Genomic DNA, 115,343 nt, shown 5'->3' on the forward strand with positions numbered 1-115,343 from the left:
TTGCTAGGCACAAAAGCGCTTGAAATTTTGGGTCAAGAGATCTCCAAAAGCGAGATGGATAATTACATTTCACGGATTAAATTTAGCGAAAAAGGTTCAAATTCTCAAAGAGTTATTTTTATCGCTCCTAATGAGCTTATAGCCAAATTTATCCAAACAAAATATGCTAATAAACTAGCTAATATCTACGAAGTTCACACAGGTATAAAGCCTGAGGTTTTAATCACAACCCAAAAGGCAAATTTAAGTATAAAATCAAAAGATGTAAATGTAAAAGAAATTAGAAGTCAAAGTTCACTATTAAATCCTAGCTATACATTTGATAACTTCGTTGTTGGCGATTCCAATCAATTTGCATTTATTAGTTCAAAACAAGTTGCAAGCAATCCAGGAAAAGCATATAATCCGCTATTTATCTATGGTTCAACCGGCCTTGGTAAAACACATCTTTTACAATCAATTGGTAATGAGTGCTTAGAACATGGCAAAACGGTTATTTGTATTACAAGTGAGCAATTCACTAGTGATTTTATACGAAATCTAGAAAACCGAACTATGAATAAATTTAAAGAAAAATATCGTAATTGCGATGTTTTACTGATTGATGATGTGCAGTTTTTTCACAAATCAGAAAAAACACAAGAAGAATTTTTTCACACCTTTAATGAAATTCACGCTAAAAAAGGTCAAATAGTAATGACCTCGGACAAACCTCCAAAAATGTTAAAAGATTTTGAAGAGCGTCTAAAAAGTCGATTTGAATGGGGATTAATGGCTGATATTACGCCACCAGAGCTTGATACCAAAATTAGAATTATTAAAACAAAATGTGAATTTGATAAGATAGAACTAAGTGATGATATAATCGAATATATCGCTTCAAATATGGGTGATAATATTAGAGAAATTGAAAGCGCAATTATAAATATTAACGCTTTTGCAAATATTATGCGTCAAGATATCACACTTGAATTTGCCAAAAATGTAATAAAAGATCAGATAAAAGAGAAAAAAGAAGCTATAAGTCTAGAAAATATAATAAAAGATGTAGCACATGAAATGAATATTAAACCAAGTGACATAAAAAGTAAAAATCGTACTAAAAATATCGTAGAAGCTCGTAGAATTTGTATATATCTAGCCAAAACTCTCACTCCAAACTCTATGCCTCAGCTCGCATCACACTTTGGATTAAAAGACCATAGCGCAGTTAGTCACAATATTAAAAAAATTAATAATCTAATGGAAAATGATAGCTATTTTAAAGCTAGATTAGAAGAGTTAAAAAATAAAATATTATCAAAGGAATAGTGAATATGTGTGAAAATTCCCTTCAAAATTTTTCAATAAAATTTACCCAATTTTACGGTGTTTTGTGTAGTTATTCACAAAATCAACAAACCAACTAAAAAGAAAAAATAAATTTAAAAAATAAAGGCAAAAAATGAAAGTTTTAATCAAAAAAAATATTTTAGAATCAATTATCATAAATACAAACCCTTATCTTGATAAAAAAGATCTTAGTTCAATAACATCTCACATATTCATAAATGCAAAAGATTCAATTCTAACAATTAAAGCTACAGATAATGAAATTGGTCTAAGTTATAAAGCCTCAAATGTAAACATAATTGAAGATGGAATAGCTACTGCAAATGGTAAAAAACTTCTTGATATCATAAAAAGCTTAAAAGATGGTGAAGTTATCTTAGAAACAATCCAAAATCATCTATATATAAAACAAAATAACTCAAAATATCGCCTACCTATGCAAAAAGCCGATGATTTCCCAGATTTCCCAACAATAGAAAATAAAAAAAGATTTAATATAAACGCAGCTAACCTAAGCAAAAGCCTTAAAAAAATCACAAATTCAATAGAAAATACAAATTCAAAAATAGAATTAACAGGTGCTTTAATCGATATAAAAAATAGTAATATAAATCTAGTTGGCACTGACACTAAAAGACTTAGCGTTTATACACTTGAAATAGACTCAAAGAGTGAACCATTTAGCATAATAATCCCTAAAAAAGCTATAGTAGAAATCCAAAAAATATTCTATGAAAATATAGAAATTTACTATGATGAAAATATATTTATAGCAATTAGTCAAAATTTTGAATTTTTCACAAAATTAATAAATGGTCGCTATCCAGACTATGAAAGAGTAATCCCAAAAGAGAGTAAAATCAATATAAATTTAAATCGTGAAAAGATGATAGAAGGTATCAAAACAATCTCAATGCTATCTGAAATTATAAAAATCACAATAAATAAAGAAAACATAACATTTGAGAGTATAAATAACGATAATAGCGAAGCAAAAACAGTAATTGAACAAAATTTTGATATAGAAGACAACATTATATTAGGTGTGAAAAATAGATTTATTCTTGATTTCTTATCAAGCATTGAAGATAGTGAATTTACCTTATCATATAATGATGTAGGCCTTCCATTTGTACTTAGCTCTGAAGAGTTAAAAACAGTTATAATGCCTATAAATATTTAAGGATTAAAATGGAAAATTTAGAACAAAAAAAATACGCCGCTGGAAGTATCAAGGTTTTAAAAGGTCTTGAAGCTGTAAGAACACGCCCTGGAATGTATATAGGCGATACAAATATAAATGGCCTTCACCATATGATCTATGAAGTAGTAGATAACTCCATAGATGAGTCAATGGCAGGATATTGCGATACTATCGATATTGAACTTACAAATGAAGGCTCAGCTATAATCACAGATAATGGTAGGGGAATTCCAGTAGATATCCATCCAACTGAGAATATTTCAGCTGCTACTGTAGTTTTAACTGTGCTTCATGCGGGTGGTAAATTTGATAAAGATACATATAAAGTATCAGGCGGACTTCATGGGGTTGGGGTTTCTGTTGTTAATGCATTATCTAAAAAATTGGTTTTGAATATAAAAAGAGATGGAAAACTTCATCGCCAAGAATTTGCCGAAGGCATACCAAAAAGTGATTTAGAAGTTATTAAAACTACTAATAAAACTGGAACTAGCATAGAGTTTTGGCCTGATGATACTATCTTTGAAATAACTAAATTTGATAGAGAAATTTTAGCTAAAAGATTTAAAGAGTTAGCCTATTTAAATCCTAAAATCACTATAAATTTCAAAGACCAAAGAGATGGATTTAAAGAGAGTTATCACTTTGAAGGTGGGCTTGAGAGCTTTGTAACTGATATGAATAAAAGCAACCCAGTAAGCAAAGCTGTGAGTTTTAGCGGTGGCGAAGATGATGTTGTAGTCGATTTTGCTCTACTTTATAATGAGACATATAGTGAGAATTTACTAAGCTTTGTAAATAATATCAAAACCCCTGATGGTGGGACTCACGAAGCTGGATTTAGAGCGGGGCTTACTAGAGCTATTACAAATTACATAACAGCAAATGCTAATGCTCGTGAAAAAGATACCAAAATCACTGGAGATGATATAAGAGAGGGCCTTATAGCTGTTGTAAGTGTCAAAGTCCCAGAACCACAATTTGAGGGTCAAACCAAAAGCAAACTCGGCTCAAGCTATGTCAAACCAATAGTTCAAAAGATAACTTTTGAAGTGCTTTGTAAATATTTTGAAGAAAATCCAAACGAAGCAAAAGCTATCATGAATAAAGCTCTTTTAGCAGCTCGTGGTAGAGAAGCGGCCAAAAAAGCTAGAGATTTAACACGCAAAAAAGATAATTTAAATAGCGTTGGGACACTGCCTGGTAAATTAGCCGATTGCCAAAGCAAAGACCCAAGCGAGAGTGAAATTTATCTTGTTGAGGGTGATTCTGCTGGTGGTTCAGCAAAGCAAGGTAGAGATAGAGTATTTCAAGCTATTTTGCCACTTCGCGGTAAAATTTTAAATGTAGAAAAGAGCAGACTTGATAAAATTTTAAAATCCGAAGAGATAAAAAATATGATAACCGCATTTGGTTGTGGTATTGGGGATGAGTTTGATGCTAGTAAATTAAGATATCATAAAATCATTATTATGACAGATGCTGATGTCGATGGGAGCCATATCCAGACTCTACTTCTTACATTTTTCTTTAGATTTCTTACGCCAATTATAGAAAATGGAAATGTCTATTTAGCCCAGCCGCCACTTTATAGATACAAAAAAGGCAAAAAAGAAATTTATCTAAAAGATGAAAAAGCCCTAAATGAATTCTTAATAGAAACAGGAATTGAAAATGAAGATTTTGAAGGTATTGGCAATAATGATTTGATCGATTATTTAAAGTTAATTAGCGCTTATAGAAGCGTTTTAAATGAGCTTAAAAAGCGTTTTAATCTATTAAGTGCGATTAGATATATGATAGAAAATCCTGATATCATCAGCAAAGATTTTAAAGAGTTATTTGAGATTATAAAAACAGAGCTTGAAACTCAAAATTATAATATCTTAAATTCATATGTCAATGAAGATGAGATTAGAATTTATGTCCAAACTCCAAATGGCCTTGAAGAGTTGATTATAAATGATACTTTATTTGTTAATCCTTTATATATTGAGGCTGTCCATATATATTCTAAGATGAGAGAGCGTGATATTGACCTTAATGGTGATCCATTAGAAGTATTAGAAAATATAGAAAAAAATGCTAAAAAAGGTGCTTATATCCAGCGTTATAAAGGTCTAGGTGAGATGAATCCAGATCAATTATGGGAAACTACCATGAATCCAGAAAATCGCCGTTTGTTAAAGATAGATGTCAAAGATATGCAAAGCGCTAGTGATATATTTGAGCTATTTATGGGTGATGAGGTTGAGCCAAGAAGAGAGTATATCCAAGCTCACGCTAAAGATGTTAAGCATCTAGATGTTTAAGGATAGATATGGAAAATTTAAAATATGGTGAAAAGATTATAGCTGAATTTGATATAGATAAGGATTTTGAGATATGGCCAAATAGTGCTAATAAAGATTATGCGATCAAAATCACTCTACCAGAGTTTGTTTGCTTTTGTCCAAGGAGTGGCTATCCGGATTTTGCTACAATTTATCTAACCTATGTCCCTGATAAATTTGTAGTAGAGTTAAAGGCTCTAAAATTATATATAAATAGCTTTTTAAATCGCCATATAAGTCATGAATCTAGTATAAATGAAATTTACGATACTCTAGATAATAAGCTAAAACCAAAATATCTAAGAGTTGTTGGTGATTTTAATCCAAGGGGCAATGTCCATACGATTATAGAAGTTGATAGCAATATGATAAAAGAGCAAAAATATGACACAAGCTCTATAGTATTTGAAAATACTAGGAAATTTAACTAATGATAAATCCAAAACTTATTGAACATATTTTCAAAGCAGCCAATATATCAAGGTGGAATGACTATCCTAAGATGGTTGAGCTATCAGAGCTAGATAAACAAGCTCATAAATTTATAATAGCATATTTCATCGCAAAGCTTGAAAATGATGTAGATATGCGTTATATAATAGAAGGTGGAGTTTTTGAGTTTTTAAGTAGAGTTGTGGTAACTGATATTCGCCCAGATGTCTTTCATCATATCCAAAAAACCAAAGCTTGTGAGATAAATAACTGGGTTTTGACAAATTTAGAACCATTAATAGAAGATATCGAAGATGGTAAATTTTTAGATAGATTTAAGAGTTATTTAGAAGACAAAGGCCACAAAAAAGAGAGATTAATTTTAAAAGCTGCTAGTTATTTAGCTACTAAGTGGGAATTTAGCATTGTATATCAAACTAGTAAATTTTTAAATGATATCGATGAATTAAAGCAAAAAGTAGATGAAGAGCTAGAAGATTATTATGAATTAATCGGCGTTAGAAAGATCGCTATGAATCAAAAATTAGCTCGCATAGTCGATCTAAGTGGAAGATTAAGATTTCAAAAGCGTTGGGCTCAGACAAATAGAATTCCAGAAACAGCAGTTTTAGGTCATATGCTAGTTGTAGCGATATTTGGCTATTTTTATTCAATCAAAGTTGGAGCAAATTCAAAACGATTAGAAAATAACTTTTATTGTGCTTTGTTCCATGATCTACCTGAGAGCTTAACTCGTGATATTATAAGCCCTGTTAAATATGGTATTGATGGGTTAAATGAGATAATTAGCGATTATGAGATGAGATTAATCGAAGATAAGATTCTTCCATATGTCCCACAAAGTTTTAGAGATGAATTTAGCTATATTTTGGGTGTTAGAAGCGATGATGGGGTCTTTAAAAAAGATGAATTTGAAAATAGAATTTGTCGCACAACTCCACAACCATATCACGGAAGTATGAGTAATGTCAATGATGATGAGTACAATAGCATTGATGGCAAGGCTTTGAAATATTGTGATAGATTAGCTGCTTTTGTCGAGGCTGGACTCTCTATAAGCTATGGTGTTAAAAACAAGGATTTAGTAAGAGGATTTCAAAATATAAGAGCTAAATTCAAAAAAAGCCCAAAAATTGAAGGGGTGGATTTTGATAAAATTTGTAGAGATTTTATGAAAGATTTAGATATAGAAAACCTCTCCCCAGATGACTGCGGCACACACCTATAAAAAGTGCTCTGCTATGTTCCCATCCTGAAGCGGTGCTTTTTAAAAGCATTGCACAGGTCTAAGGAAAGGCGGATGAAATTATATCTATATTTTACTTAAAATAGGATTATGATGAGTTATAAATTACATTTTTTATCTATTTTTCGTGAGCTTTTTGTTCCGCATTATCGATCACTAGAGTTTAGAGCTAAGATTTTTACCGCTATGTTAATTGCTAAAAATAGTATTTTAGATAGTGATTATCAAGAAGTTGAAGAGATAGCAAAAGATATATATGGTGATGATAAAAAGCGAATCCACATTCTAGTCCAAACGGTTAAAGAGTATGTAGAAAAGGCCACTCAAGGCTCTAAATTGAATTTAGATTTATTACTAAAAGATATAGATTATGAATTAAAAATGATAAAAAGATATGTTAAAAAGATTGATTTTGCGCATTTGCGTCGTTTGATGGTTAATAGTGATGAGATAGATGCACATTTTCAACAACAAGTTTATGAGTTTTTTTTAAATGAAGTTAAAATTTATTCACATAGTTAATTAGTTTATATTATATTGCAAATGATATATCTAAATAAAATGGCTCTTTTTGATTTTGTCTTTTAGTTTATTTTCTATTTTTGTTTTTTCTGCTGTGATTTTTATTGTTTCTTTTTCTAAAGTATCAAACATTACATTAAGCGTGAAACTAATTAAGCCCTACAGCCCACTGCCAAAATGGCATTACATTATATGTGATTTTTTCAAATTTAGCTATTTGACTTTGTGAATTTGAGATTATATCTACTTTTTTTAAACCTAGATCATTACAGTGATTGCTTAGTTTTTTAGCTTTTAATATTGCAAGTTCAGATGGCAAAAATGGCAAAATCAAAATCCCATAACTCATATCAGGAATGATAAAATCAATTTGATTGCTATACTTTATCTCTTTTTTTAGCTTTAAAAGTTCGCAAAATACCATATTTGCTATTGTTGCTTTGGGATCTTTGTGTAGACTTAGAGTTGATTTTAGAGCAAAATTGCTAAAATATACCCGTTTTAAAGCGATATTATCGTTGATATTTGAAATAGTTTTTATAAGATTTTGATCTTCTAAATCGGTTATATTTTGATAAAGTTTGTCTTTGCTAAGTTTCATATGAGTTTTTAGAGTTTTGTAAATCTTAAATGAATTTAACGGTTGATGTATAAAATTTGCGATATTTGCTAATATCTTACTATTTAGATCTCCTTTTGATGCTTTTATATGCTTTTGCAAAAATGCCGTAGTTTCAAATTCGCTTAAAAATGGACTAAAAGCCAAATTCCCACGAATCAAAAAGTGGCTAAAAAGCGTTCTAGCTTCATAATTTTTACGATAAAATAGTATAAACTCTTCATAATCCAGCCCGAGTATTTCAAGTTGATTTAATCCATCTATATGCAAAGAATTTAGATCAGTAGAGATGATAATATTATCACAAATAGGCAGTTCTATTTTGGATTTTAGATTCTCAATTGCTAAGGCTTTGATATTTTTGGCCTTGATAAACTCATTTAAGTTATTAAGTTCTATACCAAAACTTCTTATATCATCTAAGTCTATATATAAAAAATTATTAAATTTACTTAAATGATTTAAAATTAATGAGCTTTTGCCGCTTCCATTGGCTCCTTTTAGTAGAATTTTAGAGCCTTCTATGCGTATTTTTCGCTCTAAAAATTCTCTTGATTTTGGCTGGTTTTGATATAAATTTTCTAAGATATTCAAATTTCATCCCCAAATAGCGAAGCCTCAAGTGCTTTTGGTTTAAAACTTTGTCTAGTTAATTTATTTGGGCCATATTTTTGTAGTGCTTCTATATGAGCTTTAACTCCATAGCCTTTATGTTTTGCGTAGCCAAAGTATGGATAAAAGCTATCAAAACGGCACATTTGCAAATCTCTACTAACTTTAGCAATTATACTAGCAGCGCTAACTTGTGGAATTTTAGCATCAGCTTTAATAATTGTCTCAATCCCATCAATACCATAATTACAGTTTCCATCATAGATGATTTGATGTTCTCTAAAGTGAAATTTAATCACCCTTAAAGCTCGTCTTAGACAATTGCTAAGGCCGATTTCATCTATAATTTTATTGTTAAAATATATGGTTACAAATTCACATTGTTGGATTAAGCTTGTATATATTTGTTCTCTTTTTTTAGGGGTTAGCTTTTTAGAATCGGTTAAATTTAACTTACTTAAATCGCTATTAAAAGCACATCCACATACAACTAGCTCACCAGCTAAAGCGCCTCTACCAGCTTCATCAACACCGCAAATTTTAGTCAATATTTCTCCTTTTTAACACTGAGTGAATAAGTGCTAAGGCGATAAATAGCATACTAGCTGTGCCAGTTATAATCTCACTAACTTCGTAAAAAATTTTAATAAACATTATCACTGCTAGAGCTAAAATCGCATAATGTGCACCGTGTTCAAGATAGATAAAACTCTCAAGTATCTTTTTACGAACCATATAGATAGTAAGACTTCTTACAAACATAGCTCCAATACCAAGCCCAATCATAATAATAAAAATATCTTGACTCATTGCAAAAGCTCCAATAACCCCATCAAAGCTAAAGCTAGCATCTAAAATTTCAAGATATAAAAAACCCATTATCCCGCTTTTAATTCCACTTGTATTAAATATCTCATCAAACATCCCTAGCCCTAAATACAGCACTATAGCACTAAAATATGCGATGGCATAGGTAGAATTTTGGGTTAGCATAATTAGGATTATTCCAGTTAAAATAGCAATAAAAAGAGTTATATTTTGAGATTTTGAAAGGGTTTTAATTAAATGATTATCCTCTAAAAATCTAATCCATTTTGTCTCTTTTTCTTCAAAAAAGAATGATAAAAATACCATTAGTAAAAATCCGCCACCAAAGATATAAATTTGATTTTTATTACTATGTAGAGCGTGATGATACTCATCTGGATTATTTAGTGCTAAATTTAGCGTCTGTAGCATCCCCATATCAGAAGCAATTGATACAATAAGAATTGGAAATAAAAATCTCATTCCAAAGACAGCAATAGGAATTCCATAGATGATAAATCGCCTTTGCCATACTTGAGACATATGACGTAAAATTCTAGCATTTACCACAGCATTATCAAAGCTTAAGCTAACTTCAAGAATAATTAATAAAATACAGATATAAACAGCAACAAATCCACCTAAAAAATATGCTGCTACTAGACCTAAGATTGTTAAAATAAATGATGAATAGAAGTATTTCATGATTTAAAAAATAGCCTAGAAACTGCTAACTCACTAGCTGCAGATTTCAAATTTTCTTTAGCATCACTTTTGCTGATATTTGGAAAAATCGCACGCATCTCTACATTAATTGGTGTACGATTAAAGTTTTCATTAAGCACAGAAAGGATTATATTTTTGTATTTACTAGCTTGATTAAATGGCGAATTATTCTCATCGATATTGTCTAAAGATTTCCAGTTTTTAACCTCTATTATATAAATTCCAAGCATTGGGTGAATAAGTAAAATATCAATTTCGTAAATTATATTGGCATTTTGAAATTTAGCTTTTGGTATTAGGTAGTAGTTTTCATTGCTATGTTGTAAGATTGATATTAAAGATTTAATTACTATCTCTTCGCCTTTTAGATATTTAACTAGAAATTTTTCTATATTAATAATCCCCATACTGCTCCTTTGAGTAAGTTATAATTAAAGAATTTAAATCTTAAATTAGATCTGAATTTAGTTTACCGCATACTCAAATGCCCCAAAGGGGCTAGATTATCTAAGTGTTAGCGTATATCCATTGCCGCTTTGTCGGATAGCGTAATGATAGTTACCATCTAGGGATAAAACCACTCTATAATAATCCTTATGAGCCCCGATTGTAGCTTTTTTTAGTGGGCCTTTTTGAACCTTTATACTTTGAGTTGAAAACTCGCTACCTCTTTTAAAATCCATAACGATTTTATCAGGTTTATTAATGATAAAGTCTCTAAACATTTGATCTTTTGTGATTATTTCAATTTTAGAAGCAAATATATCAAATTTGATAAAATCCATAAATGCTATACTTTTTAGCGGTGGTTCTATTTTTGGTAGGACACTAAGCGGTTTTGGTGTAGCTTGTTTGGCTACTGCTTGTTTAGTCTGTTCATTTGTGGTAGTTACTGAGACATCTAAAGATGGAGTAGTCTCGCTACTTACTGGTGGCTGAGATAAGATAATTATATCATCGTGCCAATCAAAACTAGCATTAATATCAATACTTTTTTGTTTTATGCTACCATCTACTGATTTATAACTAAATGTTGCTGTGACAATCTCTCTAGCATCGCTTGGAAATTTAGCTACAACTCTATTTAATTTTGGCGGGTTTTCACTAATATTAGTTGAATCTAGTGTAGTAACATTAATATCATCTGGGGTAAATGGATTTTCTCTAGCTACGAGTGCTAAAACGCAGCTTGATATTAAAATAATCTTTTTCATTTTTTACTCACTTGTAACTATCTGGATCGAGTCCGATTAGCTCGAAATACTCTTTTTGTAGAGCTGAATTTAACTCTTGGTATTTTTTTACCTCGTTACTTAGGGCAGATTTTTGCTCTTTTAAATCATATAAAACACTAGCTGAGCGACTTCCAAAGAATACATTTCCTACATATACTGCAAATAGTATAGTAACAAATATTAGCAGTGAATATGCGATAATTTTTCTAATGGAGCTAGATTTTTTACTCTCTAACTCAGCTAGGATAGGGTTCAAATTTTATCGCCTAGATATTCGCTAGTTTCGCACTCGATTTCTAGTAAGCGATTGTATTTAGCATTTCTTTCGCTTCTACTAGTTGCACCAGTTTTAATCTCGCCAGTATTTAAGGCTACAGCAAAATCAGCAATAAAACTATCTTCGCTCTCTCCACTTCTATGACTCATAATGCAGCGATAGCCATTTCTTTGTGCTAGTCTTACTGTCTGCATTGTTTGGCTTACTGTGCCTATTTGATTTGGCTTGATTAATACTGCGTTTGCGATACCTTTTTGAATTCCCTCTTTTAGGATTTTTTCATTTGTTACAAATAGATCATCGCCTACTAATTGAACCTTGCTACCTAGTTTATCAGTTAGGATTTTCCAGCCAGCCCAGTCATCTTCGCTTAGGCCATCTTCGATTGAGAAGATTGGATATTTTTCACATAATGCGGCGTATTTTTCTACCATTTGTTCACTTGTAAATTCTTTACCTTCAAGTTTATAAACCTTACCATCATAAAGTTCGCTAGCAGCAACATCTAAAGCTAGTTTAATCTGCTCGTTTGGCTTATATCCAGCTTTTATAATAGCTTGCATAATTAGTTCAAGTGGTTCTTCATTATCTTTTAAATTTGGAGCAAATCCACCCTCATCACCTACTGCAGTACTATGTCCAGCATCATTTAGTAGTTTTTTAAGTGTTTGATAAATTTCAGCTGCAGCACGAAGCGCATCGCTAAATTTATCAAAACCAAATGGCATAATCATAAACTCTTGAAAATCAACGCTATTATTAGCATGCGCCCCACCGTTTATGATATTAAACATCGGAACTGGTAAAATAGTAGCATTTGCTCCACCAAGATATCTATATAATGGAAGTTTGCGTGAATTTGCTGCTGCTCTAGCTACTGCCATAGATACACCAAGAGCTGCGTTAGCACCGATTTTGCTAAAATTTTCAGTACCATCTAGGGCAATTAACGCATCATCAATTGCTTTTTGATTTAAAGCATCTTTACCACATAACTCTTCAGCTATCATTGAATTTACATTTTTAATAGCTTTTAAAACGCCTTTACCACCAAATGCATCACCACCATCTCTAAGTTCTAAAGCCTCTCTTTTACCTGTGCTTGCACCGCTTGGGACGATTGCTGAACCGGTACTACCATCACATAGCGTTACAAATGCTTTGATTGTTGGATTTCCACGACTATCTAAAACTTCAATTGCTCTTACATCTTTAATTACTGGCATTACTCTTCCTCACTTTCATTCTCATCATCACCGCTACTCATCATGCTATCACCTATATTTTCACGGATTTTAGCTGTTATCTCATCAGCTATATTTAAATTCTCTTTTAAAAACGCTTTTGCATTCTCTCTACCTTGACCTAGTTTTGTGCTTTCATAGCTAAACCAGGCGCCGCTTTTATCGATTATATCAAGTTTTACACCATAATCTATAATTTCACCTTCTTTACTAATTCCTTCGCCAAACATTATATCAAATTCAGTCACTCTAAATGGTGGAGCAACCTTATTTTTAACCACTTTAACCTTAACTCTATTTCCAATTGGCTCTTCACTTTGTTTTAATGTGGCGACTTTTCTTACATCTAAGCGGACTGAAGCGTAGAATTTAAGTGCATTACCACCTGTTGTAGTCTCTGGAGTACCATATCCCATAGCGCCGATTTTCATACGAATTTGGTTGATAAAGACAACTGTGGTTCCCATTTTATGGACGACACCAGTAAGTTTTCTTAGGGCTTGACTCATTAGTCTTGCTTGAAGTCCTACATGCTGGTCTCCCATATCGCCTTCTATTTCGCTTTTTGGTGTTAGAGCTGCGACACTATCTACTATGATTAGATCTACTGCACCACTTCTAGCTAGAGTCTCAACAATATCAAGCGCTTGTTCACCAAAATCTGGCTGAGAGATGTAAAGATTATCAGTATCTATGCCTAGATTTTTAGCATATTTAACATCTAATGCGTGTTCTGCATCGACAAAGGCACAAACTCCACCATTTTTTTGACATTCAGCAATTAGATGAAGAGTCAGAGTTGTCTTACCGCTACTTTCAGGACCGTAAATTTCGATGATTCTACCACGAGGAATACCACCTATGCCAAGTGCAATATCAAGTCCGATTGATCCAGTTCCAATAGCATCAATTGGCTCAATTTCCTTATCGCCAAGCCTAAGAACAGTACCTTTACCAAAGGCTTTATCAATCTGTTTAAGGGCTAAATCAAGGCTTTTTTTCTTATTTTCGTCCATTATTTTCCTTGTTTTTTGGTTATGCAAATGCTGGTATTTTATCTTAAAAAAGCTAATATGCTAATAAAATTTACTAAATTTGAGATTTAAATTTTTATAAATTCAAGTTTTTGTGTAGTTTGTTTTCTTAATTATTATAAATCAACTTTTAGTATAATATATCACTAGTAGAAGAGTTGCTAACTCTAGGTTATTTTTTTAATCCCTTAAACAGCTTCATCCACTGCTTCATTACCACCTCTTTGCTAAATTTATTTTTGACTATCTCTTTGCTTTTTTCGCCCATTTTGGCTCTTAGATTCTCATCTTGCATTAATATTTTTAGTTTATTAGCATATTCATCTAGATTATTATCTTCTATCAAAAATCCGCTTTTTTCATCTTCTATTATATCGCTTGGGCCTGTGGCGATATCAAAGGCTATGGTTGGCAAGGCATAAGACCCCGCCTCTATAAGAACCATAGGAAGACCTTCAAAGTGGCTTGCCATAGCATATATACTAGCGCTTAGATACTCACTCTCTACATCTTTAGTAAATGGTTTTAAGATTATAGAGTTAGATAAATTTAGATTTTCTATCTTAGTTTTTATCTGCTCTTTTAGATCGCCATCACCTACAATGTGTAGCTTCCAATCATTAAATTCCCCACTATCTTGGATTAATTTCCATATGTCGATTAAGCGTAAAAAGCCCTTTTGATTGGTTTTTTCTATGCGCCCCATTGAGAGCACGACTTTTTGAGAGTAATTGGTGTTTGAATTTGGGATATTTGGGATGAAATTTGGGATTAAAAATATATTTTTATGATGGCTTTGCCAAAAGCCAATCTCTTTAGAGGCTATAAGTACTATAGAATCAAAATAGTTATATCTAGCCAGGTAGCGTCCTTTTGAAGTTATGTGGATGATTTTTAGATATTTTGTATTTTTATTTTTAAATAGCGGAAAATGCGGTGAGTTATTGAAAATCACAAAATCCTTATCTTTGAAATCACGCTTTAAGATATAGCTCTCAATAAATTTATAAAAGATTTTATAGAAGAAATTTTTACGCTTATCATCAAAAGATTTATCGTGTAAATATCTTAATTTCACTCTACTATCAAGCTCAAAAGCTTCATTTATCCCGCCTTTATAAAAGCTTAAAATCTCCACATCTAGCCCAGAGGCCGCATAAGCATTTGCTAGATTAGTTACAACTCTTTCAGCGCCGCCTTTTATAGTGATATCGCCTATTGTTAGCAATACTTTTATCGCCATTTGACTCTCTTTTCTTTGATGGTGTTTAGGTAAATTTGGTGATTTGATTCTAGCATTTTTCTGCTGTTTTCAGCGTGATAGAGATGATATGCAATTCCAAAAAATTTAAGCCTTCTAAGCTCTCCGCCACTAAATAAAAATCTCGCCACAAACTCAGAATCCTCCCTACCCCAGCCGATGAAATTCTCATTAAATCCGCCGATCTCATCGCAATCAATTTTATAAAAGCTCATATTACAACTTCTAATTCCTTTGATGAAATCTCGCTTTTTAAAGAAACTTGCTTCTATGCCTGAGCTTTTGTAGATGAGTTTTGAGAGTATGGAATTTCGCTTGGATTTAAGAGTTTTAAACTCGCTCACATACCCTCCCCCATTTATCAATAAATCAGTTTGACTCTTATCCAAAACCACTCTTGAGCCTTGTAAAAGCTGCTTTTGCTTGGCGAATTTGAGATGATCTAAAATAAAATTTCTATCTAAAACCATATCGCCATCAATGATTATGATATACTCGCTAGTTGCGATATTTATAGCTTTATTGCGAATTTGACCCGCTCTAAAGCCCTTATCTTCTTGCCAAATATGCTTTAACTCACAAGGGAAAATCGCCCTAAATTTCTCAATCAAATTCTTTGTAGCTACGCCACTTCCATCATCAGCGACCAAGACTTCATTAGGCAAATAATCTAAGTTTAAAATACTTTTTAAGACCTGCTCTAAATATTTTTCGCTATTATAAGTGGTGATGATTAGGCTCACGCTTGGCATTTGGTGATTTAGCTCATAGAGCTTGGCATACTTAAAAAACGCCCCAAGAGCATTACAAAGGCTAATCACAAAGCCCTTATAACCATACAAAAATCCCTTTTTAAAGGCGTAATCACGGATGAATTTCCAGACGCTATGTAGCACGGCTTTGCTGATAGTGCTATTTTTGGCTCTATTTTGTATTGCATAAAGGGTGGAGTATTTTTGCATCTTTTCTATAAGTGTGCTGATATCATCATAAGCGTAATGCCTTAATCCATTTTTAAGTTTTATTATATTTAAATTTTTGGCTTCCAGGCTCTCATGGACGAAATTAGAATTAAATTTGGTTTGAGTTTTATTAAATAGCCTTAGGACAAAATCCGGATACCATCCACACGCCTTTATCCACTCGCCTTTATAGAGATTTTTCCTAGGTAGGGCGTAGATATTTTGGGGATTTAGATCTAAATTTGCTATCTCATCAAGAGCTTGATATTCCAAAACCTCATCGCTATCAATGCTAAAAATCCAATCATTATTAGCGTAATTTATCGCTAAATTTTTAAGCGGCCCAAAACCGATAAATTCACTAGAATAAATTTTCAAATTATTAAATTTAGCTTTAAATTCATTAGCGATTTTTAAGGTATCATCGCTACTTTGATTATCAAGCAAGATAATCTCATCAAAGCTTTTTAAGGATTCTAAGCACTCTTTAATGGTATTTTGGGCGTTTTTGACTAGGATACAAACGCTAATCTTGGTACTAAGTTTCATATATTCCTCTAAATATTTAGGGTTTTGTATCTGCTTTTTAGTGCCGATATGAATTTATCAATTTGCAAATTTAGATGTTTCATATCTGAACTATTATCAATTACGAAATTAGCTAGACGGAGCTTCTCGTCGATTGATATTTGCGAATTTAATCTAGCCTTGGCCTCATTTAAACTAATCCCATCTCGTAGCATTATGCGTTCTAAACAGATTGGCTCAAGTGCATAAACCACACAAACATTCTCAAACTCATTATAAGCTGGCGCACTCTCAAAATATAAAGGTAGATCAACTAAATATGGTTTTTCTTTCTCTTCAAGTTCGCTAGCACTATCAAAAATTTGTTTTCTAATAAGCGGATGGAGCATATTCTCAAGCCTTTTTTTAGCATTTTCATCGCTAAAAACTAGCTTACCAAGGCGCTTTCTATCAACCTTTTTATCACTTATAAATTCATTGCCAAATTCATTAGCGACTCTCTCCCAGCACTCATCTAAAAGCTCATGTGCAATCTCATCAGCATCAATTACGCTAAAGCCATAAACTCTAAGTAGATTTACAACTGTGCTTTTGCCACTACCAATAACCCCAGTAATTACTATAGCATTTTTAAATTTACTCAATGGAAGCTATGACCTCTACTTCTACTTTTACACCCTTTGGCAATTCTTTTACCGCTACAGCACTTCTAGCTGGATATGGCTCACTGAAAAACTCGGCATAAATTTCATTCATTTGGGCAAATTCAGATATATCAGTTAAAAATACAACTGTTTTAACAATATTTTTATAACTTAAATTTAGCTCTTCTAAGATCCCGCCTACATTTTTCAAAGCTTGGGTTGTTTGGGCTTTGATATCGCTTCCTACTACCTCACCACTAGCTGGATCTAGCGGGATTTGACCGCTACAATATACTAAATTTCCAACCACTCTATAAGCACTATATGGGCCAATTGCTTTTGGATAATTTGACATTTTATTTCCTTAAATGAAGTTTGGCTATATTAGCATAAAATAAGTTCAAATTTGCTAAAATCAGCCAAATTTTAGCTACAAAAGGATCTATTATGCAAGATTATGAAGGGTTTTATAAGGCCGCTTTTAAACTCTTTGATGGTAGAGTTTATAAAGATTATTTACGCCGATTTTGCTATGGTGTGGAGGCCTCTTGCTACTCATATATACCAAAGCTAGTTTTAATGCTAAAAAGCGAAAAAGAGATTATAAAGGCTTTTGAGCTATCTCGTAAATTCAACACTCCACTATGTTTTAGGGGTGCTGGGACTAGTCTAAGCGGTCAAAGCTCGTGCGATACGGTGCTAGTTTGTTTGGATTTTAGCTGGGATCATATGAAGGTTAGTAGAGATGCTAACTCTATAAATTTAGGTTGTGGGGTTATCGGCGAAAATGCCAATAAAGCCCTAAAACCGCTAGGCAAAAAGATCGGTCCCGATCCTGCTACTATCGCTGCGGCGCAAATTGGTGGAATTGTCAATAACAATTCAAGCGGAATGTGCTGTGGGGTCAAGCAAAACTCATATAACACGCTAAAATCCATTAGAGTGATTTTAGGTGATGGAACTATCCTTGATAGCTCTGATGCCCTAAGCGTGGCTAGTTTTAGAAATAGCCACAAAGATTTAATAGAGCAAATTCTAAATTTACGCTCTCAAATCCTAGCTGATACTGAGCTTTGTGAGCTTATAAGGCGAAAATATAAGATCAAAAACACAACTGGCTATAGCATTAATGCCCTTTTAGATTATAGCGACCCAATTGATATTATCACTCATCTATTTATCGGTAGTGAGGGGACTTTGGGTTTTGTAAGTAGCGTAGAATTAGAGTGCGTGGATGATGAGAAATTCAAAGCTTGTGCACTTTTGTTTTATGATGATATCTTAAAAGCGGCTAAGGTTGTGGAGATTTTGGCTAAATTTGAAAACGAGATCTCTAGTGCGGAGATTATGGATTATGGCTCACTTAAGGCTGCTTCTAAATTCAAAGGCGTGAGCGAGATTTTGCCTGATATTAAAGATGGTGAAGTCTGTATTTTAATCCAGAGCCAAAACAACTCTCAAGATAGATTAAATGAGCAAATTCAAAAGATAAAAGATGCGATAAAAGATTATTCAACTAGTCAAGAGATGAAATTTAGCTTTGATGAGAGTGAATTTGCTAATTGGTGGAAGATTAGAAAAGGGATATTTCCTATCGCTGCTACGGCTAAAAGGCCTGGAAGTAGCGTAATCACAGAAGATATATGCTTTGAGATTAAAGATCTTGGAGAGGGGATTAAAAGCCTTCAAGAGCTATTTAAAAAGCATGGATTTGAAGATAGCGCTATAATTTTTGGCCACGCATTAGCGGGTAATTTACACTTTATAATCACGCCTGATTTAAACCAAAATAGCGAATTTGAGAGTTTTGCGAATTTGGTTGAAGATATGTCTTTGATGGTTTCAAATTTCGGCGGAAGTATCAAGGCCGAACATGGCACCGGTAGGATGGTAGCGCCATTTGTAGAGCTAGAGTGGGGAGCAAAAGCTTATGCCATAAATAGAAAAATCAAAGAGATTTTTGACCCACACACTCTAATAAACCCCGATGTAATCATCACAGATGACAAAGAGATATACAAAAAAAATATCAAGCAATCAGCCATTATAGGAAATGAATTTGATGATTGTGTGGAGTGTGGATTTTGTGAGAAAAACTGCCCATCTAATAAGCTAACTCTAAGCCCACGCCAAAGAATAGCCCTAAAAAGAGAGATACAAAGACTAGGGGCTTTGAGTGATAAAGCTAGCAAAAAGCTATTAAAAGAGCTAAAAGATGGAGCCAAATACTTCTTAAATGAGAGTTGCGCAGCCTGTTCTATGTGCGAAGAGCTATGCCCTGTAGGTATAAATACAGCAAACCTAGCCCTAAACGAACGCAAAGTAAATGCTAGTGATTTTAGCAAAAAAACTGCTGAGTTGGCTAAATCAAACTTCTCTTTAGCTCTAAATGGAGCCAAATTTGCCCTATCAGCTGCAAATTTACTAAACTCAAATTCAATTCGCAAACTCTCTTTTAAAGCTAATTTAGCTATAAAAACTCCGGTTCTTAAAGAGTATCTACCAAGAAAAAATAGCTATAAACTGCGTGATAAAAATTATGGCTTTGATGAGAGTGTGGTATATTTCTCAAGTTGTCTAAATAGAGCCTTTGCCCCAAATCAAAATCTAAATGACAAACGCCCTATCCAAGAGGTATTTGAATCACTATGTAAAAAAGCTAAGATAAATGTGATATATCCGCAGCAAATCAGCGATATGTGTTGTGGGAAAGTTTTTACCAATTATCCAGATACAAAAGAGCTAAATAGAGCTAAAAATATAGATATTTTAAGAGAGGCTACAAACGAGGGTAAATATCCTGTGGTGATAGATCACGGCGCTTGCTCTTATGAGCTGATAAAATCGCTTAAAGATAGATTTGACATTTATGATTTGAGCGAGTATTTACTTAAATTTATCTCTACAAGACTTTCTATTGTCCCAATAAATGACACAATAGGACTATATACAATGTGTGCTAGTAAAAAACTTGGACTTGAAAATACTATGATGAGTTTAGCTAAGCTTTGCACTAAAGGGCAAGTTATAGTCCATAGCGATACTGCATGTTGTGGTTTTGCTGGGTATAAAGGGTTTTTTACCCCGCAACTTAACTTACACGCCACTACTAAATTTAAGAGATTTTATCAAAATAGTGCAGTAAATATAGGATTTAGCAACTCTAGCACCTGTGAAATCGGGCTAAGCGAGGCAAGTGGATTTAGCTGGCAGCATATTGCTTATTTACTAGATAGTGTTAGCATTAGCCAAAAATAAGTTCAAATAGTGTAAAATCACGAAATTTAAAAGAGGTGAAAAATGATAAGTTATAAAGACGCAGGTGTAGATATAGATGCTGGAAATAGCTTTGTTGAGGGGATTAAACCATTTGTTAAATCGACTCTAACTCCAAATGTAATAGGTGGAATAGGATCATTTTCTGGAGCATTTAGACTTCCAAGCGGATATAATAAACCAACTCTTCTAGCTGCAACCGATGGTGTAGGAACAAAACTTCGCCTAGCAATAGATAGCGGTAAATTAGATAGTGTGGGGATTGATCTAGTTGCAATGTGCGTCAATGATTTAATATGTAATTTTGCTACTCCGATGTTTTTTTTGGATTACTATGCAACTGGTAAATTAGATATCAACTCAGCCAAAGAAGTAGTAAGCGGTATCGCCAAAGGATGCGTAATAGCCAAATGCGCTCTAATAGGTGGCGAAACGGCTGAGATGCCAAGTATGTATAGCTCAGGGGATTTTGATCTAGCGGGATTTGCTGTGGGTGTGGCTGAAGAAGATGAGATCGATAGGAGTAAATTTGTAAATGAAGGCGATATCTTAGTAGCGTTGCCAAGCTCAGGCCTTCACTCAAATGGCTTTTCATTAGCAAGGGCTGTAATTAAAAAAGAGAAGTTAAATTTGGGTAGTGAATTTGAGGGTAAGACGCTTTTAGAGACACTTTTAGAGCCTACTAGAATTTATGTAGATGAGTTTTTACGCCTTAAAGATAGTATAAATGCAATGGCTCATATAACTGGTGGCGGTATAGTCGAAAATCTCCCTAGAGTCTTGCCAAATGGACTTGGCGCAAAGATCCAAAGAAGTGCTATCAAAACGCCAAAAATCTTTGAATTAATCGCCAAAAGTGTAGAACAAAGCGAGATGGATAGAACGTTTAACTGCGGTGTAGGAATGGTATTAGTAGTGCCAAATGATAAAGTTGATTATGTATTAGCTAATAGTGATGGGTATATAATTGGCCAGATTATCAAAGGTAGTGGCGTAGAGATGTTGTAGGCTTTGTGATTATTTATTATGCGCTATCACAAAGTATTAATATTAAGGCAATTTTTGGTAAAAAGCATTTTTAAATTCCAAATTTTGTCTTTTTTAAAATGTTTTTAACAGATGAGCATTGTAAATGAATTTGCATTCACAATGATTAAAGAACGCAAAAATAAAACTTAGGTCAAGTATATTTATCTATTCTTTTGTCATCTGCATTATTTTGGTTTGTGCTAAATATTTTCATTTTATCATTGTTAATTTGAAATTTCATATTAAATACTCCTTTAGCATACCAAACACACATTTTGTGTTGTTGAGTTTGGTTTAATAAATCGCTTCTTTTTGCATTTATTAAAAACTTGCAATGATAAATATTTGTTAATCGCACCAAGTGGGCAAGATCTATAATTTGAGGCTTAAAAATTTGATCAAATGACATTAAAACAAATATATCGCAATTAAATTTAGTAATCATAGCTAAAATTCGGGCGAATTAATATCGCAATCTCTAAAAAGCTCCTATACCATAATCAGCAGCAAATTTAGCTAAAATTTTATCATCTGAGCCACGCCTAACGCATATAAAACGAATCTGCATATTCGGATCATTTGCGATTATTTTAAATGCGTTATGCGACCAAATACCATCGGCAAAATAGCCAATATTTAGTATTTTATTTTGGGCTTGACCCCCCCCAGTCTCCATTAGAACTTCCTAAATTATTTTGTAAAATCTCTAAGCATTTTAATTTCATCAGCCCAGATAGTCTCATCAATAGTCTCTAAAATTAATGGAATCTCGTCAATTCTATTGTCTTTCATAATACATCTAAATGCTTGTTCTCCAATTAGTCCAACTCCAAGGCTATCGTGACGATCTTTGCGAGAACCAAGGGCGCCTTTGCTATCGTTGATATGCATTCCGCTTAAGTATTTAAATCCTACTATTTTATCAAATTCAGCCATAGTTTTAGTATAACTTTGCTCATCTTTGATATCATATCCGCTAGCAAATAAATGACATGTATCAATGCATACACCCACACGACTAGGATCTTTACTCATAGCAATTAATGCAGCTAGGTGTTCAAATTTATAGCCTAGATTACTGCCTTGACCGGCCGTGTTCTCAATAACTAATTTTATATTGCTAGAACGCTCTAGCAAGGAGTTCATCTCTTTAGCAATTAATTCTAGACACTCATCTTCGCTTATTTGTTTTAAATGTGAACCTGGATGAAAATTAATAAGCTCAATCCCAAGAGATTCGCAACGCTCTATCTCGTCTAAAAATGAGTAAAAACTCTTAGCCCTTGCACTCTCATCTGGATGGCCTAAATTTACTAAATAGCTATTATGTGCTAGTATGCAAGACGGCTTAATATTTGCACTGACTAAATTGGCTTTAAACTGACTTATATCACTTTGAGTAAGTGGTTTAGCGCTCCATTGTCTTTGATTTTTAACAAATAGAGCAAAAGCGTCCGCACCGATATTTGCAGCATTTTTTGGAGCATTTGCTACTCCGCCACTTGCACTTACATGCGCTCCTATTCTTTTCATTGCAACTCTCTTATTATAATTTTTATATTATTTTTACTATCTATAAATTTAGCTGTTTTATTGCAAACCTCATATCTAAAACTACTAAAATCTTGTGTAAATCCACAATCAGTTTGAATCAAATTTGCTGAGTCATATATTGCTCTTTGGGTTATAATATCATCTAAAATCTCATTATAATGGGGCGAATTTAGATATTTGATGTTAAAACTTTTGCGAGACATACAAGCTGAGTTTATGCAGATATTTTGAGCTAATTTTAGGTTTAGGGTTAGTGTGCCGCTATTGTAGATTTGAACTTGTGTACCATTTGTATAGCTGTGAATAAACCCTGTATCGCTAATGCGAATTTGTGGCGTAATAAAACTAAATAAAACCCCACTAGAACGCTTTGGCTGAGTAGTGCCACAGCCAAAAATTAACGCAGATAATAGTGTTAAAGTAGTAAATTTAGACCCAAATTTATAGATATTCAAACTATGCCTTTTTTAAATTTGACAAATTATACAGTTTTTTTGTAAATCGCTATGATTTTTAAGCGATATTTAAGCATTACTCTTGTATAATTCCACTCGCACAACCGCAGTGGCCCCTTCGTCTAGCGGTTAGGACATCGCCCTTTCACGGCGGTAACACGAGTTCGAGTCTCGTAGGGGTCACCACTTTATTCTAAAAATCCCACATTTTATCGTTCTTTTATAATATTTTCTCAAAAGTATAATTTTTGTTAAATTTAAATTTATCTTCTATTTATTCTTTAAATTCAGCGAAATTTTTGTAAAATAAAGCCTAAAAATGACGATATTAAAGTTAAATTCAAAAGGACACATATGCAAAATGGTGAAAAAAAAGATGTTAATGACTTAAAAAATGACATCTCAAAAAAAGATGAGCGAGATCTAACTGAAGATGAGAGAAAGTTTAAAGAGCTTGATTCTAAGATAGCTCAAAAAATTAAAAATGATGAAGAGATAACTACACTTGATAAAAACATAACTGCGATGATGCCTTATGCTATCGATACTTCGCTTGCGCTATTTGGTTTAGAGGAGAATAAAAAATTTGGCGTTTATATGGGCAAAGACCCGCTAGATCTAAATATCATAAATCTTGAAACCAAAGAGTATTTATACGAAAGCCCAGCTAAAGATGTTGAGAAAAAGATTATAGAATTCGAAGAAGAGTACGCTAGACATAGGGCGCTTTTTATCTATGGAATTGGCAATGGTGTGTTTTTGAAATCAATCTTAGCAAACCCAACGCATAAAAAGATATTTGTTTTTGAACCTGAGATTGAGATTTTATATGCTGCGCTTAGTTTGATTGACTTTTCTAGGGATATTTTTACTGATAGATTATTTATTTTAGATTCGCATAAGGTTACATTTTTACAATTTTATATAATTTGTAGGATGCCTGATGTATTTCATAGTTTTAGATTATATAATCTACATATTATCGATGATTATTATAATAATGAAAAATATCAAGAAAATATTATGGAATTAAATAAAACTATGCAAAAAGCAATTATCCAGACGCTTTATGAGCGTGGAAATGACTCTAGGGATTGCTTGCTAGGAATGATTCAAACAACACAACATCTTCCAGATGTATTTGGCGCAATTCCTCTAAGAGATATTATAAATAAAAGAAAAAATAAGATTAACTCAGCAGTAGTAGTATCTACTGGTCCATCGCTTCACAAGCAGCTTCCAATACTAAAAAAACTCGCTCCATATACTGTCATAGTAGCTGTTGATGCAAGTTATCCTATCTTAAAAGAGCATGGGATTAAGCCTGATTATGTAACATCCATAGAGAGAATTCCGCCTACTCCGGATTTTTTTAAGCCTGCTAGAACTGAATTTGATGATGGAATAATCTTTGTTGTGGCTTCTCTTACGCATCATGAGTCAGTTGAGAATTTGCATGATAAAGATGTTTGTTATGCTTTAAGGCCGCTAAATTATGAGATGAGCTTTAAAGATTTTAAATTTGGTTATATCGGCGGTGGACAGAGCGCTGCTCATATGGCGTGGAATGTAGCCCAAGCTTTAGGCTGTAAAGACGTAATGTTAATAGGCCAAGACTTAGCTTATGGTGAAGATGGTACTAGCCACTCTAAGGGGCATATATTTAAAGAGACTGAAATTCCCGTTGAAGAGATACCTATAATGACGCAAAAATACGGCGGTAAAGGTGAAATTCAAACTACATTTATATGGAATTTATTTAGACAATATTTCGAGCATAATATCGCAATGATGCAAAGAAGTAATCCAGATTATAAGCTTTATAACTGCACCGAAGGTGGAGCAAGAATAGAAGGAACTACTGAGATTCCATTTAAAGAGATGGCTGATAAGATTATCGCTGAGGGTAAAAAGAAAAATTTCAAACCAATCTTGCCAATAAGTAAAGAAAAGCAAGAAGAGCATCTAAAAAAAGCAATCAAAAATATAACTAAAATTTTCAAAACTGGTCATAAAATTCAAAAAAAATGTGAACGATTATATCTAAAAATCGCTAAAGAGATTGAAAAATCCAAAAAATTAAAAGAGCAAGATAAAGCAGATAAAATCAACTATGATAAGCTACAAAAACTCTCATTTGAGATTGATAGCCTAAAAGAATATGTCTTCAAAGATAAAGTCTTTATGTCTTCATTTTATGGAATTTGCGGAGCGATGCTAAATAGCCAAGAGCTTGAGATTGCTGTTATCTCCGCTCGTAGAGCTGATACTGATGAAGAAAAAAATGATAAGTTATTTGAGTGGGTTTCGTGTCAGAGTTATTGGATATTTAGCTTAGCTGGTAGTATAGATGCGACTTTGGGTAAATTAGCTGACGCCGCTAGTGGATTTATGGATAGCCATAAGCTCTTAGAACAATGATAAATAACGATATTAAATCAACATATGATGAGCATACATATGACTCATACTCATACGCTCAAACTTGTATAGATTATCTTTGTGCGGTGGCTAGATTTCATGGCCTAGATGCTGTTAATCCGCATAATTCCAAGGTTCTTGAAATTGGTTGTGCGATGGGTGGCAATATAATAGGCCAAGCTATCAATCATCCAAATTCAACTTTCATAGGAATTGATCTAAGTAGCGAGCAGATAGCTATAGGCAAGAGAGCAATCGAGGGAATCGGCTGTAAAAATATAAAGCTTATTGAGATGGATATTTGCAATCTCATAAGCGAATTTGGTGGTAAAATAGAGTTTGATTATATTATTTGCCATGGTATTTATAGCTGGGTGCCTGATTTTGTAAGAAGTGCTATTTTACAAAGTTGTCAAAAGCTATTAAGCCCAAATGGCGTGGCATTTATCAGTTATAACTGCTATCCTGGGTGGAAATATGTAGAGCCTTTGCGTGATTTTATGCGTTTTTGTGCTGTAAAAAGTAGTGGAAATGTCACTGATTTGGAGCCCGGATTAAATGCGATTAAATTTCAAAAGGCTTTTTACGCTAAATACTCTCCAAATGAGACTAGCGCTACACATATTAAAAATTTAAATTCTGAGTATATTAAACATATTCAAAACTACCCAAAAAGTTATGTGGCACATGAATATATGGAGATTTGTAATCAGCCATTTTATTTTTTAGATTTTGTAGCTGATGCTGGTGATAATGGGCTTTGTTATGTTGCTGATGCCACATATCATTTTGATCCATCATTTTTGCCTGATGGTGCGATAAGTGAGTATTTTAAGCTATCATTTGATGATTATATCTCAGCTAATCAAGCTTATGATTTTTTATACTCTATTAGATTTAGAAGCTCTATTCTAACCAAATCGCAAAATCAAAACAAGCTAGCTATAAAAGATGAAGATAAGGCTAAATTCTTACATAATCTACACTTTAAGCTAATAAAGCCGACCCCGCAGCTTCTAAACTCAGCCAAAGATACATATATCGAACCACTTGCAAAGGCATTAAATGATGCATTTCCATCAACTTTAAGTTTTGATGAAGTTCGTGCAGTTTATCCAAAAGATGATATAGTATTTAGATACTATGATATTAGAACGCTTACAAACAATGCTATTACCATTACTTGTAAACCGCTTCAAAAGCTATTATATATCCCAGGTAAGACTAGACTAAAAAGGGAATATATACCATATCTAAGATATTTCTTAGAAAATGAAGGTTCGCCAATTGGTGTAGCAACTCCATCTAATGATAAATTAAATGCTGATAAACACACGCTAGAGCTTATATTGATGTTTGATGGAAATCATAGTATAAAAGATATCCAAAACCATATAAAAGCCAAATTCGAAAAAGATAAATTAACCCCAGCAATCCAAAAAGATGGCGAAAATATCCCGCTAAAAAGCCCAAAAGAGCAAAACGAATATTTCAAAAACGCAGTTGAAACTATCAAGCTCTCACTTATCAATACCCTAATGTTAGAAGAGTATTAAACTCTTCTACAAAGCATTAGCGATCAGCTCAATTGGATTGGAGCATTTAGTATCGCTACCATAGATATGTAAGGCGTTGTTTAGCTGCATTTTACAAGCGCTACACTCACTTCCTACGCATTTAGCGTCCATGGCGTCTATCTGTGCGGCTCTGCTTTGACCGGCTTGGCGGCTTAGGTGGTATTTTTCACTTTGCATTGTTACCCCACCAAATCCACAACAACTATGATTATCGCTCATATCATTTAAGATATAAGCGTGTTTTAAAAGCTCTCTTGGCTCTTTCCAAACTCCTTGCATCTTTCTAGCGTGGCAAGGGTCATGATATGTGATTTTAGATAGTTTTTTATCTCTATTTCGCTCTTTTAAAATTTGAGCTAGATTTGTAAATTTAGCCAAATATTCAGTAGCTAAATATATTTTTTTGCTGATATTTATAGCTCTTTGTTTCCACTGCAAATCATTGTGAAAATAGTGCTCATAATCTACCTTTATCATCGCCGAACAAGTCGCTTCTGGTATTATAATAGCTTCGATTTTACCGCTATTTAATAAGGATTCAAAATACTCAATATTCTTTTTAGCTAGATAATCTACGGTATTAAAATCCCCAGTAAAATACGCTGGAGCCGAGCAGCAGCCTTGAGATTTCATCAAATGAGCGTTGATTTTAAGCTCTTTTAATATCTTAAGTAACCCCTCGCCAATAGCGGTATAAGCATAATTTCCCATACAGCCGATAAATATCCCGATAGTTTTATCTCCGCCATTATCTATAAATTCAGTGTGAGAGTTTAAAAAGCTTTTTTTAGAAGCAGTTGGCAAAAGACGCTCTTTTTTTAACATTGGCAGACTAAATCTTGGGCTCATATTGTCATCTTTAATTTTAAATCCACAGCTTTGAAACACATATCCAAATTTCGCAGCGATATCCATAATCTTTCTATTTCTAAGTAGATAAAAAAATAGCCTTTTATACCACGAAATTCCAAATTTAGCCGCTATATCGGCTCTAGCATTTTCTATCATAGTATCAGTTGGCAAGGATACTGGGCAGTCTTGGACGCAATTTGTACATAAAAAACAGCTCTCAAAAACATCTTTTAAATTCTTATCAAGCTCGATTTCACCTCTATTATAAGCCCCTAAAAGATCCAAAAATCCCCTTGGGCTCTTGACCTCATCGTGACTGATTTTGTATATTGTGCAATTTGGCTTACATTTTCCACACTTCACACACGCATCGCTAATCGCACTAAAATTATAGTTACTCATTTATCCTCTTTGTTTCATCAAACTTGCTCTAATAGCCTCTATAAAGGCAGTTCTAACACCGGCTTTTTCTAGCTCGCATACACCCTCGATAGTCGTTCCAGCAGGAGAGCAAATACTATCTTTTATTAGTGTTGGATGAGTATCTTTAATCAACCCAGCAAAGCTATCAAATAGCCCACTTGTCATAGCTTGAGCCTCGTCCAATCTAAGACCAGATCTTACAGCAGCAGTATTGATAGCTTCAGCTACTAATGCTAGATATGCTGGAGCGCATCCGCTGATTATGCTAGCAGCATCAAAAGTGGATTTAGAATCAAATTTAACCGCTTTTCCAAAGCCATTTAGGATCTTTTCTACTAGATTGGTATCACCAATTGCTATATATGGATTTATGCTTTTTTGGTATTTTGCGGCGATATTTGGCAAACAAATAGCGTGATTTATGGCGTTTATAGCTTGAATTTGCTCTAAGCTTGTGAGAGCTAGCACGCTAATTATCAAATTTGCTCTACCTTTTGCGAGATTTACAAACCACTCAAGGGCATTTGGCTTGATAGCTAATATAATGTTTTTATCACTTATATCGTAGTTTTGATCTATTATCTCTACTTCAAATTCACCTTTTAAAGCCTCTAATCTATCACTCAATCGCCCCGCAAAGCTCACTTCAAAACCAGATAATTTCAGCCCATTAGCCATAGCTAATCCCATATTTCCAGCGCCAATTATAGTAATTTTCATCTTACTTCCTGTCTTAAAATAGATACGCTACTTGGTAATTTAGAGCCATTTTTGATAGCGTTTGTTATGCTTGATAGATCAAATTTAGTATGATCAAAGGCGACCACATAGCAGATATCTCCAGGTTTTAGATATCTATTTTTGCCCGCCTCTTCATATCTTGTAGCGCCGATTGTGATTATCATCTCATTTGGGTAGTTTGCATTTTTTAAGATATCTGATAAATTCTCTAATACAGCATAATTTTCTTGTGTGTTTAATCTATCTTTGATCCACTCTAATAACTTTTCATAAAAATATGAGTATCCGCTCAATTTAGCGCACTCGCCATATCTAATTAGCTCATTTTGGCTTTGTAAAAATGATATTAAGCTATAATTATCACAGATCCCACCAAGGCTAAATTTGTCTATATCAATTTCATTTCCGATTCCTTTTGAGCCGTTGCTGAAGTTTTTCTTTTGTGATATTTTTGTAGCGGTTTTGTCATTTCTAACTGAAGCGTCATTAAAAGCAGCAAATTTAAGTGGCTTAATGCTTTTAACCTTATTATTTTCATATTCTAATTCGCATCTTAGGGCGATCTCAGGCTCCATTTGGATATTTAAATTTTTATCATTAGGTAGATATAAATAGCCATTATCTATACAATTCCTACCCAAAAAACTATCACTACCTTTGATATAAAATGGAAATATCCCTTTTGGGGCGTATTCATCATCGGTTTTAACCAAGGCGAAATCATCAGCTTCGCCGGCTTGTTCAAGATGTAAGGCAAAATTTCCAGCTATCCCAAATCCTAAAATCTCACTCATAAAATCTCCTTTAAACTGTCTTTGAAAAGCTATTATTAACGCCTTTAAATTTAGCCATATACTCATCAAAGCACATAGCGATATTACGGATTAATAGCATTCCGGTTTGGTTTATCTCAATTTTTTGGCTATCGATACTCATAAATTGCTTTAACTCGCCTAGCTCATCTAATTCATCTTTAAAATGGTTAAAGAAATCAATCCCAAATTTACTCTCCACAGACCCAATATCAAGAGCGAAATTCGCCATCAGCTCCATAATCACAAATTTTCTAAGCTTATCTTCTTCATTTAGCATTATGCCTTTGAAATTTGGCAATTTACCAGCATCAATAGCAGCTTCATAGCCGCTCATATCTTTGTAGTTTTGAGCGTAATAGTCATCGCCCTCGCCGATACTAGTTAGCCCTATACCAATGAGTTGCGCTCCGCCTTTTGTAGTGTATCCTTGAAAATTCCTATGAAGTGTGCCATTTTTTAAAGCACCAAATAGCTCATCACTAGGCTTAGCGTAGTGATCCATACCTATCATTTTGTATCCATTGGATGTGAGAAATTCCATAGTGTATTTTAAAATTTCAAGCTTAGTTTTTGGGCTTGGTAGCGTGGCTTCGTCGAATTTTCTCATACTTTTTTTGATCCATGGGACATGAGCGTAGTTAAAGATAGCAAATCTATCAGGATTTAGACTAACTCCTAGCTCTAAAGTGCGTTTAAAACTCTCTAAACTCTGATAAGGCAAACCATATATAAGATCGGTATTTACACTTAACATTCCATATTTTCTAGCCAAATTTACAGCATTTTGAGTTATGCTAAATGGCTGAATTCTATGGATCTCTTTTTGAACCTTTTCGTCAAAATCTTGTACCCCAAAGCTAACTCTATTAAACCCATGCTTTCTAAGGACTTCTAGCTGATCTTCATTGATAAATCTTGGGTCTATTTCACAGCTTATTTCAGCATCATTTGTGAAATTTTTAAAATGTTTTTTAATAGCTTTTATAATCCTATCAAGCTCACTAGCGCTATAAAATGTAGGCGTCCCACCACCAAAGTGCATCTGTATCACTGCTCTATTGGTATCTACTATACTAGCTAAAATTTCAAGCTCACGCTCCAAATAATCCAAGTAGCGACTCATCTTATCGCTTTTGCTAGTATATATCACATTACAACCACAAAAATAGCACGCCGAGCGACAAAATGGTAGATGAAAGTATAGCGAAAGTGGCTTATCACACTCTTTTAATCTCTTGATATACTCATCATAGCTAAACTCATCGCTAAATTCCAAAGCCGTAGGATAGCTAGTATATCTTGGCCCTGGCTTAGAATACTTCACAAATGCTTCAAAATCTACCATAATCACTCCTTATTAACAAGTGAGCGCATATCCAAAAATAAATTTGGGTGCTCTTTTTTGATTTTAGCTATAACTCTATCTAAATTCGGCTCTTTTTTGTAGTTTGCTTTTTTAATCTCTTCTATCGCCACAGTCCAAACATCACCAAAATCAATTGGCAAATTTTGTAAAATAGATCTCTCAAGCTTTAGCTCGAAATTCTCTTTTTGTGCGTTTTTTAGTGCGTTTATCACCGCTTCAAATAGTTCAGCAGGCACTAGGGCGCAAGGCTTATCGCCATACATACCAAACCATGGAGTATTTAAATTCGCTTTGCCTTTGTAGCTAAGCTTCATTTCGTTATTATCCAGATCTTCTAGCTCAAAGGTTGTGCGACGCCTTTTGCTAATGCCTAGAGTTTGACTAATATTTTCTAAATGATTATTCATATCTAATCCTATCGCACCAGACCATTACGCCTTTTTGTGCGTGAAGTCTATTGTGAGCTTCTCTAAATATCTCATCAGCGTGAGCCTCAAATACTTCTTCGCTGACCTCATATCCTCTATAAGCAGGCAAGCAGTGTAAAAACACAGCCCCATCTTTGGCTAGGCTCATCATACTTTTATCTACGCAAAATCCAGCGAAATCGGCGATTTTTTTCGCTTTTTCATCCTCTTGACCCATAGAGACCCAAGTATCAGTAGTAACGACATCTACGCCACTTATAGCCTCTTTTGGGTCATTGCTTATTTGGATTATAGCGCCACTTGATTTGGCATTTTCTAAGGCTATGCTTTTTACCCATTGTGGGACTTCATAGCCTTTTGGTGTAGCGATTCTAAGCTCAAAACCAAGCTTAGAAGCAGCCATAAGCCATGAATTTGTCATGTTATTGCCATCACCTATATATGCGACTTTCATATTTTGGATATCTAGACCAAGCTCATCTAAGGTTAGCAAATCAGCCATCAATTGAACAGGATGAAAATCATCGCTAAGTCCATTTATCACGGGCACACCGCTAAATTTAGCAAGCTCAACCAAATCGCTTTGTTTATAAACCCTAGCCATAATCATATCTACCATTCCTCCAAGCACTCTAGCGGTATCTTTGATAGGCTCACCACGGCCAAGTTGTATATCACGACTACTTAAAAACAGCGCTTTTCCGCCGAGTTGTTGTATCCCAACTTCAAAGCTCACCCTAGTCCTTGTCGAGCTTTTTTCAAAAATCATAGCTAAAAATTGATCTTTTAAATATGGTTTATACTCTTTATTTAAGGTCTCTTTTTTGATATCTTTGGCAATGTTTAAGATATCTAAAATCTCATCCTTGCTTATATCATTTAGAGTCAAAAAGTGTCTCATATCTATCCCTTGTTTGAATTTAATATCTTAGCAACTTCTTTGGCGTGATAGCTGATGATTAGATCTGCTCCAGCTCTTTTGAATGCTATCATAGTCTCCATCATCACACGATCATAGTCTATAACACCCGCCTTAGCACCAGCTTTTAAAAGTGCGTATTCTCCACTCACATTATATACACAAAGTGGTAAATTCGTTCGCTCTTTTATATCTCTTATGATATCTAAATACGCCAAAGCCGGTTTAACCATCAAAATATCAGCGCCTTGAGCCTCATCTTCTAAGCTCTCATTAATAGCTTCAAGTCTATTAGCGGGATTCATTTGATAGCTTTTCCTATCACCAAAGCTTGGGGTGCTTTGCGCTAAATCACGAAACGGCCCATAATATGCTGAAGCGAATTTGGTAGAATAGGACATAATAGGTAAATTCATATATCCATTTTCATCTAATGCCTTACGCAAAGTATAAATTATCCCATCCATCATTCCACTAGGTGCTATCATATCAGCGCCAGCTTTGGCGTGGATGAGAGCTTGTTTGGCCGATATTTCAAGGGTAGCGTCATTATCTACGCTGCCGCATTTATGATCCAAAATCCCGCAATGTCCGTGATCTGTGTATTCGCAAAAGCACAAATCAGTAATAACTATAAGATCTTTGAATTTCTCTTTAATAGCCCTAACGGATCTAGCAATTATCCCATTTTCATCCAAAGCATCGCTACCTATGCTATCTTTTAAGCTTGGAATTCCAAATAAAATTATAGATTTTATCCCTAAATTTATGATCTCATCGCACTCTTTTAAAATCTCATCTAAACTCATCTGAAATACGCCAGGCATCGAGCTTATCTCATTTTTAATCCCCTTGCCCTCAACTACAAAAAGCGGATATATAAAATCACTAATAGATAATCTATTTTCTGTTAGCATATCACGCAAAGGCTCATTTAATCTTAATCTTCTATATCTTTTAAACATTATTAATTCTCCCGAAAATTTAGTGATTATAGCAGAATTTAAGTTAATTAAAGATAATTGATTTTGTTTAAATTTAATCGCAAATGATACAATAGAACAAAAACAGAAGGAAAAAAGTGAATATAGAGATATCTAAAATAGCAAATTTACCAACTAAATTTGGCAATTTCAAAATCAAAGCATATAAAGAAAATCACAAAGAACATATGGCAATATTTAGCCAAAATTTAGGCGAGATAATAAACCTTAGAATTCACTCCGAGTGCCTAACGGGTGATACTTTAGGGAGTAAAAAGTGCGATTGTGGCGAGCAGCTAGAAGCGGCTTTGAAATATATCGCAGATAATGGCGGGATGGTTATTTACTTGCGTCAAGAAGGTAGAAATATCGGATTATTAAACAAAGTCAATGCCTACGCCTTACAAGACACCGGCCTTGATACTATAGAGGCAAATCATCAGCTAGGATTTAAGGCTGATGAGAGGACATATGAGATGGTTGATTTTATCTTAAATGATTTTGGGATTAAGGGGGTGAATTTACTAACAAATAATCCGTTAAAGCTCACAAGCATAAAAACCAAAATCATAAGCCGAATTCCAATCCAAATAGCGCCAAATAAGTATAATAAAGATTATCTAAATATCAAAAAAGAGCAGATGGGACATATGCTATGAGTGATGAATTTTGGCAAACCGTAGCCAAATTTGATGAAATTTTAAAGAAGTTTAATAAAATTCACAATCTAACAAATTATAAAGATATCAAGCCAGTAGCCCTTGATAGCATAGAACCGATTAAATTTCTAGGCTTTGAGCCTAATGTTTGTGTGGATGTAGGCAGTGGGGCAGGATTTCCAGCGATATTTTTGGCTATGATTTTAAGAGAGTGCGAGTTTCATCTATATGAGCCAATTGCGAAAAAATCAAGCTTTTTATCCTATGCGAGTGGGCATTTGAAACTTCAAAATATCACTATACATAGCCAAAAATTAGAAAATTCCAAAAGGATTAAAGCTGATTTAATCACATCTAGGGCATTAATGAAAACGGCTGATTTGATCGAAATTTGCCAAGGATTTTATGATGAGAATACGACATTTTTACTATACAAAGGCTCAAATGCGAAATTTGAGATTGAAGAGTTAAAATGTGATAAGCAAATTTATTGCCAAAATGAGCGAAATTATGTAGTATTAAAGGGGTTAAAATGATAGCTAAAATCATAATATTTGTTTTGATTATAGGGGTAATTTACTATTTTATAATTCCTAAATTTAGGAGTAAAAAGCCTAGTGATAGTGGTGAAAGCTTTGTCGAGTGCAGCAAGTGTAATACATTTATAGAGCTTAAAGATAGCGTATTAAAAGATGGAAAATATATCTGTAAGGAGTGTCTAAAATGATTATAATTGGTAGTGATTTAATAGCTTATGAGCCAGTGTTTTTATCTAAATTTGAGCCAAAAAATTTAAACTCAAAGTGTAATTTTATTGTAGTTTCTAATATTAAAGAGGCGTTAATTGCTAATGCTAATGGAGTTAAATTTATCGTATGCGATACTATAAAGCTAGCTAAAAAACTACAAAAATTAGCCAATAATTATCTATTTGATAGCAAAATTGCCTTAATAATTAATAGCGATAATGAGCTAGAAAAAGCAGCTAAAAAACAGATTGATGCAGTTATCTATCTTGGAGCAATAAGGGGGTAAGATGGAGATTTTTAAGACTGTATTTTTTATGGTAGCTCTTATGTTACTTTTTGTCTTTATCGGTGGTATGATAGGCGGAGTTGGCGGGATGATGATAGCATTTTGTATCGCTGTAGCTATGAATTTTTTCAGCTATTTTTATAGTGATAAGCTGATTTTAAAGCGATATAACGCCCAAGAGCTTAATAGCTCACATCCATTATATCATATGACTAAAAAGCTCTGTTTTAAAGCTGGATTAGAACTACCAAAGCTATATATAATTAGCGACTCTGTCCCTAATGCATTTGCTACTGGTAGAAATCCAGCCAATGCCGCTGTGGCTCTAACTACTGGATTGCTCGATACACTAAATGATGATGAGATAGCAGCAGTTATCGCTCACGAGCTAGGCCACATAAGGCACTATGATATCTTAACAGGCTCTATCGCAGCTATCTTTGCTGGGGCGATTGCTATTTTGGCGAATTTCGCTCAATTTGGTGCTATGCTAGGAAGCAATCAAAATCGCCAAAACCCCATTTTGATGATTGCTCTAGCTATCATAATGCCACTAGCTGCTACCATAATCCAGATGAGTATATCACGCTCAAGAGAGTTTGAAGCAGATAGATTTTCAGCTTCGATAACTAGCGCTAATGACCTAGCAAACGCTCTATTGAAATTAGAGAGTAGCAATCAGCGTGGCGTAGTGAAAAATGCCAATGAACAAACCGCTCATATGTTTATTATAAGTCCATTTAGTGGCGGTATCGCAAGTGGGATATCTAATCTCTTTCGCACTCATCCCACAACCAAGCAAAGAGTGGAGAGACTAAGAGAGTTAAGCTATCAAAACCCAGCTAAAAGGTATTTTAATAGCTGATGGAGAATTTAGAAAAAGAGCGAAAATCTATAAGATATAAGCTTATTTGGATCTTGATTTTAGCGGCTTTTGTGGATTTTGTAATTACTTTGGTGCTTTGGTTTTTTGATCCTTTTTTGGCTTTAATCGGTGGATTTTTAGCCGGTCTTTGGATATATTTTTGGTTTAAATTTAAATTTTTTGCTGAATTTGAGCTAGGTTTAAAAGAGAGGCTAAGAGATGAGCTAATCAAAGAATTAGGCTTAAATCAGCCAAATTTATCTCGTATTAATAACCATTTTAATGGCGATGTTAGTGAGTTTGGACTATTTAGCTTAAATGGTTTTGATGCGCGTGATATCTGTGTGAAAAATAGCGATGAAATTATATTTTATGGTCTTTTAATCAGTGGCAAAATCAGCAAAAATATAGAGATTAATGAGAATTTGCTAGGATTTAAAAGCTCATATTATATCCAAGATGGTTATTTGAGTTTATATATTTACACAGACTCTGATACTATAATTGCGAATTTAAAAACACCTTTAAATATCAGCTATGAAAGCGCTAAAGAGAATATAAAAAATATTATAAAGATCATAGATCAGCTAGGTTGATCCTAGCTGATTTGAATTATAGATATCCTGCAAAAGTAGTAAAGATATAACCAAATACACAAGATACAAATACCCCAAGCAAGCCTGGAATAATGAAGCTATGGTTGATTACATATTTGCCTATTTTTGTTGTGCCTGAGCGGTCAAATTGTATCGTAGCAAGGTCGCTTGGATATGTAGGAAGGATATAATATCCATAACAAGCCGGAGCAAACGCCACGATAATAGCAGGATCAACCCCGATACCCAAAGCTAATGGCACAAACGCCGCCAAAGCCGCAGCTTGTGAATTTACAAATTTAGATATCAAAAGTAGCATAATAGCATAGGTCCATGGATATAGCTGAACTATACCACCTAATGATTCTTTAAGCATCGGAGTATGAACGCTAAACATTGTATTAGCCATCCAAGATATACCAAATACCGCTACAATAGCTATCATACCAGATCTAAAGATTGCGTTTTGAGCGATTTCGCCTGCTTTTACCTTAGTTACTATTATAAGGATTGCGCCAGTAATTAGCATAAATATTTGAATTACAGATACCATACTCATCGGTTTCATCACACCTTTGCCATTATCAAATGCAGGGCGAAGCTCAGGGAAGGCACCAAGGATAGCCACAATAGCGATCGCACCTAAGAATATCCACATAGCAACCCACTCTATCGTAGGGAGTTTGACATCTAAAAGTGTTTTAGAGTCGCCATAGACATATTTTTTAAATTCAGGGTCATTGTGAATTTTAGTTTGGAACTCTTCATCTTTATCTAGATCTTTACCTCTAAACCAGCTATAAATCCCAACGGCTAAAACACCTATCAAGGTTGATGGCACGGTGATCGCAAGTAAATTCAAATATCCATCAAAGCCCTCTAAATGCTTAACACCAGGAGCTAATAACATAGCAGTCAAAGATACCACCGCCACGCTCACAGGACTTGCGATGATACCCATTTGCGAGCTAACTGATGCTGCGGCCATAGGTCGCTCTGGGCGAATTCCATTTTTGATAGCGATATCATAGATAATTGGCATCATTGTATAAACCACATGTCCAGTCCCGCATAGAATTGTCAAAAACGCAGTTACAAATGGGGCTAGGATTGTTAAGAATTTAGGATTTCTCCTTAGGATTCTTTCAGCAATTTGAAGCATTACATCAAGACCGCCACTAGCAAGCAAGGTCGCACTAGCTACAACCACGCATAAAATAGTAAAAATAACATCAATAGCCGGTTTGCCAGGAGCCACATCAAAACCAAATGTAAGCACGAACATACCAACACCGCCAAGCAAGCCAAGAGCTATACCGCCCTTTCTAGCACCATAAAATAGACAAATCAAAACAACCAAAAGCTGAATAGCAAATTGTTTGCCATCGCTTAATTGTGTTAAAAACTCCATCTATTCTCCTTTCTTTGTAATAAATTTAAAAGCAATTTTATCTTTTAAAAAATTATATCTGACTTAAATTTTTATGCGTAAATTTAAAATTAAAAATTATTTTGTATAATCGAGCTATTTTATCTAAGGCAAATATATGTTTTCAAGCTTTTTTAAGAGTAAAAAATGGGCTTTTTGGGCTTATGGTGGGCTTTTTGTGATTATTGTATCTTTGATTTTTCAAACTAGATTAAATGTAGCAATTAATGATTGGTATAAAGATTTTTACGATATTATGCAAAATGTCAAAGATCATAGCGTGGATGAGTTTTGGGAGCAAATTTATAGATTTTTATTAATTGCGATGCCTTATGTGATTATCGCTACTATTACGACATTTTTTGCTAGCCATTGGGTTTTTAGGTGGCGAGAGGCTATGACTTTTGGCTATCTAAATAGATGGAGAGAGTGTAAGCACGATATAGAAGGCTCTAGCCAAAGGATACAAGAAGATGTTTATAGATTTGCTAAGATTACTGAAACTTTGGGCTTGCAGATATTAAAAGCTATAATGATATTAATAGCATTTATCCCAGTTTTATGGGGACTTAGCAGTGGAGTGGATCTACCATATTTAAAAGAAATTCCCGGATCCTTAGTATGGATAGCCTTAGCTGTTAGTGTAGGTGGGCTTATAATATCTTGGTTTGTAGGTATAAAGCTACCAAAGTTAGAATACAATATCCAAAAGAGCGAAGCGGCTTTTAGAAAAGAGCTAGTTTATGCTGAAGATGATAAGGTAAATTATGCGAGTTTTGAGAGTGTATTGGGGCTATTTACTGGGCTTAGATTTAACTATTATAGGCTATTTTTACACTATGGATATTTCAATGTTTGGCTTATTTCATTTTCGCAATTTATGGTTATTGTGCCATTTATAATTATGGGAAATGGGCTATTTAGCGGAGTTATAACGCTTGGAGTTTTAATCCAAGTTAGCAACGCATTTGACCAAGTTCGCAGTAGTTTTAGCGTATTTATAGATAATTGGACGACGATTACAGAGCTTAGAAGCATACATAAAAGGCTTGATGAATTTGAGAAAAATATTAAATTTGGCTAGTTTTATATAGTTTTAAATTCAAATTTGATATAATCCGAGCTTATCTTAAAGTAAAGGAAAAGCGTATGCCAAAGATGAAATCTATTCGTGGTGCAGCTAAACGCTTTAAAGTTGGCAAAAATAAGATAAAAAGAGGCTCCGCATTTAGAAGCCATATCTTAACCAAAATGTCACCTAAGCGCAAAAGAGACCTAAGACAATCTCAATATGTAGATAGCACAAATGTCTCAGCTGTGAAAAAAATGCTTTGTATATGAGTTTTTGACAATTTAAGTCATTCTAACCTCCCTTTTATGGGGCAAGTTCCAAATTTGGACGCCAATTTGTAAAGGATAAATATGGCAAGAGTTAAAACTGGTGTTGTAAGACGCCGCAGACACAAAAAAGTTCTAAAACTAGCTCGTGGTTTTTATAGTGCTAGACATAAACATTTTAGAAAAGCTAAAGAGCAGTTAGAAAGAAGTTTAGTATATGCGTATCGTGATAGACGCGCTAAAAAGCGTGATTTCCGTAGATTATGGATCATCCGCATTAATGCAGCGTGTAGATTAAACGATATTAGCTACTCAAGATTTATAAATGGTCTTAAAAAAGCAAACATCGAATTAGATAGAAAAGTTTTGGCAAACCTAGCTATGAATGATGCAGTGGCATTTGCTAGCATTGTAGCAGAGGTTAAAAAAGCTTTATAATATTTGCCTAGCTTTATGCTAGGCTTTTTAATGTATTTAGATTTAATCTCTTATTTAGACCCTAGTTGGCAAGAGCTTTTAAAAGATGAGCTAAATAGCCAAAATTTCGCTAATATAATTAAATTTTTAAACTCACAAACCGCTACGATTTATCCACCAAAAGAGCTTATTTTTAATGCATTTAATTTATGCAAACCAAGTGATTTAAAGGTTATAATTATCGGTCAAGATCCATATCATAATGCTGGTGAAGCGATGGGATTAGCTTTTAGCACTCCAAATAATATAAAAACACCGCCAAGTTTGAAAAATATATTTAAAGAGCTTTTTGATGATTTAGATTGCGATATATTTACTAGTAGAAGCAGTGATTTAACTAGTTGGGCAAATCAAGGTGTTTTGCTTTTAAACACTGCCCTAACAGTAGAACAAAATCGCCCTGCTTCACACTCTAAAATTGGCTGGCAAATCTTTACTACTGGTGTTATTCGTGTTATAAATGCTAAATTTGACCACTGCGTATTTATGCTTTGGGGTAATTACGCTAAAAATCTTGCTTCGCTTATCGATTCAAATCGTCATATGATTTTAAAAGCCGCACATCCTAGCCCGCTTGCTCGTGGTGCGTTTTTTGGCTCACGGCATTTTAGTCAGTGCAATGCTTATTTGTTATCCCATGGCAAAGCCTTAATTGACTGGCTTAGCTAAATAAAAATCTTTAGTTAAAAAGCTATTAATATGCTTTGTAGTATTGGATATTATGTCTAATTTGCATTAGTTCATTTTCATCAATTTTTTCACCCATTTCCTTTAGAGTGCTTAGCTTAAGATTTTGCAACATGTATTGTTTTAAATCTTCAATATTTAAGCTTTTTGGATTGAAATTGATGCGATTATTTTTCAAATCATCATAGGTATAAATCGGAATAATGCCTTTAATAGCAGAAAAACGATTAATATTCTCTTGGTTTTTAGCTATTAATACCACAGGAATACCCATCGCAGTGCAAGGCGCAGCACAATGCAAAGCAGATGTAACTATTAATTTTGCCTTATTTTTATAAGTTTGTAGTAGATCCTCAGTTTTTCTATATAAGTTTTTCCAATCCAAAGATCCATCTACTTCGAAAGAAGCTTCTTGTTGATTAATATGTTCGGCACTATTTTTTAATTTATCTGGTATATATGTTAGTATATCTTTAGAAATTCCTACAAAATATATAGTATCACCTGCTATATTTTCATCTCGTTTAGGTAGTGTTAGTGTCAAACAGCGTGATAAATATGAATCAAGTCCCATTGTTTGACAAAATCGTAATGTTTCAAAATCTCTACAACCTATCTGTTTATCTTTAAAAAACCAAGGATAGAAGCTTATAAATTTTTGCATAAAATTATATATTACTGGTGTAAAATGTGTTCCAACAAAGATTGGTAAAGTATTATTATTAGGAATAAAATATTTAGAATGAGAGAACCAGCCTTGCATTACAACTGGTGTAATTTTATCTTTTTGATAATAGCTAGTTAATGTATCTCTATCATGAAATAAGAAATTTATATTTGAAAAAATGCTTTTTAATGCATTTTTGGTAGCAATTGTTTGGATATAATCTCCTAAATTTGCAAAATTAAGTTTAGGCAAATGGGATTCATAGGAAAATAATAAAAAATTATTTTTATCAATTAAATTTGCTTGAAAGTTGTGGGGGGGGGTAATAAGCTCTCTAAGCGATAATATTGAGCTGTCATAATCAATTTCTTGCTTAGATATAAGAATATTTTCAATATTCTTAATTTTTTCTTTATATTTCTTATAAAACATCTTTTTACCTTTTTAGTATAATAAGCGATATTATAGCATAATAAAAATATTATTGCACAAATTCGAAATAGATTACTATGCTTATTGTGTTAATTTATAATGTAAGGGATAATCAAATTTATTTCTGATCAGGGTTTGTAGATATTTAGGCTATATGTTATAAAATTTGAATTATTTTATAATTAGTAAAAATAGTTAAAGGAAAATCTACTCCAAGTAGCTGCTTGGAGTAGATTAGGTGTTAGATTATAGCAGAAGCGATAAAGCCAAATGCCACAGAAAAAGCAATGGCTAAAATGCCAGGGATTAAGAAAGCATGGTTAAATACATATTTACCAAGTCTTGTAGAGCCTGTATCGTCCATTTGAACTGCGCCAAGAAGTGTAGGATATGTAGGCAATACAAATAGAGCCGAAACAGCAGCAAAAGACGCAACTAGCATATATGCATCGCCTGGATTAGCTGCGCTGATACCAAGGGCTGCTATAACCACTGGAGTGATAGCCTTAGCGGTTGCTGCTTGAGAGTATAGAAGCATAGCCGCAAAGAAGAATATAACAGCAAGTAGTGATGGAACAGCCTTAACCCAATCACCAGCTAGAGTTTTAATCTCTTCTGTATAGCCACCAACAAATGTATTACCAAGCCACGCCACACCAAGAACACAAACGCACGCTACCATACCTGATTTAAATACGCTTGTATCGGCTACTTTACCAACTTCAATTTTACAAAAGATTGTAATAAATGTAGCCACGCCTAGCATAAAGCTCATAATAGCAGCATCTCTAGGGACAACGACATTTTCTATAAGAACCGGTTTGCCGCCGACTTTTGAGATAGCAGTAGCATATAGAACAACTAGTAAAACACCGATTAAAAAGATAGCAACAGATAGTTTAGCGCCTGGTTTAAGCTCTTTATTTTGAACGCCAGTTGATGGTTTTACTAGACCTTGAGCTAGACGTTCTTTATATACTGGATCTTTGCTTAAATCAAGATTAGCAAATAGTGTAATAATTAAAGCTGTAAGCATACAACCAGCAAATGTAGTTACTAACCATAATCCAATTAGAGTTGGATAGCTCCAACCAAGTGGCTCTAATACGCCTGTCATATAGACGACGGCCGCACTAACAGGGCTAGCTGTGATAGCTATTTGGCTAGATACAACTGCAATTGATAGTGGAGCTGATGGTTTGATATTTTGCTCTTTAGCAACTTCAACAATAACTGGAATCATAGAAAATGCTGTATGGCCTGTACCTGCTAAAATTGTCAAAAAGTATGTAACAGTTGGAGCTAGGAAGTTGATATATTTAGGATTTGAGCGTAAAATTCTCTCAGCTATTTGGACTAAGTAGTCTAATCCGCCAGCAAGTTGCATAGCTGAAATCGCTGCGATAACTGACATAATAATTAAGATAACATCCCAAGGAATAGTTCCTGGTTTCATACCTAGACATAAACCTAGAATAACAACACCGATACCACCGGCGTAACCGATACCGATACCACCGAGGCGAATACCTACAAAGATAGCGCCTAGCAAGACAATGATTTGTAAAATCAATACAAAATCCATAGATTCTCCTTTATTTGGCTTGCTAAGAGATCAACTCTTAGCAAATTTTAACACGAAATTTAGATTATTTATTTTCACCCATATGCGGATTAAGCATATTAGCAGGTGTTAAGATTTTATCAATCTCTTCTTTGGTTAGATAGCCACGCTCTAAGCAGATATCTGCTACGCTTTTACCTGTTTGTAGGGCTTCTTTGGCTATGCTAGCTGATTTTTCGTAGCCGATATATGGGTTGAAAGCTGTAACAATACCAATAGAGTTATAGACAAAATCGCTACAAATTTTTTCATTAGCTGTGATTCCATCTATACATTTGTCAGCTAGAGTTTTCATAGCTTTTTCAAGCATGATAATTGAGTTAAATAGACTATATGCTACAACTGGTTCAAAGACATTTAATTGTAATTGACCACCTTCGCAAGCGAATGTAACAGTAACATCAGAGCCGATTACAGAGTAGCAAACTTGATTTACCACTTCAGGGATTACAGGATTTACCTTGCCTGGCATGATAGAGCTACCTGGTTGCATTTTTGGTAAATTTATCTCATTTAAGCCACATTTTGGACCTGAGCTTAGAAGTCTTAAGTCATTACAAACTTTTGATAATTTAGTAGCTACCCTTTTTAAAACACCAGAAATTTGGACATATACGCCTGTATCTTGTGTAGCTTCTATCAAGTCTTCGGCTACTTTATACTCATGGCCTGTAACTTCTCTTAATTTTTTCTCTACTACTTTTGGATAATCTGGGTGAGAGTTGATACCTGTACCGATAGCGGTACCGCCTAAATTGACTTCTAATACAAGTTTTCTAACTTCTAGAATTCTCTCAATATCTTCGCCTATCATTACGGCAAATGTTTTAAACTCACGGCCTAAAGTCATAGGCACCGCATCTTGAAGTTGAGTTCTACCCATTTTTAATACATTTTTAAATTCTTCAGCTTTTCTCTCATATGATTTTTTTAGATAACCCATAGCTGTAGCTAGGTCTGTTAAATAATCATGTAAAGCTAGATGAAGTGCAGTTGGGTATGCATCGTTTGTACTTTGGCTTAAGTTTACATGGTCATTTGGATGAAGGAATTGATATTCACCTTTTTTGTGGCCTAAATGCTCTAAAGCGATATTGGCTATAACTTCGTTTGCGTTCATGTTGGTTGAAGTACCAGCACCACCTTGGATCATATCTACTACAAATTGATCATAGTATCCACCAGCTAGAATTTTGTCGCAAGCTGCGATGATAGCACCTTCTTTTTCTTGATCCAAAAGACCTAATTCTCGGTTTGCCATTGCGGCTGCTTTTTTAACTCTTGTGATAGCGCGCACAAATCTAGGGAAGTTTTTTAATCTGTCGTGAGATATGTTGAAGTTTTCAACGGCTCTAAATGTTTGGACGCCGTAATAAACATCATCGCTAATTTCTAATTCACCGATAAAATCGTGTTCTTTTCTTGTACCCATTTTTATCTCCTTTGATAAATATTTCAATTAAGATTCTATTACCTTATTACTTAATATATTTTGAAAATTTCAAAAAAGACCTCCAAATGTCGAATTTACGGGGATTAAAATTTGGCGATTATGGATTTTTGGGCTTTTAAAAGAGTATTATTTTTTTTTAAAATATTATATTATAATTGATGTTTAATTTTATTTTAATTTGATTTATATTGAAATTTAGTCCCAAAAAATGAGAATTTGGGACTTGTTAAGTAAGATCTTGTTTAAATTTATAGCTTATTTTACTTTATTGCTTAGTAAGATTGAGATAAATTTAGTATTTGGATTTGCATCTAGAGCAATTTTTATACTCATTGTTAGTGGTACAGCTAAAAACATTCCGCCAATGCCAAAAACAAACCCCCAAAATAGTAAGCTTAAAATCACTACTAGAGTAGAAATACCAAGTCCTTTGCCAAGAAATCTAGGCTCGATAAAGTTCCCAATAGCGATATTTACAACCAAATATATTAAAGTAAGCCACAAGGTTGCGCTCAAATCATTCACAGCTAAACTAACTAAAATAGCAGGAACTGCTGCAATAATAGATCCTATTGTGGGGATATAGTTTAAAATACAAGCCAAAATCGCCCAAAGAGAGGCGTGTGGTACATCAAAAAATATTAAAAATCCCCACACAATCACTCCTGTAGCAATTGATGAAACGGTTTTAATAGCTAGGTAATGTTTTAAATTTGATATAAATGTACTAGCAATATCTAAAGCTATAGGATTTTTGGAGGCAAAGTACTCGACCTTGTCTTTAAAAATCTGCGCTTCAAATAAAATAAATGCTAAAAGCAAAAATACTAAAAAAGATTGCGTAACTATCCCACCTGTTTGAACTAATAAATTTGAAGTAGTTGCTAAGAGCTTGTCTATATTTATAAAGCTTAATATATTATTACTTATATCGATATTTGCGTTAGTTTTTAAATATATTACTAGATTATCCATAAATATATCAATTTTAGCTTTATAAAGCGGCAAATCAGCACTAAAACCTAATAAAGCCGTAGCAATAACATTACCTAAAACCCAAAGTCCACTACCGCAAATACCAATTAAAATGATAAATGCAAAAAAGCGATTAATATGCACTTTACTCATCAATTCAAGAGCCGGAAAAGCAATAATTGCTATAAAAACTGCGAGCAAAAATGGCACTACAATCGAACTAGCTAGGCTTAGCCCGCCAATAATAATTACAAAACTAGCAATTGCTACTAGATTATATCTCAAATTTATTCCTTATAATATCGATGTTTATGCTAAAATTCCAGCATTTTGAAGTTTTTGACTTCGTTTAAGAGCATAAATTCGCTCATTGTTAATTAAATCATACTTCCAAATTGGTGCATTTGCCTTAAAATCTTCAACAAATTCATTTATTAGTTTAAGTGCTACTTTTCTTTGTGGGCTACAAACTCCAGCTATAAAGCTGCTTTCATGCACTGCTACATCTCCCCTGCTATGCGCCATTAAGATTATAGCATTTTGTGATTTTGCTCTTTCTTGCCACTTATTAAACCACGCTTTTAAAATCGGTTCATATAGATCAAAACTAAGCCCACTTATACCGCCCTCATCTCTTACCACGCCTACAAAACTCATAATAGCTCCATAATTTTTAAGCTTATTATCGCTATACCATCGGCTAGTTATTTCATTTGCGTCTAGATTGCCATCATAAATTTCCATCTTAACCTCCACAAACTGGTGGTAAAATACAGATTCTATCACCATCATTTAGCTTAGTATTTATATCACTTGCAATTTCATCATTGATTGCTACAGCGCATAATTCTAGCCATTTTGATGCTTGTTCATTTTGGGCTAAAATTTCCTTAAGCTCTTTTAAGTTTGCAACTTCAAGCTCCATTGCATCAAGTCCAATTGGTCCTAAAAACTCCACTTTTATCATATTTTTCCTTTAAATTTTAATAACTATAGTTTTATAATTTACATAATTTACAAAGGCACCATTTTGGATTTTTACATTTTGTCTTTTAGTATAATCAACCTCATAGCTACCGCTAGATTTAGTGCTAAATTGAACACAAAGCTTGGCCGCAAATAGCGTAATTTCCTCGTTTAAATTTAGCTTATTAGATTTAACAATAACATGTGCGCTAGTCCTATCTTTTAAATGAAACCAAAAATCATCTTTTTTGGCATTTTTTAGCAAAAACTCATTTCCTTTTTGACTTTTACCAAGGCTTATTTTATATCCATTGATATAGAAATTTTCTACCAAATCGTTAAATTTAGCTTCGCTTTTTTGTCCTTGCTTTTTAGGAGATAAAATCTCAATTTCATTTGCATCACAGCTTGTGTTTATAGCATTTTTAAGAGAGTTTAGAAATTCTAATTTTGTTAGCAAATTTTCTTTTTGAATCTCTATATTTTGTGCTTTTTGTCTTAATTTTTTACTAAATTTAAACATCTCATTTGCTGCAATTTTTGGCGAAGAATCAATAGTAATTTGAATAATATTGCCACTATAATCCATAAGCTTTAAATCTCTATCATAATCATTTAAATTATGCAAATTTGCAATTATTAAATTTGCTTTTTGGTTTAGCTCATTTGCCCTATTATTAAGCTCATAGCTTGTTTGGAGTGTATTTAAATTTGAGTTTAAAATCTCAATTTTTTTATTGATATTTGCTATCTTGTTTGCTTTGATCTGCTCTAAATTTTTTAAAGAAATTTTGGCAAATTCATCTTGAAAATACTCATCAAAATTCTCTATAATTTGGCTTGGTTTTTCTTTTATCTCTATCCCTTCAAGCAAGGTTAAAACCTTACCAACTTTTATACTTCTTGTAGAATTATCAAAATGATGTAAAGCCTCTAAGATTACTCCATTTTCATCGCAGATAATCGCATTAGTAAATCGCCCAGTAAACTCCAAATATAGCGTACTAACAAGCTCTTTATATGAACCTAAAAAAGATGCTTTAATAGCTAAAATTCTATTATTAGGTAAAGTTTTTATACTTAAAATTTTAGCCGAGTTTAGACGCTTTTTAAGCAAAATATCAAATGGAGCCTTATACTCTTTAATTTGAATTTGATCGCTTTTATATATAGCTGAAGATGTTTTATTTAGATCAAATATCAGCTCATAATCACCATCAAATCTAATAGCAATCATCAAATCACCAATTCTTTTGATAGATGAAATTTTACGAAATTTAGACAAAAATTCTGAGATTTGGGTTAAAATTTTGTATTTCATAAGCACGATTATACCAAAAATTTGCTACAATGTGGCCCAAATTTGGTTAAAAAAGGAAGTGTATGAAGCAAACAATAACTGAGAAAATTTTTAGCGAGCATGTAGGCAAAAAAGTAAGCGCTGGTCAAATCGTAGAGAGCAACATTGATATGGTAATTGGAAATGATATTACTACACCAATTTCTATCAAAGCTTTTAAAGAAAGTGGAGCTAAAAAACTAGCCAATCCAAATGGTTTTGCTATTGTGATGGATCACTATATCCCAGCAAAAGATATCATGAGTGCCAATCAAGCTAAAATAAGCAGAGATTTTGCTTATGAGCATGATTTACCAAATTTCTTTGATGAAAAAGATATGGGTATTGAGCATGCGCTAATGCCTGAAAAAGGTCTAGTAGTTCCAGGTGATGTTATCATTGGAGCTGACTCTCATACCTGTACGCATGGCGCTATTGGTGCATTTAGTACTGGTATGGGAAGTACTGATTTAGCATATGCAATGATAACAGGTAAAAACTGGTTTAAAGTGCCACCAACGATAAAAGTTGAGTTTGTAGGCAAACCAGGCGATCATATCTATGGAAAGGATTTAATCTTAGAAGTTATTAGAATGATTGGCGTTGATGGTGCGCTTTATAAGGCGCTTGAATTTACTGGTGATGCTATGGCGTATCTAGATATGGATAGTAGATTTAGCCTTTGCAATATGGCTATTGAAGCAGGCGGCAAAAGCGGCATAATCGCAGTTGACGATATCACAAAAGAATTTTTGAGCAAAGTAAATTTAAGAAGCGAGCCAAAACTTCATTATAGCGATGAAGGTGCAAACTATGACCAAATAATTACAATCGATGTTAGCAAACTTGAACCAGTAATTGCATATCCATATCTTCCAAGCAATGGTAAAAGCGTAAGTCAAGCTGTAAAAGATGATATTAAGATTGATCAAGCATTTATTGGAAGTTGTACCAATGGTAGATTAAGCGATTTAAGAATAGCAGCTCAAATTTTAAAAGGCAAAAGAGTAGCTAAACATACAAGGCTTATCATAACTCCAGCTACTCAAAAAATAGCCTTACAAGCTCAAAAAGAGGGCTTAATGGATATCTTTGTAGAAGCTGGTGCAGTAGTAAGTAATCCAACTTGTGGTGCATGTCTTGGTGGATATATGGGAATTTTAGGCGCTGGGGAGAGATGTATCAGCACAACTAACCGTAACTTCGTAGGCAGAATGGGCGATCGTACAAGTGAAGTTTATCTAGCAAATTCAGCTGTCGCTGCAGCAAGTGCAATTGCTGGTAAAATCGTAGATCCAAGAGATATCTAATGCAAAATGCGTTGATACTAGCTGGTGGAAAAAGCTCTAGAATGGGTACTGATAAGACTTTGCTAGAGTTTTGCGGGGCGCCTAGTATCACGCATTTTTTATTTGAGCGTTTAAGCAAGCATTTTGATAATGTAAAGGTTGCAAGCAAACAGGAAAAATTTAATCCAAAATTACCACTTGTAATAGATGAATTTAGCGAATTTGCTCCAATTTATGTCATTGCAAATTTAGATAAATATTATAATGATCCAGTATTTATAATAGCAGCAGATACTCCATTTGTTGAGATTGATACTATTAAAGAACTATCAAAACAAAAGTCTCAAATAGCCATAGCAAGCGATGGTGAATTTATACATTATTTATGCGGATTTTACTCTCCAAGTGTGGCTAAGTTAGCAAGACAAATGATAAAAAAATGGCGATTTACGCCTAGCAAATTTAGCAAAAATTTGCGAGTGCGAGAGTATTAAATTTGGGAATCTGAAGCAATTTTTCAATATAAACACTAAAACCGATTATGAAGAAGCTAATATTTAACCTATTGCTAATCCATCTCTTAAATTAAAGCACTTAATAAGTATAAAAATGCCAATTAATATAACATAAATATAGTTAAAGAATTACCACTTTACATCTTAACTCTATATCAAAAAACTCCTTAACTCGCTCTTTTGCTAAATTTATTAATCCCATTGCATCGCTAAAGCTTCCATTGCCATAGTTTATCAAAAAATTAGCATGCAACTTTACTGATACCCAAACTACCCAATCCGCCCAACCAGTTAGCCAAAGTAGCTTTGATGGAATTGAGATAAATTACTCTAGGACATATTTAAAGCTTGATATATATGTTTAAGCCACTTTTTAAGGGGTTTTATATAAATTTATAATTTCATAAAATCCAAGATAATCACAGATAAATTTCAAAAATTCAGCTATAATTATACAAATATTAAGGAGAAATTGTGTCTAAATTTGAAAGAGTTTTAAGAGTTGTAATCGGTGTTTTGGTGATAGTTGGAGTATGGTATTTCTATGCTAGTTGGTGGGCTTTGATAGGTTTGGTGCCTTTGATAACAGGATTAATAGGCTTTTGCCCAATATATAGAGTATTAGGCAAACAAAGCTGCCCATTTAAGAAAAAGTGATATAAATTTGGCTAAGCTTCTAGGCTTAGTCCATTTTGATTTAAAAAATATACCTTATCTACTACCTTATTTATAAATTCCTTATCGTGTGAGACGATGATTTGAGCGATATCTAAGCTACCAAGGATATTTGCTACTTTGATTTGCATATCATAATCAAGCGCAGTTGTGGGCTCATCAAGTAATAAAATTTTAGGCTCGGTTATCAAAACCCCAGCTAATGCCACAAGCTTTTTTTCACCACCAGAGAGATAAAATACTATCTCATCTCTTAAGTGTGAAATCCCAAGTTCTGCTAGCATAAACTCAGCTCTTTTTCTTGCTTCATCCTTGCTTACACCCCTTGCCAAAAGGCTAAAAGCTACATCCTCAATAACACTTGGAGCGATAAATTGATCATCGCTATTTTGGAACAAAAAGCCTATTAAATTTCTATATTTTTCAAACTCACTTAGCTCTCTCATAGGCTCGTGAAATATCTCCACACTACCATCACAAGGCTTATTAAGACCACCGATTATCTCAAGTAGGGTTGATTTACCAGAGCCATTTTGACCTATGATGGCGATCTTTTTTTTGTGTGAGAGATTTAAATTCAAATTTTCAAACAAAACTCTATTTGCTATTTTAGCTTTTATATTTTTTAGTGTTACAGAACAGCTCAAATCAATACTCCTTGCCTTAAAATCAGTGCGATTAAAACCAAAATTATAAGCAAAATATCACAAAATCCAAATTTAATGCTATTTTGAAATTTATAAAATTTTCCATCAAATCCCCTAGCTAGCATTGTTTTTTCTAACATTTGGGATTTTTTAAACGCACCTAAAAATAGCATTGCGACTAAATTTGCGTATGTTTGATATACAAAAATTGAAGTTTTGTGATTGAAATTTCTAGCTTTTAAAGTGCGTTTAAATTTGTAAAAATCCATCTTGCCTATCTCTATAAATCTAACACAAAAATAGAATAAATAGCTAATTTTATTACCCATTCCAAGCCCTGAAATGCCTAATGCTATGCTATATGAGTTAAGCTTATGAAATGACAAAAGTCCAAATAAAATAATCAAATTTGACCTTACAAATATAAGCAAAGCTAAATTTAAATTATCTGCTAAAAGCACACTTATAACTACCAAAATAATGAAACAATTCAAAAAAACAAGTCGTTTTAAAATCTCAAAAATATATCTAAATTTGATTAAGCCCAAAAATATAAGTGGCAAAAAGTGAGTCAAATATATCTTCCCACTAAGAGCCACAAAAAAGCTAAAAACCGCAAAACACGCTATAGAGATAGATGGATTTATCATTTTCTTTTAATCAGATATAATATCCCAAAAATCAAAATAATAGCGATTAAACTATAGATAATCTTAGAAATTTGATTATCATCTTCTATAGTGATTTTAGTATCAGTAGAAAATGAAATTCTCTTCTCATGAGCCAAAGAGCCATCAACTAAGATATCAAATTCATTTGCCATTAGTTTAAGCCTAGCAACGCCATTTTCATCAGTTTTGGCATTTTGTATGATTTTATCATCTTTGATGATATCTATATTACAATTTCTACAAGGCGAATTACCATAAAAATAGCTCTTAATCACCACAAAATCGCCATCTTGACTAGCAAAAACCTTCAAAGAGTGAGCTTGCAGACTCACACCACAAAGCAGTAACAAAATTAGCCTTATCAATTTAAAAGCTCCTTATTAACTCTATAAATAAAACTTATAGCAAATAGGCTTATTATCCCCTCAATTATCATTAATGGGAAATTTGCTGCCAAAGCAAGCCCAGATATAGCTAAAAATTCCTTGCCATTTAAGACCAAAACTCCGCTTAAAATAAGCGATGAGCATAAAAGCGGAATGAAACCGACTAAAAACCAGCATATATATTGATAGATTTTTTGGTATTTTCGCTCTTTAAAAGATAGTTTGACAAAATACCTAGCAAATATCGTAGGCGCCGCTATCATAAGCAAATTCACCCCCAAAACGCTAATCCCCCCATAGCCAAAAAATAGAGCTTGAAGTAAAAGCCCCACGCATATAGCTAAGATCGCATTTACGCCCAAGAACGCACCCACCAAGCCGCCTAATATCAAATGTATCGAAGTGGGCCCAAGGGGAATATGTATAAAAGAAGCTACAAAAAATATAGCACTCATACAAGCGATTTTAGGGATATCTTTGAAATTTAATTTATAGACAAGATAGGCCACCCAAATCCCAGCGACAACCGCCGCTGGGATGATAATTTCAGGCTTTAAAACACCTTCACTAATATGCATTATTCATAATCCTTAGTCTCTACCCAGATAACTGCGCCGATCTCTACAGGATACTCTTTGCCATCTTTTTTGATTGTTTCATCATCTTCATTTAAAGCAGAAAATCCCCACCAACCAGCAAGTGGCATAGCAAAGCTAAACTCACCAAGCTCATTAGTTTTAACCTCTTGAGTTATATAGTCCTCGCCTGGGGCTTTAAGGGATTTGGAATTTAAATATTCTACTTCTACAATTGTATTTTTAGCCGGTTTGCCTTTGTATAAGACCTTGCCTGAAAAGATATTTCCCTTATAAAGTCCATAAGGTCTAGTAAGTGGGATAATCTCAGTTTTTAATCCTATTGGCTCATCCCATCCTTCGCCGTATCCATAGGCATTTACTATAGTTTTGGTAATGTGCCTTATAAAGATATTTTCAGCAGGATCAAAATATGGTTTTGGATCCATATAAAATTGATACATTCCAGGCTCTTTGATATTGTATTGTGCTTCGTAATAGCTCATTTTGCCATCTTTTTTTTCGCTTAAATTTGAGATTAGTTCTTTTTTGCCACCAACAAAAACTCCAGCTTCAACAGGCTTATCTAAATTCATCATCATGCCCTCAAATGGGTGAGTGAATTTATATGTAATTATCTCTTTGGCCTGAGATGGCTCATCTATAGTAGAATTTGATGGAATTACCACGCCAAAATGCCCCCATGAAGCGCACGCAAGCGACGCTACTGCTAATAGTGATTTTAATTTCATTATTTCTCCTTTAAATTTAAATATTTTAAACCCCAACTATCTTAGCTAACATATCTATTGTTTGATTAAATTCCACCCCCTCATCGGGATTTTGCTTTATAAATTCTTCCATAGCGCTCTTTTTGCTAATAGCATAGTCAAGCTCTTTATCAACGCCCTTTTGATAAGCCCCAATGCGGATTAAAACCTCATTTTCTTTTAACATCGAAAAGAGTCGTTTAAATTTACTCGCATTTTGCCTATGCTCTTTAGTAATTACGTCGTTCATAACACGACTAGCTGAGTTTAAAATATTAATTGGAGGATATATCCCAAAGTCTGTTAGCTCTCTACTTAGTACGATGTGGCCATCTAGTATAGAACGGCTTTGATCAGCTATTGGATCGCTCATATCATCGCCCTCGACTAAAACTGTAAAAAATGCTGTAATTGAACCTTTACCATCCTCCTTACCAGCTCTTTCCATTAGCTGCGGAAGGAGCGTAAGAGCGCTTGGTGGATATCCTTTAGATGTTGGCGGCTCGCCTAAAGCTAGGCCGATTTCACGCTGGGCCATAGCAAAGCGTGTTACGCTATCCATCATAAATAGCACATCTTGCCCTCTATCTTTAAAATACTCTGCAACACTCATTGCGCAAAATGCGCCATATTTTCGCATTAGTGAACTATCATCGCTGGTGGCTACTACTATTACTGTGTTAGTCAGGTCTCCGCCTAGATTTTTTTGGATAAATTCAGGCACCTCACGCCCACGCTCACCAATGAGCGCAATGACTTTGATTGGAGCTGTAGTATTTTTTACTATCATTCCCATTAGAGTGGATTTCCCAACTCCTGAACCAGCAAATATTCCAAGTTTTTGACCCTTTCCACAAGTTAGCAATCCATCAATGCTCTTAACTCCAACACTAAAACATTCATCGATTAACCCACGTTTCATAGCTGGGATTGGCGGACGCATTATAGAGATTAGTTCCATACAGTTAATTGGTCCTTTATCGTCTTTTGGATTCATAAATGGATCAACTACACGCCCTAGTAAAGCCTCTCCTACTGGAATGCTCATCCCTTGATCGCTTGCATAGACTCTATCGCCAATCTTAAATCCTTCAACAAAGCCAAATGGGCTAACGCAAGCACCATTTTGATGGAGTTCTGTTACCATTCCTAGTTCAGTTTTATCGCTGTCGATACTAGTTATTTTTACTATATCGCCAATGCTTGGACGCAGACCAGATATCTCGATATTATTGGCATTAATGCGAGTTATTATGCCAAATACACTAGAGAGATTTACTTTTTTAGCGAGGCGATTTTTGATATTGTTTAGGCTCAAAATTTAACCGATTTTGGTGAATTTATTAGATCAAAGAACTCTTTGCGAGTCTCTGGATTTTTTATAAATGAACCACGAAGTGCCGAAGTTGTAGTGACTGAATTGATTTTTTCAACGCCTCGCATCTCCATACACATATGTCTAGCCTCTAGTACAACTCCAACACCTTTTGGATTAATAGCTTCTTGCAAGGCTTGTGCTATTTGTTCAGTCATCTGTTCTTGAATTTGTAATCTTCTAGCGTATATATTTACCATTCTTGGGATTTTGCTTAGCCCTACGACCTTTCCATCTGGAATGTAGGCTACATGTGCTCTACCGATTATAGGCAAAAGATGATGCTCACAAATACTATAAAACTCAATATCTTTGATTAAAACCATCTCATTATTGCTACTTTCAAACATCGCATCGCCTAGGATATCTAAAGGGCTTTGGCTATAGCCTTGAGTGATGAATTCATAGGCTTTTGCGACTCTTTTTGGAGTGTTTAGTAATCCATCTCTATTTGGGTCTTCACCCATGATTTCAAGCATCTTTTTTACGCAGTCTTGAAATTCAGTCATTCTGTTTTTATCAAACATAATTCACCTTAAAAAAATTTTGCATAATTTTACAATAATTTGACTTGAGAGCAAATAAATTTAGCAATTTATACTTAAATAAAGCAAAATTTTGCTATATTATGCGCCAAATTTTTGTCAAAAGGAAAATAATGCAAGTTAATGCTAAACTTACAAATTCAGTAAATGTTACTGCGACAACAACTCTAACAGCAGATGAGATAAAACAAAAAGTAGAAAAATTAGCACAAAAAGCAGCTAAAAATGTAAAAATTGATGGATTTCGCCCTGGTAAAGTGCCAGTAGCTGAAGTTATCAAAAGATATGGTAAAGACTTAGAAAATGATGCTCGTGGCGAACTTTATAGAGAATTTATAAGCGAATCTGTAAAATCAGTAGAGAGATCAAACTCAGATATAATTTCTGAACCAAGAGTTCTTAAATTTGATGAAAAAGATGGTAATATAGATATTGAAGTTGAAATTTCATTCCGTCCAACTGTAGATGTATCAGGATATGAAGCACTTATCCCAAGCTTTGATGAGCCAAAAGCAGAAAAAAGTGAGATAGACGCTAAAATCAATGAATTTTTAAATATGATGGCTCCACTTGAAAAAGTAGAAAAAGATAGTTTAGAAAAAGGCGACTTTGCTAAATTTGATTTTGAAGGCTTTGTAGATGGCGTTGCATTTGATGGCGGCAAGGCTGAGGGATATGTGCTTGAGATTGGTAGCGGTCAGTTTATTCCAGGGTTTGAAGATGGTATGATAGGTCTTAAAGTTGGTGAAGAAAAAGATATAAATGTAACATTCCCAGCTGAGTATGGCGCAGCACATTTAGCAGGCAAAGCCGCAGTATTTAAGGTAAAACTACATGAAATCCAAGGTAAAAAAATTGGCCAATTAGATGCTGAGGCTCTAAAAAAAGTCCTTCCAAATGAAGAAAATCCAACTAAAGAGATACTAGAAGAGCGTATTAGCAGTCAAATCAAAGCTGAAAAAATGGCTAAATTAGTTGCTGAGGAGCTAAAACCTAAATTCGCCCAAGCTGCTGTAGAAAAATTTAGCTTTGATCTACCAAATAACATAGTAGAACAAGAGATTGATATGCAGTTTAGAAATAACTGGATGAGTTTTAGCGATGAAGAACGCAAAAAATTCCAAGAAGACCCAAAAGCATTAGAAGAACAAAGAGCAAAATATAAAGATGATGCGCTAAAAAGTGTTAAACTTACATTTATTATTGATGAGCTAGCTAAAGTTCGCAATATTGCTGTAGCCGATAATGAAATTTTACAAACAATCTATTTTGAGGCTTATAGATATGGAGTAGATCCAAAAGAGCATCTAGAAAACTACAAAAAACAAGGTATGATTCCAGCAATTAAGATGGCATTGGTAGAGGAAAAATTATTTACAGATCTATTTGGCAAAAAAGATGAGAGCAAATAATGATACCTTATGTAATTGAAAATGATGGCAAGGGAGAGAGAAGCTATGATATCTACTCTCGCTTGCTTAAAGACCGTATAGTAATGCTCACTGATGAGATAGAAGATCGTATGGCTAGTGCAATTGTAGCTCAGCTACTATTTTTAGAAGCACAAGATCCAGATAAAGATATCTATCTATACATAAATAGCCCAGGGGGTGTAGTAACTAGCGGTATGAGCATCTATGATACTATGAATTATATCAAGCCTGATGTCTGTACCATCTGTATAGGTCAAGCTGCTAGTATGGGCTCATTTTTGCTAAGTAGTGGAGCAAAAGGCAAGAGATATATTTTGCCAAATGCTAGGGTTATGATTCATCAGCCTCTAGGTGGAGCGCAAGGTCAGGCTACTGATTTAGAGATTAGAACTAAAGAAATTCTAAGAATCAAAGAGAATTTAAATAGTATTTTAGCTAAAAATACAGGCCAAAAACTAGCAAAAGTTGTAAAAGATACAGACAGGGATTACTTTATGAGTGCCCAAGAAGCTGTGGAGTATGGTATTGTTGATACGATTTTAACAAAGAGTTTTAAATAAATTTTAAGGTGTTGAGATGGTTAAATTAGATGAAGATAAAAAAGCAAGGCCAGCTCCTAGACCGGCTGTAGTTAGAACTGGAATTCGCCCAACTGCTATGGGTAGCGATGATGAGAATGTTGATTTAAATAAATTCTCTTCTGCGGTTTTAAAGCAGTTGCTAGCTGAGAATATCCAGCCAACACCTGAAAATTTTGATATATATTTTAGAAAACTTTTAGAAAGTAAGCCTGCAAATTTTCAAAAAAAGGTCTTAGAGCTACTAGATTTTAGCAAAGAAGACAAGCTTGACCGTCAAGCCTTAATAGAAAAAGATATTAAAACTGGCTTTGCCCAGATTCGTTCTATGATGCAGATTATATCGCTTATTTATAAGAATTTAGGCATTATGAAAGGCATAGCTAAAAAGCGCCTAAATGAGATGAGCGCTAGTGCTAATCCGCTTGAAATTCAAGGCAATATCAAGGCTTTTGGTGAGGAGTTGAGTAAGCTAAATATTTTAATGGAGCGCCACATCGGAGCTATTAAAACTAGCTATGAAGAGGTTGATAAAATATTTAAAAATGTTGAAGATAACTCTATTTATGACTCCAAATTTGAAGTTTATAATAAAAAATATTTACTAAAAGTTTTATACGATGAGTTTAATGATGTTAAACGCTATAAATACAATGTAAGCATCATGCTAATTCATGTTAAAGATAGTGTTTTAAACAAAATCCCAAGCCTAAAAGACAAAAACGGAATTTTACGAAATATTGCCAAAATTCTACTTAAAACATCACGCCGAAGCGATATTGTGGCTCACTATGGTGATGGTTGTTTTGCGATGGTGATGAAGCACACAGATCTTGAAAGTGCCAAAAAGGCAGCCCAAAGGATTGCAGAGCTGCTTTATCAAACTACATTTTTTATGGGCGAAGATGAACTAGATATGGATATGGAGCTATCTGTTGGTTCGATTGATCCTGAGAGTAGTATAGAGGAGATTCTATCAGCACTTTTAGATGCATTGCCTCGTAGCGGCAAAGGGTTAAAGCTATTTGAGACTGTAGAGAGCTAATATGGTTTTAGAAATTTTAGAATATCCTGATAAGAGGCTTTTTGAGCGTAGCGTAGAGGTGGATAAATTTGACACTGAACTAGGCGAGTTTTTAGATAATATGTATGATACGATGATTTTTAAAGGCGGAATTGGTTTAGCTGCTATTCAAGTAGGTAGACCAATTCGTGCCTTAATTATCAATCTAGTAAATGAGAATGAAATTCAAGACAAAGGTGATTTGCTCGAAATCATTAATCCTAAATTTATAAAAAAAGATGGGGAGCAACTCTATCAAGAAGGCTGTCTGAGTGTGCCTGGATACTACGAAGATGTAAAAAGAGCTGCAAATGTAACACTAGAGTATCAAGATAGATTTGGAGCTAGTCACACACTTGAGGCAGATGGTTTACTAGCTGTTGCCTTGCAGCACGAAAATGATCACTTAGATGGACATCTATTTATAGAGCGAATTGGCTTTAATAAGCGTAAAAAATTTGATAAAGAGTATAAGAAAAAGTCAAAACAAAAACCATTATGAAAGCCCTAAAATGCGCCTGTTTGAACTCAAAGCTACATATAATTGATATAGAATCTACTTTGCTTAGAGCTTTGCCTGGATTTGAGATCGTTGGACTTGCTAGTGTAACTATCAAAGAGTCAGTAACCCGTGTCAAATCAGCTCTTGCAGCTTTGCATGATTTTACTCTTCCAGCGATGAAAATCATCATAAATCTTAGTCCAAGTGATGTTAAAAAAGACGGCTCGCATTTTGATTTGGCTATTGCGCTTTTGGTATTGCTGCAAAAAGAGCGTTTCGATAGTGATTATTTCGTATTTGGCGAGTTAGGTCTTGATGGTAGACTGCGTAGCTCAGCTGAGCTTTTTTCAGTTTTGCTTTTTCTTAGTACGCATGTCAAAAGTGCTAAAATATTACTTCCAAAGGATATTGCGCTTAGAGCTTCAATGATACCAAATTTTGAAGTTTATGCTGTGGAGAATTTGGCACAAGCAAGGGATTTTTTCTTAAATGATGAATTTAAAATTAGTTGCAAAGTCGATGCAACTCATCCAATTTTTGATAATGTCATCGAAATTGCAGGTCGTAAATTTGTTCCAAATTTACATTTTAAGCTTGATTTTATCGATATCAAAGGGCAAGAGCGTGCTAAGCGCGCTAGCATAATTGCAGCAGCTGGAATGCATAATATTTTATTTGAGGGAAGTCCAGGATGTGGAAAGAGTATGAGTGCAAAACGACTACCATATATTATGCCGCCACAAAGCCTAGAAGAGATTTTACTAGCAAGTGCTTATGAGTCATTAAATTCAAATAGTAGTGATTTTAGCGCCATTAGAGCCTTTAGGAGTCCACATCACACAAGCACAAGAAGCTCAATTTTTGGAGGCGGAAGCAGTGCAGCAAAGATTGGCGAAGTCGCATTAGCCAATGGTGGCGTACTCTTTTTTGATGAATTTCCTTATTTTGGTAAGCAGATTTTAGAAAGCCTTAGAGAGCCATTAGAAGATTATAAAATTAACATTTCTAGAGTAAATTCAAAGGTTAGCTATGATACGAAATTTCTATTTGTTGCAGCGATGAATCCTTGTCCGTGTGGAAATGCATTTAGTAAAAATAATGTCTGCACTTGTAGCGATAAAGAGATTGCAAAGTATAAAAATGTTATATCTGGCCCTATATTAGACCGTATTGATATATATTGTGCTATGGGCGAGATTAATGATGGAGATGTGCCAAGTTATAGCTCAAAACAGATGAGCGCAATGGTTTTAAATGCTTTTAAAAATCAGATTGAGCGTGGTCAAAGTGAGCTAAATGGCAAATTATGCGACTTTGATATTGCTAAGTTTTGTACTCTTGAGAATGCAGCAACAGAGATTTTAAGTAAAGCAATTACAAACTATCATCTAAGTCAGCGTGGAATAAATAAAATACTAAAAGTAGCTCGTACGATTGCTGATTTGCGTGATGCTAAATCTATCTCAAAAGCAGATATAATCGAGAGTTTAAGCTATAGGATGAAGAGATGAAAAGACTTTATACTAATACGGCTAAATTTGATAAAAATGCTGTTGATGCATTAGGATTTAGCGAGTTAGTTTTGCAAGAAAATGCTGCTCGTGCGGTAGCAGATTTGGTTCGTAAAGAGTTGAAAATTGGTACTAAAATCTTAGCACTTTGTGGTAAAGGAAATAACGCAAGCGATGCAATTGCCGCACTTAGAATGCTTAGTGGTGAATATGAATGCGAATTGATTTTACTTCAAAAAGAACTTAATCACAATGCTCAAATTCAGCTAAATATCGCTAAAAATGTCGGTGTAAATGTTTTAGATTTAGATAGTTTAAGTAATTTTAGTGAGTTTGATTGTATCATAGATGGGATTTTTGGTAGTGGGTTTTGCGGAGAGATTGGTGAAAAAATTGCTAAAATTATAAAAATAGCAAATGACTGTAGCGCTCTTAAAATTGCTGTAGATATACCAAGCGGAATAAGTGAAAATGGAGCCGTAGCAATAAATGGAGCGTTTAGGGCAGATTTTACCGTTTGTATGGGGGCGTTAAAGCTTGGGTTATATGCAGATGCTGCTAAAGATTTAGTAGGGCAGATCGTGCAGGCAAATTTAGGTTTAAATGAGAGCAAATTTAGTTTTGATGATAGTGATTTTTTAGTACTTTTAGATGATTTAATTTTGCCTAGTAGAGATATAGAAAATGTAAATAAAGGCGACTTTGGTCATGCATTTATTGCTTGTGGACAGATGAGCGGAGCAGCGCAGATTGCGGCAAATTCGGCACTTAGAATGGGGGCTGGTAGAGTAAGTATAGTAAATTTGACTAAAAGTGTTCAAGGGCTTAGTAGTTTAAATTTAGATCCACAGATTATGCTTAAAAGCAGTTTTGATGGTGCAGATGCTGTGGCTTTTGGAATGGGGCTTGGTGAAGTTGAGTTTGATTTTATGAATTTACTCAAAAAGCCGTGTGTAGTGGATGCGGATGCATTTTATAAGCCTTGGATTTGTGAATTTGCTAGAAGTAATAAAGCTATTTTAACTCCGCACCCAAAGGAGTTTAGCTCATTGCTTAAGATTTGTGAAATAGGCGAATTTGATGTAGAGCAGATCCAAAATAACCGTTTTGAGCTAGCTCGCAAATTTAGCTCTAAATTTCTTGCTACACTTATACTAAAAGGGGCAAATCCAATAATTGCTCAAAATGGCGTGCTCTATATAGCGCCACAGGGCAATGCAAAGTTAGCAGTTGGCGGTAGTGGCGATGCATTGGCCGGAATAATTTTAGCCTATTTAGCAGGTGGATTTAGCCCATTAAATTCGGCTATAAATGGCGTCCTAGCTCATCAAAAATCAGCTCAAATTTATAAGGGTAATAGCTATAGCTTTACCCCAAATGATATTATAGAAGGATTAAAATGGTTGTAAAAAATATTGCGGTTTTATTCAGTGGAAGTGGCTCGAATTTGCAAGCCATATTAGAAAAAGTTCATGGTAAGATTTTTAAAGGCATTAAGATTAATGTTGCTTTACTAATTTGTAATAATCCTGATGCTAAAGGGATTGAGCGTGCTAAGAAATTTGGTCTTGATACTGTGGTTATTAATCATAAAGATTATGCCAGTAGAGAGGAGTTTGATAAAGCAGTAGTTGATGAGATTAATAAATATAGTATTGATTTGACTATTTTAGCTGGATTTATGAGAATTCTTACGCCTATATTTACTGATAATATTAAAGCTATTAATTTACATCCAAGCATATTGCCACTATTTAAAGGAGCGCATGCTATAACAGATAGTTATCATAGCGATATGCAAATAGGTGGAGTAAGTGTACATTGGGTAAGTTCTGAGCTAGATGCTGGAGAGATAATAGCACAAAAGACATTTGCTCGCAAAACAAAAACCCTGCAAGAGTGGGAGAAAAAAATTCATAAAATTGAGCATAAACTACTACCAAAAACAATTATAAAAATTCTAACAAAGGATAAAAATGCTTGAGTGGATCTATATGCCCGAGGCGTGGATTAGCTTAATGACGCTAACTGCACTTGAGATAGTTTTGGGTATTGATAATATCATATTTATAGCAATTTTATGTGGCAAATTGCCAAATGAACAAAGAGATCGTGCCAGGGTAGTTGGTCTTGGGCTTGCAATGATAACTAGAATATTATTATTACTTAGCCTATTTTGGATTATGAAGCTTACTACGCCGCTATTTAGCGTGATAGGGCAAGAAATTTCAGGGCGTGATATCGTATTGATTGCTGGTGGGTTGTTTTTGATAGCTAAATCCACTCTTGAATTACATTCACACGCAGTAGGTGAAAATGAAGAACAAAGTATGGCTAGCAAGGCTGGAGCTGGCTTTATGATGATTATTATTCAGATTGCTGTACTTGATATTGTCTTTTCGCTTGATAGCGTGATTACAGCCGTAGGTATGGCCGATCATATAGAGATTATGATATTAGCCGTTATATTAGCAGTTGGTGTGATGTTGCTTGCTAGTGGCGCTATTAGTAGATTTGTGGAGTCCAATCCGACTATTAAAGTTTTAGCTCTTGCGTTTTTGATTTTAATAGGCGTGGCGCTAGTGGGCGAAGGGTTGGAGTTTCATATACCAAAAGGTTATATATATTTTGCTATGGCATTCTCTTTGGTAGTAGAGATGATAAATCTTTATTCAAGAAAAAAGAGAGTAAATTAATAATACTGCTTAAATTTGGAATAATTTTTCAAATTTAAGCTAAATTTAATTGACAAATGATTTTTTTTTGTATATAATTTCAGCTCTTTATTTGAAATAGCGAGACTATACTTCGGGGTGTAGCGCAGTCTGGTTAGCGCACTTGGTTTGGGACCAAGGGGCCGAAGGTTCGAATCCTTTCACCCCGACCATGTGGTGAGTGTAGCTCAGTCGGTTAGAGCATCAGATTGTGGTCCTGAGGGTCGTGGGTTCGATTCCCATCACTCACCCCATTTATATGAGGAGACTGCGCTTGTAGCTCAATTGGATAGAGCGACAGACTTCGGATCTGTAGGTTGTGGGTTCGAGTCCTACCTGGCGCACCACTTTCAAATATAAGAGCTGAGTTTTCATATGCGCTCATAGCTCAGCTGGATAGAGCAACGGCCTTCTAAGCCGTAGGCCAGAGGTTCGAATCCTCTTGGGCGTACCACCTTGTTAAGTTTTTGCTTGACAAACCTTATTATTGTTGCGGATGTGGTGAAATTGGCAGACACGCCAGACTTAGGATCTGGTGCCTTACGGTGTGGAGGTTCAAGTCCTCTCGTCCGCACCATTACTACTTTTTATCACTTTTTTAAATTTACATAAATCACGAAAAAACCTTAAAATCACATTACGAAATAAATTAAGCTTTTATTTTGATATTTTTTCACTCAAAAATATACCTAAAAGAAAATACAAAATTCTAAAATGAAAAGTTATACAATGCTATAATCAGCCAAAAGCCATCACACCACTACAAGGCCAAAAAGTCAATATCTAGATATAAATTTTCAAATTTCTAAATTACCTCCAAAAATCATTTTAAATTTAGTCCAAAATCTCTTTAATATCGCTCAATGGCGATGAAATAAAAATAGGCAAAATAGCAAATTTATACTAGATTAAGCTAAATCAAATATCAAATTTAAATTAATGAAATTCGCTACGCATAAAAATATAAATATTAAAAAAAATTTATGTTTAAGGCGAGTATAATAACTAAATAATTTTAATCATATAATTAAATTAATTATATGATTAAAATTATTTTTAAATTCACTCTAAGGAGAAATTGTGAGATTTTTAGCTATTTTGCTTTTTGGTTTTTTAATTGGTGCGAGTGGTTATAATACTCATCATGGTGCGCCACATTGGGGTTATAGCGGTGATGGATCGCCAGAGCATTGGGGAGATTTGGCGGATGAATTTCGCACCTGTAAATATGGCAAAAATCAATCGCCAATTAATATAACTCAAGCTGAGAAATCTACGCTACAAAAGCCTATATTTGATTATAAAAATAGCTCAAAAGAGCTTATCAATAACGGACACACTTTACAAGTGAACTTCAATCCAGGTAGCACCCTAACATTTCAAAACAAAAAATTCGAGCTTTTACAGATGCATTTTCACACGCCATCAGAATATACTTTTGATAAAAAGCACTATCCTATGGTGGCTCATTTGGTTCATAAGGCTAGTGATGGGGAGCTTTTGGTATTGGCGATTATGTTTGATAAAGGTGGTGAAAATCCTGTGATTAAAGAGATTTGGGCGGACGCACCTACTAAGGTTGGGGAGAGTAGAAAACTAGCGAATTTAGCCTTAAACGACCTAGTCAAAAATCTTCAAAATTATGTTGAGCTAGTTGGCTCACTTACTACGCCACCATGCTCTGAGGGTGTGATTTGGCTAATAAATCGTGGCAACGCCTTTGCTTCAGATGAACAGATTAAATTTTTTACTAATATAATAGGTCAAAACAATCGCCCAACCCAAGATATCAATGGCCGAAAAATCCTAGAAGTATCTAAATAAATTTATATCCATTCTTAAATCACCACCACCCAACAACCGCTCAATTCGGGCGGCCTCCTATTACTATCAGTCGCTAACACCATCGGCTTCTTTTTTACCATTGCCAAATTCCGCCGTAGTATCCAAATTCCGCCACCCAACCCTAAAAACGCTACACAAAAAGCCAAATTTCCTATCTATTCGCACAAAATTAGATTAAAATATTGTAATTTAACTAATGAAAATATATAATACAAGCCAAAAAACGCTATCAAAATCAAATTTAAAAGGCAATCAAAATGGCAAGCAACCAACCAAAGAGAAGAGTTACATAAAGCGATATGGTCCATCGCTGATGATTTGAGAGGTTCAGTGGATGGCTGGGATTTTAAGCAGTATGTGCTAGGTATTATGTTTTATAGATATATATCAGAAAATATAGCAAATTATATAAATGAAGGGGAGAGAGAAGCGACAGGCGATACCACTTTTGATTATGCGAATTTAGAAGATAGCAAGGCTGAGTTTGAAAGGGATAATCTTGTTACAGAAAAGGGATTTTTCATTCGTCCTTCAGAGTTGTTTTGTAATGTGATTAAATCAGCTAAAAGCGATAGCGCTATATTTACAGATAGCGAGGGCAAAACGAAAAATATAAAAGATAATTTAAATGAATATTTAGAAATGATATTTAACAATATCGAAAACTCCGCCAAAGGCACGCAGAGTGAAGATGACTTTTCTGGGTTATTTGATGATATAGATGTCAATAGCAATAAGCTAGGCACCACAGTTGCTAAAAGAAATGAAAAACTTCTAAAAATATTAGATGGAATAGCTGGGATAAATCTAGATTATAAGGATAATGATATAGACGCATTTGGGGATGCTTATGAGTTTTTAATGTCTATGTATGCTTCAAATGCTGGTAAATCAGGTGGAGAGTTTTACACACCACAAGAGGTTAGCGAGCTACTGACCAAACTCGCTATTTTAGATAAAAAAGAGGTTAATAAGGTTTATGACCCAGCTTGTGGAAGTGGGTCATTGCTTTTGAAATCTGCGAAAATTTTAGGCAAAGAAAATGTAAGAAATGGCTTTTATGGTCAAGAGATAAATTTAACCACCTATAACCTTTGTAGGATTAATATGTTTTTACACGATATTGGTTATGATAAATTTAACATAGCTTGCGAAGATACTTTGACCATGCCTAAACACTGGGATGATGAGCCATTTGAGGTGATAGTATCTAATCCACCATACTCGATCAAATGGGCTGGAGATGATAATGCCATTTTGATAAATGATGAGCGCTACTCTCCGGCTGGAGTTTTAGCACCCAAGTCAAAAGCGGATTTTGCCTTTATAATGCACTCATTATCTTGGCTAGCACCTAATGGCACAGCTTCTATAGTATGCTTTCCTGGGATATTATATCGAGGCGGAGCAGAACAAAAGATTAGAAGATATCTAATCGATAATAATTTTATTGATTCGATTATCCAACTACCCGATAATCTCTTTTTTGGGACAAGTATAGCAACTTGTATAATGGTATTAAAAAAGGGCAAAAAAGATAATAGCACACTCTTTATCAACGCTTCTAAAGAGTGCGTCAAAATAACTAATAACAATAGATTAACTGATAAAAATATAGATAATATAGTTAAAATATTTAAAGATAGAAAAGATATCAACCACATTGCCAAATTAATCCCAAACAAAGAGATATCAGAGAATAACTACAACCTATCAGTATCAACCTATGTAGAACAAGAAGACACAAGAGAAAAAATAGATATAGTAAAGCTAAATAATGAAATAGCCCAAATAGTAGCTAGAGAGAACGAGCTTCGCAATGAAATAGATAAAATCATTTTAGAAATCGAGGCGTAATCTATGAGTAAATTAGAAGAATTAATCAATAAATTATGCCCAAATGGGGTGGAATTTAAAACTATTGGAGAGTTGTTTGATGTAAGAAATGGTTATACTCCTTCTAAAAATAATGATGAATATTGGGAAAACGGAGATATATCTTGGTATAGAATGGAAGACATTAGAGCAAATGGGAAAATTTTAAATGATTCAATACAGCATATTACTAAAAAAGCAGTAAAAAATAAGTTATTCCCTAAAAATTCTTTAATGGTTGCAACGACTGCAACTATTGGTATTCACGCATTAATTAAAAACGACTTTGTTTGTAATCAGCAATTAACTTGTGTATCAATAAAAGAAAAAAACAAAGAAAAATTAAATATAAAATTTTGCTTTTATTATTTTGATATTATAGATGAAGAATGTGTAAGAATTGCTAATCAGGGTGGAGGAATGCCAATAGTTAGTTTAGAAAAAATGAAAAAATTAAGATTTCCTGTGCCTCCGTTGGAAGTGCAATGTGAAATTGTCCGTATATTGGATAATTTCACATTGCTTTCAGCAGAGCTTTCAGCTAGGCAAAAGCAATATGAGTATTATTCAAAAGAATTATTCAATTTTAATGATGATGTTGAATTTATTAGTTTAGAATCAATTGCAGATATAGGTACGGGTAGTAGTAATACAAATGAAGCAGTTGAAGATGGACAATATCCGTTTTATGTTCGTTCTCAACAAGTGTATTATAAAAATAATTATGAGTACGATGATAATTCTATAATAACATCAGGTGATGGAGTAGGAGTTGGAAAAATATTTCATTACACTGATGGAAAATATGCATTACATCAAAGAGCATACAGAATTAATATAACAAACAATAAAGTAAATTCAAAATATTTTTATTATTATATGAAGTCAACATTTTATGATTATATACAAAAAAATGCTTTTAATTCTTCTGTAACATCTATTAGGAGACCTATGTTAAATAAGTATCCAGTACCTATACTATCATTAGAAAAACAAAATAAGATAGTAAATATTTTAGAAAAATTTGAAAAATTATGTAACGATATTTCTGAAGGTCTTCCAGCTGAAATAGAAGCAAGAAAAAGCAATATGAGTATTATAGAGATAAATTACTAACCTTTAAGGAATTAAAAGCTAATTAACAATAACAATAAAGGATGATTTTGGAAGAAAATAGCATTATAATCTATACGCCAGAAGATGGTAGCGCTGAAATAGATGTTAGATTAATTGATGAAACAGTATGGCTTAATCAAGAGCAATTAGTTAAGCTGTATGATAGTAGCAAATCTAATGTTTCAGAACACATTAAAAATATTTTTAGTGATGGCGAACTTGAAGAAAATTTAGTTGTTCGGTTTTTCCGAACAACTGCAAACGATGGTAAAAATTATAATGTAAAATATTATAATTTAGATATGATAATTTCACTTGGATATAGGATAAAATCCAAAGTAGCAACTAATTTTAGAAGATGGGCGACTCAAAAGTTAAAAGAGTATTTGATAAAAGGTTTTACTATAGATGATGAAAGACTAAAAGGAAATGGCGGTGGGAGTTATTGGAAAGAATTATTAGATAGAATTCGAGATATTCGTTCTTCTGAAAAAGTGCTTTATAGACAAGTTTTGGATCTTTATGCGACTAGTGTTGATTATGATCCAAAAAGCGAAGAATCAATCGAATTTTTTAAAATAGTACAAAACAAGCTACATTATGCTACACATGGTCATACCGCAGCTGAGATTATTTATCAAAGAGCTGATGCCAAAAAAGAATTTATGGGATTAAAAAATTTTAAAGGCAAATTTCCTGTGTGGAGTGATGTGAAAATAGCCAAAAATTACTTAGATGAAAATGAATTAAAAATTTTAAATAATCTAGTTTCAGGTTATTTTGATTTAGCAGAAATCAATGCTTTTGAACATAAACCAATGTATATGAGTGATTATATTTCAATGTTAGACTCTGTGCTTACATCTGGAAACAGACAAATATTAACTGGTGCGGGAAATATAAGCCACGAACAAGCTTTAAAAAAAGCTAAAAACGAATATTTGAAATACCAAAATAACGAACTATCCCCAGTTGAAGAAGAGTATATAAAAAGTTTAAAAAAAGCCGAAAAAGAAGCTAAAAATCAAATAAGAAAAATGGGAAAATAATATGAATCAATACAATATAGTTATGGAAATGACAAATGCTACTGTGGTGGCTGAGTATGAACCATTAAAGAAAAAATCTGATAGTTATCAAAGCGAAGCAGCCTTAGAAAATGAATTTATAAAAATGCTTAGTGAGCAAGGCTATGAATATCTAAAAATCAATGATTCAAAGGCACTTATTAGTAACCTTAGAGCTCAATTAGAGATATTAAATGATTATAAATTTAGTGATAATGAATGGGATAGATTTTATAAAAATAGTATCGCTAATAACAATGATGGAATAGTCCAAAAAACCAAAAAAATCCAAGAAGATCATATCCAAGTATTAAAAAAAGATGATGGAACGAGTAGAAATATCTATCTAATTGATAAGAAAAATATCCATAATAATATATTACAAGTTATTAACCAATATGTAGAAAAGGGCGGAAACTATGAAAATCGCTATGATGTGTCGGTTTTGGTCAATGGATTGCCTTTGATTCATATAGAGTTAAAAAGACGGGGAGTAGCCTTAAAAGAGGCATTTAATCAGATCAATAGATATCAAAGAGATAGCTTCTGGGCTGGTAGTGGGCTATATGAGTATATACAAATATTTGTAATTTCAAATGGCACAAATACAAAATACTATTCTAACACCACAAGAGAGAGCCATATAAAAGAAAACACCCAAACACAAACAAAAAGCAAGAAAACAAGCAATAGCTTTGAATTTACTTCATACTGGGCTGATGCGAGTAATAAAACAATACCCGATTTAGTGGATTTTACTAAGACATTTTTTTCAAAGCATACAATACTAAATATATTAACCAAATATTGCGTATTTACGGCTGAAGAGTTATTGCTGGTGATGCGTCCATATCAAATAGCCGCCACTGAAAGGATACTAAATAAAATTCAAATAAGCACAAATTATAAAAAAATGGGAACGATAGAATCTGGTGGCTACATATGGCATACCACAGGCTCTGGCAAGACCTTAACATCATTTAAGACCGCTCAACTCGCAAGCAAATTAGACTATATAGATAAGGTGCTATTTGTCGTTGATAGAAAAGATTTGGATTATCAGACGATGCGAGAGTATGATAGGTTTGAAAAGGGTGCGGCAAATGGCAATAGAAATACCAAAATACTACAAAAACAGATTGAAGATGATAACGCTAAAATCATAGTTACAACTATCCAAAAGTTAAGCGAATTTGTCAAAAGAAACCCCAAACATCCGGCGTTTCAAAAGCATTTGGTTTTGATATTTGATGAGTGCCATAGATCGCAGTTTGGTGGTATGCATATATCGATAGCTAAGAGCTTTAAGAATTATCATCTATTTGGATTTACAGGGACGCCGATTTTTGCTAAAAATGCTACTAATAAATCAAATCCTAATTTTTGTACCACTGAGCAAGCCTTTGGGGATAAGCTACATACTTATACTATTGTGGATGCTATAAATGATGGGAATGTCTTGCCATTTAGAATTGATTATGTAAATACAATTAAGAAAAAAGATGAAATAAAAGACAAAGAAGTCGCAAGGATCGATGAGGCAGGGGCATTGGCAGATGACAAGAGGGTTAAAAAAATAGTTGAATATATAATAGAACATTTTGACCAAAAGACAAAAAGAAGCTCATATTATGATTTAAAAGGTCAAAGAATGAGTGGATTTAACTCGATGTTTGCGGTCGCTTCGATTGATATGGCTAAAAAATATTATTTGGAATTTAAAAAGCAGTTAGAAGAAAAGCAAAAAGATTTAACCATCGCTACGATATTCTCTTTTGCGGCGAATGAAGAAGACAGGGTCGATGGGATAATAGATGATGAGGGATTTGAGACGGAGCTACTAGATAAAAGCTCAAGAGAGTTTTTGGATTTTGCTATAAGCGAATACAATAAAAAATTTAAAACGAATTTCTCATCTGAAGGCAATGGATTTCAAGACTATTATAAGGATCTATCCGATAAGGTCAAGAAAAGAGAAGTTGATTTATTAATCGTTGTTAATATGTTTTTAACAGGATTTGACGCTACTACGCTAAATACATTATGGGTGGATAAAAACCTAAAACAACATGGATTGATACAAGCATTTTCAAGAACAAATAGAATATTAAATTCTGTAAAATCCTATGGAAATATCGTATGTTTTAGAGATTTACAGGAAGAGACAAATGACGCTATAGCCCTATTTGGCGATAAAAATGCGAGCGGGATAGTGCTGCTAAGATCTTTTGAAGATTACTATTATGGATATGATGATGACAAAAAGCATATTATGGGCTATGAAGAAAAAATATCCCAGCTTATCCAAAAGTATCCACCAGACGAGCAAATCATAGGAGAATCAGCCAAAAGGGATTTTATAATCTCCTTTGGTAGCATTCTAAGACTAAGAAATATCCTATCATCATTTGACAAATTCAAAGGTATGGAGATACTAAGCGAAGGGGATTTTCAAAATTACCTTGGCAAATATGAAGATCTCAATGAGGAGTTTAAATCAAAATCAGAAGATAGCGAAAGCATAAAAGATGATTTGGTATTTGAGATGGAGCTTGTAAGGCAATTAGAGGTAAATATAGATTATATTTTGATGCTAGTTACAAAATACCATAAATCAAATTGCAAAGACCAAGAGATACGAAGCTCAATCGATAAAGCAATTAGAGCAAGCTTGTCACTAAGATCCAAAAAAGATCTAATAGATGGATTTATCAATAAAATTAACGCCGATACAGATGTAATGACAGATTGGGCGAAATTTGTCAAAGAACAAAAGGAGAGCGATCTAAAAGATTTAATAAAAGAAGAAAATTTAAAAGAGAGCGAGACGAGAAATTTTATAGACCACTCTTTTAGAGATGGTCAAGTCAAAACAATAGGAACAGATATAGAAAAAATACTACCACCTATGGGTAGATTTAACGGCGGCAATAGAAATGAAAGAAAACAAGCCATAATCGAAAAATTATTGAAATTCTTTGATAAATATTTTGGATTGGGCGTATAAAAGTGGCTTTTAAAGGGATATTGGTCTAAGGCGAAAAATCGTGAAATTTATACTTTTTGGCGTGGTTTGGCTATTTTATAGGTAAAATTTGGATTTTGTATTAAAAATCTTAATTTATTAATAATTTTTGGTTATAATGAATCATACTTCAATTTTAAAGGAAAATTATGAAAAAATTTGGTTTTGTAGCATCTGCTTTGATGCTTGCTAGCTCTAGTTTATTAGCGGCTAATATGACAATTTTTGATCCTAAAAGCGTAGAACATGTCGAGATCAAAGTTGATTTACTAGGACAAGACAAAAACACTCCAGTAGGTAGCGTAATAGCGGTTAAAACAAATTACGGCGTGGCGTTTTTCCCTGATCTTAAAGGCTTAGAGCCAGGCTTACACGGATTTCATGTCCATGCAAATCCTGATTGCGGCGCAACAGATAAAGGCTTAGGTATGAAAGCCGGCGGCCACTGGGATCCAACAAATAGCGGTAATCACTCTTTACCTTGGGATGACAAAGGCCACAAAGGCGACCTACCAGCACTATATGTAGCAGCTGATGGCACAGCGACAAATCCTGTTTTATCTCCTAAAATCAAAGATTTAAGCGAGTTAAAAGGCCACTCTTTGATGGTTCATATCGGTGGTGACAATCACAGCGACCATCCAAAAGCACTTGGCGGCGGCGGCGCTAGAATGGCGTGTGGTGTTATCAAATAAGCCTTTAAGCCCTTTTTAGGGCTTAAAACTCTACGTGGACAAAGATCTTTGCTGCTATCTAAAAGAAAAAACATTATAATAGGAGATCAATGTCTTTTCTCGCATACGATTTGGTTTAGAAATGCGGATCCACATTTAATATACGACAATATTACCAATAAACGTATCAATCCTACTCAAAGCATTTATATAGGAGATCATGTATGGGTTGGACAAGAAGTAGCATTTCTCAAAAAATCATTCGTTGCTTCTGGAAGCATTATTGGCACAAAAAGTGTAGTTACAAAACTTTGTTATTCTAATACTATTAATACTGGCAATCCAATTAAACAGGTAAAAGAAAATATCTCTTGGAGAGGAGAGTGTGTGCATAATTGGGATTTAGAAGAAACAAATAAATATAACTATATTCCAAACAATGATTTCAAATACACCTACAACCAAAATGAATTCCTATCTCCTAAAGCAATTGAAGAAAAACTAGACTCTTTAAACACAGCACAAGAAAAATTAGAATTTGTATATAATGCAATATATTGCAATAAAAATAAAAATCGCTTTGCATATTTTAAAGATATGCCTTATGATATTCCTTTACCTAAATATGAAAATAAATTTAAATCTTTAAAATTTGAAGAGATAAAACCAACACCAGTTGCGCCTGTAGAACCACCAAAACCTACACCACAACCAACCACACAAGAACTAGAGATTAAATCCCTTAAAGATAAACTATCCCAAAAAGAAAAAGATATTAGTAGCTTAGAAATAAACTACCAAAAAGCCCTAAACACGAAAAACCATCTAAGCTACAAACTAGGAGAGGCTTTAATAAAGGCTAATAAAAACTGGTATAAAGGTGGTTATGTTAAATTTATATTTGAAGTTATGAGGATTAAAAAGGAGCATAGAAATAGAGGGCAAATTTAGAAAATAGTTTATATTGCTCTTAAAATATAATGTAAATTTATTAAATTCAAGAGACACAATTTTTTACTATATAATTATAGTAAGTAAGTACTAGTAGTATCCCAAGCAAAGAGTCTCAGTGATTTTAATTCTCTTTTCAAATGGCGTAGGTGAAAAATATTTACACTTTTCGATATAAATATGGGCTGAATATGGAAGATCAAGATCATCATAGAGTTTTTTTAGATTAACGAATTTAAATTTATCAACCATTTTGATCTCGAGCATGCTATGAAGAGCTGAGTTATTAGAAGCTACTAAATGCGAGTTAGATATACCTGTAAATGAGCAAAATGCGCTTGCTAGCACAAACCCATCTAAATTAGAGCAATAATTTATTGCATATTGATATTTCTGCGGGATCGATTTTTTGTGCAAAAAGAGCGTTCTAGAGTCTTGATAACTTGCTGCAACAATACCTTTCCAGAATTTATACGCACCATTTGAAAGTTTACATGCGTTTGCAAATTCGCAATTTAATACATAATTATCTAAAAAAGTATTTGATGGCAAGGTAAATTTAATCATATTTTCTCCAAAATTTTATTAATTTTACTAAATTTTTAACCAAATTTGCAAATTTTTTTAAATTTTTTAGAATTTTCCCTAATATTTAATCTTATTTTAAGCATATCTCTTATATAATTCCAGCTCACGAATTGAGAAACACCTTAACCTTCTGAAAAGCTTGGTTAAATCATTTCTCTATCGTTTTTGTTTTTTTAATTTTTATAATGTTAAACTATCTTTTATAGTCAATCTTTGAAATCTAAACAAGTGATCGATTGAGCCAGAATCTTATTATATTATAATAGATTCAATACTTATATAACAGATATAAAGTTTTTAGATTAAAACTTCATAATACTTAAGTAGTTTATCTACTTTAATTTTTTATGGAGAGTTTGATCCTGGCTCAGAGTGAACGCTGGCGGCGTGCCTAATACATGCAAGTCGAACGGACAAGTAAGAGCTTGCTCTTATGAGTTAGTGGCGCACGGGTGAGTAATGTATAGTTAATCTGCCCTATGCTGGAGGACAACAGTTAGAAATGACTGCTAATACTCCATACTCCTTCTTAACATAAGTTAAGTTGGGAAAGTTTTTTCGGCATAGGATGAGACTATATTGTATCAGCTAGTTGGTGAGGTAATGGCTCACCAAGGCTATGACGCATAACTGGTCTGAGAGGATGATCAGTCACACTGGAACTGAGACACGGTCCAGACTCCTACGGGAGGCAGCAGTAGGGAATATTGCTCAATGGGGGAAACCCTGAAGCAGCAACGCCGCGTGGAGGATGACACTTTTCGGAGCGTAAACTCCTTTTCTTAGGGAAGAAATTTGACGGTACCTAAGGAATAAGCACCGGCTAACTCCGTGCCAGCAGCCGCGGTAATACGGAGGGTGCAAGCGTTACTCGGAATCACTGGGCGTAAAGGACGCGTAGGCGGATTATCAAGTCTTTTGTGAAATCTAATGGCTTAACCATTAAACTGCTTGAGAAACTGATAATCTAGAGTGAGGGAGAGGCAGATGGAATTGGTGGTGTAGGGGTAAAATCCGTAGAGATCACCAAGAATACCCATTGCGAAGGCGATCTGCTAGAACTCAACTGACGCTAATGCGTGAAAGCGTGGGGAGCAAACAGGATTAGATACCCTGGTAGTCCACGCCCTAAACGATGTATACTAGTTGTTGCTCTGCTAGTCAGGGCAGTAATGCACCTAACGGATTAAGTATACCGCCTGGGGAGTACGGTCGCAAGATTAAAACTCAAAGGAATAGACGGGGACCCGCACAAGCGGTGGAGCATGTGGTTTAATTCGATGATACGCGAAGAACCTTACCTGGGCTTGATATCCTAAGAACCTCTTAGAGATAAGAGGGTGCTAGCTTGCTAGAACTTAGAGACAGGTGCTGCACGGCTGTCGTCAGCTCGTGTCGTGAGATGTTCGGTTAAGTCCGGCAACGAGCGCAACCCACGTATTTAGTTGCTAACAGTTTGGCTGAGCACTCTAAATATACTGCCTTCGTAAGGAGGAGGAAGGTGTGGACGACGTCAAGTCATCATGGCCCTTATGCCCAGGGCGACACACGTGCTACAATGGCATATACAATGAGACGCAATATCGTGAGATGGAGCAAATCTATAAAATATGTCCCAGTTCGGATTGTTCTCTGCAACTCGAGAGCATGAAGCCGGAATCGCTAGTAATCGTAGATCAGCCATGCTACGGTGAATACGTTCCCGGGTCTTGTACTCACCGCCCGTCACACCATGGGAGTTGATTTCACTCGAAGTCGGAATGCTAAACTAGCTACCGCCCACAGTGGAATCAGCGACTGGGGTGAAGTCGTAACAAGGTAACCGTAGGAGAACCTGCGGTTGGATCACCTCCTTTCTAGAGTACAAAGTGATAATCTCACAATTATCACTTCAATATATCTCAATCACACTTGTTTAGGTTTGAGAGATTGACAAGGGGAATTAGCTCAGCTGGGAGAGCGCCTGCTTTGCACGCAGGAGGTCAGCGGTTCGATCCCGCTATTCTCCACCATAGTTTAAATTTAAAAGATAGCAATAATATAAAATTTATTATCAAAGTCTAATCAGAGAGTTTAGCTTAAACTTTCTGATTAGACTTTAGTCTAAAGTTACTTAAATTACCATTGTTAAAAGTCACAATCAAGTTTTAATATTTAAAACAATTTTACAGGACTTGTTAGAGCTTTGAATTTAGTTTAATTTCAAATATTCTATATCAAACACTGTTATCCCAATAATATAAAAGATATAGTTTATAAATATTAACTTCACAATCTATTAAGCTTTAAAACTTACTTAATAGTAGTTAATACTTTCCGTCTTATTAAATTTAAATTCAAATACTATAAATCTAAACAGATTAACAAGAATTAAGTAATTAATTCTTAAATAATTAAATAGTTTATTTTTATATTTATATTTATCTATTTAATTTATATCTACTAGACTTTATCTTTAACAAGGAAGTGATGCGAATTAGAATATCAATAATCTAATTAAAAAAAGGTAAGCTACTAAGGGCAAATGGTGGATGCCTTGGCTAGTAGAGGCGATGAAAGACGTGCCAGGCTGCGATAAGTCTCGGGGAGCCGTCAAGGGGCTTTGATCCGGGAATTTCTGAATGGGGCAACCCAGTATATAGTGATATGTACTACCGCAATGCGGAGCGAACGTTGGGAATTGAAACATCTTAGTACCAATAGGAAAAGAAATCAAACGAGATTACGCTAGTAGCGGCGAGCGAAAGCGTAAGAGGGCAAACCACTAGCTTGCTAGTGGGGTTGTAGGACTGCAATATAGACTTAAACAATCTAATAGAATAAGTTGGAAAACTTAAGCATAGAGGGTGATACTCCCGTATATGAAAGTGCGTTTATACTTAGCAGTATCCTGAGTAGGGCGGGACACGTGTAATCCTGTCTGAAGCTGGGTAGACCACTATCCAACCCTAAATACTACTACTAGACCGATAGTGCACAAGTACCGTGAGGGAAAGGTGAAAAGAACTGAGGTGATCAGAGTGAAATAGAACCTGAAACCATTTGCTTACAATCATTCAGAGCCCTATGATTTATCAGGGTGATGGACTGCCTTTTGCATAATGAGCCTGCGAGTTGTGGTGTCTGGCGAGGTTAAGGAAACCCGGAGCCGTAGCGAAAGCGAGTCTTAATAGGGCGTATAGTCAGATGCTGCAGACCCGAAACGATGTGATCTATCCATGAGCAGGTTGAAACTGGTGTAAGAGCCAGTGGAGGACCGAACAGACGGCCGTTGAAAAGGCTCCTGATGACTTGTGGATAGGGGTGAAAGGCCAATCAAACATCGTGATAGCTGGTTCTCTCCGAAATATATTTAGGTATAGCGTTGTGTAGTAACTTTGTGAGGTAGAGCACTGAATGGGCTAGGGCATACACCAATGTACCAAACCCTATCAAACTCCGAATGCGCAAAGTGTAATCACAGCAGTCAGGCGGCGAGTGATAAAATCCGTCGTCGAGAGGGGAACAACCCAGACTAACAGCTAAGGTCCCTAAATCTCATTTAAGTGGAAAACGATGTGGAGTTACTGAAACAACCAGGAGGTTGGCTTAGAAGCAGCCATCCTTTAAAGAAAGCGTAATAGCTCACTGGTCTAGTGATTCTGCGCGGAAAATATAACGGGGCTAAAATGAGTACCGAAGCTTTAGACTTGCACTTAATTCTAATTATAAATTTGGCTATGAGCTTTTAAGTTATATTTCTTATAATTTAATTGCACTCATATAAATTAAATTATGAGAAAATAGTTTAGCTAAAATAATTAGAAGTAGTTAGAATTAAGTGCAAGTGGTAGGAGAGCGTTCTATTCAGCGTTGAAGGTATACCGGTAAGGAGTGCTGGAGCGGATAGAAGTGAGCATGCAGGCATGAGTAGCGATAAAAGGGGTGAGAATCCCTTTCGCCGTAAACCCAAGGTTTCCTACGCGATGCTCGTCATCGTAGGGTTAGTCGGGTCCTAAGCAAAGTCCGAAAGGGGTATGCGATGGAAAATTGGTTAATATTCCAATACCAATTATTATGTGCGATGGAAGGACGCTTAAAGTTAGTGGAGCTAGCGGATGGAAGTGCTAGTCTAAGGGTGTAGGTTGAGTTATAGGCAAATCCGTAACTCTCTATCCGAGACCTCAAAGGCTCTTGACGCTCTTCGGAGTAGATGGAGAATCCATGATACTATCGAGCCAAGAAAAGTTTCTAAGTTTAGTAATAATTGCCCGTACCGTAAACCGACACAGGTGGGTGGGATGAGTATTCTAAGGCGCGTGGAAGAACTCTCTTTAAGGAACTCTGCAAAATAGCACCGTATCTTCGGTATAAGGTGTGCCTAACTTTGTATTAAGATTTACTCCCAAAGCAAAGAAGGTTACAACAAAGAGTCCCTCCCGACTGTTTACCATAAACACAGCACTCTGCTAACTCGTAAGAGGATGTATAGGGTGTGACGCCTGCCCGGTGCTCGAAGGTTAATTGATGGGGTTAGCATTAGCGAAGCTCTTGATCGAAGCCCGAGTAAACGGCGGCCGTAACTATAACGGTCCTAAGGTAGCGAAATTCCTTGTCGGTTAAATACCGACCTGCATGAATGGCGTAACGAGATGGGAGCTGTCTCAAAGAGGGATCCAGTGAAATTGTAGTGGAGGTGAAAATTCCTCCTACCCGCGGCAAGACGGAAAGACCCCGTGGACCTTTACTACAGCTTGACACTGCTATTTGGATAAAGATGCGCAGGATAGGTGGGAGGCTTTGATCCATAGACTCTGGTTTATGGTGAGCCATTGTTGAGATACCACTCTTCTTTATTTGGGTAGCTAACTAGCCTAAGTTATCCTTAGGTAGGACAATGTCTGGTGGGTAGTTTGACTGGGGCGGTCGCCTCCCAAAGTGTAACGGAGGCTTACAAAGGTTGGCTCAGAACGGTTGGAAATCGTTCGTAGAGTATAAAGGCATAAGCCAGCTTAACTGCGAGACGTACATGTCAAGCAGAGACGAAAGTCGGTCTTAGTGATCCGGTGGTTCTGTGTGGAAGGGCCATCGCTCAAAGGATAAAAGGTACCCCGGGGATAACAGGCTGATCTCCCCCAAGAGCTCACATCGACGGGGAGGTTTGGCACCTCGATGTCGGCTCATCGCATCCTGGGGCTGGAGCAGGTCCCAAGGGTATGGCTGTTCGCCATTTAAAGCGGTACGCGAGCTGGGTTCAGAACGTCGTGAGACAGTTCGGTCCCTATCTGCCGTGGGCGTAAGAAGATTGAGGAGAGTTGACTCTAGTACGAGAGGACCGAGTCGAACTGGCCACTGGTGTATCAGTTGTTCTGCCAAGAGCATCGCTGAGTAGCTAAGCCGGGATGTGATAAGAGCTGAAAGCATCTAAGCTCGAAGCCAACTCCAAGATGAATCTTCTTTTAAGAGCTCTAGTAGACTACTAGTTTGATAGGCTGGGTGTGTAATGGATGAGAGTCCTTTAGCTGACCAGTACTAATAGCTCGTTTGCTTATCTTATAAGCATCACTTCCTTGTTAAGGATAAATATAATCCTTTTAGGTTTTTTAAAATATTTTTAGATATTAAACTTAGTGATTTTTAGCTTTAATACTCTAAGCAGTGTTAAATAAGATATTATCTTTATTGATATGATATTTTATTTAACACTGCTCGTGGCTATACATGATTAGGAAACGCCTTGCTCCATCTCGAACCAAGAAGCTAAGCTTTTCATGGCCGATGATACTCTCCCTTACTGGGATGCTGGAAAAGTAGGTTGCTGCGAGCTTTGTTTTTTATTCTTTGTATCTTATATTTATTAATCTATAGTTTTAGTATTTATTTGTTTTTACCTTAATAGATGAAATGGTATAAATCGCTTTTTATTTTTATATCTTTTAACTAATTTATTAATTCTTGGATATTTTATTATTATAAGTTGTTAAGCTTAGATGTTTTAGTGTTTTTACAAAAATACTGCTATATTTGTAGTATTTTTTGGTAAGTACTTTGCATATGATTTATATGTTTCATTTAAACCTTTATAATCAAGTATTTTGCAGCTAACTCAAAGTAACTCATCTTTTTAGAAAATATAATGCTTGCAAATGCTGTCTTGTTTTATATAATGCAAATTCAATCCTAATGATAGATACTACTATGAGACAAGAAGTTACTCTTATGATTGTGATAGTAAAGGATTTATGAGTGGTGAAAGATTTTTTAGAAGCAATGATAATCTTAGAACTTTCCATGTAAAAGAAGAGTATTACTATAAAAAAGTAAAAATACCAAAAACTTGTTGAAGTTATAAGTAAAGCAAGAGTAGTATAAATGATCTAGCCATAGGGGATTGCATCCCCACTTTCGTGGGGCAAGGCTAGTAAGCCTTGACAACGATTATACAAAGTTGTATAATTACGATGAATGCAAATGACATATATCGATATCTTCTCTCTATGGAGATAGAAAATTTGCCGTAGGGGTACCACCCTATGGCATAATCCCCATAATATAATTATATTATTATCTACTAATTTTTCTTAAACTCTATCTTTTTAATAATTGAAGGATAAATAATATGGATAAAACATAAACCAAGATATTAAAAAATTACCACTTGATAGAATTTTAATTAACAATGGATACTATTATGATAAAGAAAAAACATCTCAAAACTACAAAGTAGTCAAAAACGATAATGAAAATAAAATTATCATATCTCAAACTAAAAGCGGCAATTATCTATATTTTAATAAAATTGCTAACAATAACTAATCTGCTTTGAACTGTATAAGAAATCTGATAAAATAAATATTATTGATAATAAATTTAATGCTTATAATTAGAAAAGTATAAAAATAATAATGATTTTTATCAGCATAAAGTTATTTAAAAAGATTGTTTTATTTTTTATTTGAATATCAATCCGTATAAGTTTTAAATTTAGAGCTACATCAAAAACTGAAATTTACAATAAAATAATTTATATAAATATAATATTAAATAAATTAATTAATTAATCTATTTTTCTAATCTCGTTTTTTTTGATATCCTGCCGATTGCAAATCGAATTTAGGAAATTAATTAAATGAAAAATATCGTTTTACTAGGTGGTAGTAACTCTGTAATGGTAAATGGCTTACAAAAAGTGTTAAAAGAGTATGCAAATGTGATAAATTTAGCTTTAGGAGGTACAACAAGCCTTCAAAATCTATATGAGCTAAAACGAGAGAAAAATCAAGAAGCTGTCCAAAATGCAGATTGATAATCATAATATTAGATAAAATCTCTCATTGGGTATAATTTTTAAAAATTTACAATATTTATATGCAACTCTATATACTTTTAATAGACCAGTTTGTATATTAATTTTACCATACAGATTTAAAAATTATCAAATAGTTATTAATATGCATAGATTTTTAGCCAATTATTACGGGTTAATATTATTAATATGCAAGAGTACTATCAAAATAGTGAAATAATTCAGTTTGGTAATAAATTTGGCGCTCATCAGCTAGCAGTAGTAAATAGAAATGTTGGTAAAGAGATTGCTAAAAATATTGATATATTTAAAATTTCTAAAAAATCATTTGATATTAATATGCCTGAATTTAAAATAGTAACACCAGAAAATATGCAAAGAAATGGTAATTTTAAGATTTTCAATCCTAATAATTCTATGTATAATGAAATTGTTTATCGTTTAGAAAAAGGGAATAGTTTATCATTTAATAATTGTGATGGATATGAAATTATTGGAATGCATAGCTGGAATTTAGAAAATAGTGGAGAGATAACAAAGTTAGGTTTTGGAATTGCTACTGCGCATTGCGCCTCTATCCATTTAAGAAATAAAAATAATGGTATTGTTAAACCAACTTCAAAATTTAATATATTTTGCAAAATTCAAGCCGAACCAAAAGTTGATAGTAATCTTATAGTTAAATTTAATGATGAGAATTTGGATAATACTGAATTTTATATAAATTCTCATTTAGAAAAACCTTATAAAATTATTCTTCCATACTTCAATCTTATAGCCTTCTTTTTATGCAAACCAAACCCAAAGATGAAGCTGTTTGATTTAAGCGTTATCTCGACCGATATAGATATAGAGATTGATAAAGATATAGATCGCTCTTATCTGATACCAAATATAGTATTTTTCAAAGACTCTATGGAGTTTATAGATGAGTATATAGGTCATCTTTATCCAAATATTGTTAAATATATTGATAGTGTTCTAACGTCGCAAATTATCAAAAAAACTGAGGCTCAAATCTTATCACAATTAAACAAAAATACGCCACAAAAGCTATAAACTAGGTCAGGCTCTAATAAAAGCCAATAAAAACTGGTATAAAGGTGGATATATTAAATTTATATTTGAAGCTATGAAAATTAAAAAAGAACATAAAAATAAAGATAAATCTAATATATAAAATAAATTTAGAAAATATGATTTATAATGCAAGGCTTGCAATGACAAATTTGGCGTAGTTTTTATTATTGCAAGCTAAATTTTTAAAAATTTCACCAAATTTGTTCTAAATTTCTATTAACTAAAATCAAATTCACTTAAATCTTTATCGCATATTAAATTTATTTTATGTTAGAATATAAACATCCAAAATAAATATATTTAAATTGAAATGTGAGGTACGATGAATTCTAAAGTTTCAAAAATCATTATATTAGCATGTACTTGCTCATCTCTATCAGCGAATCAGTTTTGGGCTAGTGGAGTGAATATAAGTAGTGGTTGGAGTGCGTATTTGCAGCATCCAAATCAATGTTGGGGCGCCGTAGCTGGTAACACTCTTGGCTGGTGGCAACAAAATGTAGGCATTGATCTAAATTTAAAAGAAGGCGCACCGCAAGGTAATGAAGCTATCACGGATTGGTTTTATCAGAAATATCCACATATTCAAGGCGGATTACAGCCGTATCGTGGGATGATCTATTATCTTCAAGAGTTTGCGCCAAATTTCAAAATCTACGAAAATAATAATAATCCAACATATTTAGAAAGAGAGTATGGTCCAACGAAGATTAGTGGAGCGCCATTTTGGACTGAGAGATATAACTATCAAAGTGAAGGTATCACAAAATCTTTGATAGAAAATTTCCAAACAGGCAAGGTCGTAGCTGCGCTTACTGATGATACTCACACGGTTACGCTTTGGGGGATTGAAGTCGATGAGAAAACTGGCAAGATCAAAAAAGGCTATGTGAGCGACTCTGTCAAAGATAAGGCTGGCCAACTCACTTTAAGAGAGGTTATAGGCAACTACGCCCCTGATAATAAGGGCAATGAAACTTTCCGCTTTCTTTATAGCTATTATGTATCTAGCACTAATACTTATGTCACCGATCTTTATGAGATTTATAGTATTACATATCTAAGTATAGATGAAGCTAGAAATAACGGCACATATGTAGATAGCTCTAATAGAAAAGATTGCTTATTGAGCGTTTTACCTGGTAGTGAGTGGGCTTGCGGAATTTCAACTAATGAAGGCAATCAAGGCTCAAGCAACACCGAAAATTCTGGAAATACTGAAAATTCAGGTAGCCAAAATAACGGCAACCAAAGCAACAGCGGAAATTCAAGCAACACCGAAAATTCAGGAAATTCAAGTAATCAAGGCTCTACCGGTAACCAAAACACAAATCAAGGTAATACCGGTAGTGGTAGCACAACTCCAGAAAATGGTAACAACAACACCGGAAATTCTAATAACCAAGGCTCAAATAATAACGGCAATCAAAATTCCAACAATCAAGGCTCAAATAACACTGAAAATTCTGGAAATACTGAAAATTCAGGTAGCCAAAATAGCGGCAACCAAAGCAACAGCGGAAATTCAAGCAACACCGAAAATTCAGGAAATTCAAGTAATCAAGGCTCTACCGGTAACCAAAACACAAATCAAGGTAATACCGGTAGTGGTAGCACAGCTCCAGAAAATGGTAACAACAACGCCGGAAATTCTAATAACCAAGGCTCAAATAATAACGGCAATCAAAATTCCAACAATCAAAGCTCAAGTAGCACCGAAAATTCTGGAAATACTGGAAATTCAGGTAGTCAAAATAACGGCAACCAAAGCAACAGCGGAAATTCAAGCAACACTGGAAATTCAGGAAATTCAAATAATCAAGATGGTATCTCTAGCGAAAGTGGCGCAAATTTAATTACTCAATCTGTCCAAAATGAGATAAATAAGCATAGTGAGCTTAATCTAGCCTTAGAAACAATAGGCGATACAACCATATACAAAATCCAAAAAAACGGCAAAGATATAGCCTTATATAACCCAAATTTAAGCACTCCGCTTGTAATGAATAGAGGCTTGGTTAATTACAAAATTACCAAAAATGATAATGGTGGCATAGAGATAACCAAATCTACAAACCAAGCAGCTTTAAAAGAAGCCAACGACGCTTCTAAGCTAAGTATGGATATAAACTACGCCGATATCAATAACCTAAATAAAAGGATGGGTGAGCTAAGAGGCATTAACGCAACTGCTGGTAGCTGGGCTAGGATTTTGGGTGGACAGGGCAGTAGTGATGGATTTGAAAATAAATTTACCCATGTTCAAGCTGGTTTTGATAAACAAAGCCAAATTTCAAGCGGCTCTATTTTTAGCGGTATTACAGTAACTCACACAAGTAGCGATATAGATGGCGATAACGCAAAAGGCGATGTCAAAACAATCGGCGGTGGATTTTATATCTCTGGAGTATTTGATAATGGCTGGTATGTGGATGCCATCGCAAAATACACAAGAAATAACCATAAAATGGATTATAACTTCCCAAATATGAGTTTGAGCTTTTTGGATACAGATTATAATACAAACTCGCTTTATTTGGGTGGAGAATTTGGATATAGATTTGATTTTGATAATTTTTATATCGAGCCTCAAGCTGAATTTGTCTATCTCAACACTAGTGGCGTAACTCTAAATAGCAATGGATTTGAAATGGAGATTAAAGACTCTGATTTGCTAGTTGGTAGGGCTGGATTTAACTTTGCTAGAGAGGTTTGGCTAGGCAAGATTAGAGCTTATGCGCTTGGTGGGCTTAGCTATCAATGGGAGATGGTAAAAAATGCTGAGATTATAATAGATGGCGATAGCGCTAAAAACAATAATAAAGACTCTAGAATGCTTATGAATTTGGGTCTAAATATGGTAGCTAGTGAGAATTTAAGAATTGGCTTAACTTTAGAAAAATCTGCATTTGGTGATTATGATACAGACTTAGCTGTAAACTTAAATGCTAGATATTCATTTTAAGCTGGGTAGAGTGAGATATTTTTAAATTTTTATTTAGTGTTAAATTTATTTTGCTAGACTTATACGCAAATTTAAATTGGAGGAAAAATGAGTCTATATAATAGAAATCTCTCATCGCAACAAAATGAGTTTAGTCGCACTTATGAGAGTGAGCAATCTTTTAGCGCTAGAGCGACTTTTGTCAAGCAAACTTATCAGCTTCTTAGTGCTTCGCTTCTAGCGGCAACTGTGGGTGCATATATCGGCGTTGATTATGTCAAAAGCTTTAGTTGGATGCTTTTAATCCTTGAGCTTGGAATGCTTTTTGGGCTATTTTTTACACGCAAAAATCCAACTCTAGCTCTATTTTTGCTATTTGGATTTACATTTGTAAGCGGTCTTACTCTTGGCCCAGTGCTTAATACCTATATCGGTGCTGGTATGGGGCATATCATCACTCAAGCATTTTTGATGACTACTGTGGCTTTTGGTGGGCTAACTATCTTTGCTTTTAATACTAAGCGTGATTTTTCATCAATGGGTAAAATGCTATTTATCACATTAATTGTGATTGTGGTTGCTGGACTTTTGAATTTATTCTTCCAAAGCACAATGTTAGCTACTATCATTTCAGCAGTTGGTGCGATACTATTTAGCGCATATATCTTATATGATACTCAGATGATTTTGCGTGGCGGATATGATAGCCCTGTGCTTGCCGCAGTTTCTCTATATCTTGATATTTTAAATTTATTTATCTCTCTTCTTAATCTTCTTGGTATATTTAACCGAGAATAATCAGAGCCACCGCTGTGGTGGCTTAACTAAATTTTTAACTTTTTTTGCTATAATCACGAGCTAATTACACCAATCAAAGGATACTCGTGAGTTCAATTCTTCTTATTATACAAGTTTTGCTAGCAGTGATTTTGACTATTGTCATATTACTACAAAAGAGTGCTTCTATGGGTCTTGGAGCTTATAGCGGAAGTAATGAGAGTCTATTTGGCGCTAAGGGTCCAGCTGGATTTTTGGCTAAATTTACATTTTTTATGGGGTTTTTGTTTGTTGTTAATACCATAGCCCTTGGATATACATATAATCAATCTTTGCGTGATTCTGTAGTTGATAGTGTTAAATTTGACTCAATCCAAGCACCGCAAGCCCCAAATACCAACATAATACCTACAGCACCAGCGGCACCAACAGCTGAAAATAACACAACAGCCAACTAAAAGGATAGATATGCTAAATGAAATTTACAACAACCAAAAACTACACAACGACAAAGCGCTAGAGGCTCTAAAGCGTGATTTTGCAATACTTCGCACAGGTAAGGTAAGTATTAATATCTTAGATCATGTACATGTAGATTACTATGGAAGCTCTACTCCATTAAATCAAGTTGCCACCGTTTTGGCTACTGATGCTAGCACAATTACCATCACTCCATGGGAAAAATCTATGCTAAAAACTATCACTGCGGCGATCCAAGCTGCAAATATTGGCGTAAATCCAAATAACGATGGCGAGAGCGTTAAGCTATTCTTCCCTCCTATGACAACTGAAGATCGTCAAAAAAATGCCAAAGAGGCAAAAGCTATGGGCGAAAAAGCAAAAGTAGCTATTAGAAACATTCGCAAAGATGCTAATGATGATATCAAAAAAATAGAAAAAGATAAAACTCTAAGCGAAGATGAGATTAAAAAAGGCTATGATGAGGTACAAAAAATTACCGATAATTATATCACCAAAGTAGAACAAATAGTAAAAGATAAAGAAGCTGAACTTTTAAAGGTTTGATATGAATTTAGAACAAATTTACAAAGATGCTGGAGCATATTTAGAGGGACATTTTTTACTAAGTAGTGGTAACCACTCGCAATTTTATCTACAAAGTGCAAAGGTTTTAGAAGATCCGATTTTAACAGGCGTTTTGTGCGATAAGTTATTTGCTAAAATTGCTGAGGCTGGGGTTGAATTTGATAGTGTTTGTTCGCCTGCGCTTGGTGGAATTTTGGCCGGATATGAGCTAGCTCGTGCCGGTAAAAAGAGATTTATCTTTACTGAAAGAGTTGATAGCGTGATGAGCCTTAGGCGTGGATTTAGCGTAAAAGAGGGCGAGAGATTTATAATATGCGAAGATATAATAACTACTGGAGGCTCAGCCTTAGAAAGTGCTAAGATTATTGAGAGTTTAGGTGGCGTTGTAGTAGGGTTTGCGGCGCTTGCAAATCGAGGATTTTGCTCTGTTAGTGGATTAAATAATGAGAGAAAAGATAGCTGTAAGCTCCCAGCTGATAAACCGCTTTTTGCTCTTGGGAATTTCGAATTTGAAATTTATCCGCCAGAGTCTTGTCCATTGTGTAAAAATGGCTCAAAAGCATTCAAGCCTGGGAGCCGTGGAAACGCATGAGTAAGGCTATAGCCGCAAATATTTTTAGCAGGGTAAAGGCATTTATTATGGATATGTTCTTTATCGCTGCCCCTCTTTTGTATATAATGACTTATGTAGTTTTAAGCGGCAAAGATGAATTTCAAAGTAATCAACTAGCTATATTTTTGGTTTGGTTAGTTTTTGGTTTTATTCAGTCTATGTTTTTTGCTTTTAAGGCCCAAAGTCCTGGGTATAAGGCACAAGGGATCTACCTAGTTGGCCTAAATGGCAAAAAGGCTAATTTGATTATCTATATTCTTAGATACTTTTTCTTTATAACTACCTTTATTATAGGGGGATCATTTTTTTGCTTTTTTAGGAGAGATAAGCGAAATTTGCATGATCTTTTAGCCGGGACAATCGTTGTACAAAAAGGCTAAATTTAGATATTAAGAGTTTATTTATCTTAATTTTGATATTATTGCATTTACAAATTTAATTAAGGATTTAATATGTCAGTAACTTTCAAAGGTACAGCAGTAGAATTAGAAGGAAATGTTGTAAATGTAGGCCAAAGAGCGCCAGAAGTTGATCTAGTAGCTAAGGATCTATCTAGCCTAAAAGTAGGTGGCGCAAGTGGAAAATTCCAAGTCTTAATAGTAGTCCCAAGCCTAGATACAGGAGTTTGTGCGACTGAAGCTAGAACATTTAACCAAAAAGTAGCTAGCAAAAGCAATGTTGAAGCTACGGTTATATCACTAGACCTTCCATTTGCTATGGGGAGATTTTGCTTGACTGAAGGAATCGAAAATTTAAGAGTGGCTAGTGATTTTAGAGGTGCGAAATTTGGCAAAGAGTATGGTGTTTTGCTAGCTAGTAGCCCGCTTGCTGGATTGCTAACTCGTGCTATTTTCGTAATTGACCCAAATGGTGTTGTAGTTTATAAAGAGCTAGTTAGCGAAATCACAACTGAGCCAAACTACGACGCAGCATTGAAAGCTATCGGCGGTGGTTGCGGTTGCGGCTGCTCTCACTAAGTGAATTTTAAGCGTTATTTTATCACGCTTTTTAGCGAAATTTGGAGCCATAATCGCTTTTGAATTTCGCTAATTTATACTAATTTCAATCCATTTTCTACTATTTAGCTATTTAAAGATTTTTATTATTGTATAATTTCACTCAACCATCATAGATAGAAGGAAAAATATGAATTTAAGCCTTAAATTTAGACCGACAAAAATCAGCCAAATGGTAGGTCAAGATGATATTAGAGAAATTTTTACGAAATTTATAGAGAATAAAAATATCCCGCATAGCTTGTTTTACGGCACGGCTGGAAGTGGTAAAACTACGATGGCTAAGATCATTGCTAAGGAGATGGATTATGAATTTTTCGAGCTTGATGGGGCGAATTTAAAAAGCGAAGAAGTCCGTAAAATCATAGCTAAATTTGACGGCTCACTATATTTGCCACTTATATTTATCGATGAATTTCATCGCCTTAGCAAGACCCAACAAGAGACGCTTTTGATCCCAATGGAAGAGAAAAAATGTATTATAATTGGCGCCACCACCGAAAATCCTAAATTCTCTGTAAGTAGCGGAATCCGCTCTAGGATGATGATATTTGAGTTTAAACCGCTATCTTATAGGGATTTGGAGCTTTTATTAGCTGATATTCAAAAGAGCGTATATTTTGAGATTGATGAGAGTGCTAAGGATTATCTCATCAGCTCTAGCGGTGGCGATGCTAGAAGTATGCTAAATTTACTAGAATACGCCCTAAGTGTGGATAAAAATATAAATTTAAAGATTTTAAAAACCCTAAGATGCTCTAGCTTTAGTGAAGGTAGCAGTAGCAAAGATACTCACTATAATCTAATAAGTGCGATGATAAAGAGCCTAAGGGGCAGCGATATCGATGCGGCGATATATTATCTTGCAAGACTCATAGCAGCAGAGGAGGAGCCTGAGTTTTTGGCTAGAAGGATGGTGATTTTCGCTAGTGAGGATATAGGCAATGCCAATCCAAACGCACTAAATGTAGCCACAAATACCATGCTAGCAGTATCAAAAATAGGCTATCCAGAAGCTAGAATTATCCTAAGTCAATGCGCCGTATATCTAGCTAGCTCGCCTAAATCCAACTCTAGCTACAAGGCTATAAATTTAGCCTTAGATTATATAGCTAAAAACCCAGCCTTACCAGTGCCACCATATCTTATCAATACAGATGAGGCCAAAAAAGACTATCTATATCCGCATGATTTTGGCGGATGGGTGGAGCAAAAATATATGCAAAAAGATATTAAATTCTATTATAGTAACTCTATTGGATTTGAAAAAACTTTAGATGATTGGATAGAAAAAATCAAATTTAAAAACTAGTTTATAGTGAGGCTAATAGGGTATTTTTAATCTTAATTTAAGTATTGATTATGATTAAATTTGCTAGAATAGCCACTTTATAAATTTCATAATTAATAAAATAAAAATGGGGGGGGGTGTAGTGCGAGAAGTGTTTTATATAGCTGGATTTGATCCTAGAAGCCCAAAATACTACTACTCCATCTTTAAAAACAATATCCATAAAACAAGCGCAATAGAACAAAATGAGCTAAATATAAGCAAATTCCAAATAGATGTTTCACCATATTTTAATGTCGATTATAAGGGCGTTAAAACCAAATATAATTTTCTCATTTGGAATGATATAGTAAAAGAGCATTTTTGTAAAAGATTTTTTGAAGTTTTTGGGGCTTTGTTTGTGGCACTCTTTAATTACCCTATATCCGGCGCTGTCTATATGGTGGCTAGATACTCACGCACTCAATTGATTGCTGGATATTATCCTATAGTTTTTATATTGTTGTCATATTTTTTGACAGGATTTTTTTGTTACGGGCTTGGCTATTTTATCCAAAATTATATTTTGTGGATTATTTGCTCTATTTTACTCTTTTATCTAGCTACTAAGGGGATATTTTATCTAGGGATGAATGCGGGGATGTTTTGGCTACTTAGCATTTATAGATTTTGTTATAAATATGCTAGAAGCGAGATTAAAGGTGCAGATGAGAGAAATGAGAGCTTTGCTAATAAGATTATAAAAAGCTTAAAAAACAACCAAAATACCAATGATGAAGTGATGATAGTAGCGCATAGCGTTGGGGCGATTATAGCTATTAGTAGCGTGGCAAGAGCGATAGAAAAAAGCAAGATTGAAGGGCTAAATATATCAAATTTAAAGCTTGTTTTAATAGGCGGATGTATTCCGCTTGTATCATTTCATAAATACGCAGATAAATTTAAAAAAGAGCTTGAGATAGTAGCAAATTCTGGCATCACCTGGCTAGATTTTAGCTCTAAGATTGATGGAGCGTGCTTTTTTAAGGTAGATTATATCAAGCTTTTAAGACAAAATGCTAAATCACCAAAGCTAATATCAGTTGGATTTTTTAAAATTTATGATAAAAAAACATACAAAAATATAAGATATAAGTGGTATCAAGTTCATTTTTTGTATCTTAAAGCAACTCAAATTCGTGGTGGGTATGATTATTTTTATCTAACCATAGACCCCGATAAACTTGAAGATAAGAAATTTTAAGGAGTCAATCATGGGAGTTTGTCCATTTCACCCAAAACCGCATAGTAGCAAAGCTGGACTAATAACGACATTTTTGCTCAAGCGCAGATCGTGGCTAGACGGTTTATATGAAAAAAGCTATAAGATGAGAGCTGGCAGAGTTAAGATGCCTGGATTTGATCTTTTTGTGGTAAATGATCCTAAAGAAGTTCGCAAAATTATGGTAGATAATGTCAAGGAATTCCCAAAAAGCGATATGCTCCATGAGCTTTTAAAGCCTCTTTTGGGCGTTAGTATTTTTACTACTAATGGCGAGGTGTGGAAAAAGCAAAGAGAGCTTTTGCGGCCTAGCTTTGAGATGACTAGGATTAGTAAGGTTTTTGATCTGATGAGTAGTGCGGCTGCTGATATGATGGATAGATTTAGAAAATATCCTGATGGATCTATTGTTGAGGTTGATGAGCATATGACATTTGTAACTGCAGATGTAATATTTCGTACTATTATGAGTTCTAAGCTAGATGAGATAAAAGGCAAAGAGATATTGCATGCATTTGTAACATTTCAAGAAGAGACTGCTAGAACAGCTATTAGAAAGTTTTTTTGTGTGCCACAATGGCTTTCAAATATCCTTGGAGAAAATAAGAGAATGAAAGCCGGAGCTGTAATTAGAAAGAGTCTTTCAGATATCATTAAACCTAGATATGAAAATTATGAGAGCGATACATATTGTGATATTCTCTCATCGCTTTTACATACAGTAGATGCTAGTAGCGGGGAGCGTTTTAGTTTTGAAGAGATTTTAGATCAAGTATCAATGCTATTTTTAGCAGGCCATGAGACAACAGCAAGCTCTCTAACATGGACTCTATACTGTTTAAGCCTTGATCAAGACGCTCAGCAAAAAGCATATAATGAGATAATTAGCATTAATAAAGATGGCAAATTTAGCATTTCAGATATTAAAGAGATGAAGTATTTAACTAATGTCTTTAAAGAAGCTCTAAGACTATATCCACCAGTTGGATTCTTTGCTCGTCAAAGCAAGGGTGAGGCTAAAATACGAGATAAGGTGCTGCAAAAAGGATCAGGAGTTGTCGTTGCACCATGGCTAATTCATAGGCATGATGATTTTTGGGATGCTCCACATGAGTTTAGACCAGATAGACATAATGAAAATATTCCAAAAGAAAAATATATGCCTTTTGGGTTAGGTGAGCGAATTTGTATCGGACAAGGCTTTGCTATGCAAGAAGCGATCATAATTTTAGCTAATATTTTACGCGAATTTAAGTTGGAGCTAAAAGATGGGTTTATCCCCGATGTTGTCGGTAGGCTCACAGTTCGCTCAGCCAATGGAATGATGATTAAGATGAGCAAAAGGTAGCACGTTTGAGATTTAAAGAGAAGTTAGCTGGGACGGTGCTTTTATGCGTACTTGTCCCACTAGCTGTAGTGGGTTATATCTATATTGCTATTGTAGGGACTTTTGGTAATCCAGCTCGTGCTAGACAAGGGGTTAGAGCACTTGATCACTTTGTCAATGCAGCTGTATTTAATGGATATGCATGGGAGTCAGTCTCTAGTCACGCATGGAGAATGCGTCATAAAAGATGGGCTAAAATTGTGATTTTTATAACAGATAAATTCCAAAAAAACCACTGCCAAAGAGCCAATAAAAGAGAGCAACCAATTATCGATCTAATGCTCTCAAGAAGGCTAAATGAGCAGACAATAGGTATAAAGAAAAAATAATAAAAATTTAATTTAGATATGTAAATATTTAAAAAGATAATTTTAAGCTCTTTATTACTTGATTTTAAGTAAAATTTAGCACTTAGTATTTGGAAATTGAAAGATTAAAAAATGAAAAAAATATTATCAATTTTGACTATTTTTACTACTGCAGCAATAGCAATTGCACCTGTTAGTTCTATAAATTCAGTTAATTCAGCTACGGTAAATTCTCAAGCTCAAATTGCAAACTCGCAATCTCAAGCTGCGCTAATCCCACAAGATGCCAATCTCACTATAAGTTCCACAGAGCCAATTCAAATGGTTTTTGGTGAAAATTTATTTAATGGCAACTTTACAATGGTAAGCCAGCATATTTATAATCCTGATTATATTTTGGCTATTGGCGATATTGTAAATGTTAAGTTGTGGGGCGCATATGAGTTTGAACAACAATTAACGATTGATTCTCAAGGTAATATATTTTTACCAAAAGTTGGGGTTATTAAGCTTATTGGTGTGAAAAATTCAAATTTAGTTAATGTGATTTCAAAAAGTGTAAAAAGAGTATTTAAAGAGAATGTGCATGTATATGCTGATATGGGAATTTATCAAAATGTATCTATATTTGTTACTGGTAATGTAAATAAGCCAGGCCTTTATCAAGGGCTTAGTTCAGATTCTCTTATACAGTTTATAGATAAGGCCGGTGGTATAAATCCACAATATGGAAGCTTTCGCAATATTACTGTAGTGCGAAATAACCAGCCATATAAGAGTATAGATCTGTATGATTTTATGGTTGATGGCAAGATTGAGATGTTTGCTTTAAAAAATGGCGATGTGATCTTGGTTGGTAGTGTGGGAGCATATATGAGTGCTAGTGGAGAAGTGCTACGCTCATATAGATTTGAGGCTAAAAATAACTCAATGAGCCTAAAAGAGCTAGCAAGACTAGCAGGAATTAAGCCAGTAGTAACCCAAGCTATAGTAAAAAGCTATAATAATAGCCAAATTCAAATTACTAGTTATCCTTTAACAAAATTTGATTCTGTGAAATTAAGGGCTGGAGATGCTGTGGAGTTTATGACTGACCATGCTGCAACTGAAGTGCGTATAAATATAGATGGCGAACATAGCGGAGCTCGTGCGATTGTTGTACCTAAAGGGACTACGCTTGGCGAGATTATGGAAAAGATTGGATTTAATGCACAGTCTAATGTAGATGCTATTCAACTTTTTAGAAAAAGTGTAGCAAAAATGCAAAAAAATCTTATAGATTCACATCTAAGGGAGCTAGAGTCTATCGCACTTACGACATCATCAGCTACTACGCAAGAAGCTCAAATCAGAGCTGCTGAAGCTAAATCTATTTTGGAGTTTATAGAACGCGCTAGACAGGTTGAGCCAAAAGGTCAAGTAGTAATTAGCAATAAAGATGATATAAATCAGATTGTATTGCAAGAAGATGATACGATATATATCCCAACTAAGGATAACATAGTAATTGTCCAAGGCGAAGTCTCTATGCCAGGGGCGTTTACTCATGTGGCTGATTCTGATATAGAAAATTATATCGAGATGGCTGGAGATCTAAGTGCTAGGGCTGATAGTAGTAGAGTTATCCTAGTATCAGCTAATGGCAAAGCTGGTAAATTTAGAGCTTCAAGTGGCGAGAATGTCTATCCTGGAGATTCAATTTTGGTATTACCAAAGGTAGAAGGCAAAACTCTTCAAGCTACAAGTATCTTAACTCAAATTCTATATCAACTAGCAATAGCTGCTAAAGTGGTGATAGATCTGTAAAGACATTAGATAGAGAGAATAAATTTAATTTTTATTTTGTCTATCTAAATTTTTAAGTTAAATTTCGCTATTAAAAATCATATAAATTTAAAATATCAAATTAATTTATCGTTTAATTTATGCCTATTTAAATAAAATTTAGCTAAAATGAGACTTTAAATTTTAACAAAAATCAAAGGTCTTATGATGCAGATACTATCCCATCGTGGTTGGTGGCAATATAGCAGTGAAAAAAACCATCTCATAGCATTTAAAAAAGAATTTGAGTATTGCCTAAAAGATATATCTCAACCTTATAGGGGGGGGTAGAGACTGATATTAGAGATTATAATGGCTCACTTGTAATCTCCCATGATATCGCTACAAAAGACTCTTTGAGTTTAGATGATTTTCTATCTCTATACTCTAATTATAATATTCATACCAACTCAACTCTAGCTCTAAATATTAAATCAGACGGCTTACAAATAGAACTTAAATCCATACTTAAAAAATATAAAATAGAAAATTACTTCGTCTTTGATATGTCCGTTCCAGATGCTTTAGGCTATATTAAATATGGATTAAATGTCTTTACACGCCAAAGTGAGTATGAGATTACTCCGCCATTTTATCAAGATGCCAAAGGGATTTGGCTAGATGAATTTCACACACATTGGATAGATGAAAAAATCATAGAATCTCACCTTAAAAATAACAAACAAATTTGCATAGTCTCACCAGATTTACATAAAAGAGATTATACCAAAGAGTGGCAAGAGTATAAAGAGATTGAAATTAGATTAAATAATCCAAATTTAATGCTATGTACTGATAAAGTAGCAGAAGCTAGGAGGTTTTTTAATGAGTCAAATTAAAGCAGTAATTTTTGATATGGATGGAGTATTGATAGAAGCCAAAGATTGGCACTATGAAGCGTTAAATAGAGCGCTTAGGCTATTTGGATTAGAGATTAGCTATTTAGAGCATTTAACCACATTTGATGGACTACCGACAAAGAAAAAGCTAGAGATATTATCAGTTGATAGAAAACTGCCTAAATCTTTACATAATTTTATTAATCAAATGAAGCAACTTTATACAATGGAGATTGTCTATCAATCTTGTAAGCCTAGATTTTATCACCAATATGCCCTATCTAAACTACATAAAGAGGGTTATAAAATGGCGGTTTGTTCTAATTCTATCTATAATACAATTGATGTAATGATGCAAAAAGCCGCCCTTAATCCATATTTGGATTTCTATATCTCAAATGAAGATGTCAAGCACGGCAAACCAGACCCAGAGATGTATAACAAAGCTATAGCCAAATTTGGGTTACAACCAAATGAATGTATGATAGTAGAAGATAATGAAAACGGCATTAAAGCAGCAAGAGCAAGTGGGGCTAATGTGATGATAGTAAAAGAAGTTAGCGATGTCAATTATGAAAATATCAAAGAGCATATTTTTAAATTTCAAAAGGGGGATTTATGATAAATATCGTTATTCCACTAGCGGGGAAAAGCAATTTTTTTAAAGAAGATGAGATTATCTTTCCTAAGCCTTTTGTTGAGATTTGTGGTAAAACCATGATAGAGATGTTGATAGATAATTATAAAGAGATTACCAACAAGCAATTTATTTTTATACTTAAAGATGATGATGTAAGCGAATTTCACCTAGATGAAGCTATCAAGGTATTAGACCCAAGCGCTCATATCATCACGCTTAAAAACCCTACACAAGGTATGGCGTGTAGCGCTCTTTTGGCTATTGATTATATAGATGATAACTCACCACTAATCATCGCTAATGCAGATCAAATTTTTGATATAAATTTAAATATTGTTTTAGATTATTTCAAAGATTATGATGCTGGGGTAATCGCCTTTGACTCTATCCATCCTAGATGGGCCTATGTAAGAGTGGATAATAGCTCAAATGTGATAGAAGCAGTGGAGAAAAAGCCAATTAGCAAAAATGCAATTGCGGGATTTTATTATTACAAACAAGGTGTGGATTTTATCCAAGCTAGTCAAAAAATGATAATCAACGACTCTCATTTAAATGGGCAATTCTATATAGCACCTACCTTAAATGAGCTTATTTTAATTGGTAAAAATGTTGGAGTATATAAGATAGATAATGAGTTATATCATACTTTTTATAGTATGGAAAAGATTAGAGATTATGAAAGGATTAAAAATGCTTAAAAGATTAACTCAAGATTATATAGATAGTTTTAACGCAAAAGATTTGGATGCTATATCAAGCATGTTAAGCGATGAGTTTTCATTAGAAGATCCAATCGTTAAAAGGTTAGAAGGCAAAGATAAATGCCTAAAAGCTATTTTAAATATTTTTAACAATTGCCAAAATGTAAATTTTAAAGCCAAAAATATCTACACAGATGACAAAACTAGCTTTATAGAGTTTATACTGATTTTAGATGATAAGCATTTAGAGGGTGTAGATATCATAGAGTGGAATGAAAATTACAAAATTTCAGCCCTTAGAGCATATCTGTATGAGGAGGTGGCAAATGGCTAAGGTAGCATTATGTATAAGTGGAGCTTTTAGGGGTGAAAATTTTATAGAAGATATCAGAAATTCAATTAACGGCATTGCTGAGCCATTGAATGCCGATGTGTTTATTGCTTCATGGGATAGTTATAAAGTTTGGATGGGATTATGTGGTGGCAGTCCAGGATGGCTTAGAATACTATATAGTCAAAATATTATAGAAGCAGCGCCAAAAGAAATTGTCGTAGTCAACGCCGAATTTAAAGATAAATGTCCAAACATTTATAATGCATTGAATAGAGAAATTGATAGACCAATAACATCTAAAATTTTAAATAAAATACAAAAATTGCCAAATGTAAAAGGTGTTTATTTATCTAATGAGAGAGAGTTTTTACAAAAATATCCTTGCAAGTTAGATGTTGCAACTAGTTTAAAAATGACATATAATTACACAAGAGTAGCAAAGTTGATACAAGATTATGAAGAAAAGCATAATTTTTATTATGATTATATTATACATATTAGACCAGATTTTAAATATACGCTAAATTTTAGCATTGATACTTTAAAAAAATTAAAAGATAATCAGCTATATATAGCAATGCACCATTCAAATTCAACATCCGATATGCAATTTTTTGGCAGAAGATATGCTGTTTTAGAATTTTTAAGTTTATTTGATAAAGCTAAAAAATATTCTCATTTGCCATACTTTCAAGCATTTAAAGATGGAGGTGTTTGTTGTTGTTATAAATTAGGTGGCAATGGAGCTTACGAGGGCGGCATAGACCATCGTGTGCTTTATGAATGTGTTGCTTTTTTAGGTATAGAACAGATAGATAGCAAGACTTTACTTCCGTATGTTCGTATCAAAAAAAATCCTATTATGCCGCCCTTAAATGAAGCGATAAAAAAAGATAAAGAGCATTGGAAAAGTATTAAACTCAATGATCCTAGTGATTTTTTCAAAGCTTTGACTTGCAAGAAAATATTAAAATCGCAAAATGCAGATGAGAGAGTAAGAAATCAGTTGAGTTATAAATTGGGTCAAGCAATTATTGAATTGCCTATATATACACTACTATTTGCTTTGCTAAAAATTAAAAGAGATCATAAAATAGATGAAGCGATTTATCGACAATCTATTCAGAAATATCCAAATCTCAAGCTCCCACCACTTGAGACCTATCCAGATTATAATGAAGCCATAAAGATTAAAAACCATCTAAGCTACAAACTTGGAGAGGCTTTGATAAAAGCAAATAACAAAGGCTTTATCACCGGTGGGGGGGGGTATTGGCTACTATTTGAGATTAGGCGCATAATAAAAGAGCATAAAAAGGCAAAAAATGAAAATCGATAATTTAGATAGTATGATTCGTGGTTGGTTTGTAGGTGATTTTGAACCAAATGTATTAAAATCAGATCAAGTAGAAGTAGGGGTAAAAAGCTACAAAAAAGGCGACTATGAAGAGAGGCATTATCACAAAATAGCCACCGAAATCACAGTGATAACCAAAGGCAAAGTTAAAATGAACGGCGTGATATATGGCGAAGGCGATATCATCACGATAGTCCCATTTGAAGATACGGATTTTGAGGCTTTAGAAGATTCTCAAAATGTAGTAGTCAAAATCCCAGCCGCTAAAAATGATAAATATCTAGGTAAATATGGAGACAACAATGAGTAAAATAAATATTTTGATACCAGCAGCAGGGGCTGGGAGTAGATTTGCCAAAGAAAGATATACCAAGCCAAAGCCTTTTATAGATGTGCTAGGTAAGCCGATGATTGTAAGAGTTTTAGAGAATTTAAAAGTTGATGATGCACACTATATAATCATTTTACAAAAATCCCATTTCGAACAAGAAAAAGAGCTATGTAATTTAATAGCCAAAGATTATAATGTTAGCTTTGTATGCGTAGAGACTCTGACAGAGGGCACTGCTTGTTCTGTTTTACACGCTAGAGAACTTATAAATAATGATACGCCTTTGATGATAGCAAATTCAGATCAAATCGTAGATATAGATATCCAAAAATATATTTATGACACACTTGACAGGGGCTTAGATGGCTCAATTCTATGTTTTAAAGATTTAGAAAAAAGCCCCAAATGGTCTTTTGTAAAAATGAACAATGAGCTAATTGTAGAAGTAAAAGAAAAAGAGGTTATATCTGATATTGCTACAGTTGGAATTTATCTATTTTCTAAAGGAAGTTTATTTGTAGATTCGGCTATAGATATGATTGCGAGAAACGATAGAGTTAATAATGAATTTTATACTGCTCCAGCCTATAATTATGCAATTAAAAACGGAGCAAAAATTGGCTGTTTTTTGATGAATTTTGATGATATGCACGGTATAGGAACTCCAGATGATTTACAAAAATATATAAAATTTATTAAAGGATAATTATGATCCAAAAAAGATTAGCTATACAATTTTTTGGGCATACAAGAACATATAAAAAGACTTATGAGAGCTTTTTTAAAAATATAGTTGAACCTAATTTAAAAGATGGTTGGCAAATTGATATATTTATACATACTTGGGATATGAGTAGCAGCAGTGATAGAAGTTGGCATAATGGACAGGATTTATTCGACATTAATCTATTAAGTCAAAATGATATAGATGATATAAAAAGAGTATATAAACCAAAAAAGTTATTAGTAGAACATCTACAAGAAGGTGCTCACGGGGGGGGCGAATCTAAAAAAAGAGGAAATAGACTAAGAGAATCCTATGAAAAAGAAAATAGTATAAAATATGATTATATTTTATATACTAGAATGGATATTTTGTTTGCATCGCCTCTTAATATACAAAGATATATAGACTTATACACAAAAGGTAGTATGAAAAATTTTCCATTACCACAAAAGCATTGCTTTGCAGCATTTAATCCATTTGTGAGAATGCCTGTTATTGATATAAGATATATAAATGAGGGTGATATAGTTTATTTTACTAATTATCCACATAATGATTTTGAGCCAGATAAGTGCTTAGAACTCTTTATAATAATGATCGATTATAAATTGTATAGAGATTTTTTCTTACAAAGAAGAGATTTTATTCTTGGATATAATAGCTCATTAGCGGCCAAATTAAAAATAGAACAAGATAAATTATCTAAAGCTATGATAGCAAACTCTAAAAGCATATGGGGATATATAAGAATGCCTTATGTATTAAGCTATATAAAAGATATGTATAAAAGGAACAAATAGCCTATAATGAAAAGATTAAAGCTAACCCAAGCTTAAAGCTCCCACCACTTGAATCATATCCAGATTACAATGAGGCTGTAAAGATAAAAGAGAATTTAAGCTACAAACTTGAGAGGCTTTGATAAAGGCGAGTAGAGATTGGTATAAAGGCGGATATATTAAATTTATATTTGATATAAAAAAGATAAAAAATAGATAAATAAAATAGGCGTATTTATGGTGTTTTTATTGATATTATGATATAATGAATAATGATCTTTTATATAAATCAAGGATTAAAATCAAAATAAATAATTAAAATTTATGTCAAAAGGAGTATAAATGAAAATAGGTATTTTAGGTGCTGGAATATCTGGTTTATCTGTGGCTAGATTGTTAAAAGATGATTTTGAAGTAGAAGTTTTAGAAAAAGAATCAGTCGTAGGTGGCATAGCTAGAACAAGAGATGTAAATGGTATGGCCTATCATGTAAATGGTGGCCATTGCTTTGATTCTAAATATGATGATGTTAAGAAATTTGTTTTTGATACAGTATTGCCAAAAGATAAATGGAATTATATTCCTAGAAAAGCAGAGGTGCTGTTTAGAGATAGATGGATTAGCTATCCAATCGAATTTTCTATCAATCAAATAGATAAAATAGATTCGAATTTAGCTTTTAAAATCACAAATGAAATGTTTAATGCTTCTTATGAAAGTGGGGCAAATTTGCAAGAATGGTTTATAAACCACTTTGGAGAGACATTATCTAAAGAGTATTTTATACCATACAATACAAAAATATGGCAAATTTCACCTAAAGAGATGGATAGTGTTTGGATAGAAGATGAAAAACAAATGAAGCTCCCAGTACCAACTAAAAGAGGATTTTATGATGCTATATTAAATAGGCCAAATGATACTATGGTTCATAAAAATTTCTATTATCCTAAAACAAATAATCAAAACACATTTATAGAAGCTTTAGGCGATGGCTTAAATATTCTCACAAATTATGAAGTTAAAAATATAACGAAAGAAAATAACCAGTGGATTGTAAATGGAGAGAAAAAATATGGTATTTTGATTAACACAACACCACTTGATTTAATCCCAAATTTACTATCTAATATTCCAAGTGAAGCCTTGAGCGCATTTAAAAAACTTAAATTTAATAGAGTTACAAACATACTTTGGGAAACAGATGGTAGTTTAAATTTCACATGGGGATATATTCCAGATCCGAAAATAGGTTTCCATAGAATTAGCAATACCGGCTCGATTGTTCAGCCAAATGGTAAATTTTGTACAACAGAAGTTATAGGCAATGTGCCATACGAAAAGCTAGTACAAGAAGGTAAGAAATTATCGTTTTTAAAAAATCCTATTGATTATAATGTTACAGAACACGCCTATGTGCATTTTGACTTAAATTACAGCTCGGCCAAAAAAAGTGCCATCGATTATCTTAATCAATTGGGACTAATCTCTCATGGGCGCTTTGGTGAATGGGAGTATTATAATATGGATGTTTGCATTAAAAGATCAATTGATCTTGCTAATAAATTAAAATCTATGCACTTGTAATTGATTTTTATTGTCTTCAAGCCAAAGTGTAGTTTTTAAAAATTATGAAACTATAACTTTGGCATTATAAAATAGATATTAAATAAATAATTTTATTAAATTTTAATAATGATCTTCTTATAATAACCAAGAACAATTATTAATATTAATTTATCAAATTCCAAAAGGCCACAAATGAGAAATTTGCTATTTTTGCTCTTTATATCTTTAATTTTCATATCTTGCTCTTCAAGCAAAGCGCCATATTCTCCGCCTATTATAGATGATAACTTCACTCGTAATTCTCTAAAAACTCCTATATTAAATAAATTTGATTTAACAAACCCAAATAACCCCACCAACCAAACAAATATAACCCCATCAAATAATCAGCCAAATTCAGCTAATCAACTACCCCAAATAACCCAGCCACCGCTATTAACCGCCCCAGCTGCTCTAGGCTCATCCCCATCTCTTGGATCTAAATCAGCACCACTAACTATAATAAACCCAAAGGGTGGCTCAGCAATAACCGTTTGGGCATTAGTTCCTGGTAATTGGCTATGGGGATATACCTTAGATAACTCTAAAGAGTTTGGTAGAGCTAGGTCTTGGCAAGTTTTAAATCTAGGTAATGATATAGCTTTGATTATAAATTTCCTTACTAATACTTGTATCCATGATGAAGGTGGTGGTATAACTCACAGAGATTGTGATATCAATAACAAATCCCAACAATGGCAACTATCAGCTATGGATAATGGCGCCATTCAGATAAAATCTAGTGCTTCTAGTAAGTGTATCACAACAGATCTTGGCTCACTAACTCAAACTGGTAGCTACTACAGTCTTGCTATGAGAGAGTGTAATTTTAAGCCAAATTTCAATCAACAATGGGTATTTATCCCTGAAGCAGCACCAACCTCACCACTCTTAGGATACCAACAATGAAAAATCTATTAATAATACTATTATTTAGCTTTATAAGCTTATATGCTAATATAGATGATTTTAAAACAGCCACTTGGAATATGCAAGGCTCAAGTGCTAGTAGCGAGGCTAAATGGAGCATTAGTATAGCTCAAATGTTCTCAGGAGCAAATGGAATAGATGTCTTAGCCATCCAAGAAGCTGGCACCTTACCTGCTACAGCCGAGCCAACTGGAAGGGAGTTTAGAGCATTTGGTACTAGTGTGGTTGTAACTGAACATGTGTGGAATATAGGCACAAGATTAAGACCTGATCTAATCTTTATATATTATGCTAGGACAGATTTAGGTGGTAATAGAGTAAATTTAGCCCTAGCTAGTAGAAGACAAGCTGATGAAGTATTCTTACGACCACCTCCGACAACAGCCTCAAGACCAATGCTAGGAATTAGAATTAATAATGATGCATTCTTTAGTATTCACGCATTAGCTAATGGCGGAGCTGATGCTTCAGCTATAGTTCATAATATAGATCTATTCTTTCAAAGCAGCCCAACCCTAGCTAATACCAATTGGATTATAATGGGGGATTTTAATAGAGAACCTGTAGATCTACTTAGCTCATTTGAATTAGAGTTAAGACTTAGAACTAGGATAATTACTAATAACGCAATAACTCAAATAAGTGCTAGAAGAACTCTAGATTACGCTGTAGTAGGTAACTCCAATAGAGCTATCGCACCAGCACCACTACCACCAATATCAGCTAGCACATTCTTTAGTGGATTTAGAACTCACATAGCAAGTGATCACTTCCCTGTAACATTTAGGAGATTTCCATGAAAATAGCTATAAAAATATCTTTAATATCTTTAATCTCTATATTTATCATTGGTTGTAGCGGAGCTAAAGTAGAACAACCAAAGCAAGATATGAGCTTTTTAAAGCTTGATGACTCTAAGGGATTTGCAGGAGATATAAGCAAAGCCCCAGATGAAACAAAAGCCCCAGATAGAGATCCATTATTAAAAGATGAAAAAACACAAACACCAATCTTAACTAGCTCAAATAATCAAGATGGGTTTGATCCATTTACCTTGCCTTTAAGTCTAAGATCACTTGATACAGGTATGCCTTTAGTAGTCAATTTAAATAAATCAGATGAAACTTTTAATTATAACCTAAGAGAGATTAAGGCATTTGAGCCAACTATAATTAGTGAGATTAAAAGGGTTGATAGCTTTGCACATTTAAGCCTTGAGTATGTGCAGTTTGTATCAGCTAATGATATAAATAGTTGCCTCGGGATTGATGAGAGTGGATTTTTTGCTTTAAAGAATTGTATTGGGGATTTAGATAGAAAGAAGTTTGAAACTGTATTTCAACTCATCCCACTACTAAGTGATGCTGTAGAGATAAGATCACTAGTCCTAGGTGGTAAAGAGTGTATAAGTACATTTGAAAATCCAAATTTAGAGCCATGGCAAAGAGTAGGAATAAATAGATGTGAATTAAGAGAGGGCTTTAGCGTAGATGCATCTAAACTTTGGGCTATTATGCCTGAAATAAAAGAAGCAGCCATAATCCAACCGGTGGATTGAGTTAAAATAAGTAGATTAAATCAATCAAATTCCGATCAAAATATAAATAAATCTTATAAGAAATTTAGGTTTGGTGGATGAATTTAGGTTACTAAATAAAGTAAAAATTATTTATTAAATTTAAAATTTCAATTTTAAATTTAAAATTAATAAGATTGTGTTATAGAAGAAAATTAATTAATATCAATAAAAGCTTGATAGTCTTGCGGGATTCCAATATCAATAAAGTAGTCATCAAATACGCAGGCTCTAGCTTTGAGAGCTAAAAAATTATTTTGAAAAAACTCTTCAAATGAGAATTTGGCATTTAAACTAAAATCGTCAAATATATCTTTACTAACTAGATAAATTCCGCCATTGATAAATCCATCGGGTGTGAATTTTTTCTCATTAAATGCTGTTATATTATGATTTTTATCGATATTTACACTCCCATATCTATCAAAATTATTCATATGTTTTAAAGCTATACAAATTTTGCTATCATCTAGTTTTAAATTGTTTAGATTTATATCAAAAATTGTATCACCATTAAGTATATATACGCTATTTTGATCTACTAATTTTAAAGCTTCCATAATCGCTCCACCAGTGCCTAGTGGCTCATCTTCTATGCTATAGACAATCTCTATATCTAGATATGAATTTTGAAAATAATTTTGTATTATTTCATATTTATATGAAACGGCCAAGATAACTTTTTTGATATTTTGTCTTTTTAAATACTCTAGGATAAACGCTAAGAAAGGTTTGTTTTTAACAGGCGCCATAGGTTTTGGCAGGTTTGGTAACACGCTTTTAAGGCGTGTCCCAAGTCCGCCACATAATATGATCGCTTCTTTAGGGCTATTCATCTATTTAAAACCTTTTCCAAATATCTCTTCTTCTACGATAGCACAAATAATATGCCCTATAACAATGTGAGATTCTTGAATTCTAGGGGTGCAATTTGATGGCACTTTGATACAATAATCACACAAATCAGCCATTTTGCCGCCGCTTTGACCAGTAAGCCCTATAGAGATTATCTCTTTTTCTTTACATACTTTTAGGGCTTCTATGATATTGGTGCTATTTCCGCTTGTTGATATTCCTATAAAAATATCACCTTTTACGCCTTGGGCTTGAACTTGTCTAGCAAATAATCTATCATACCCATAGTCATTACCAATAGCTGTTAAAATGCTTGTATCAGTAGTGAGGGCTATGCTAGGAATTCCGGGCCTATCAAAATAAAATCTACTTACAAACTCACCTGCTATATGTTGGGCATCGGCAGCACTCCCGCCATTGCCAGCGAGCATGGTTTTAAAGCCATTTTTGTAAGCATTTGTAGTGATTAAGGCCACCTTTTGGATAAGCTCTATTAGGGCTTTATCTTGTAAAATTTGATTTTTTACTTGTATTGAGTCTTCAAAATGACTTTTTATATATTGATTTATAATTTCCACGATTTTGCTCCTTCTTTGGTAAATGAGAAGTCTTGGACATATCCTGATTGTTGATTTAGAATTTTAATTAGATTATATTTTTTGATTGGATCTACTAAGAAAAACATAAATCCACCCGCTCCAGCTCCACTAGTTTTGCCGCTATATGCGCCATTTTCCATAGCTAGATTATAAATTCTGTCTAATTCATCGTTGCTAACTATATCGGAGATAATTTTTTTAGATTTCCAAGATTTGCCTAAAATTTGAGCTATAGTATCAAAATCAGCCCTAAATAGAGCCTCTTTCATAGCTACCGCATCTTGTTTTATCGCATGCATTGCCTCAAGTGATTTGCTATCTCCTAATTTGCCTTTTTTGTGCTCTTCTATATCTTTGGCTTCTCTAGTAATGTTGGTAAAATATAAAACTACTCTAGATTCAAGCTCGCTAGCGATCCAATTTTTGATTCTTAATGGATTTACAATTACTCTTTTATTGTCATAAAATTCCATAAAGTTAAATCCGCCAAAGGTAGCAGCGTATTGATCTTGAGCGCCACCTACGATTCCTAAGTCTTCACGCTCGATTTCATAAGCAAGTTTTGCTATATCATATTCTCCAAGTGGTAGATTTAGCCATTCTGTGAATGCTTGAATTATTCCTACGACTAGAGTAGAGCTCCCACCAAGGCCACTTCCACTAGGGACATCTGAATATGTATGGAGCGAAAAACTTAAAGGTTTATAGGTAAAATCTTTTACAATGCGATTATAAACTGCCTTAAAAATATCTAAATTTCCATCATTTTCTAAATGCAATTTGCTATTGTATTTTGCGTATGAGTTAGTATCTGGCGAATCAAATATAATTGTGTTATCATCTCTTGGGATTAATGTGCAATGAATATAAAGGGATATCGTAGTATTTAAAACATAACCAGTGTATTTATCACAATATAAATTGATATCTGTACCACCGCCAGCTAATCCTAATCTAAGCGGGGTTTGAGAACGAATAATTTTCATAAAATTTCCTAATATTTTAAAAAATGGAACGATTAATTATAACCTAAATAAATTAAAACTAGTATTAAACTATTATATTAATTTTCTATTGTTACAAAAGCAGTAAAAACCAACATAGCTTTTGGTTTGATTATAGTTTAAAATAGTCCAAATTTCTTTTATTGAGTGTTTTGATTCTAATAATTTTTTAATCTTATCAATATCTTTATCATAAAAGCTATTAAATGAATTCTTAATGAGATATATAATTTAGCAGCTCAAAGCCATGTACATGTGAGTTTCGAAACGCCAGAATACACAGCAAATGCCGATGCCTTAGGAACTTTGAGAATTTTAGAGGCGGTTAAATTCTTAGGCTTAGAATCAAAAACAAGAATATACCAAGCATCTACATCTGAATTATATGGAAAAGTTCAAGAGATACCGCAAAATGAAAAGACTCCATTTTATCCACACAGTCCTTATGCCGTGGCTAAAATGTATGCTTATTGGATTACTATAAATTATAGGGAGGCTTATAATATTTTTGCTTGTAATGGAATTTTGTTTAATCACGAAAGTCCGATTCGTGGCGAGACATTTGTAACTAGAAAAATTACTAGAGCTGTTTCTAAAATAGCTTTAAATTTACAAGATTGTGTATATTTAGGAAATCTAAACGCAAAAAGAGATTGGGGACATGCTAAAGATTATGTAAAAATGATGTGGCTTATACTCCAATATAAAGAGCCAAAAGATTGGGTGATTGCTACTGGACAAACGACAATGGTTAGGGATTTTGTGAAATTAGCTTTTTTGTATTGCGGGATAGAGCTTGAATTTAAGGGTCAAGGCGTTGATGAAATAGGCGTGATATCAAGTATAGATTATCAAAAGGCTTTGAATTTAAATATCGATCTATCTCATCTTAAAATAGGCCAAGTAGTGGTGAAAATAGATCCTAGATATTTTAGACCTACAGAGGTTGATCTATTGTTAGGAGACCCAAGCCAAGCTCAAAATGAATTAGGTTGAAAAAGAGAATTTTCTTTATCTGATTTGGTAGATGATATGATGCAAAGCGATCTAAATTTGATGAAAAAAGATCAATTTTTACAAAATAATGGTTTTAAAATTATGCGTTATTATGAGTAATAAATTTAGATAAATAGCAATATTGCTATTTATCTTTAAGTATATAAATTTATCTATTTAGAGGGATTCTACCTTTTTTGATCTCATCTCTCCAATGATTTAACAGGTCTTCAAACATCTTTCTAGCTGGAATCTCTGGCTTCCAATTGATAAAGCTTTTGATTTTGGTATTGTCAAACATTTGATAATCAGCATCAATTGGGCGAAGTCTATTAGCATCTTCTTGAATTTTGATATCATCTCTTTTTGAAAATCCAAGCAATATATCTATAACTTCAGGTAGCTTAAATGCCTCTTCTCCTGCTATATTAAAAGCCTCTCCGCAAGGGACTTTGCCTTTTTGGCTCTCTAGCGATAAAAGATAATACGCTCTAATAGCATCACGGCAATCTTGGAAAGTTCTAACACTTGATAGATTTCCAACTTTTATAATTGGCTCTTGCAGGCCTGCTTCTATTAGGGCAATTTGCTTAGCTACTGTACTTTCAAAAAAGACATCGCTACGCCTTGGGCCACTATGTGTTCCCATTCTAGTTACATAGGTTTTAATACCATAAGCCTCGCCATAAAATCTACCTAAATAGTCAGTTCCGATTTTGCTAATGCTATATGGACTAGCGCCGTGAAATGGGGTATCTTCATTTAATTTTATTCCAACTTTTGCTCTACCATAAACCTCGCTTGATGAGCATACATGGACAACTGGGTCATAACCATCTTTTTGTTTTAAGGCTCTTATATTTTCTAATATATTTGCTGTGCCTATGATGTTTGTTTGTAGTGTTTCGATTGGAATATCAAAAGAAGTTTTAGGAAAAGACTGTGCAGCTAGGTGAAAAATAACATCCGGACGATGAAATTCAAAAAGCTTTTGAATACTTGAATAGTCATTTAAATCAGCGTAATATACGCTTATTCTATCATTTTTATTGATTCTATCGCTTAAATGATAGATATTATCCATAGGTTCTTGCCAACGCATCATACCTATAATTTCATAATCTGTATTTTCTAGTAGAAAATCAGCCATTTGAGAGCCTACTTGCCCTGTAAATCCTGTAATTAGAGCTTTCATTATTAAATTTCCTTAAAATTGAATTACATTATGGTAGCATTTAATTGCTAAAAATATTATAAATTATCTACTCCAAACACCATACATTTCTATCATTTTTTTAAGACCATTTTTTAGCGAAATTTTATTTTGGTATCCGAGTTTATTAATTTTTTTCCTACTCATTGTTTTTCTTAATGTTCCATCATTGCGACTTAGTTCTTTTTCAAAAATTAACTCACCTTTATAATCCATCAACTTAACAATTAAAAACGATAGCTCTTTTATACTTACTGGCTCTCCATCTGTAAAATTTACAAATGAACTTATAAGATTACCATTTTCATCATATTCGCAAAGATCTTTGAAGTCTATATTTTGTGCTAAATATATACAAAATCCAGCTAAATCTCTAGAATTGGCAAATTCTCTAGCTGCAGCACCAGTACCAATCATCTTGATATAATTGTCAAATATACCATGCTTATCGCAAAATTCCAAAGCCTCTTTTTGATTTAAATTTAAATCCTTACAAAGAGCATTTATATTATTTTCATTACGCATTTTAGCTAGATATATCTTTCTAAAAATACCGGCTTGTACATGCGAATCTTCAATATTAAAATTATCATTTTCTCCATAAATACTAGTTGGTGCTACACATAAAAAGTTTTTTCCTTTTTCTAAATTTAGATATTCACATAGTTTAATTCCTGCTACTTTGCCTATAGCATAGCTTTCATTATTAGGTTGAAAAGCACCTTCGAGCATATATCTTTCTTCTAATGGCAATGGCGCATCCTTAGGAAAAACACATGCAGAAGCTAGATAAATTAACTTTTTAACTCCATTATTTGCAGCAGCCCAAATAACATTATTTTGCATCATGATATTATTGTATAAAAATTCAGCCGGATATTTCTTTTGTTTGATAAATCCACCCGCAAAAGCAGCACTGAAAAATACATAATCAGGTTTTTCTTGTTCAAAAATTCATTTACAGCTTTTTGATTAATCAAATCCAGTTCATTATGGGTTTTATATATTAAATTTGCATATCCTTGCTTTTGCAATTCCTCTATAATTGCACTACCTACTAAGCCTCTATGCCCGGAGATATAAATTTTAGAATTTTTATCCATTGCAAATCCTTTTAGAATCTGCAATGAAATTTAAGTTATTTATTGCATTAAATGTAGTTGTATAGGTTAAATTTATAAATTTAGACTCTACCCCCTCCCCTTAATGCTAGTTTTATACCATTGATACATCATTTTAATACCTTCTTCTAACTCGATTTTATGTTTCCATCCTAGTGAATTTATCTTAGAAACATCCATTAATCTATCCATTGTTGAATCTGGTCTAGATGTATTAAAATATAACTGACCATTAAATCCAACAATGCCTTTAATCATATCAACTACTTCTGCAATACTATAAGCAACTCCAGAGCCAATATTAATATGAGTATTTTGAGGATTTTTGCCCTTAGCTAAATCGCTAAAATTAATATTTTCCATAGTAAAAATACTAGCATCGGCTAAGTCATCACTATGGATAAATTCTCTTTTAACCTTACCGGTCCCCCAAATTTCTACACTATCTTTAGCGATTCCATAATTATTTAGAATTTCAGTTGCTTCTTTTTCATTCATATTTAAATCTGCCAAAACACCTTCAAAATTATCATCTTCAAGCATTTTAGCTAAATGAAATTTACAAAGCAAAGCAGGCAAAACTCTACTTTTGCCAAAGTCAAAATTCGCCCTTGTGCCATATAGATTATTTAATGCCAAGCATAAGAAATTTGTGCCATATTGTATATTATATGCCTCACACATTGCAGCCCCAGCTATCTTAGCTATACCCATAGTATATGCGTTATACTCTAAAACGCTTTGCATCATATACTCTTCTTTTAATGGATTTTTGGCATGATATGGATACATATAGCCAGAGCCATAGCATATAAGCTTTTTAACACCATGTAAATAAGATTGATGAATGATATTATTTTGTATCATCAAATTTACATAGATAAAATCAGCTCTTTGCGCTACATTTGCAGCACCGCATGGTAATACGGCACATAAAAACACATATTCAGGTTTTTCATTTTTAAATAAATCTGCAACTGCCTCTTGATTAGTCAAATCAAGCTCTTGACGAGTTCTAAGTATTAAATTATTATAGCCTCTAGCCCTTAAATTATCCACAAGCGCCGTCCCAGCCGTCCCATTATGCCCAGCTATATAAATTTTAGAGTTTTTATCCATTTAAAATCCTTTAGTGTGATCTTGAGTCATTGCTTCAATATCTCTATTTGATAAAATTGGAGTATTAGTAGGCCAATCAATTGCGATTCTAGGATCATTCCAAGCAAATGTAAATTGATCACTTGCATCGACATATTCACCCTCATAAGCCCATTTGTAATAATACATAGAGTCGCATTTTGAGCTAACATATTGAGCATTGCCAAATCGTGGCGGGATTAAAATTAATTTTTGATTATCTGAGTTGATAATGAATTTTTCGTATTGTAGATATGTTGGAGATTCTTTTTGGCAATCTACTACAACTTGGTGAATTTCGCCAGTTACGCAAGTTACAAGCTTCCAAGATTTATGATCGCCATGAATGCCTCTTAAAACATTTGGTTTTGAAAGTGTAAATTTATCAAGGACAAAATTAAGGCCATTTGGTAAAAGTTTTAATATCGCTTCGCTTGAATACGCCGACCAAATCTCACCCCTTAAATCTTTGAATTTACTAGGAGTGATGATATAAACGCCTTTTAGTTTTTTAGATTCTTGTATGTCAAACTCTATCGCCATCACGCAGCCTTTAAACCTAAGCCAAAAGGCATAGTGAAATTGCAATTTGAATATAAATGAGTAAATTTAGAATTATTTATTGATTTTAAATTTAGCTCATACCCCCCCATTTTTATACCATTGATACAGCATTTTGACTCCTTCTTCTAAATTTATTTTATGTTTCCAGCCTAAAGAGTGAATTTTTGAACAATCAGTTAGTTTATTCATTGCTCCATTAGGGCGATTAGCGTTAAAGGTCAAATCGCCTTTAAATCCAACTATCTCTTTGATTAATGTTGCTAGCTCTTTAATTGTAATATTTTCATTTGGGCCTATATTTAGATGGGTATTTTGTATCTCTTGTGAGTTATCGATAAGATCTTTAAAGTTTATCTTTTTCATGATAAACAAGGCGGCCTCTGCTAGATCATCACTATGTAAAAATTCTCTTGTAGGAGTCCCATCGCCCCATATTTCTACGCTATTTTCATTTATACCAAATTTGTTTAAATAAACTAAAGCTTCATCTAAATTTGGCATATTTAAATCATTTAGTAGCTCATCATATCTATTTTCATTTAGGAGTTTGGCTAAGTGCATTTTTCTTAAAATTCCAGGGACTACATGTGATTTTTCTAAATCAAATTTATCATTATTCCCATATAAATTTGTAGGGGTTATGGATATAAAATTTGTGTTGTATTGTAAATTATAGGACTCACACATCAAACAACCAGCGATTTTGGATAAGGCATAAGGCTTATTAGCATAATCCAAATCACCTTTTAACATCCAAGATTCATTAGTTGGTAAGGTGGCGTTTTTAGGATAAACTGTAGTTGAAGCTATAAAAAGCAATTTTTTAACACCATTTAAATATGCTTGATGGATGACATTACACTCTATCATTAAATTTTGATAGATGAAATCTGCTCTATATTTGCTATTGGCGCCTATGCCACCAGCTTTGGCGGCACAGAGTATCACAAATTCCGGTTTTTCTATCTCAAAAAATTTTTTAACTTCTTGCTGATTAGTAAGATCTAATTCATCATGTGTTTTATATATCAAATTTAGATAACCATCATTTTGTAATTTTCGTAAAATAGCACTACCGACTAGACCTCTATGCCCTGCGATATAAATTTTAGAGTTTTTCTCCATTTATTTCCTTGATAATAGGCTTATTTAACCCATAATTATTACATTAATTCGCCTAATTTTTACTTAAATTTAAGTTTTAATTTTGTGTGATAAGCATATCTCGCTCTGATAAAATCGGATTAGTTGTAGGCCACTCTATGCCTATTCTAGGGTCATTCCAAGCATAAGTAAATTGCTCATCTGCGTCTGTATATTTACCTATATATGCACATTTGTAATAATATACCGCACTTTGCGAGCTAACATAATGAGCATTGCCAAAACCAGCTGGGACTAAAATCATCTTTTGATTATCAGCATCTATTACAAACTCTTCATATTGTAAATATGTAGGTGAGTTTTCGTTACAATCTACTACTACTTGGTGTATTTGTCCATATACGCAAGTAGCTAATTTGTATGTATTTTTATCGCCATGAATGCCACGGATTACATTGTGCTTTGAGTGAATAAATTTATCATGGATAAATCTTAGATTATTTGGAAGGAGTTTATCGATAGCTTCGCTAGTAAATGCTGACCAAATCTCACCCCTTAAATCCCTAAATTTATTAGGAGTGATGATATAAACGCCTTTTAGTTTTTTAGACTCTTGTATATCAAATTCTATCGCCATCACGCAACCTTTAGCTCGCTAAGATAAGCGATAGAAATTTGAAATTTATTATTTAGAGGTCTGCCCCCCCCCACTATAACGCTATTTAGCAAATTTATTTGATTACTAATATCTATTTGGTGATTGCCTACGAAAAATCCATTTTCTTGCAGATATTTTGCGTTTTTTAGTTCGCCAAAAATTTCGTAATCAAAATATTTGATAACCTCATTTTGAGTAAAATCACCAGTAGCAATAGGGCGATACTCTATATTATTAGCTTCTAAAAGTTTGATAATATCAGCTCTTTTTAATTTTGAAGTAGGTTTTATAATGAGTGAAAATCCAAACCACGAGCTAGAGCCAATCTCTTGTTGTATGATAAAATCAGGATGATTTGCGAAGTATTTTTGGAAAAGCTTGGCATTTTCTCTTCTATGTTTTAAGAAATTTGGAAGTTTTTTTAGCTGTTCTATACCAATTGCTCCGCTCATCTCAACAGGGCGGACATTGTATCCAGGCAATACAAATCTAAACGACTCACTAAACCAATCATCGCTTTTTGGTGCTACTAGATTCTCTTTTGGCAAATTCCTAGTCCAACCATGCGCCCTAAGACATAATAAAATGTGATAAAGATCTTCATCATCAGTAACGACAAAACCA

The 115,343-nt window shown here is 33.9% G+C and carries 114 protein-coding genes, 7 tRNA genes, 3 rRNA genes, 1 other RNA gene and 4 pseudogenes (1 of these 129 running past the window's edge); 79 read left to right on the plus strand and 50 right to left on the minus strand.

The window, feature by feature from the left end; translation table 11 throughout:
• From dnaA to CIGN_RS00025, 5 genes and pseudogenes are all read left to right on the plus strand, one after another.
• Entirely contained in the window at positions 1-1,311 is a 1,311-nt protein-coding gene (dnaA, locus tag CIGN_RS00005; protein WP_086225244.1) for a chromosomal replication initiator protein DnaA, read from the plus strand.
• A 133-nt stretch (positions 1,312-1,444) separates the two neighbouring features.
• The gene (gene dnaN / locus CIGN_RS00010) at positions 1,445-2,515 is read left to right on the plus strand and encodes a DNA polymerase III subunit beta (protein WP_086301880.1); all 1,071 of its coding nucleotides are present in this window, start codon (positions 1,445-1,447) and stop codon (positions 2,513-2,515) included.
• An 8-nt stretch (positions 2,516-2,523) separates the two neighbouring features.
• Positions 2,524-4,848 (plus strand): DNA topoisomerase (ATP-hydrolyzing) subunit B, encoded by a 2,325-nt coding sequence (gyrB, locus tag CIGN_RS00015; protein ID WP_086301881.1) that lies wholly within the window; start codon positions 2,524-2,526, stop codon positions 4,846-4,848.
• An 8-nt stretch (positions 4,849-4,856) separates the two neighbouring features.
• A complete protein-coding gene (gene queF, locus CIGN_RS00020) occupies positions 4,857-5,300 on the plus strand; it encodes a preQ(1) synthase (RefSeq protein WP_086301882.1) in 444 nt (147 codons plus the stop codon).
• A pseudogene (locus tag CIGN_RS00025) lies at positions 5,300-6,499 on the plus strand (HD domain-containing protein); the annotation flags it as partial. The gene queF and the pseudogene CIGN_RS00025, both read left to right, overlap by 1 nt.
• An 18-nt stretch (positions 6,500-6,517) precedes the next feature.
• On the opposite strand, the gene ffs reads toward CIGN_RS00025, so the two are convergent.
• Positions 6,518-6,615, minus strand: an RNA gene (ffs, locus tag CIGN_RS00030) — signal recognition particle sRNA small type.
• A gap of 46 nt (positions 6,616-6,661) precedes the next feature.
• Between ffs and CIGN_RS00035 the strand changes: the two genes are divergently transcribed.
• Complete coding sequence (locus tag CIGN_RS00035; RefSeq protein WP_086232617.1) at positions 6,662-7,090, plus strand: hypothetical protein; 429 nt, start codon at positions 6,662-6,664, stop codon at positions 7,088-7,090.
• Between the two features lie 148 nt (positions 7,091-7,238).
• Here the strand turns inward: CIGN_RS00035 and CIGN_RS00040 are convergent, their stop codons facing one another.
• The 12 genes from CIGN_RS00040 to CIGN_RS00095 form a co-directional block, all read right to left on the minus strand.
• Complete coding sequence (locus CIGN_RS00040) at positions 7,239-8,303, minus strand: ATP-binding protein (RefSeq protein ID WP_086301883.1); 1,065 nt, start codon at positions 8,301-8,303, stop codon at positions 7,239-7,241.
• A complete protein-coding gene (rnhB, locus tag CIGN_RS00045; RefSeq protein WP_086233602.1) occupies positions 8,300-8,869 on the minus strand; it encodes a ribonuclease HII in 570 nt (189 codons plus the stop codon). The genes CIGN_RS00040 and rnhB overlap by 4 nt, the downstream gene beginning before the upstream one ends.
• On the minus strand, positions 8,862-9,833 hold the full coding sequence (locus tag CIGN_RS00050) for a DUF475 domain-containing protein (protein ID WP_086301884.1): 972 nt from the start codon (positions 9,831-9,833) through the stop codon (positions 8,862-8,864). The genes rnhB and CIGN_RS00050 overlap by 8 nt, the downstream gene beginning before the upstream one ends.
• Positions 9,830-10,261 carry a nuclease-related domain-containing protein gene (locus CIGN_RS00055; RefSeq protein ID WP_086301885.1) on the minus strand — a complete coding sequence of 144 codons (432 nt, stop codon included), beginning with the start codon at positions 10,259-10,261 and terminating at the stop codon, positions 9,830-9,832. Before CIGN_RS00055 ends, CIGN_RS00050 begins: the two co-directional genes overlap by 4 nt.
• Positions 10,262-10,357: 96 nt before the next feature.
• On the minus strand, positions 10,358-11,068 hold the full coding sequence (locus tag CIGN_RS00060) for an AMIN domain-containing protein (protein ID WP_086225235.1): 711 nt from the start codon (positions 11,066-11,068) through the stop codon (positions 10,358-10,360).
• 7 nt (positions 11,069-11,075) lie between these two features.
• Complete coding sequence (locus CIGN_RS00065; protein WP_086225234.1) at positions 11,076-11,345, minus strand: hypothetical protein; 270 nt, start codon at positions 11,343-11,345, stop codon at positions 11,076-11,078.
• Entirely contained in the window at positions 11,342-12,592 is a 1,251-nt protein-coding gene (gene eno, locus CIGN_RS00070; RefSeq protein ID WP_086301886.1) for a phosphopyruvate hydratase, read from the minus strand. The genes CIGN_RS00065 and eno overlap by 4 nt, the downstream gene beginning before the upstream one ends.
• Entirely contained in the window at positions 12,592-13,626 is a 1,035-nt protein-coding gene (gene recA, locus CIGN_RS00075; protein ID WP_086225985.1) for a recombinase RecA, read from the minus strand. The genes eno and recA overlap by 1 nt, the downstream gene beginning before the upstream one ends.
• A 190-nt stretch (positions 13,627-13,816) precedes the next feature.
• On the minus strand, positions 13,817-14,881 hold the full coding sequence (locus tag CIGN_RS00080; protein ID WP_086303177.1) for a glycosyltransferase family 4 protein: 1,065 nt from the start codon (positions 14,879-14,881) through the stop codon (positions 13,817-13,819).
• Positions 14,878-16,416, minus strand: a complete 1,539-nt coding sequence (locus tag CIGN_RS00085; protein WP_086301887.1) for a glycosyltransferase family 2 protein — start codon at positions 16,414-16,416, stop codon at positions 14,878-14,880. The genes CIGN_RS00080 and CIGN_RS00085 overlap by 4 nt, the downstream gene beginning before the upstream one ends.
• 8 nt (positions 16,417-16,424) lie before the next feature.
• Positions 16,425-17,039 carry a dephospho-CoA kinase gene (coaE, locus tag CIGN_RS00090; protein ID WP_086301888.1) on the minus strand — a complete coding sequence of 205 codons (615 nt, stop codon included), beginning with the start codon at positions 17,037-17,039 and terminating at the stop codon, positions 16,425-16,427.
• The gene (locus CIGN_RS00095) at positions 17,032-17,394 is read right to left on the minus strand and encodes a RidA family protein (protein ID WP_086225229.1); all 363 of its coding nucleotides are present in this window, start codon (positions 17,392-17,394) and stop codon (positions 17,032-17,034) included. Before CIGN_RS00095 ends, coaE begins: the two co-directional genes overlap by 8 nt.
• Before the next feature lie 92 nt (positions 17,395-17,486).
• Here CIGN_RS00095 and CIGN_RS00100 point away from each other — a divergent pair, with 92 nt between their 5' ends.
• Entirely contained in the window at positions 17,487-20,297 is a 2,811-nt protein-coding gene (locus CIGN_RS00100) for an FAD-binding and (Fe-S)-binding domain-containing protein (RefSeq protein WP_086301889.1), read from the plus strand.
• Positions 20,298-20,339: 42 nt separating this feature from the next.
• A complete protein-coding gene (purM, locus tag CIGN_RS00105) occupies positions 20,340-21,323 on the plus strand; it encodes a phosphoribosylformylglycinamidine cyclo-ligase (RefSeq protein WP_086228600.1) in 984 nt (327 codons plus the stop codon).
• Positions 21,324-21,822: 499 nt separating this feature from the next.
• On the opposite strand, the gene CIGN_RS00115 is transcribed toward purM, so the two are convergent.
• Genes CIGN_RS00115 through CIGN_RS00125 form a run of 3 tightly spaced genes read right to left on the minus strand, consistent with a single transcriptional unit; the run spans position 21,823 to position 23,353 of the window.
• Complete coding sequence (locus tag CIGN_RS00115) at positions 21,823-22,020, minus strand: hypothetical protein (protein WP_086301891.1); 198 nt, start codon at positions 22,018-22,020, stop codon at positions 21,823-21,825.
• Between the two features lie 14 nt (positions 22,021-22,034).
• Entirely contained in the window at positions 22,035-22,877 is an 843-nt protein-coding gene (nfo, locus tag CIGN_RS00120) for a deoxyribonuclease IV (RefSeq protein ID WP_086301892.1), read from the minus strand.
• Entirely contained in the window at positions 22,874-23,353 is a 480-nt protein-coding gene (locus CIGN_RS00125) for a hypothetical protein (protein WP_086268590.1), read from the minus strand. The genes nfo and CIGN_RS00125 overlap by 4 nt, the downstream gene beginning before the upstream one ends.
• 111 nt (positions 23,354-23,464) lie before the next feature.
• Here CIGN_RS00125 and CIGN_RS00130 point away from each other — a divergent pair.
• The 3 genes from CIGN_RS00130 (at position 23,465) to CIGN_RS00140 (ending at position 27,330) form a co-directional block, all read left to right on the plus strand.
• Positions 23,465-23,539 (plus strand) — tRNA-Glu (locus tag CIGN_RS00130).
• Positions 23,540-23,707: 168 nt separating this feature from the next.
• Complete coding sequence (locus tag CIGN_RS00135) at positions 23,708-25,774, plus strand: motility associated factor glycosyltransferase family protein (protein ID WP_086301893.1); 2,067 nt, start codon at positions 23,708-23,710, stop codon at positions 25,772-25,774.
• Entirely contained in the window at positions 25,771-27,330 is a 1,560-nt protein-coding gene (locus CIGN_RS00140; protein WP_086301894.1) for a class I SAM-dependent methyltransferase, read from the plus strand. Before CIGN_RS00135 ends, CIGN_RS00140 begins: the two co-directional genes overlap by 4 nt.
• 6 nt (positions 27,331-27,336) lie before the next feature.
• On the opposite strand, the gene CIGN_RS00145 is transcribed toward CIGN_RS00140, so the two are convergent.
• The 7 genes from CIGN_RS00145 to hemB are packed head-to-tail and all read right to left on the minus strand — an operon-like array spanning position 27,337 to position 33,860.
• The gene (locus tag CIGN_RS00145; RefSeq protein ID WP_086301895.1) at positions 27,337-28,605 is read right to left on the minus strand and encodes a (Fe-S)-binding protein; all 1,269 of its coding nucleotides are present in this window, start codon (positions 28,603-28,605) and stop codon (positions 27,337-27,339) included.
• Positions 28,606-29,346, minus strand: a complete 741-nt coding sequence (locus CIGN_RS00150) for a pyrroline-5-carboxylate reductase dimerization domain-containing protein (protein ID WP_086301896.1) — start codon at positions 29,344-29,346, stop codon at positions 28,606-28,608.
• On the minus strand, positions 29,343-30,161 hold the full coding sequence (locus CIGN_RS00155; protein WP_086301897.1) for a DUF5718 family protein: 819 nt from the start codon (positions 30,159-30,161) through the stop codon (positions 29,343-29,345). Before CIGN_RS00155 ends, CIGN_RS00150 begins: the two co-directional genes overlap by 4 nt.
• 10 nt (positions 30,162-30,171) lie before the next feature.
• Positions 30,172-31,527, minus strand: a complete 1,356-nt coding sequence (gene hemN, locus CIGN_RS00160) for an oxygen-independent coproporphyrinogen III oxidase (protein WP_086296229.1) — start codon at positions 31,525-31,527, stop codon at positions 30,172-30,174.
• A gap of 2 nt (positions 31,528-31,529) precedes the next feature.
• Entirely contained in the window at positions 31,530-31,955 is a 426-nt protein-coding gene (locus tag CIGN_RS00165; RefSeq protein WP_086301898.1) for a DUF2603 domain-containing protein, read from the minus strand.
• Entirely contained in the window at positions 31,948-32,877 is a 930-nt protein-coding gene (gene argF / locus CIGN_RS00170) for an ornithine carbamoyltransferase (protein ID WP_086301899.1), read from the minus strand. Before argF ends, CIGN_RS00165 begins: the two co-directional genes overlap by 8 nt.
• Positions 32,878-32,879: 2 nt before the next feature.
• Entirely contained in the window at positions 32,880-33,860 is a 981-nt protein-coding gene (gene hemB, locus CIGN_RS00175; protein WP_086301900.1) for a porphobilinogen synthase, read from the minus strand.
• 116 nt (positions 33,861-33,976) lie between these two features.
• Between hemB and ribA the strand changes: the two genes are divergently transcribed.
• The 6 genes from ribA (at position 33,977) to CIGN_RS00205 (ending at position 37,033) form a co-directional block, all read left to right on the plus strand.
• Positions 33,977-34,537 carry a GTP cyclohydrolase II gene (ribA, locus tag CIGN_RS00180; protein ID WP_086301901.1) on the plus strand — a complete coding sequence of 187 codons (561 nt, stop codon included), beginning with the start codon at positions 33,977-33,979 and terminating at the stop codon, positions 34,535-34,537.
• On the plus strand, positions 34,534-35,073 hold the full coding sequence (gene rsmG / locus CIGN_RS00185; protein WP_086301902.1) for a 16S rRNA (guanine(527)-N(7))-methyltransferase RsmG: 540 nt from the start codon (positions 34,534-34,536) through the stop codon (positions 35,071-35,073). Before ribA ends, rsmG begins: the two co-directional genes overlap by 4 nt.
• Positions 35,070-35,264, plus strand: a complete 195-nt coding sequence (locus CIGN_RS00190; RefSeq protein WP_086289567.1) for a hypothetical protein — start codon at positions 35,070-35,072, stop codon at positions 35,262-35,264. Before rsmG ends, CIGN_RS00190 begins: the two co-directional genes overlap by 4 nt.
• A complete protein-coding gene (locus CIGN_RS00195) occupies positions 35,261-35,572 on the plus strand; it encodes a hypothetical protein (RefSeq protein ID WP_086225210.1) in 312 nt (103 codons plus the stop codon). Before CIGN_RS00190 ends, CIGN_RS00195 begins: the two co-directional genes overlap by 4 nt.
• A gap of 1 nt (position 35,573) precedes the next feature.
• Positions 35,574-36,437 (plus strand): zinc metalloprotease HtpX, encoded by an 864-nt coding sequence (gene htpX / locus CIGN_RS00200; protein WP_086301903.1) that lies wholly within the window; start codon positions 35,574-35,576, stop codon positions 36,435-36,437.
• A gap of 71 nt (positions 36,438-36,508) precedes the next feature.
• A complete protein-coding gene (locus CIGN_RS00205; protein WP_187692241.1) occupies positions 36,509-37,033 on the plus strand; it encodes a hypothetical protein in 525 nt (174 codons plus the stop codon).
• A 16-nt stretch (positions 37,034-37,049) separates the two neighbouring features.
• Here CIGN_RS00205 and CIGN_RS00210 read toward each other — a convergent pair whose 3' ends face one another.
• Positions 37,050-38,444 carry an anaerobic C4-dicarboxylate transporter gene (locus tag CIGN_RS00210; RefSeq protein WP_086225963.1) on the minus strand — a complete coding sequence of 465 codons (1,395 nt, stop codon included), beginning with the start codon at positions 38,442-38,444 and terminating at the stop codon, positions 37,050-37,052.
• 136 nt (positions 38,445-38,580) lie between these two features.
• Here CIGN_RS00210 and CIGN_RS00215 point away from each other — a divergent pair, with 136 nt between their 5' ends.
• From CIGN_RS00215 to ung, 4 genes are all read left to right on the plus strand, one after another.
• A complete protein-coding gene (locus CIGN_RS00215) occupies positions 38,581-39,546 on the plus strand; it encodes a putative transporter (protein ID WP_086290874.1) in 966 nt (321 codons plus the stop codon).
• Positions 39,547-39,611: 65 nt separating this feature from the next.
• Positions 39,612-39,803 (plus strand): 50S ribosomal protein L35, encoded by a 192-nt coding sequence (gene rpmI / locus CIGN_RS00220; RefSeq protein WP_086301905.1) that lies wholly within the window; start codon positions 39,612-39,614, stop codon positions 39,801-39,803.
• 81 nt (positions 39,804-39,884) lie between these two features.
• The gene (gene rplT, locus CIGN_RS00225; protein ID WP_086301906.1) at positions 39,885-40,238 is read left to right on the plus strand and encodes a 50S ribosomal protein L20; all 354 of its coding nucleotides are present in this window, start codon (positions 39,885-39,887) and stop codon (positions 40,236-40,238) included.
• 30 nt (positions 40,239-40,268) lie between these two features.
• Positions 40,269-40,946 (plus strand): uracil-DNA glycosylase, encoded by a 678-nt coding sequence (gene ung, locus CIGN_RS00230; protein WP_086301907.1) that lies wholly within the window; start codon positions 40,269-40,271, stop codon positions 40,944-40,946.
• Positions 40,947-40,971: 25 nt separating this feature from the next.
• Here the strand turns inward: ung and CIGN_RS00235 are convergent, their stop codons facing one another.
• The 7 genes from CIGN_RS00235 to CIGN_RS00265 all read right to left on the minus strand — a co-directional run bounded on the left by CIGN_RS00235 (position 40,972) and on the right by CIGN_RS00265 (position 48,402).
• Positions 40,972-42,063 carry a polysaccharide pyruvyl transferase family protein gene (locus CIGN_RS00235; protein ID WP_086301908.1) on the minus strand — a complete coding sequence of 364 codons (1,092 nt, stop codon included), beginning with the start codon at positions 42,061-42,063 and terminating at the stop codon, positions 40,972-40,974.
• Positions 42,064-42,304: 241 nt separating this feature from the next.
• Complete coding sequence (locus tag CIGN_RS00240; protein ID WP_086225201.1) at positions 42,305-43,648, minus strand: anaerobic C4-dicarboxylate transporter; 1,344 nt, start codon at positions 43,646-43,648, stop codon at positions 42,305-42,307.
• A gap of 64 nt (positions 43,649-43,712) precedes the next feature.
• Positions 43,713-45,119 (minus strand): aspartate ammonia-lyase, encoded by a 1,407-nt coding sequence (aspA, locus tag CIGN_RS00245; RefSeq protein ID WP_086232593.1) that lies wholly within the window; start codon positions 45,117-45,119, stop codon positions 43,713-43,715.
• A gap of 276 nt (positions 45,120-45,395) precedes the next feature.
• Complete coding sequence (locus CIGN_RS00250; protein ID WP_236844757.1) at positions 45,396-46,400, minus strand: AI-2E family transporter; 1,005 nt, start codon at positions 46,398-46,400, stop codon at positions 45,396-45,398.
• Between the two features lie 24 nt (positions 46,401-46,424).
• Positions 46,425-46,859, minus strand: a complete 435-nt coding sequence (locus tag CIGN_RS00255) for a molybdopterin synthase catalytic subunit (protein ID WP_086225198.1) — start codon at positions 46,857-46,859, stop codon at positions 46,425-46,427.
• A gap of 1 nt (position 46,860) precedes the next feature.
• Positions 46,861-47,082 (minus strand): MoaD/ThiS family protein, encoded by a 222-nt coding sequence (locus tag CIGN_RS00260; protein WP_086229665.1) that lies wholly within the window; start codon positions 47,080-47,082, stop codon positions 46,861-46,863.
• 9 nt (positions 47,083-47,091) lie between these two features.
• Positions 47,092-48,402: an NFACT RNA binding domain-containing protein gene (locus CIGN_RS00265; RefSeq protein ID WP_086303178.1), complete on the minus strand. Its 1,311-nt coding sequence runs from the start codon at positions 48,400-48,402 to the stop codon at positions 47,092-47,094.
• Positions 48,403-48,464: 62 nt separating this feature from the next.
• On the opposite strand from CIGN_RS00265, the gene leuC reads away from it, so the two are divergent.
• Both leuC and CIGN_RS00275 read left to right on the plus strand, forming a co-directional pair.
• A complete protein-coding gene (leuC, locus tag CIGN_RS00270) occupies positions 48,465-49,730 on the plus strand; it encodes a 3-isopropylmalate dehydratase large subunit (protein ID WP_086225196.1) in 1,266 nt (421 codons plus the stop codon).
• Complete coding sequence (locus tag CIGN_RS00275; protein WP_181892503.1) at positions 49,730-50,203, plus strand: molybdenum cofactor guanylyltransferase; 474 nt, start codon at positions 49,730-49,732, stop codon at positions 50,201-50,203. Before leuC ends, CIGN_RS00275 begins: the two co-directional genes overlap by 1 nt.
• Before the next feature lie 142 nt (positions 50,204-50,345).
• On the opposite strand, the gene CIGN_RS08265 is transcribed toward CIGN_RS00275, so the two are convergent.
• Positions 50,346-50,477, minus strand: a complete 132-nt coding sequence (locus tag CIGN_RS08265) for a hypothetical protein (protein ID WP_257789251.1) — start codon at positions 50,475-50,477, stop codon at positions 50,346-50,348.
• A gap of 221 nt (positions 50,478-50,698) precedes the next feature.
• On the opposite strand from CIGN_RS08265, the gene CIGN_RS00285 reads away from it, so the two are divergent.
• Entirely contained in the window at positions 50,699-50,881 is a 183-nt protein-coding gene (locus CIGN_RS00285; RefSeq protein ID WP_086301910.1) for a YgaP family membrane protein, read from the plus strand.
• A gap of 11 nt (positions 50,882-50,892) precedes the next feature.
• Here the strand turns inward: CIGN_RS00285 and CIGN_RS00290 are convergent, their stop codons facing one another.
• The 7 genes from CIGN_RS00290 to folE are packed head-to-tail and all read right to left on the minus strand — an operon-like array spanning position 50,893 to position 55,850.
• Positions 50,893-51,546 carry an energy-coupling factor ABC transporter ATP-binding protein gene (locus tag CIGN_RS00290; protein ID WP_086301911.1) on the minus strand — a complete coding sequence of 218 codons (654 nt, stop codon included), beginning with the start codon at positions 51,544-51,546 and terminating at the stop codon, positions 50,893-50,895.
• Complete coding sequence (locus tag CIGN_RS00295; RefSeq protein WP_086301912.1) at positions 51,543-52,196, minus strand: CbiQ family ECF transporter T component; 654 nt, start codon at positions 52,194-52,196, stop codon at positions 51,543-51,545. The genes CIGN_RS00290 and CIGN_RS00295 overlap by 4 nt, the downstream gene beginning before the upstream one ends.
• Entirely contained in the window at positions 52,193-52,582 is a 390-nt protein-coding gene (locus tag CIGN_RS00300) for a hypothetical protein (protein ID WP_086282995.1), read from the minus strand. Before CIGN_RS00300 ends, CIGN_RS00295 begins: the two co-directional genes overlap by 4 nt.
• Positions 52,579-53,181 carry a cobalt transporter CbiM gene (cbiM, locus tag CIGN_RS00305; RefSeq protein ID WP_086301913.1) on the minus strand — a complete coding sequence of 201 codons (603 nt, stop codon included), beginning with the start codon at positions 53,179-53,181 and terminating at the stop codon, positions 52,579-52,581. Before cbiM ends, CIGN_RS00300 begins: the two co-directional genes overlap by 4 nt.
• A complete protein-coding gene (locus tag CIGN_RS00310) occupies positions 53,181-53,930 on the minus strand; it encodes a DUF4198 domain-containing protein (RefSeq protein ID WP_086301914.1) in 750 nt (249 codons plus the stop codon). The genes cbiM and CIGN_RS00310 overlap by 1 nt, the downstream gene beginning before the upstream one ends.
• Before the next feature lie 25 nt (positions 53,931-53,955).
• A complete protein-coding gene (gene fliI / locus CIGN_RS00315; protein WP_086301915.1) occupies positions 53,956-55,266 on the minus strand; it encodes a flagellar protein export ATPase FliI in 1,311 nt (436 codons plus the stop codon).
• On the minus strand, positions 55,263-55,850 hold the full coding sequence (gene folE, locus CIGN_RS00320; protein ID WP_086225192.1) for a GTP cyclohydrolase I FolE: 588 nt from the start codon (positions 55,848-55,850) through the stop codon (positions 55,263-55,265). The genes fliI and folE overlap by 4 nt, the downstream gene beginning before the upstream one ends.
• A gap of 131 nt (positions 55,851-55,981) precedes the next feature.
• On the opposite strand from folE, the gene tig reads away from it, so the two are divergent.
• The 21 genes from tig (at position 55,982) to CIGN_RS08270 (ending at position 74,222) form a co-directional block, all read left to right on the plus strand.
• Positions 55,982-57,280 (plus strand): trigger factor, encoded by a 1,299-nt coding sequence (gene tig, locus CIGN_RS00325; RefSeq protein WP_086301916.1) that lies wholly within the window; start codon positions 55,982-55,984, stop codon positions 57,278-57,280.
• Positions 57,277-57,861, plus strand: coding sequence for an ATP-dependent Clp endopeptidase proteolytic subunit ClpP (gene clpP, locus CIGN_RS00330; protein ID WP_179186976.1), 585 nt, complete (start codon positions 57,277-57,279; stop codon positions 57,859-57,861). The genes tig and clpP overlap by 4 nt, the downstream gene beginning before the upstream one ends.
• A 16-nt stretch (positions 57,862-57,877) precedes the next feature.
• Positions 57,878-58,924: a GGDEF domain-containing protein gene (locus CIGN_RS00335; RefSeq protein ID WP_086225189.1), complete on the plus strand. Its 1,047-nt coding sequence runs from the start codon at positions 57,878-57,880 to the stop codon at positions 58,922-58,924.
• A gap of 1 nt (position 58,925) precedes the next feature.
• Positions 58,926-59,444, plus strand: coding sequence for a peptide deformylase (gene def / locus CIGN_RS00340; RefSeq protein WP_086225188.1), 519 nt, complete (start codon positions 58,926-58,928; stop codon positions 59,442-59,444).
• Complete coding sequence (locus CIGN_RS00345) at positions 59,441-60,955, plus strand: YifB family Mg chelatase-like AAA ATPase (protein WP_086301917.1); 1,515 nt, start codon at positions 59,441-59,443, stop codon at positions 60,953-60,955. The genes def and CIGN_RS00345 overlap by 4 nt, the downstream gene beginning before the upstream one ends.
• Entirely contained in the window at positions 60,952-62,364 is a 1,413-nt protein-coding gene (locus CIGN_RS00350) for an NAD(P)H-hydrate dehydratase (RefSeq protein ID WP_086301918.1), read from the plus strand. The genes CIGN_RS00345 and CIGN_RS00350 overlap by 4 nt, the downstream gene beginning before the upstream one ends.
• A complete protein-coding gene (purN, locus tag CIGN_RS00355) occupies positions 62,355-62,939 on the plus strand; it encodes a phosphoribosylglycinamide formyltransferase (protein WP_086240681.1) in 585 nt (194 codons plus the stop codon). Before CIGN_RS00350 ends, purN begins: the two co-directional genes overlap by 10 nt.
• Entirely contained in the window at positions 62,932-63,651 is a 720-nt protein-coding gene (locus tag CIGN_RS00360; RefSeq protein WP_086240680.1) for a TerC family protein, read from the plus strand. Before purN ends, CIGN_RS00360 begins: the two co-directional genes overlap by 8 nt.
• A 113-nt stretch (positions 63,652-63,764) precedes the next feature.
• Positions 63,765-63,842 (plus strand) — tRNA-Pro (locus CIGN_RS00365).
• 4 nt (positions 63,843-63,846) lie between these two features.
• Positions 63,847-63,923 (plus strand) — tRNA-His (locus CIGN_RS00370).
• A gap of 16 nt (positions 63,924-63,939) precedes the next feature.
• A tRNA-Arg gene (locus tag CIGN_RS00375) sits at positions 63,940-64,016 on the plus strand.
• A 30-nt stretch (positions 64,017-64,046) separates the two neighbouring features.
• Positions 64,047-64,123 (plus strand) — tRNA-Arg (locus CIGN_RS00380).
• 38 nt (positions 64,124-64,161) lie between these two features.
• Positions 64,162-64,246: transfer RNA gene (locus CIGN_RS00385), tRNA-Leu, on the plus strand.
• A gap of 503 nt (positions 64,247-64,749) precedes the next feature.
• Entirely contained in the window at positions 64,750-65,493 is a 744-nt protein-coding gene (locus CIGN_RS00390; RefSeq protein ID WP_181892504.1) for a carbonic anhydrase, read from the plus strand.
• A 217-nt stretch (positions 65,494-65,710) separates the two neighbouring features.
• Positions 65,711-65,836 (plus strand): hypothetical protein, encoded by a 126-nt coding sequence (locus tag CIGN_RS08385; RefSeq protein WP_257789252.1) that lies wholly within the window; start codon positions 65,711-65,713, stop codon positions 65,834-65,836.
• Entirely contained in the window at positions 65,812-67,371 is a 1,560-nt protein-coding gene (locus CIGN_RS00395) for a type I restriction-modification system subunit M (protein ID WP_491844263.1), read from the plus strand. Before CIGN_RS08385 ends, CIGN_RS00395 begins: the two co-directional genes overlap by 25 nt.
• Positions 67,372-67,374: 3 nt before the next feature.
• Positions 67,375-68,505, plus strand: coding sequence for a restriction endonuclease subunit S (locus CIGN_RS00400; RefSeq protein WP_202819623.1), 1,131 nt, complete (start codon positions 67,375-67,377; stop codon positions 68,503-68,505).
• A gap of 47 nt (positions 68,506-68,552) precedes the next feature.
• Positions 68,553-69,554 carry a virulence RhuM family protein gene (locus CIGN_RS00405; RefSeq protein WP_236844760.1) on the plus strand — a complete coding sequence of 334 codons (1,002 nt, stop codon included), beginning with the start codon at positions 68,553-68,555 and terminating at the stop codon, positions 69,552-69,554.
• 1 nt (position 69,555) lies between these two features.
• The gene (locus CIGN_RS00410) at positions 69,556-72,579 is read left to right on the plus strand and encodes a type I restriction endonuclease subunit R (RefSeq protein ID WP_086301922.1); all 3,024 of its coding nucleotides are present in this window, start codon (positions 69,556-69,558) and stop codon (positions 72,577-72,579) included.
• A 167-nt stretch (positions 72,580-72,746) separates the two neighbouring features.
• The gene (locus CIGN_RS00415; protein WP_086301923.1) at positions 72,747-73,292 is read left to right on the plus strand and encodes a superoxide dismutase family protein; all 546 of its coding nucleotides are present in this window, start codon (positions 72,747-72,749) and stop codon (positions 73,290-73,292) included.
• A gap of 366 nt (positions 73,293-73,658) precedes the next feature.
• Positions 73,659-74,222, plus strand: a complete 564-nt coding sequence (locus tag CIGN_RS08270; protein WP_143297676.1) for a DUF8374 domain-containing protein — start codon at positions 73,659-73,661, stop codon at positions 74,220-74,222.
• Positions 74,223-74,312: 90 nt separating this feature from the next.
• Here CIGN_RS08270 and cheQ read toward each other — a convergent pair whose 3' ends face one another.
• Positions 74,313-74,789, minus strand: a complete 477-nt coding sequence (cheQ, locus tag CIGN_RS00425; RefSeq protein WP_086234849.1) for a cheVAW transcriptional regulator CheQ — start codon at positions 74,787-74,789, stop codon at positions 74,313-74,315.
• A 365-nt stretch (positions 74,790-75,154) separates the two neighbouring features.
• Here cheQ and CIGN_RS00430 point away from each other — a divergent pair.
• The 33 genes and pseudogenes from CIGN_RS00430 to CIGN_RS00570 all read left to right on the plus strand — a co-directional run bounded on the left by CIGN_RS00430 (position 75,155) and on the right by CIGN_RS00570 (position 105,450).
• A 16S ribosomal RNA gene (locus CIGN_RS00430) occupies positions 75,155-76,666 on the plus strand.
• An 80-nt stretch (positions 76,667-76,746) separates the two neighbouring features.
• A tRNA-Ala gene (locus tag CIGN_RS00435) sits at positions 76,747-76,822 on the plus strand.
• A 492-nt stretch (positions 76,823-77,314) separates the two neighbouring features.
• Positions 77,315-80,345: ribosomal RNA gene (locus CIGN_RS00440) — 23S ribosomal RNA — on the plus strand.
• Between the two features lie 151 nt (positions 80,346-80,496).
• Positions 80,497-80,616: ribosomal RNA gene (gene rrf / locus CIGN_RS00445) — 5S ribosomal RNA — on the plus strand.
• Together the 16S, 23S and 5S rRNA genes with 1 tRNA gene alongside form the textbook arrangement of a ribosomal RNA operon.
• Positions 80,617-81,918: 1,302 nt before the next feature.
• A complete protein-coding gene (locus CIGN_RS08135; protein ID WP_179187807.1) occupies positions 81,919-82,095 on the plus strand; it encodes a hypothetical protein in 177 nt (58 codons plus the stop codon).
• Between the two features lie 189 nt (positions 82,096-82,284).
• On the plus strand, positions 82,285-83,154 hold the full coding sequence (locus tag CIGN_RS00450; RefSeq protein WP_086301925.1) for a hypothetical protein: 870 nt from the start codon (positions 82,285-82,287) through the stop codon (positions 83,152-83,154).
• Between the two features lie 16 nt (positions 83,155-83,170).
• Positions 83,171-83,275: a DUF8374 domain-containing protein gene (locus tag CIGN_RS08535; protein WP_491844264.1), complete on the plus strand. Its 105-nt coding sequence runs from the start codon at positions 83,171-83,173 to the stop codon at positions 83,273-83,275.
• Between the two features lie 303 nt (positions 83,276-83,578).
• Positions 83,579-86,140, plus strand: coding sequence for an autotransporter outer membrane beta-barrel domain-containing protein (locus tag CIGN_RS00455; RefSeq protein ID WP_187692242.1), 2,562 nt, complete (start codon positions 83,579-83,581; stop codon positions 86,138-86,140).
• A gap of 87 nt (positions 86,141-86,227) precedes the next feature.
• Complete coding sequence (locus tag CIGN_RS00460; RefSeq protein WP_086225451.1) at positions 86,228-86,917, plus strand: Bax inhibitor-1/YccA family protein; 690 nt, start codon at positions 86,228-86,230, stop codon at positions 86,915-86,917.
• Between the two features lie 86 nt (positions 86,918-87,003).
• Positions 87,004-87,354, plus strand: a complete 351-nt coding sequence (secG, locus tag CIGN_RS00465) for a preprotein translocase subunit SecG (RefSeq protein WP_086301927.1) — start codon at positions 87,004-87,006, stop codon at positions 87,352-87,354.
• A gap of 10 nt (positions 87,355-87,364) precedes the next feature.
• Positions 87,365-87,922 carry a ribosome recycling factor gene (gene frr / locus CIGN_RS00470; protein WP_086301928.1) on the plus strand — a complete coding sequence of 186 codons (558 nt, stop codon included), beginning with the start codon at positions 87,365-87,367 and terminating at the stop codon, positions 87,920-87,922.
• A 1-nt stretch (position 87,923) separates the two neighbouring features.
• Complete coding sequence (gene pyrE, locus CIGN_RS00475; protein ID WP_086225448.1) at positions 87,924-88,535, plus strand: orotate phosphoribosyltransferase; 612 nt, start codon at positions 87,924-87,926, stop codon at positions 88,533-88,535.
• Entirely contained in the window at positions 88,532-88,936 is a 405-nt protein-coding gene (locus CIGN_RS00480; RefSeq protein ID WP_086301929.1) for an RDD family protein, read from the plus strand. The genes pyrE and CIGN_RS00480 overlap by 4 nt, the downstream gene beginning before the upstream one ends.
• Before the next feature lie 72 nt (positions 88,937-89,008).
• Entirely contained in the window at positions 89,009-89,533 is a 525-nt protein-coding gene (gene tpx / locus CIGN_RS00485; RefSeq protein WP_086301930.1) for a thiol peroxidase, read from the plus strand.
• 169 nt (positions 89,534-89,702) lie between these two features.
• A complete protein-coding gene (locus CIGN_RS00490; protein ID WP_086301931.1) occupies positions 89,703-90,884 on the plus strand; it encodes a replication-associated recombination protein A in 1,182 nt (393 codons plus the stop codon).
• 121 nt (positions 90,885-91,005) lie between these two features.
• Positions 91,006-92,106 (plus strand): acyltransferase family protein, encoded by a 1,101-nt coding sequence (locus CIGN_RS00495; protein WP_115633442.1) that lies wholly within the window; start codon positions 91,006-91,008, stop codon positions 92,104-92,106.
• A 10-nt stretch (positions 92,107-92,116) separates the two neighbouring features.
• Positions 92,117-93,472, plus strand: coding sequence for a cytochrome P450 (locus CIGN_RS00500; protein ID WP_086226143.1), 1,356 nt, complete (start codon positions 92,117-92,119; stop codon positions 93,470-93,472).
• A gap of 5 nt (positions 93,473-93,477) precedes the next feature.
• Positions 93,478-93,840 carry a hypothetical protein gene (locus tag CIGN_RS00505; RefSeq protein WP_086251216.1) on the plus strand — a complete coding sequence of 121 codons (363 nt, stop codon included), beginning with the start codon at positions 93,478-93,480 and terminating at the stop codon, positions 93,838-93,840.
• A 111-nt stretch (positions 93,841-93,951) separates the two neighbouring features.
• The gene (locus CIGN_RS00510) at positions 93,952-95,625 is read left to right on the plus strand and encodes a polysaccharide biosynthesis/export family protein (protein WP_086301933.1); all 1,674 of its coding nucleotides are present in this window, start codon (positions 93,952-93,954) and stop codon (positions 95,623-95,625) included.
• Between the two features lie 186 nt (positions 95,626-95,811).
• On the plus strand, positions 95,812-95,934 hold the full coding sequence (locus tag CIGN_RS08390) for a hypothetical protein (protein ID WP_257789253.1): 123 nt from the start codon (positions 95,812-95,814) through the stop codon (positions 95,932-95,934).
• Between the two features lie 65 nt (positions 95,935-95,999).
• Positions 96,000-96,482, plus strand: a complete 483-nt coding sequence (locus tag CIGN_RS00515) for a PI-PLC domain-containing protein (RefSeq protein ID WP_236844761.1) — start codon at positions 96,000-96,002, stop codon at positions 96,480-96,482.
• On the plus strand, positions 96,469-97,104 hold the full coding sequence (locus tag CIGN_RS00520) for an HAD family hydrolase (RefSeq protein ID WP_086226139.1): 636 nt from the start codon (positions 96,469-96,471) through the stop codon (positions 97,102-97,104). The genes CIGN_RS00515 and CIGN_RS00520 overlap by 14 nt, the downstream gene beginning before the upstream one ends.
• Positions 97,101-97,823 carry a glycosyltransferase family 2 protein gene (locus tag CIGN_RS00525; RefSeq protein ID WP_086268305.1) on the plus strand — a complete coding sequence of 241 codons (723 nt, stop codon included), beginning with the start codon at positions 97,101-97,103 and terminating at the stop codon, positions 97,821-97,823. Before CIGN_RS00520 ends, CIGN_RS00525 begins: the two co-directional genes overlap by 4 nt.
• On the plus strand, positions 97,816-98,160 hold the full coding sequence (locus CIGN_RS00530; RefSeq protein ID WP_086301934.1) for a nuclear transport factor 2 family protein: 345 nt from the start codon (positions 97,816-97,818) through the stop codon (positions 98,158-98,160). The genes CIGN_RS00525 and CIGN_RS00530 overlap by 8 nt, the downstream gene beginning before the upstream one ends.
• On the plus strand, positions 98,153-99,499 hold the full coding sequence (locus tag CIGN_RS00535) for a DUF8374 domain-containing protein (protein WP_086301935.1): 1,347 nt from the start codon (positions 98,153-98,155) through the stop codon (positions 99,497-99,499). Before CIGN_RS00530 ends, CIGN_RS00535 begins: the two co-directional genes overlap by 8 nt.
• Positions 99,486-99,827 carry a hypothetical protein gene (locus tag CIGN_RS00540; RefSeq protein WP_086301936.1) on the plus strand — a complete coding sequence of 114 codons (342 nt, stop codon included), beginning with the start codon at positions 99,486-99,488 and terminating at the stop codon, positions 99,825-99,827. Before CIGN_RS00535 ends, CIGN_RS00540 begins: the two co-directional genes overlap by 14 nt.
• A gap of 1 nt (position 99,828) precedes the next feature.
• Positions 99,829-100,554, plus strand: coding sequence for a glycosyltransferase family 2 protein (locus tag CIGN_RS00545; RefSeq protein ID WP_086303179.1), 726 nt, complete (start codon positions 99,829-99,831; stop codon positions 100,552-100,554).
• Positions 100,555-101,285: 731 nt separating this feature from the next.
• Positions 101,286-101,497 (plus strand): annotated as a pseudogene (locus CIGN_RS08540) (DUF8374 domain-containing protein).
• Positions 101,494-101,574: a hypothetical protein gene (locus tag CIGN_RS08545; protein WP_491844265.1), complete on the plus strand. Its 81-nt coding sequence runs from the start codon at positions 101,494-101,496 to the stop codon at positions 101,572-101,574. The pseudogene CIGN_RS08540 and the gene CIGN_RS08545 overlap by 4 nt, the downstream one beginning before the upstream one ends.
• Before the next feature lie 122 nt (positions 101,575-101,696).
• On the plus strand, positions 101,697-102,941 hold the full coding sequence (locus CIGN_RS00555; RefSeq protein WP_086301938.1) for a protoporphyrinogen/coproporphyrinogen oxidase: 1,245 nt from the start codon (positions 101,697-101,699) through the stop codon (positions 102,939-102,941).
• A 174-nt stretch (positions 102,942-103,115) separates the two neighbouring features.
• On the plus strand, positions 103,116-103,871 hold the full coding sequence (locus tag CIGN_RS00560; RefSeq protein ID WP_086301939.1) for a ricin-type beta-trefoil lectin domain protein: 756 nt from the start codon (positions 103,116-103,118) through the stop codon (positions 103,869-103,871).
• A complete protein-coding gene (locus tag CIGN_RS00565; protein ID WP_086301940.1) occupies positions 103,868-104,692 on the plus strand; it encodes a cytolethal distending toxin subunit B family protein in 825 nt (274 codons plus the stop codon). Before CIGN_RS00560 ends, CIGN_RS00565 begins: the two co-directional genes overlap by 4 nt.
• Positions 104,689-105,450: an RICIN domain-containing protein gene (locus tag CIGN_RS00570; RefSeq protein WP_086301941.1), complete on the plus strand. Its 762-nt coding sequence runs from the start codon at positions 104,689-104,691 to the stop codon at positions 105,448-105,450. The genes CIGN_RS00565 and CIGN_RS00570 overlap by 4 nt, the downstream gene beginning before the upstream one ends.
• Before the next feature lie 173 nt (positions 105,451-105,623).
• Here CIGN_RS00570 and hddC read toward each other — a convergent pair whose 3' ends face one another.
• The 3 genes from hddC to hddA are packed head-to-tail and all read right to left on the minus strand — an operon-like array spanning position 105,624 to position 107,908.
• Entirely contained in the window at positions 105,624-106,304 is a 681-nt protein-coding gene (gene hddC / locus CIGN_RS00575; RefSeq protein WP_086301942.1) for a D-glycero-D-manno-heptose 1-phosphate guanosyltransferase, read from the minus strand.
• On the minus strand, positions 106,305-106,901 hold the full coding sequence (gmhA2, locus tag CIGN_RS00580) for a D-sedoheptulose 7-phosphate isomerase (RefSeq protein WP_086226129.1): 597 nt from the start codon (positions 106,899-106,901) through the stop codon (positions 106,305-106,307).
• Positions 106,889-107,908 (minus strand): D-glycero-D-manno-heptose 7-phosphate kinase, encoded by a 1,020-nt coding sequence (hddA, locus tag CIGN_RS00585; RefSeq protein WP_086301943.1) that lies wholly within the window; start codon positions 107,906-107,908, stop codon positions 106,889-106,891. Before hddA ends, gmhA2 begins: the two co-directional genes overlap by 13 nt.
• 234 nt (positions 107,909-108,142) lie before the next feature.
• Here hddA and gmd point away from each other — a divergent pair.
• Positions 108,143-109,042 (plus strand): annotated as a pseudogene (gmd, locus tag CIGN_RS00590) (GDP-mannose 4,6-dehydratase); the annotation flags it as partial.
• Between the two features lie 49 nt (positions 109,043-109,091).
• On the opposite strand, the gene CIGN_RS00595 reads toward gmd, so the two are convergent.
• The 7 genes and pseudogenes from CIGN_RS00595 to CIGN_RS00630 form a co-directional block, all read right to left on the minus strand.
• On the minus strand, positions 109,092-110,117 hold the full coding sequence (locus CIGN_RS00595; RefSeq protein ID WP_086251210.1) for a GDP-mannose 4,6-dehydratase: 1,026 nt from the start codon (positions 110,115-110,117) through the stop codon (positions 109,092-109,094).
• A gap of 63 nt (positions 110,118-110,180) precedes the next feature.
• Positions 110,181-111,238, minus strand: a pseudogene (locus CIGN_RS00600) (NAD-dependent epimerase/dehydratase family protein).
• An 87-nt stretch (positions 111,239-111,325) separates the two neighbouring features.
• Positions 111,326-112,375, minus strand: a complete 1,050-nt coding sequence (locus CIGN_RS00610) for an NAD-dependent epimerase/dehydratase family protein (RefSeq protein WP_086301947.1) — start codon at positions 112,373-112,375, stop codon at positions 111,326-111,328.
• Positions 112,376-112,936 carry a dTDP-4-dehydrorhamnose 3,5-epimerase family protein gene (locus CIGN_RS00615; RefSeq protein WP_086251207.1) on the minus strand — a complete coding sequence of 187 codons (561 nt, stop codon included), beginning with the start codon at positions 112,934-112,936 and terminating at the stop codon, positions 112,376-112,378.
• 96 nt (positions 112,937-113,032) lie between these two features.
• Positions 113,033-114,082 (minus strand): GDP-L-fucose synthase family protein, encoded by a 1,050-nt coding sequence (locus CIGN_RS00620; RefSeq protein ID WP_086301948.1) that lies wholly within the window; start codon positions 114,080-114,082, stop codon positions 113,033-113,035.
• 76 nt (positions 114,083-114,158) lie between these two features.
• Positions 114,159-114,698, minus strand: a complete 540-nt coding sequence (locus tag CIGN_RS00625; RefSeq protein WP_086239276.1) for a dTDP-4-dehydrorhamnose 3,5-epimerase family protein — start codon at positions 114,696-114,698, stop codon at positions 114,159-114,161.
• Positions 114,698-115,343, minus strand: partial view of a DegT/DnrJ/EryC1/StrS family aminotransferase gene (locus CIGN_RS00630; RefSeq protein ID WP_086301949.1) — the 3' portion only. 584 nt of this gene lie beyond the right edge of the window; only the last 646 of its 1,230 coding nucleotides appear in the window; its start codon lies beyond the right edge, outside the window — the gene reads right to left on this strand; its stop codon occupies positions 114,698-114,700. Before CIGN_RS00630 ends, CIGN_RS00625 begins: the two co-directional genes overlap by 1 nt.

This window comes from Campylobacter devanensis, assembly GCF_002139915.1.
In the GTDB taxonomy this organism is placed as follows: Bacteria; Campylobacterota; Campylobacteria; order Campylobacterales; family Campylobacteraceae; genus Campylobacter; species Campylobacter devanensis.

Coding starts and splice junctions, on each gene's coding strand:
- hddA (WP_086301943.1), bottom strand. CDS start 107,908: ATGAAAATTATTCGTTCTCAAACCCCGCTTAGATTAGGATTAGCTGGC.
- purN (WP_086240681.1), top strand. CDS start 62,355: ATGGTTGTAAAAAATATTGCGGTTTTATTCAGTGGAAGTGGCTCGAAT.
- CIGN_RS00060 (WP_086225235.1), bottom strand. CDS start 11,068: ATGAAAAAGATTATTTTAATATCAAGCTGCGTTTTAGCACTCGTAGCT.
- CIGN_RS00415 (WP_086301923.1), top strand. CDS start 72,747: ATGAAAAAATTTGGTTTTGTAGCATCTGCTTTGATGCTTGCTAGCTCT.
- purM (WP_086228600.1), top strand. CDS start 20,340: ATGATAAGTTATAAAGACGCAGGTGTAGATATAGATGCTGGAAATAGC.
- dnaN (WP_086301880.1), top strand. CDS start 1,445: ATGAAAGTTTTAATCAAAAAAAATATTTTAGAATCAATTATCATAAAT.
- pyrE (WP_086225448.1), top strand. CDS start 87,924: ATGAATTTAGAACAAATTTACAAAGATGCTGGAGCATATTTAGAGGGA.
- frr (WP_086301928.1), top strand. CDS start 87,365: ATGCTAAATGAAATTTACAACAACCAAAAACTACACAACGACAAAGCG.
- CIGN_RS00265 (WP_086303178.1), bottom strand. CDS start 48,402: ATGAAATACAAAATTTTAACCCAAATCTCAGAATTTTTGTCTAAATTT.
- CIGN_RS00165 (WP_086301898.1), bottom strand. CDS start 31,955: ATGAATAATCATTTAGAAAATATTAGTCAAACTCTAGGCATTAGCAAA.
- CIGN_RS00115 (WP_086301891.1), bottom strand. CDS start 22,020: ATGGAGACTGGGGGGGGTCAAGCCCAAAATAAAATACTAAATATTGGC.
- CIGN_RS00100 (WP_086301889.1), top strand. CDS start 17,487: ATGCAAGATTATGAAGGGTTTTATAAGGCCGCTTTTAAACTCTTTGAT.
- CIGN_RS00625 (WP_086239276.1), bottom strand. CDS start 114,698: ATGGCGATAGAATTTGATATACAAGAGTCTAAAAAACTAAAAGGCGTT.
- CIGN_RS08135 (WP_179187807.1), top strand. CDS start 81,919: ATGAAAAATATCGTTTTACTAGGTGGTAGTAACTCTGTAATGGTAAAT.
- CIGN_RS00350 (WP_086301918.1), top strand. CDS start 60,952: ATGAAAAGACTTTATACTAATACGGCTAAATTTGATAAAAATGCTGTT.
- queF (WP_086301882.1), top strand. CDS start 4,857: ATGGAAAATTTAAAATATGGTGAAAAGATTATAGCTGAATTTGATATA.
- CIGN_RS00530 (WP_086301934.1), top strand. CDS start 97,816: ATGCTTAAAAGATTAACTCAAGATTATATAGATAGTTTTAACGCAAAA.
- nfo (WP_086301892.1), bottom strand. CDS start 22,877: ATGAAAAGAATAGGAGCGCATGTAAGTGCAAGTGGCGGAGTAGCAAAT.
- CIGN_RS00260 (WP_086229665.1), bottom strand. CDS start 47,082: ATGATAAAAGTGGAGTTTTTAGGACCAATTGGACTTGATGCAATGGAG.
- CIGN_RS08385 (WP_257789252.1), top strand. CDS start 65,711: ATGAAAATATATAATACAAGCCAAAAAACGCTATCAAAATCAAATTTA.
- CIGN_RS00360 (WP_086240680.1), top strand. CDS start 62,932: ATGCTTGAGTGGATCTATATGCCCGAGGCGTGGATTAGCTTAATGACG.
- CIGN_RS00490 (WP_086301931.1), top strand. CDS start 89,703: ATGAATTTAAGCCTTAAATTTAGACCGACAAAAATCAGCCAAATGGTA.
- CIGN_RS00195 (WP_086225210.1), top strand. CDS start 35,261: ATGATTATAATTGGTAGTGATTTAATAGCTTATGAGCCAGTGTTTTTA.
- CIGN_RS00570 (WP_086301941.1), top strand. CDS start 104,689: ATGAAAATAGCTATAAAAATATCTTTAATATCTTTAATCTCTATATTT.
- CIGN_RS00135 (WP_086301893.1), top strand. CDS start 23,708: ATGCAAAATGGTGAAAAAAAAGATGTTAATGACTTAAAAAATGACATC.
- ung (WP_086301907.1), top strand. CDS start 40,269: ATGTATTTAGATTTAATCTCTTATTTAGACCCTAGTTGGCAAGAGCTT.
- recA (WP_086225985.1), bottom strand. CDS start 13,626: ATGGACGAAAATAAGAAAAAAAGCCTTGATTTAGCCCTTAAACAGATT.
- CIGN_RS00560 (WP_086301939.1), top strand. CDS start 103,116: ATGAGAAATTTGCTATTTTTGCTCTTTATATCTTTAATTTTCATATCT.
- CIGN_RS00525 (WP_086268305.1), top strand. CDS start 97,101: ATGATAAATATCGTTATTCCACTAGCGGGGAAAAGCAATTTTTTTAAA.
- CIGN_RS00520 (WP_086226139.1), top strand. CDS start 96,469: ATGAGTCAAATTAAAGCAGTAATTTTTGATATGGATGGAGTATTGATA.
- CIGN_RS00190 (WP_086289567.1), top strand. CDS start 35,070: ATGATAGCTAAAATCATAATATTTGTTTTGATTATAGGGGTAATTTAC.
- rplT (WP_086301906.1), top strand. CDS start 39,885: ATGGCAAGAGTTAAAACTGGTGTTGTAAGACGCCGCAGACACAAAAAA.
- CIGN_RS00085 (WP_086301887.1), bottom strand. CDS start 16,416: ATGAAACTTAGTACCAAGATTAGCGTTTGTATCCTAGTCAAAAACGCC.
- eno (WP_086301886.1), bottom strand. CDS start 12,592: ATGCCAGTAATTAAAGATGTAAGAGCAATTGAAGTTTTAGATAGTCGT.
- CIGN_RS00210 (WP_086225963.1), bottom strand. CDS start 38,444: ATGGAGTTTTTAACACAATTAAGCGATGGCAAACAATTTGCTATTCAG.
- CIGN_RS00235 (WP_086301908.1), bottom strand. CDS start 42,063: ATGTTTTATAAGAAATATAAAGAAAAAATTAAGAATATTGAAAATATT.
- CIGN_RS00610 (WP_086301947.1), bottom strand. CDS start 112,375: ATGGATAAAAACTCTAAAATTTATATAGCTGGGCATAATGGGACGGCT.
- CIGN_RS00155 (WP_086301897.1), bottom strand. CDS start 30,161: ATGAGTGAGATTTTAGGATTTGGGATAGCTGGAAATTTTGCCTTACAT.
- cheQ (WP_086234849.1), bottom strand. CDS start 74,789: ATGATTAAATTTACCTTGCCATCAAATACTTTTTTAGATAATTATGTA.
- CIGN_RS00345 (WP_086301917.1), top strand. CDS start 59,441: ATGAAAGCCCTAAAATGCGCCTGTTTGAACTCAAAGCTACATATAATT.
- CIGN_RS00145 (WP_086301895.1), bottom strand. CDS start 28,605: ATGAGTAACTATAATTTTAGTGCGATTAGCGATGCGTGTGTGAAGTGT.
- CIGN_RS00450 (WP_086301925.1), top strand. CDS start 82,285: ATGCAAGAGTACTATCAAAATAGTGAAATAATTCAGTTTGGTAATAAA.
- CIGN_RS00540 (WP_086301936.1), top strand. CDS start 99,486: ATGAAAATCGATAATTTAGATAGTATGATTCGTGGTTGGTTTGTAGGT.
- def (WP_086225188.1), top strand. CDS start 58,926: ATGGTTTTAGAAATTTTAGAATATCCTGATAAGAGGCTTTTTGAGCGT.
- rsmG (WP_086301902.1), top strand. CDS start 34,534: ATGAGTGATGAATTTTGGCAAACCGTAGCCAAATTTGATGAAATTTTA.
- CIGN_RS00500 (WP_086226143.1), top strand. CDS start 92,117: ATGGGAGTTTGTCCATTTCACCCAAAACCGCATAGTAGCAAAGCTGGA.
- tpx (WP_086301930.1), top strand. CDS start 89,009: ATGTCAGTAACTTTCAAAGGTACAGCAGTAGAATTAGAAGGAAATGTT.
- CIGN_RS00295 (WP_086301912.1), bottom strand. CDS start 52,196: ATGATAAATCCATCTATCTCTATAGCGTGTTTTGCGGTTTTTAGCTTT.
- htpX (WP_086301903.1), top strand. CDS start 35,574: ATGGAGATTTTTAAGACTGTATTTTTTATGGTAGCTCTTATGTTACTT.
- hddC (WP_086301942.1), bottom strand. CDS start 106,304: ATGAATAGCCCTAAAGAAGCGATCATATTATGTGGCGGACTTGGGACA.
- CIGN_RS00140 (WP_086301894.1), top strand. CDS start 25,771: ATGATAAATAACGATATTAAATCAACATATGATGAGCATACATATGAC.
- hemN (WP_086296229.1), bottom strand. CDS start 31,527: ATGGTAGATTTTGAAGCATTTGTGAAGTATTCTAAGCCAGGGCCAAGA.
- CIGN_RS00095 (WP_086225229.1), bottom strand. CDS start 17,394: ATGTCAAATTATCCAAAAGCAATTGGCCCATATAGTGCTTATAGAGTG.
- hemB (WP_086301900.1), bottom strand. CDS start 33,860: ATGTTTAAAAGATATAGAAGATTAAGATTAAATGAGCCTTTGCGTGAT.
- argF (WP_086301899.1), bottom strand. CDS start 32,877: ATGAGACACTTTTTGACTCTAAATGATATAAGCAAGGATGAGATTTTA.
- CIGN_RS00240 (WP_086225201.1), bottom strand. CDS start 43,648: ATGGATTTTGTATTGATTTTACAAATCATTGTCTTGCTAGGCGCTATC.
- CIGN_RS00215 (WP_086290874.1), top strand. CDS start 38,581: ATGTTTTCAAGCTTTTTTAAGAGTAAAAAATGGGCTTTTTGGGCTTAT.
- CIGN_RS08390 (WP_257789253.1), top strand. CDS start 95,812: ATGCAGATACTATCCCATCGTGGTTGGTGGCAATATAGCAGTGAAAAA.
- CIGN_RS00595 (WP_086251210.1), bottom strand. CDS start 110,117: ATGAAAGCTCTAATTACAGGATTTACAGGGCAAGTAGGCTCTCAAATG.
- CIGN_RS00620 (WP_086301948.1), bottom strand. CDS start 114,082: ATGGAGAAAAACTCTAAAATTTATATCGCAGGGCATAGAGGTCTAGTC.
- folE (WP_086225192.1), bottom strand. CDS start 55,850: ATGTTTGATAAAAACAGAATGACTGAATTTCAAGACTGCGTAAAAAAG.
- CIGN_RS00310 (WP_086301914.1), bottom strand. CDS start 53,930: ATGAAATTAAAATCACTATTAGCAGTAGCGTCGCTTGCGTGCGCTTCA.
- cbiM (WP_086301913.1), bottom strand. CDS start 53,181: ATGCATATTAGTGAAGGTGTTTTAAAGCCTGAAATTATCATCCCAGCG.
- CIGN_RS00150 (WP_086301896.1), bottom strand. CDS start 29,346: ATGAAAATTACTATAATTGGCGCTGGAAATATGGGATTAGCTATGGCT.
- CIGN_RS00615 (WP_086251207.1), bottom strand. CDS start 112,936: ATGGCGATAGAGTTTGACATACAAGAATCTAAAAAACTAAAAGGCGTT.
- aspA (WP_086232593.1), bottom strand. CDS start 45,119: ATGGGTACAAGAAAAGAACACGATTTTATCGGTGAATTAGAAATTAGC.
- CIGN_RS00050 (WP_086301884.1), bottom strand. CDS start 9,833: ATGAAATACTTCTATTCATCATTTATTTTAACAATCTTAGGTCTAGTA.
- gyrB (WP_086301881.1), top strand. CDS start 2,524: ATGGAAAATTTAGAACAAAAAAAATACGCCGCTGGAAGTATCAAGGTT.
- CIGN_RS00460 (WP_086225451.1), top strand. CDS start 86,228: ATGAGTCTATATAATAGAAATCTCTCATCGCAACAAAATGAGTTTAGT.
- rpmI (WP_086301905.1), top strand. CDS start 39,612: ATGCCAAAGATGAAATCTATTCGTGGTGCAGCTAAACGCTTTAAAGTT.
- CIGN_RS00510 (WP_086301933.1), top strand. CDS start 93,952: ATGAAAAAAATATTATCAATTTTGACTATTTTTACTACTGCAGCAATA.
- CIGN_RS00565 (WP_086301940.1), top strand. CDS start 103,868: ATGAAAAATCTATTAATAATACTATTATTTAGCTTTATAAGCTTATAT.
- CIGN_RS00400 (WP_202819623.1), top strand. CDS start 67,375: ATGAGTAAATTAGAAGAATTAATCAATAAATTATGCCCAAATGGGGTG.
- CIGN_RS00410 (WP_086301922.1), top strand. CDS start 69,556: ATGAATCAATACAATATAGTTATGGAAATGACAAATGCTACTGTGGTG.
- CIGN_RS00255 (WP_086225198.1), bottom strand. CDS start 46,859: ATGGAAATTTATGATGGCAATCTAGACGCAAATGAAATAACTAGCCGA.
- CIGN_RS00555 (WP_086301938.1), top strand. CDS start 101,697: ATGAAAATAGGTATTTTAGGTGCTGGAATATCTGGTTTATCTGTGGCT.
- CIGN_RS00535 (WP_086301935.1), top strand. CDS start 98,153: ATGGCTAAGGTAGCATTATGTATAAGTGGAGCTTTTAGGGGTGAAAAT.
- CIGN_RS00035 (WP_086232617.1), top strand. CDS start 6,662: ATGAGTTATAAATTACATTTTTTATCTATTTTTCGTGAGCTTTTTGTT.
- CIGN_RS00335 (WP_086225189.1), top strand. CDS start 57,878: ATGGTTAAATTAGATGAAGATAAAAAAGCAAGGCCAGCTCCTAGACCG.
- leuC (WP_086225196.1), top strand. CDS start 48,465: ATGAAGCAAACAATAACTGAGAAAATTTTTAGCGAGCATGTAGGCAAA.
- tig (WP_086301916.1), top strand. CDS start 55,982: ATGCAAGTTAATGCTAAACTTACAAATTCAGTAAATGTTACTGCGACA.
- CIGN_RS00480 (WP_086301929.1), top strand. CDS start 88,532: ATGAGTAAGGCTATAGCCGCAAATATTTTTAGCAGGGTAAAGGCATTT.
- CIGN_RS00275 (WP_181892503.1), top strand. CDS start 49,730: ATGCAAAATGCGTTGATACTAGCTGGTGGAAAAAGCTCTAGAATGGGT.
- CIGN_RS00055 (WP_086301885.1), bottom strand. CDS start 10,261: ATGGGGATTATTAATATAGAAAAATTTCTAGTTAAATATCTAAAAGGC.